The sequence below is a fragment of the Shewanella morhuae genome, from assembly GCF_900156405.1.
Classification (GTDB): domain Bacteria; phylum Pseudomonadota; class Gammaproteobacteria; order Enterobacterales; family Shewanellaceae; genus Shewanella; species Shewanella morhuae.
On record NZ_FTNN01000015.1, the window covers coordinates 1 to 105824 of the forward strand.

The window sequence follows — 105824 nt, forward strand, 5'->3', positions numbered from 1 at the left end:
CAGGGTGAGATCGTGAACGTTTTTTGAACTGATAATGTTGACACATAATCTGTTTGACGCCCTTGCTTAGCTGTGATCTTATACTCTCTTTTAGGAGAGTAAATTATGTACCTTGAAACCTTCACAACCTTTTTCAGCGAGCTCACCGATACCCGTCAATCGGCTAAAATCACTTATCCGCTCGAAGATATTTTATTTGTTACCTTGTGTGGTGTTATCGCTGGAGCCGAGGGTTGGAGCGAGATCCGAGATTACGCTGACGGTCATCTTGATTGGTTTCAACAGCATGGATATTTAAATGGTGGTGTCCCTGTCGATGACACCATCGCGAGGACCATATCACGTATTGATCCCGAGCAATTTAGGCTGTGTTTCATAAAGTGGATGCAAGCCGTGCATGAAATAACGCAAGGTCAACTTATCGCGATAGACGGCAAGACATTGAGAGGCTCCTATCAACGTGGAAACCGACAATCAACAATTCATATGGTGAATGCGTTTGCATGTAAAAACAAACTCGTTCTTGGGCAAGTCAAGACCTCTGAAAAGTCTAATGAAATCACTGCAATCCCAGAGCTAATAAAGCTTCTGGATATTGAAGGTGCTTTAGTTTCGATTGATGCCATGGGCTGCCAAGTTAACATTGCAGAGCACATTGTCGAGCAAGGTGGCGATTACTTATTTACGCTAAAAAGTAATCAGGGCAATCTGCATAAAGCTGTAGAAACAGCATTTTCTGAGACACGTAAAGCCCCGCTAGGTGGCTTAAGCTTTGAGCAACAACATGGTCGTATCGAAGCGCGAGTTTACCATGTCTTAAGTGCCAAACAGTTTACAGAAAAATTCTCACAATGGCCTCAATTACAAACACTTGGTATGAGTATGAGCTTTCGTCAGCAAAAAGGAAAAGCGCCAGAACTCATGTATCGTTACCATATCAGCTCGGCTGAACTGACAGAGCAACAACTCGCTGAAGCAGTGCGTGATCATTGGGCTGTAGAAAATAGCCTGCATTGGGTGTTAGATGTTTGTATGCGGGAAGATGTTTGCCAAATTTATCAAGACCATGGTGCTGAGAATTGGGCTATGTTACGCCAAGTCGCATTGAATATGCTTAGAAGCGAACCTTCAAAAGGAAGCATACCAGCTAAACAAAAACGAGCCTGGATGAAAACAGCATACTTAGAAGCGGTATTAAATGCTGGATTTAGTGGCGTGGCTAATTAATGAACACTCATGCGGTTGCCCTGCTACACCACCGACTCTTTCATTTGCTTTTTTGTTATAATTTGATGTAATTACAGCTAAAACAAGATCAGTTTCATGAACAGCTTTTTCCATAAAATGGTTTTTATCGGAGAAAGAGTCTAAATCATACTGATCAAAACTAACTGAAATCTCAAATATTTCTTCTAGTCTATCTGCAAGTTTTTTAGCCCAACGCTGGTGAATATCGTCATCCCAACTATAGCTCACAAAAATCTTTTTATATTCCATATAAATTTAAATCCTATATCCCATTTTAATAAAAATATTTATGTTTATAAAGTTATTCAAATCGACTACATCGGATAAATGTACCTCAGACGCACTCATTTATCCCTTGTGTCAGGCGGTATTCGACATAACTCAAATAGCCAATTCGCACTAATAAAGTGACCAAACCCGCTAACAAGATACCCAACGTAATTTGTAAAACTGATTTCATCCCTAACTTCCAAAGTCATTACCGATAAAAATGCAATTTATGCCGTTAAAATCCGAGCAACATTAAGATGTTGCTGACTGCACCTATGAAGCCCAGTATCAAAACTTTAATCACACCAAACACTAAGCGAACACAGTAGCCGCAGAATACATTTCCCCTCGGAGTTGCCGCAGGGCGAATAGGCAAATTGCGTGAGTCTCGCCATGGATGGCGAGCTAGCTTTCGCAGGTGCAGGGACGCATCCTTCGGAAGCGATAGCAAATTTGCCAATGAGCACAAGGGGCTTTCAACTCCGTTGGGGGGCGGCAAGGGAGATCCAAGAGGGAATTGCTGTTGATCCCCTCTTGGTCGGGTGTGGGTTGAAGACCCACGACCTTGATTCACCTCGGCCGCTAGGCCGCAAAATTACCAGTTCACAACTTTGTGAAACGGCAAATTGTGAACCGACAAAGCTTCCCCATTGCTACCGCACTTCGCCAACATCCGTCAGCCAAGCCATCAATCAAAACAAGCTTGCACCAACTCAAAACGTCCACTGCTGAACATTGAGCAAAATGCCAATAAGCACTATGGCAACAAGCATAAGTGCCAAAGCATATTCACTAATTTGCAGGAGGAGTGGGGTATCTAAGAAAGAGAAAAGACACATCGTCCTGATGCAAGTGACTTATATTACTGATTATCGACAGGTGTTATCGATAGGTAAAAAGTTCATCCTTGTTGAAAACCTAAGATAGCGTTCTGATTAATTCATGTCTAGTATTTTAATAATATAAATTAGCTAGTTAACCAATTAATTCATCAAAATATAGTGGCTGTCACACTAAGGTCTAATGCCGAATATTTAGCCTGCTGGCTTAAATATTATATTAAGTAAGCAATCAAGCCATGAATGTTACCTAGCTTACAAAGTACCTAAATTTAGCTCAGTACAGCTGTTCTATTCACGCCATCAAATAACGCCGTTAAATACTTACTTATACCGACTAAAACAACATAAACTGCGCCGCTGTGCTGCTGTACCAATGCCATATAAGGTATTTAAACATTGAAATAGCGCCACATTGGTATAAACGGCTGTCGGTTAGGGCTAGGCTAGCTTAAAATAACGTTTTCAATTTTAGAGGGGCCCGCGTGATACAACATAGAGCTAGCCAGATGGTGATATTTCACACTCTGGTGACCAGTGGCAGTTTTACCCAAGCGGCGGCTAAGTTAAAAACCTCGACTTCCTATGTCAGCAAACAAATTGGTGCATTAGAAGCTGAGCTGAATTTACTGCTAGTACAGCGTACCACTCGTACCTTAGTGTTAACCGACGCGGGCCAGCAGTTTGCCCATTACTGTGAGCAAGTGTTTGAGGCAACACAAAATGCCGATGCTATGATGCTCGATGCCCGTGATGATATTAGCGGTACTATTCGTCTAGGTTGCTCGCAATCCTTTGGCACGTTACACATTATTCCTGCGTTAGAAGTGTTGCAGCAAAAATACCCTGAGTTACGCTTTGAGCTGAGCCTGTTCGACCATAAGGCTGACATGCTAGAGGAAGGTCTGGATTTGTGGATCACCAATCATGAGCAGCTACACGAAAGTTATATCGCCCAGCACCTCGCTGAAACCAACTTTGTGGTGGTTGCCTCCCCCGATTATTTACTCAAGCACGGCGTGCCGCACTATCCACAGGAGTTGGCTCAACATAATTGTGTTATCTATCAAAGTAAAAGCCGTAATTATGATCGCTGGAGCTTTGCTAAAGATGACCTTGAGCAAACCGTGCAGGTGGCGGGGAATTACCGTGTTGATTTAGCTGAAGCGGTGCGTAATGCGGTGATTGCTGGGCGCGGCATAGGTTATGTGGCTACTTATTTACTCAGTGATGAGTTTCAAAGCGGTAAACTGATTCAACTCTTGCCCGATTGGAAACCACTACAGCAAATGCCCGTTTATGTGGTTTACCCAAGGCGGCGCCATCTACCGACTAAGTACAAACTGATCATTGACTGCTTAAAGTCGCATATTGGTCACCCACCCTATTGGGATAAAAGGCTCAAGCCTTGGCTAGGTAAGGCGGTCACCTAAGCTGTATTTCAAGCAGACATTGGCAACGGTATTGACACTAAGTCGTCTGTGGCGTGATATCGATTATTGCCACAGACACAAATATTATTTCCTGTTGGCAACAGTAAGCAGATTAGTTTTTATTATCCTTCATAAACAGCAACTTAAACTGCTGCATTTTCAAGCTTCTTTATCGTAACAGCCCAGTAACGCCCCCGACTTGCCCTTACTATTACTCAGCCTACAATGCGCGACTTCTTCCTTCACTAAAAAGAACAAACCCATTATGACCGCGATATTAGGCATGATTAGCATACTGTTTTTTGCATGGTTACTGTCAGTGAACCGCAAAAACATTCCTTACCGTACAGTGATTTTAGCCCTAGGTTTACAAATTCTGTTTGCCCTGTTGGTGCTCTACGTGCCTGCGGGTAAGTCCGTATTGCAATCGGTTACCGCTGGTGTATCGAGCGTAATAGCCTACGGCAACGAAGGGATTGGCTTCTTGTTTGGCGATCTTGCCACGGGTAAAGTCGGCTTTGTATTTGCTATCAATGTGTTAGGTATTATCATTTTCTTCTCGGCATTGATTTCAGCCCTATACCATATTGGCTTAATGCCTAAGGTGATCAACATTATTGGTGGTGGACTGCAGCGTTTTCTGGGTACCGGTCGCGCCGAGTCTTTGTCTGCTACGGCGAACATCTTCGTTGGCATGATTGAAGCGCCGCTAGTGATAAAACCTTATTTAAAGCACATGAGCGATTCGCAGTTTTTCGCGGTAATGAGCTGCGGCCTAGCCTCTGTGGCGGGTGGTACCTTAGTGGGATATGCCGCTTTAGGTGTCGACCTTAACTATTTGATTGCCGCCGCCTTTATGTCAGCTCCTGCGGGTCTGTTGATGGCAAAAATCTTAATGCCGCCGAGCGAGCATGATAAAAATAATATTGATGAAATCACTTCAGTTGAACTGCCACGCGCGACCAATGTGGTTGAAGCCTTAGCCGATGGCGCAATGTCGGGTATGCGGATTGCCGTAGGGATTGGTGCTACTCTGCTGGCTTTTGTCAGCGTTATTGCCCTACTTAATGGTATTTTAGGTGCTGTGGGTGAATGGTTTGGTTATAGCTTAAGCTTCGAATTTTTACTCGGTTATTTGTTTGCGCCAATGGCGTGGCTGTTAGGTATTCCTTGGCATGAAGCGATTACTGCTGGATCTCTCATCGGCCAAAAAATTGTCGTTAATGAGTTTGTGGCCTTTATTCAGTTAATGAAAGTAGAAGACCAACTCAGCGTCCATTCACAGGCCGTTGTCACCTTTGCCCTGTGTGGTTTTGCAAATATTTCGACTATGGCAATTTTGATTGGTGGGCTAGGTAGTATGGTGCCAGAGCGCCGCGAGTTTATCGCCCGTAATGGATTTCGCGCCATTGCCGCTGGCGTATTGGCCAACCTAATGAGTGCTGCTATTGCCAGTATTATTCTCTCGTTATAGGTTGAGCCACTGTGTTTAACTGCCGGTATTTAGCGGCCAGTGTTTAACAGCCGGCAGCTAACTTGCAGTATCTCTGACTTACACAATTTAATCTCAGCTATCAAATCATACACGAGTGCCTTTACTCAAAATAAACCCCACATCAACGTAAACTTGCTGTGGGGTTTATTTTTACCTATTCCCAAAGAGGTAGCCTAAACGATAATATCTGCTTCTTATCTAGTCATAACGCAAAAACAGCATCAACAATACACTCAAGCAATTGATATTAAATACCTTATACCCATAATTAAATGTAAAGATAACAAAGTGCGAATGGGGCAATTTGTCAGTTAACTGCATTTATTTACTACAACTTATGAACTATTTTGTGTGTTAGCTCGTAAGACTTGTTCTTAAATTAACTTATACTTTGTTATGTGTTACATCGACACCTTTCCCTCTGTCTGGATATCTATATGATTTTATTTAGTAAACGCTTAAAAGAAGAGAATGAACTCTTAAAAGAAGAGCTATTGTCAATGCAGCAGGTTAGGGAAAGCCTAGATAGTGAAATGATCGCAATCACCCTTGATGAAAATGGCAAGATATCTGCCATTAATAGCAATTTTATCAATGAGATGCAGTATAAAAACACATCACCTGTGGGCAAGCATTTAACTGATTTAGTGCCTGAGCGGGCTAAAAATACCGTCCACTTTAAACGTATGGCTGATGCATTAAGGCAATGTGAGCACTGGGCTGGCGCAATACAAATAACCAAGGGCAACGGTGAAGAAGCATGGCTGGGAGCGATTTTACAGCCGGTAAAATGTAGCAATGGTAGGGTAAAACACTTTTCGATTTATGCTAATGATCTCAGCCATACGATTGAAGAAGCCCAAGAGCACGAAAATTTAACCCAAGCATTACTGCGCTCTACCGCGGTGATAGAATTTAATCTAGATGGTACTGTACTAACCGCTAACGATAACTTTCTGCGTGCTATGGGGTACAGTAAAAACCAAATTGTCGGTAAACACCATAAGATATTTTGTGAGCCAGAAGAATATAACTCAATAGAATACCAGCACTTTTGGGAACAATTGCGCAAAGGCAACTTTGTGGCGAGTCGCTTTAAACGTGTCGACAGTTATGGTCGTGTAGTCTGGTTAGAAGCCTCCTACAACCCGATTTTTGATGGCTACAAACAACTCTATAAAGTTGTGAAATTTGCCACCGACATTACCGACCAAGTGAACCGTGAGCAGGCTATTGCGGAGGCTGCTGATATCGCCTATGACACCTCTCAACACACAGATTCTATGGCGCAAAAAGGCAGTAAAGTGCTACAAGAAATGGTTGAGGTCATGAATAAATTAGCGCTTCAAATGGGCGCCGCCGCCCAAGGTATTGAAGATTTAGATAAGCAATCGCAGATGATTGGCACTTTGGTACAAAGTATTAGTGGCATTGCGGATCAAACCAATTTACTGGCATTAAATGCCGCCATTGAAGCCGCTCGCGCGGGTGAGCAAGGTCGCGGCTTTGCGGTTGTTGCCGATGAAGTCCGGCAGCTGGCCTCGCGCACGAGTAAGGCTACCGAAGAAATCGTTGATGTGGTTTCTAAAAACAAGAAACTCACTGAAAGCGCTGTCAATATGATTGAAGCTGGCAAAAAACAAGCTCAGCTTGGATTAGAGCTCTCTACTGAGTCAGGCAATGTGATGACAGACATCCAAGATGGGGCACAAAAAGTAGTGAATGCTGTGGGGCAATTTACCAACCAGCTCACTGTTTAGCGTTAAGTGAACACCGTTTAACTGTGTTTAGCCAATTGGATGATTAAGTTTTAAAGCTCACTATTTTAAGTTAACAAATTAATTTTAAACAATTATTTTTCAATTCCTTAGTTTTAAATCAAACTAGCCAAGGATGGCTATGCTGCTTATTTTGATTCATCGGCAAATAACGTTTACTCAATATAGCAAAAGCTAACCATCTGATTATATTCTATATAACGCAGCTAATTAATAATATCAGGCTAATTAACACCCGCATGACGGCCTTTCTGCTGGCGGAGTAAAAATAACGCTATTATCGCCCTAAGTTTGCATTTTCATCCTGAGATGCTAACGTGAATAATGATGTTTTTTACTCAATACCTGTCAAAGCGACATCATTTCAATCAATAAAGATCATACCTGACGAGATAAGCCAACAAATAACTAAAATACACAGAAGCACAACTAAGGTTGATATATGGAACCCTCTACTACATCGCGCCGAAATTTTATCAAACAATGTGTTATTGGCGGGGTTGCCGTATATTCGGCCCCTTTATTATGGGAAATGAGTCGCGCCAATGCGGCGATGGTATCGCCAGAACTCGCCGCTCAATGGCAAACACAGGTCAATGGCCAATTCAAACCTAAATTTCGTAACGACGGCATAGCCAAAGTCACCGGACAAAAAGTGTATGGCCGTGACTACCGCGCCATGGATATGCAAGGTTGGCCTAAACAGCAAGGTTATGCATTCATTCTACGCACCACTGATGCAGCCCATATTTACCAAGGCTTTTCCCTCGACCATCTGCCCGCTTCAGCTAAACCCTATAAGGTGATTACGGCGGCGGATCTTGTCCGAGATAACATTACCTTGCCAGAGTTTTACGGTGACAACATGCTGTTGTCCGAAGGAAAAACCGCAGACTATCTCGGCCAAGCCGTTGCCATATTATTGTTTGATAATTTCCCAGCGTTTAAACAAGCAAAATCTTTATTACAATTTGACGCCAATTTATTGCAGTTTGGTGAAAAAACCGCATTTGTATCTGAGTCAAAAGACCCTTATGCCACTTGGCGGTTGATACGCGTTGAAGGCGAAAATGGTGCAAGAGAAGATATTTATAGCCCATTGCACGACGGGTTATTTTTCCCCAGTGTGAAAGACCGTAAACCAGAGTGGTTGAGTAATCCTAATGCCCAAGGCTCAGTGTCAGAACGTGGGATTTTTTATGCTGGTGAGATAGATAAGCAAATCACTGATGCCAAAGCCAATCAACAATGGCAAGTGCTAGAACGAGAATATCGCACTCAAATCATCGAGCCGATGATGATGGAACCCGAGGCCTTTAATGGCTGGTTTGACGCAGCTAGCCAAACATTTCATACAGTGGTTACCTCGCAATCGCCACAGGATTTTCAAGAAATGGCCGTACATATGCTGTCATCTGGGCCACTGGCGGGCAAGGTCAAACACTTAGTTGTGCACTCACCTTATATCGGCGGCGGTTTTGGTGCTAAAGATCACTCAATATTTCCTTATTATGGCGTGCTCACTGCTATGTATGCCAAGGGGCCTATTCGGCTCGCCAATGACAGATTTGAGCAATTTCAATCTGGTCTTAAACGTCATCCGTTTATCATGAAAAGTCGTTTAGCGGTTGATAAATCGACCTTAAAAATTCAAGCATTAACGTCACAGATGACAATAGATGGCGGTGGACGTGTCAACTTTACCCCTTCGGTCGCCTCCGTTGGGGCAACGGCGATGCAAAGCATTTACTACACTCCGCGTAACGATATTACTGCCACCGCTTATGCGTCACGTAACCCTGATGCGGGTTCGGTACGTGGTTACGGCACGCTGCAATCGATGACTGCGATGGAATGCATGATCCACGAAATTGCCGACGAATTAAAAGTTGATCCCTTTAAACTGCGCGCCGCTAACGTGATGGAGTCAGGCCAGCGTAATACTCAAGGCGCAATTCCAAATGGCACTTTGCGCTATCGCGAAATGCTCGACATGGCAGAGCAAGATAGCGTATGGCAAAACCGCGTAGCCAGTAAAAAAGACTATGAAACCAAACACCCAGGAATGCGTTACGGGGTTGGGTTTGCTATTGCCACTAAAGATTATGGTACAGGTGCTGCGGCGCCGAGCGCGGTAATTCGTTTATCCAAAGAAGGTAAAATAGCCCTAGATATTGGTTTTATTGAAATGGGCACGGGCACGCAAACCTCCCAAGCAGTATTGGTCAGCGATGCTCTAGGTAACTTTGCCGATGAGGTTAGGCTCGCCGAGGTCGATATTTGGAAAGCAATGCAATTAGTACAAACGGATAACCCTTATATTATTTCACAGCAACGCCAAGATGAAATGGCGGCTAACCCTCGCTGGACGCCTGTTAAAGCGATGGCATCGTCAGCATCAATGTCGGCCTATTATCAAAGCCATGTAACCCGTATCGCCGCTGAACTTATCTATCGTCACGGTTTATGGCCTGCGGCGGTATCAATTTGGAACGAATTGTATTTTAACACTCCAATGGGTTCGACTAATTTGCATAATTCCCGCGATGGTCGCTGGGTTGACGGTAAATTAACCGCATTGGGCTTTCCCCCCCTGTCGATAGATATCATTGCCAAACGTGCCCACGACATGGGATTAGTCGTTGGCGTGATGGGCCATGCCTTTAATCGCTGGGCGTGGGCCGAAGCCGATTTTGACATTCTTGGCACTAAAGAGCGTTTAGCGCTGGATGCACTCGCGTTGCAATACGGTGAAGCGAGTCCGACTTTTGCAACCACTTTCAATCCCAAAGACCGCCAAGCCAGCATGACATCTAACGGCTATCATTTAATCGATCGTCAAGCGATTAGCTATCCAAAGGCCGAGCTAAACAACGCGATGGTGACTTACTACGCCCCCTGCGCCACTTTGGTAGAAGTGGCGATTAATGAAGGAAATGGTGAGGTCACATTACTGAGTGCTCATACTTGGTTAGAGGCGGGTAAAGTGATCGTTAAAGAACTGGTCGAAGGACAAATTCAAGGCGGGCTCGCCATGGGAATTGGGCATGCACTGCATGAAGGTTTACCCCCCTTTGAAGACGGTGCGGGTAATGGCACATGGAATCTGAATCGCTATCAAGTATCGTTAGCAAGGCATGTGGGGGTGTGGAAACAACGCCATACTATCTTGCCGCAACTATCTGACACAGATCCCACCCGTGGTATTGCTGAAGTGGTGATGATCCCAGTGGTCGCAGCCTTGATTGAGGCCGTGTATCAAGCAACTCAAGTGCGTTTTTACGAATTACCAATGACCGCAAAAAAAATTAAGGAGGCCATGGCATGAGCCAGTCTATTAAACTGACCATTAACAACCAAGCCGTAGGCCCGATTGATGTCGCTGATGGCGTAATGATGATTGAGTTCTTACACGAGTACGTCAACCTCACTGGTACTAAATTTGGTTGCGGTGCAGGCGTATGCCACGCCTGCACTGTGTTAGTCGATGACGAGCAAGGCATTAGCGAAGTAGTTCGTACTTGTATCAATGGTGTCGAGCGTTTTAATGGTAAACGCATTCGCACCATTGAAGGGCATGCCAAACAAAACTCCCTTGGCGAAATTACCGCGCTAAGCCCTGTGCAAGAGGCATTTTTAGAACATTTCTCCTTTCAATGCGGCTGGTGCACCCCAGGGTTTGTTAACGAATCGACCGCGCTACTTGAGCGGCTAAAGCGCAAACCTATTGCTAAAGATCAAGTTGAAAAAGTCATTGAAGATGCATTAAGTGAACATGTATGCCGTTGTACTGGCTACGTAAAATACTATGCAGCCGTTAAAGATCTGATCCTCAACACTAAGGGGTTAACCCTGTGATGATATCAAGCCACCAGCGCCATTTCCCGCGCCTTAAAAGGATACAAAATCTGCTGAGCCATAACCTACTACTCACTTTAGGTCTAGGTTTGCTCGCCTGTTCCAGCAGCGCTGCCGATGATAGCAATAGCAGTAAAAGTGGCGATATTGCCCGTGGTGCTTACCTAATGAAGATAGGCGACTGCGTGGCTTGCCATACCGCTGTAGGCGGCCGCGAACTAGCCGGTGGCCTGCCATTTGAAACCCCTTTTGGGGCGGTGTACTCAACCAATATCACCTCCGATAAAGAAACCGGCATTGGTAAATACAACTACGAAGACTTTTTTGATGCCATGCACCATGGCGTTGGTATTAACGGCAATCTCTACCCAGCGATGCCCTACACCTCCTACAGTCTGTTAACTGATGAAGATACCAAAGCAATTTATGCCTATTTGATGAGTACCAAACCCATCAAACAGGCAAACCGAGACAATGATGTGTCTTTTCCATTTAATTTACGTTTTGGCCTTAAGGCATGGAACTTAGTCGCCCACGATGCCAAGATATTTACTCCGAGCAAAGACAAGAGTGAGCATTGGAATCGCGGTAATTACTTAGTTAATGCTCTCGGCCATTGTGGTGAGTGCCATACGCCGCGCGACTCGTTATTTGCCATGGAGCAGGATAAGCACTTTCAAGGTGCAATTATCGAAGGGCTTGAAGCATCAAACATTACTCCTAGTGAACTTAACCGACAAAACTGGACACATGGGGATCTAAAGTCGCTATTTACTAAAGGTTACTCCCGTAAAGGCACGGTTTTTGGTGGCATGTATCCTGTGGTATACCATAGCTTTAGTTATTTAACCGATGACGATATGCAGGCAGTCAGTAGTTATCTACTCGATACTGATGAGGTTATTGAACCACAAGCTCTCACTTTTAATGGCCACAAGCCAGAGTTACCAGGCTATACGCTCTATAAAGGTTATTGCGCTGGTTGCCATGGCCAAAATGGCGAAGGTAAACCTAATGTTGCCCCCGCAATGGCTGGCAATGCCACATTAGATAAAGCCAGTGTGCACAATGTCGTTGCTGTAATGCTTAAGGGAATTAATAGCCAGCATTACAATAGCACCACCAGCTTTTATGCTATGCCAGGTTATGCTGATGAGTTACACGACGAGCAAATTAGAGACTTAGCAAATTATCTGCGACTCACTTGGAGTACGCAGCCGGGTAATCTTGATGTGAAAACCATACATAATTTAAAAGAAGTCATACTAAAATAATGCTAATCACCTGAATATTCTAATATTAAAATCCTCAAAAAAAGCCAACCTCAAGGTTGGCTTTTTTATAAATGGAGATTTTACTAAAGATGGCATTTACGATTTCATGGTATCGACCATTTCAACAAACCGCGCGACGCCTTGAGTTATTTCACCTAAGCCCCTTGATACTTCACTAATACTTTCTTGACCATGCAGTGCGATACCCGAGACTGAGCCCAGCATTTCGCCCATCTGATTAATGAGTGAATGATTAGTTTCAACCACTCGGGCGATTTCAGCGGTGGCTTCAGCGGTATTATTGGCCAGTTTACGCACTTCATCGGCCACGACTGAAAAGCCTCTTCCGGCATCACCTGCGCGCGCGGCTTCAATAGCCGCATTTAATGCCAGTAGATTAGTTTGGTCAGCAATAGAGCGAATGGTAACGACAATCTCAGTAATACTTTTTGACTGTGCTTTAAGCTGCTCACCCGTTTGAGAAGCAGATTTAACCCGAGCGGCAATGTCGCAAGAAGTTTGTACCGCATCATTTAGAACTTGTACTGCATTACTGGTAACTTGACTGGTTTGTTCTGAGGTCACAGCCGCTTGCTCCACGGCATTAAGCGCAGCAGTAACTCTTGCTGTGATATCAGAGGCAAATTTAATCACTTTATAAACAACCCCATTTTCATCAAAAATAGGGTTGTATGTTGCCTCTAACCAGATAACTTCCCCATGTCCGTTGATCCGCTTAAAGCGCCCAGAAAAATGCTGACCTTGGGATAATAAGTTCCAAAAATTAGGGTTAGCGCGATAATAACTCTCTTCACAAAATAATTTATGATGCTTACCGATAATATCGTCTTGTCGGTATCCCATGGTATCGAGAAAGTTTTGATTGGCTGAGAGTACAATTCCCGATGGGGTAAATTCAATTGTCGCCAATGATTTATTAAGCGCTTCTAGCACAGCATTTTGATTCTTGAGTGCGTTGTGTATTGTAGTGATGTCGTTAGCCACTTTAAGCACTTTAGTGACCTTGCCAGTGCTATCAACAATCGGAAAATAACTTGCCTCAAGGTAAATAGGTTGCTTATTTTTTTTAAAACGTAAGAAAGTCCCGCGCTGGGATTTACCCGCAGCAAGATCTTGCCAAAACTGTTGATATTCGAACGATGAGGTGTAGTGATTATCGCAAAAAATTCGATGATGCTTACCTACAATATCAGATAACTGATAACCCATAGCGGCAAGAAAAAGCTCATTCGCATCTAAAATGGTGCCATCAGCACTAAAGCTAATATAGGCCGTATTCACTTTGACGGCATTCAACTCATCTTCGATAGACATCAAATATCGAAGGTGTTCAGCATCTAATTGTTTAATATTGTCATTTTTCTTTTTGCTCGTAAAAAACATATTATCTATCCCTATAAAATATAACACTCCTTACCTATGTCTCGCGGCAAACGGTTATAGCAAAGCAAGAAAAACTCGATATTCAATTGCAGCTCTTGGTATACAAGATATTGAAATTCATCTACTTCATCATAAGCATATTTATAAGATAGTGTGCAAAAAGCAACATGTCCACAACATAATGATTTTGGGTTAATAGTTTGAAAATTAACCCGCGATAAGACTAAGTTATATGTAAGTACGTCATCAATTTTATTAACTCGCAACCCGACTAAAAATGATGGGTTATCCCCCAGGTACGGTTGTGCACTCACGCAACCCATCATTCTTTAAGTGCATTCTTTAAGTGCAGTTAACTCAATAAATAAGACGGCATATTACTCGCCACGCAGTTTTGTTTCGAAAAAAGCTAAACTACGCGACCAAGCAAGTTCTGCAGTGGCTTTATCATATCGGCCAGTGGAATCGTTATGGAACCCGTGCTGTACATTCGGGTACAGGTACGCAATATAATCGGCTTTATTGGCTTTTAACTGAGTTTCGTATTCTGCCCAAGTGTCATTAACACGTTGGTCAAGCTCAGCAAACTGCAACATTAATAGGCCCTTTACCTGACTGCGTAAAGGTATAGCCGCTGGGGTTCCATAAAATGGTACGCCCGCATTAAGATCATCAGCAATGGTGGCGGCTAACATATTGACGATATAACCGCCAAAACAAAAGCCGACCGCCCCCAATTTGCCATTGCTCTGCGGATGAGCTTTTAAAAACTGCGCCGCGGCAATAAAGTCTTGTTCTATTTTGGCTTTATCTAAACTACTTTGCATGGCGCGGCCCGCATCATCATTACCGGGATAGCCACCCAGTGAATACAGTGCGTCGGGAGCAAAGGCGATATAACCTTGCGCCGCTAAACGGCGAGCAACATCTTCTATATAAGGATTTAAACCTCTGTTTTCATGTATAACTAATACCACTGCGGCTTTTTTACTGGGATCTAAACTTCTCGCTTCACCATCGGTGCTTGCAGCAATGAGTAATTCATCGGGGATCACTAAATAGCCGCGCCCTTCACCATAGCCATTGGGTGAGGGAAACTTCACATAACTTGCTTGAATAGCGGGGTCATTAAAGGACACTTGCTCGGCGAAGGCATAATTTGGCAATAATGCCCCCGTAAGCGTGGTCATGGTAAATCCTAACGCGACGAGCCCTGCAAGGCGCCCCATAAACTCACGGCGATCAATAATGCCGTGGGCATATTCGTCATACCAGTCAAAGGCTTCTTGCGGAATCGCAGATGTATTACGTTCAATCCGCGGGTTTATTGTCACTTGAGTTTGCTTATCTTGTGGTGCCATGTTGTACCTCCATTGAACAAGCTAACTACTGGTAGTCTGTTTTCCCTAGCTTGAGAGTTATAAAGTTGTGAAGATGCACTAGAGAGTAAAGGAAGAATTGCACCAATGGCAATGTTAGCGGTTGCCATTTTGTAAATAACACTCGATCTATATCAATGAGGGTATTGGCGTAATAATCAGCAGATAGCAAAAAATTCAAAATGCAGGTGATGATTCGAATTAAGCCTGTTCGACGATTGCTTAACCCTAGAGCAATATATTGAAGGGAGATAGGTGGGCCATTAACTACAAACTTCAAAATGATCAAATGTTTCGAACGAGACGACCTTTAAGGTCGTCTGCCGAGAATTAATTAACACACTTATTAGCGCACTTATTTACACATTACTTGCATAGAAATTTATGATTTAAATATAATTAACGCTTTGTTTAAAATAATTAAAACCATTACAACCTTAGGTTTTGCTCAACTTAGCTAGTTGCTGCTGGCTACGTTGTTTTTTATACAGCTTTGCTTCGGCAGGAATAGGAGTCACTTTACCCGTTTCTAACCAGTTACGTAGACGGTTAGCATCGGCAATATGTGTATATTTACCGTAGGCATCAAGCACGACAAAGGCGACTTGGCGTTTTGCCATTTCAGTGCGCATCACTAAACAATGCCCCGCTTCGTTAGTGAAGCCAGTTTTAGTCAGATGGATATTCCAGTTATCTTTATAAACCAATCGGTTAGTATTACGAAAATCCAAATTATATCTTGGCTTAGCAAAGGTAACTGTCTTTTTCTCGGTCGAGCTTAATTGGCCTAGCATGGGATAACCCTCACTGGCTTTAAGCAGCACGATAAGATCGCTAGCGCTGGAGACGTTTTTATAGGACAAACCCGTAGGTTCAACATAGCGGGTATTTTTCATGCCAAGCGCTTTAGCCTTGGCATTCATTGCCTTAATAAAAGCTTTATGGCCACCGGGATAATGGTGGGCAAGACTTGCAGCAGCACGGTTTTCAGATGACATTAACGTCAGCAGTAACATATCTTTACGGCTAATCTCACTGCCAATACGCACCCGAGAATAAACGCCGCGCATTTCTTTTGTCTCACTAATATTAATTGCTAACTTTTGATCCATTGCGAGTTTTGCATCAAGGGTCACCATCGCCGTCATCAGCTTAGTCACTGAAGCAATGGGTACTACAGCATTAGGGTTACTCGAATATAAAACCTCATTGGTTTTAAGGTCAACCACCATGGCACTACTCGATGCCACCTCTTGCTGTTTCATTATTACTTTTTTAACGGTACTTTTGCTGGCATAGCTAGCATAGTTAACTGGGACAGGAGCCGAATCGGCAGAATGCGCTGTCGTGGCAACAGTCATACTGCTGCATACAAGGATAAAACTACTGAGTAGTAAACGGATCTTCATTTAAGTTTCACTGAATAAAAAAGGGATCGATTGTGCTATGGCACAAGGTTTGGCTAAGTATAGGAGTTCTTCAGCGAAAGAAATAGAATGTAAATAGATTTTTATCTGCAAGATCAGCACTTTCTTGCCGATTTGCCGATGTTAAATCAGCTTAACCTGTCATTAACTTTCAATAATCGAGCGGCTAGATACAAACTTTTGACCTACTACAGTCAGTACCTCTTTAAAAAAGAGTTTTTACAGTAGAATCATTGGCAATAAAAATAATATACAAGTTTTTATACTTTCCACGAAAACTACACAGTAAGATCAGTTAAAAATGCGTTTGGGATATTCTAAAGCGCCCACGAATACAATGTATTTCAACTTAGTACAGCATGTCATATTTTAGCGGATTAATCTCACGCAAAAAAAAAGGCGCATAACTGAGAAGGTGTTAGCGCCCGAAGAGGCAAATTTGCCAAAATTGAGATGTGTAAATTCAAGCCATAAAACTCACGCGATAAAATTCAAAATCTAGATAAAGATCAAGGCAAAAATAGGGGCGCCTAGCACCATAGCAATACCGATAAAAATCATCGTTAAGCTGGCGATAACCCCTTCTTGCTGGCCAATCTCATTAGCTTTCGCAGCGCCTGCACCATGGGCTGATGCGCCTAGGGCAACACCTTTACCTAATGAAGTACGAATCCGCATAAATTTGAATAAAGGCTCACACACCAACATACCAATCACGCCAGTGATTAACACCATCATGGCTGTTAATTCAGGTACACCGCCAAAAGCACTGGTAGCCTCCAGCGCGAAGGGAGTCGAAACCGAGCGCACCAACAAACTCTTAGACAATTCCACCGGTAAGGGAACAAACTTAACGAGCAGCCAAGAAGAAATCATTCCTAAAAATAAGCCCGCAAGCACTCCTAAAGCAATCGTCAGTGGATATTGGCGGATAAGCTTACGCTCACGGTAGATAGGCAAAGCAAAGGCAATCGTTGCTGGTGCTAACATAGCCATCAACCAATGGGTATATTCGAAATAAGTAGGTAATGGTATTTCAAGATTAAATACCAACAAGGTAATCACTATCGGTGCTAATACTATCGGCGCCAACCACCAGACTCTATGGTATTTGTATAAACGTTTAGCGCCAAAATAACAAAATACGGTAAGCAGTAAGCTAAATAAAGCTAACCCCGTTTGTGACATGACAAAATCAACCACATTTGAATTAGCCATAGCTAAGCTGCCTTAGCGTGGCGACGGGCCTGCTTTTTGATGTTCAGTTGGCGTTCAAAACGAAACACTCTATCGACGACAAAACCAGTGCCAAACATCACACACACACTACCCATCACTAAGGTGAACAAGATATTGGTGCCGTATTGCTCAAATAAGGCCTCGTACTTAATCACTGAAATCACTGGAGGGATAAAAAATAACAGTAATTCACCAATCAACCAAGCGGCGCCCAGTTGTACTGCATTTTCAGGAATTAGTTTAAAACCCAATAGAAACAAAAGGACAGCTAGGCCAATCACACTTCCAGGGATCGGAGAATGCGTCCAAGTCGCGAACCAGTGGCAAGCAAAGGACAGTAAACAAAAGAGGCCGATTTGGGTTAATAACAAAGCCCAATGTCGACATTGACGTATTGTGGCTTGTAGGAATGACATGATTTTCTCGGTTAGAACAAATTTTCTATGGGGCTATTCTAGGCTTGCTTATTTGATAAAAAAAATGAATATTAAGAATGCAATACATGAATTTTAGGAATACATTAAAAGGTGAATTCAGGTGGATCTCAAAGTCATTCGTTATTTTATCGAAATCGTTGATGCCGGAGGCTTTGGTAAGGCCAGCGAAAGAGTTCATCTCACGCAACCAGCGCTATCAAAAGCCGTGCGCCAATTAGAGCTGGAGCTCGATCTTACCTTACTCGAACGCGGTAAACGCGGCACCCATGTCAAGCTCACCCCCGCCGGTGAAGTCGTCTATCGCCATGGCAAGGACTTACTCGCAGGCCGGCAACGCATGCTTGCTGAACTCACCGCGCAGCGCAGCTTAACAGCTGGCGAGCTCAAACTCGGGTTAGCTCCATTAGGCAGTGCGGAAATTTTTGCGCCCATTATTGCTAAATATCGTCAGCAATATCCGCAAATTGATATGCACTTGCTCGTCCGTGGTGGCGTAGAACAAACCGCAGCGATCCAAAAGGGTGAAATTGAACTTGCGACAGGCATTATCGAAGTTGATGATGGTTATGAGGGTATCCGTGTATTTAATGATCCTATGGTCGTCGTACTACCTAAAGAAAATCCTTTATCAACTAGGGACATATTACTATTTAGCGACCTTAGTAACGAACCACAAGTGATGTTTGAAACCGAGTATACTCTTTACCAATTAGTGCTCAGAGCCTGCCAACACGCCGGATTTACCCCTAAAAATATTACTCGTGTTAGCCAAGCTGACTTTGGTATAGCCTTAGTTGCAGCGGGGACTGGCGTGATGGTATTACCGCGATCAATTGCGCGGCGTTACAGCGTGTCTGGTGTGGTGAATATACCGCTGGCGAGTGATGAGCTACGCTGGGAGTTATCACTATTTTGGCGTAAAGATCAGGTATTATCCTTCGCCGCACAAGCCATGATTAATTTAGTCAAAAAGCACTTAACGCAACAATAATGCGGTTTTTTACCAAGGGATAACAAGGCTTAGACGCACTAGAGTATCGCTATCCCAAGGTAAAATAGGTAAATAGTCAGCCGAATTAACATCCACTTTAGCGTAGTGTTCTAAATTGTATTGGGTATGTTCAGCACTAAGCACTAATTCGCTGCTGGGATACCATAAATCAGTTTGATAACTCATCTCGAATCGATATTGACGCTCTAGCCATTGATCATCATCTTGCCAAGTTTGTGCAGCAACTTGCATATGTAGCTCAGCGGTCGCATCTATACCTAACTGCCCCATCAAGGTATATGCAAACTCACTATTACCAAAATCGCTACGATCGTAACCTCGCGTTTTAGGCACATCATCATCGATTTCAAGATAATAGTAACCCGCCCCCGCTTTCAATTGCGCTTGTAATTGCTGTCCATCAAAGTTGGCCGTTAGTTCAGGAAACAACTTAACTTGCTTCTCGACTGAACTGACCGTGTTACGTTTTCCCTGTAAATCAAGCTGCCAACCCAATGAAAAATCAGAATTTACACGGTAAATCTCGCCACTGGTAGCATAGTCAGACTTAAACCACACGGGGATATGATCAGGATCGAGCTTATCTATATCGATATCGAAATAAATATCAATCGCCGCCGTCAACAGAATATCGGTTTGGGTGCGATGTTCGATTAATAAACTCGCATTTACCCCTGGAGTGTGCGAATCCTCAACAATAAAATCGTGGATACCTAAGCTGTAATGCCACTGAGTTTGCTCCTCAGCCTTTAGCGCCCCCGATGCACACAGGGCAGCACAAACTAATGCCAAATTGAGATAGTTCACTTTAAGCTCCTAGCGCATATTCGATGGCCTGTAGCGTCGATAAACCCGTGGTTAACACTGTATAAAATTAGCATAACATCGATAAAAATGGCGCGATGAATAACGTGCCTCAACGAGTTAATTCTGGGTTTATGCGCTCATTAGTTAGTTTTAGCTTTGATGCATAAGTGAATATTTACACCACAACAAGTCGCTTAAAAATAACTAACATAAACACCTGCGAAGGAGGCTAAAAACTTACAACAATGTCAGACACCTGTATACAAACAAATATTTAACCAACAAAGCACAACTCAGACATAAGGTGTCAATTCATCGTCCCCATGCTATAAGCAAACATCCAAAAGTGAATTATTAATCAAATTAACAGCATAAATATTGACACGCATTCAGTGTCTGCCTATAGTCGCCACACTGATAATGAAAACGACAAGAGAGTCTTAAATGAAAAAATCCATGTTATTAGGCGGCCTGACATTAACAGCCACCTTGTTGTTAGCAGGATGTGGAAAAAGCGACGACGTGTTAGTTGTTGGCACCAACGCGGCATTTCCACCTTTTGAATATGTTGGCGGCCAAAGTGGTGATGAAATCAAAGGCTTCGATATCGAGTTAGCAAAACAAATCGCCAAAGATGCCGGTAAAACATTGAAAGTCGAAAACATGAAGTTTGATTCGCTGATCGTCGCACTCAACTCAGGTAAAATTGATTTTATTGCTTCAGGCATGACTATTACCGCTGAACGCCAAGCAAGCGTTAACTTTTCTGAACCCTACTACGAAGCAACGCAAGTCGTGCTAGTAAACAAAGAGAACGATAGTATTCAAACAATTGAAGATATTAAAGGTAAGCATTTTGCGGTGCAATTAGGCTCTACTGCCGACATTATGGCAAAAAAATACACCGAAAATGTGACCGCTTTTAATACCGGTTTTGAGGCCATTATGGAGCTTAAAAATGCCAAAGTAGATTTGGTATTATTTGACAGCGAACCTGCGGCTAATTATCTGGCAAAAAATCCTGAATTAAAGCTGATAAAACTTGATTTTCCGGCTGAGTTTTACGGCTTTGCCGTTTCAAAAAAGCAACCAGAACTGTTGACCAGCATCAATAGTACACTGGCAAAAATGAAAGCCGACGGCCAATACCAGACACTTGTTTCTGCCCATATAAAGTGATTTCAGCATGATAGACGCAATTAATAATTCGCTATTTAGCCCAATTGGCGAAGATGGCATGATAGGTATACTGCTGATATTAAATGGTTTGAAGGTGACATTAATCGTCACTTTCTTCGCCATGTTATTAGGTGCAGTGTTAGGCATTGGCACAACATTTATGAAGATGTCGTCTAAGTGGTATATCCGCTTTCCCGCCAATCTTTATGTCGGCGTGATCCGCGGCACCCCTGTTGTAGTACAGTTAGTGATTCTTTACTTCATCGTACTTTCAGCCTTGGATGTCGATAAAATCACCGCAGCCATTATCGCTTTTGGCCTTAATAGCGGCGCTTATATTTCTGAGATTATCCGCGCGGGGATTCAAGCTGTCGACAAAGATCAAACCGAAGCGGCACGTTCACTCGGTTTATCGCAAACGATGACCATGAAATCGATTATTTTGCCCCAAGCGATTAAAAATATTCTGCCTGCACTAGGTAATGAATTTATCGTACTCCTCAAGGAAACCGCCGTTATTGGCTTTATCGGTGGCGTTGATTTAATGCGTGCGGGTGAAATCATCCGTAGCCGCACCTTTGAAGACAGTGTGCCGTTATTTACCTGCGCCCTTATTTATCTATTCCTGACGTACAGCTTCACCTTCGTGCTATCGAAATTTGAAAAGAGGTTGAAACAAAGTGATTAAAATAACCAACCTGCATAAAAACTTCGGCGATAACCACGTGCTCAAGGGCATTAGTGAGCATATTCGTCAGGGCGAAGTCGTCAGCGTAATCGGCCCTAGTGGCAGCGGAAAAAGTACTTTTTTACGTTGTATCAATCTGTTGGAGCAACCTAGCCAAGGTGATATCGAGATTGAAGGTCAGCTCATCACAGCACCAAACGCCTGTGTGGATAAATTGCGGCAAAAAGTGGGCATGGTGTTTCAAAACTTTAATCTGTTTCCACATAAAACAGTAATGCAAAACATTATCTTAGCGCCCATTAGCCTAAAGCTGATGACGCCAGCACAAGCTGAGGTAAAAGCTCTCGACCTGCTGGCACAGGTTGGTTTAAGCGATAAAGCCAATGCCTACCCCGCCAGTTTATCGGGTGGACAAAAACAAAGGGTGGCCATTGCCCGCGCATTAGCCATGGAGCCAGACTTAATGTTGTTTGATGAGCCAACATCGGCACTCGATCCTGAGATGGTCGGCGATGTACTCGACGTGATGAAAGACTTAGCACTAAAGGGCATGACCATGGTGATTGTGACCCACGAAATGGGCTTTGCACGGGATGTATCCGATCGAGTGATTTTTATGGATGGCGGTTATGTGGTCGAATCTAGCCCACCCGATGCGCTATTTAGTCACCCAAAAGAAGCCCGTACCCAAGCATTTTTAAGTAAAGTGCTGCGTGCTGGTTAGATTGAATAATGTGAAATAATCATACTCACTGCCGTTACTTTTATCAGAGCGTGCAGTGAGTAAAGGATTCAAATGAATAGTCCGTTCGCTCTTACTTCAACGGTAAATGTACCAAACTCATATGCAGAATATCCATAATGCTTTTTGCGTTTAAACCTTGACCCCCAGCCCGTTTAACGTTTTTGCCCCTAACATCTGCCGTGATCACATTGTATTTTATGTAAACCCGCTTAGAATGCTGCCATTGCATTTGTACATTTTGATGAATTGGAGCCGTTACATGAGTGATTTAAGTTTTCTTGCTAAAAAACGTTACACCACAAAAGCCTTTGATCCAACGAAGACAATCCCTACTGATAAAATACAAGAAATCAAAACTTTATTACAATTTAGCCCATCATCCACTAACTCACAGCCGTGGCACTTTGTGTTAGCGAGCACTGCCGAAGGTAAAGCGTTAATTGCCCAAGCAACAGAACACTTCGCCTTTAATACTCAAAAAATCCTTAATGCGTCCCATGTGGTCGTGCTTTGTACTCGTACCCAACTAGACGATGCACACTTACAGCAAGTATTAGAACAAGAAGCTAAAGATGGCCGTTTTGCGACCGAAGAAGCTAAGCAAGCGCAGCACAAAGGTCGCTCTTTTTTCGTGAATATGCACAATTATGAACTGAAAGATGCCCAGCATTGGATGGAAAAACAAGTCTACTTAGCCCTTGGCACTCTAATGCTCGGCGCCAGCGTATTAGATATCGATGCTTGCCCAATTGAAGGCTTTGATGCAACTCAATTAAATCAAGTGTTAGGTTTAAGAGAACAAGGTTTATGCGCGTCTGTCGTGGTTGCTCTTGGCTACCGTGCAGAAGAAGATTTCAATGCTAAGTTGCCTAAATCGCGTCTAGCACTGGATAAGATTTTCACTGAAATCTAACACTGATAAACAGCTTATTTGACGTTTTTCAACCAAAGGCTGATAAGACCCTTGTTTTATAACGATATCAGTAAGGGTCTTTTATATTTAATACCGCTCAATAGCCGCCTCAAACTGTCAGCCTGCAATTTATGTATTAAGTGAGCATTGACAATAACATTACTCACAGTAGAAGCAGCCTGCTGTGCTATTGCTGTAAAATTCACCTTTGCCTACACTTTGGCTCTATGGCATGATTTAAGACACAGTTTGAAAAAGTCGAATAAGTCGTTGCATAAATCTTTAATGTTCTGCGGTTTAATGCTTTTTAGCGGCCTAATACACGTTATCGGCGCCATATTTACACTCACTATTTAGGATGGGACAGTCAGTATGTTATTTGCCAAACCCTCTCTCACTGAAGAACCTCAATCGATTCGAGTTGCGAACACTAAAGGCGATAACCCATTAATTTGGTCGGTACTGACTGTTTTACAAGCTTCAAACCAAAGCTGGAAGATTCACCATTTAGCAGCAGAGTTACAAAGCCAAGGCCTGTTGCATCAGCTCGATGAAAACCCCGGCAATGATCTCTTTAAACGTAATTTTTTACTGATGAACGCCCTGTTTGAACTGCAAGAAATATTACTACCCAAACAATGGCTACAAGTTAAAGCCATGGAAATTCAAATATTTCGTTTAGTGCCATCCAATGTTAATGCCTTGATAATGCAGGATAGTTCTCTGCGTGACTATTACCTTGATTGGAATAATTACGACACCAGTGAAAACGTGGTGCGGGAGCTACTCGAAGCCTTTTGGAGTAATTATAAAAGCTATATTGGCTTAAATATCAACTTGATGAATAAGGGCAATGCCTTAAGAGTATTCGAGTTAGACGAAAGTGCCACCGCGCGCGATATCCGCAAACAGTGGCGGCGATTAGCTCTAAAATGGCATCCTGATCGACCCGATGGTGATGCAGCGCGCTTTAGAGAGGTCTGTGAGGCTTGGCAGTCATTAAAAGATGCAGCGTAAACATTGCTACTCAATACTGCACTATGCCCTATGTGGTGCCGTTTTAATGGTACCATGTAAACGGCGTTTGATGCTCACGTGAGATATTGCACAAACATCCAATCCTATGGCGCTTCGACTCACGCTTTATCTCGGCTAGGGCAGAAACTCTGCAACGTGGTGATGTGATCCCGCTTACACTCCTATAAATCTACAGTAAAACTTCTATTGAGATCACAGATTTAGCACAGCCAGAACACGCTAATTCAGCCATAATTAAGCCTTTCCATTTAACCTAAACCTACCCATTAATGCTGGTATTTTAGCTAGACTCACGCTTATGTTGCCGTTCATTTTACTCTTATGCTAATCATACCAACGCTGACAAAGCACAATGATTGATACCACGTATTTAACACCATCAAATTTGAGGACATTATGATTAAACAATTAGCCTTGGCTGTCACCTTAGTGATCACTCCATTGAGCAGCTTTGCTGCCAATTTTGTTGAAGGTACGCATTACACTCAAATCTCTACCAAAGCGCCAAGCAGCGAGCCAAAACTTACTGAGTTTTACTCATTTTACTGTCATAACTGCTTCAATATGGAAACCAATTATCTGCCCGATATTAAAGCTAATCTCAACCCAAAAGTAAGCTTTGATAGCAAGCATGTCGATTTTATGAATAGCGACATTGGCACTGAAGTTATGCGCTCACTGGCCGTGATCCAAAGCGTGGATAATAAAGATGCCCTAACCCATGCCATGTTCAGCGCTATTCAAGGTGTAGAAGCCCAAAATGGTCACGATCACAGCGCTGCTGGCCATGAACATGAGCAGCAAATCAATAATCGTGATGATATTAAAAAAATCTTTGCCCCACTAGGTGTCGATGCAGCCCAGTACGATAAAATCGCCGACAGTCAAAGCACCAATGAAAAGCTCGCGTTGTGGCGCACTCAGCAAAACGAATTCAAGATTGAGAGCGTACCGGCCTTTATTGTGAACGATAAATATGCGGTTAACTTAAGCAGCATCAAAACCTTAGATGAGTTAATTGGGTTAATTAACTACCTTGCTATTGAGAAAGATATCGCTCCTGCTAAAACCTCATCAGGCGGCAGTTTAGGTGGGTTATTTTTAGCCTTCGCCGCTGTAATAGGCATCACTCGTCAGCGACGTTTTAACTAATTTGGCGTTAGCCAATATCAAAAAATGGCCTCAATATTGAGGCCATTTTTTTAAGTTTAAAAAGACTGAAGCAAGTTATTGCCGAATAAAATCGATGATATGACTGATAGCCAAGAGTAAATGCACCACTAAAAAACCAATAAATGCCTGTGCAAATAACTGATGATAACCACGCCACTCTATCGCAGTAGCCGTGCCTTGAAATAGAAACCAGATTAAACCGCTAAGACCTGTTGCCACCAGCAGCAACATGCCAATGCCTTCAATCGCGCTAAATAGCCCTTTGCCACCTGCGATAGGAAATTTGCCTTTTACAAGCCCGACAATGTCCTGTTTTAACTGCATGCCATCGCCAACTAACCAACCAAAATATTGGCGCCACTTACTTTGCAAACAGTTATTGATTAAAAAAAGGATACCAAGACCTGTGCAGGCTAAACCTAAATACACGTGTAAATAATCCCAAAGGCCAGCATTATCGGGTACCCGCCGCAACATCATAATCCAAGGGCTAGTGCACACAAGTAGGCTGCTTAATATCACTATTCCTACATGCAGATATGTCATCAGCATACGGCACCGAGACCTGAGCATAGCTAGCATATTTATAACTCCTCCCTGATAAAGAACATACTCAACTCTTTAATACAGTTTTGTTGAATGCTGCTCCGTGCAAGAGATAATCCCATAGTGGTAAACAGCGTTGTTATTTCAACTATCACATTTAAGCACGATGAATTTGTTCAGCAAATTCATCGACTTTATGCCAGTCAGTGTATTCAACATTGGTCACAGGATCCGTCGGGCCTTTGGTTAACCACATGATAAATCGAATAACGTTTCGATCTAACATGTTGTAACCTTGATAATTTAAATTACCACCAAAAACCTGTAATAATTGTGGTCGCCATGTGGTCTTACTCAAAAAAGCCTGTATATAAGGGTTTGTTTCAGCAGTATTTTTAGTGGGTTTACGTGCGACCAAACTGACAGAGAAAAATCCACTGACTTTACTCGCCAATACCGTTTGATGCTTTTCAATAAACTCATACAAACGAGGGTTATGTTTACCGTGGCGGATACTGGCGCCAACAATGACTTTGTCAAACTCATTAAGGGCTGGGGCAGCCTTGATATCAGCAGTCACCACTGAATTACCCAAACCGATTAGCTGCTGCGCTAATTTAGTGGCAATTTTTTGAGTCTGGCCGTGAACACTAGAATAAATAATGAGAATTTTTTTCAATTTAGCCTCGATTTAGTCTAAGCAAAATAACCATTAGCAACATATAAAATGCTGACTCGATAGCAACGCTAATACCCATGAGTGCATTGTGAGTCATTAACGTTCCAGTAGCATTTAGCTAAGTACACAAAAGGAAATAACACTTAAGATACTTCATATTAGGCGATTTACTCTGCCATTTACATGAAATAGATCACGGGCTTAACGCCAAAGATACCGAGTATATGCGGTTGTTTTAGCCAGCTCACAAAAAAGGGCAAACCCTGAGGTTTGCCCTTTTTGAAATAGACTAAAAAGGATGAGTCGACAACATCGCCCCGTTAGATTAGCCCTGTTAGATATTACAACGACATTAAGAATGCGATGACTTGCTCGCGTTCATTTTTAGATAATGCCACAAATGCGTTTTGACTCTTTTCAGCCTCACCGCCATGCCACAATATGGCTTCTTCTAAGGTTGCAGCTCGTCCATTATGCAAGAAACCCGCCTGTGGATTGACTGTCTGGGTTAGCCCTATGCCCCATAATGGCCGTGTACGCCATTCATTGCCAGAGGCTAAAAAATCAGGGCGACCATCGGCAAGTCCGTCTCCCATATCGTGTAGTAATAAATCGGTGAAAGGATAAATCTTTTGGCCTTTTAAACTTTCACTCATGGCTCGCCCACCAATTTCACCACTGGTTTTAGTAGTAAAAGAAGGGACATGGCACCCAGTGCAATTGAGCTTTGTGAATAATCGGGCGCCTTCCCTCACCTGCGGTTGTGTCACATTGCGCCTTGCAGGAACCGCTAAGGTTTCGGCATAAAACACCACGGCATCACTAAACTGTGCTCCTACCTCGGGGGCGCCATTTTCATCTTCCCCCGTATCAACAAAGCCAGTTCGAGTGAGATAAGCATCATGCAGTGCGCTACCTTTAATGCTTTCATCGGGAAATAAGGGATTAGTAATCCCAATATCACCACGTAGTGCACCTAAGGATTGCACTCGCACACTTGGAGTATTCGCTTTCCAGCCGAAACGACCTAACGACACAGGATACACATCTCCTGCTTGGGCTTTTACAGCGTCAAAAACATAGTTTGCCCTTGCAGAAATACCATCGTTATTAGCATCATTTTCATCAAGGTGCTGCAAAATATCGGTTTCGGCGATGGCTTCAAGCAAGCCTAAACCAAACACGGGCATGCCATTACGCCACCCCATTAACACATCATCTTGTAATAGGTTTGAGGTCAAATTAGCACTTTGTTTAGTTTCACCGGGGGCATCGTAGGGGTTCTCCACGGCAAATAATGGTTTTTTCAATAAGACTTGGCTGCCATCTGGGTAGACCACGGTCTTTGTTTCATAGGAGAGGTAAACATCCGCTTGCCCAATAAACTGATTCTGTTGCCAATCAGGACGCGCTTGCAGCACACCACGGTGAAATAATTGTCCACCAAAATCTGGCACAGGGATCGGCGCGCAATAGTCATTGCTCACATCGCCTTTGATGCAAACTTCATTGGCCGCCTGACTTATCCGTAAAAAGATGCCCGCTTCCGAACCCAATTTAACCCGCGTTTGACCAGCACTGACTTGCGGGGTTGAGTTACGTCCATCACGTTGATGGCAAGCATTACAATTTGTGTTATTAAATACTGGGCCTAAACCGTCTAATTCAGGGTGTTCGGCATTAGGCGCGGTAGTAAAAGAGGTTTCAAAAAACTTATCGCCCTCCATGTGCAGCGCAAGCTCTGTTGCTGTTAAATTTATCGAAGGAGTTGAAAATCCATGACCCGAATTGCCAGCATCATAGGTTGTCGTTGCGCCGCCACTGGCGGTCATATCGGTATATTCAGGATAGGTAATCGGTTCAGGCGTGGGGGTCACCGTATCTTCTGCATCACCACTGCCACCACAACCGGTAAGCTGTATACCGCCAAGGAGTAATGCGCCGATTAAAACGTGTCTGTTGTTCATCTTCAATCTCACACAAATAAGCATGACCCGGCAGCAATGACACAACGGCACCCTTGCTGCAGGGTATAAACACCAAGCGAGCTACGCCACTTGGCGTTATCAAATGCTAAAACCAATTGTTTTAGCAAGACTCGGCATTACAAATTAAGATTTCCAACGAGACAGCAAAGGTATGACATCAGATTCCAATGTCGTTTTCAGCTTCGTTAGAGCATCCACCGCCACTTGGATACGGGCACGACCCGCATCATCTTTTATAGCTTGGCGGAAAGGTTGTTGGTTGCTGCCAGAAATCGCGCGAATTTTGATAATGGCATCATCAATTTCACTGCTTACGCGAGTGGCTAAGTTCGCATCAGCAGCGGCCACAAAATTCACTATGCCCTGTTTGTCGCTATTACCGGTAAACTCACCTTGATAAACGTTACGCACACCAATGATATTATTGGCAAAATCATCTAATGAGTTCCAAGAATACTGCGACTCCACCTTTGAGGTGTCGGCTGTCGCCAGCGAGCTGCCAAAAGGATCGGCAATTTTACCGTTACCGACTTCATCAACAATGGCTATCATGCCGTTAATCAATTCTTCAACTACCGCCAGTTGCGATGAATAAATAGTATTACCTGTCACGCCTGGATTTTTTAATAATTCTGCATAGGGTTTAGCCGCAGTATCCTGTGGATTGTGGTTTATCTGCCAAGCATCATCGAGTTGCTTAGTGTAGTCACGAAACACTTCTGCCAATGCAATCAGATACTCGCGCTCTTTGACCGTGAGTTGATTAATGGGCTTAGTGTTGCCATTAACGCCGTCACCAAATAATAGATATTCGATGGTATGGAAACCTTGCACATCGTCATTCCAGCCTTTAATCGTCTGTGCATCAAAACCGGAATGAGTGTTTAACTGCGTTTGAAGATCGGTGGTATTGAGCGGCCAGCTATCCAAGTGCGGATCGATACTCAGCGAATCCACAGGACCAAAAATATGTGATTCGCCTTGCTCCCAAGGTAAACGAGCCGCCTTCCATGCTGCTTGAGCGGCGTCTAAATCGGCTTGTGTTGTTGAGTTCGTTAGTTTTTGAGTCGCCAATAAAAGCGCCTGCGCTTGCAATGCTAGGTCAGCATAACCCGCAACAATAACGTCGTCAGTGAGGTTAGTGATCATCTCTGTGGCAGTAAAACTAAACTTATTATCTGGTGTAGTTGGCGTGCTTGGCGTTGAATCATCCGACCCAGAACCACCACAGGCGGCTAAGGTGCTCATAAGCGCAAGAGCAATGGCTGTTTTACGTAATGTCATGATATTAAGTTCCTATTGGTTCCAGCAAAATTGAGAGATTAGAGCGAAAATTGATAACCCACGCCAAGGGCGAAAAAGTGAGTATCGGGTATGCTAGCAACGGCAACTTGATGCAAGCCGGCTTCCGCTTTAATCACTATTTGTGGTATTGGAAAATAGTTCACGCCAACGCTAGTCCAAGTATTTTCAAAGCGCTTGGTGGCGGTGCCAGTTTCGACTTCCATTAAAGGATTGGAGTAATCTATGTTGGCAAATACCGTTAACGGAACTGAGGTGAAATGATTTAAATCGATACCCGCTTCGACGAAAAAGGCCTGTGATTTCGAGCCTAGCTGCGCGAAGTTACCAGGTTTCAAACCTGGAGTGGTTTTATTAGCTTGGGTGATGGCATCGCTGTCGCTTAACGTGCCATAAAGGTACTGACCGCGTAAAATCCAAGGGCCTTCAATATATGCTCCAGCAGCAGAGACAATACTAACGGTGCCATCTTCATCAATTTTATTGCTTTTATGACGATTGTCGCTGGTATTGCCATAATAATAAGCCACGCCGACTGCCGAACCTTTTTTGAAATCACCGTAATCTAGACGTCCTGCAAAGGCTAAATCATCACCATTCACATGTTCAAAACGTTTTTGATGCCCAGATGCAGTCCAATCATAGGTTCTAAAATATTCTGAATTAAGGCCACTAATAACTTGTGCTTGGTAATGAAAATCGGCTATTTCGCCATAAACACCGATACCATTTTCATTCCAAACAGCGGGGATCATGGCGGCTTCGCTTTTATGTCGCATCACAGTAAGATACTGATTTGGCTTATGCAACATACTGGTCAAACCGATTGGTACATGAATATTACCGAATTTCACTCCGAATGCTTTGGAAGGGCGATAACGCAGTTCAGCCTTTTCAACGACCACCTCACCACCGGCTTCGACCTCAGTTTCAAACTCACCAAACTCATCGAAACCGTCGTACTCAAGTGATGTCCCCGTACCGCCATGTTCGTATTCAATTTCGACTTCCATACTCCAAACATCAGTAAATTGGTAGCCAAACTCAGTAACGACACGCTCTAAATCAAACCGATTACGCCGCTCTGGCGTAGTATCTTGCACATTATCAAAATACTCATCGCTGGTATAAATCGCGCTGCCATAGGATTGAAACGAAAATTTGCTGAGTTTATCGGCAGCTGTATCAACACGATCGACTACAGTGCTCGTTTTAGCTTGGTATTCAGCCTGCTGTACTTGCTGTTGCTGCTGTTGTGCGGCTAATTCAGATAATTGTTGTTTTAACTGTTGTAATTCTACTTCTTGTTTTGCGATGGCTTGTTCTAAAACGGCAGGATCCGTTGCTGCTTGCGCAGTTCCATGGACACTGCCAATGAGCGCCGTGACCATAATGGCCAAAGAACTCAACTTTAATTCTGTTCTCATCTCTTTCTCCGCGCTGTTTAACAGTTTGCCCCTAAATGCGCAAATAAAATATATCAAACGAGAATCGTTTGCATTATAATTTACAATTGAATTTACAAATAACTTACATTAGCAACCTATTGTATATTCGCTCCCGCGTTCAATATTTAGCTCAAATAAGCTGCAATTACGATTCACTTTACAACCTATTTAGCATTCAAGTTATCTAGCCTCTTAGCAGAAAAAGCATTAGCATTTGGATACTTATCGCCAGAGCCTTTATCCATGAAACCTATTAAAGCCCAAGATCCTAAATCGCTCTTACTATGGATGACCTTCGTCATGTCGCTGGTGTTTGCTGTATGGCAGGCACTGCTCAATAATTTTGTGATCGAAAAAGCTCAATTTACCGGCGCTGAAATTGGCATATTACAAAGCCTACGAGAGATCCCAGGATTCTTAGCATTCACCGCCATTTTTGTACTGCTACTAATCAGAGAACAAGCCTTCGCCCTACTCTCACTCGCCTTGCTATGTATCGGTGTCGCGGTAACAGGTTTCTTTCCACAGGTTATCGGTTTGTATCTCACCACAGTGTTGATGTCAGTTGGATTCCACTATTTTGAAACCATCAATCAATCGTTAACCTTGCAATGGGTTGATAAAAAAGATGCCGCGGGTTTTATGGGCAAAGCGCTGGCGTGGCGCTCGGCGGCGGCCTTAGTCGGTTATGCCAGTATCTGGCTAGTGATGACATGGCTGAAGCTAGACTATCAGCATATGTATTTGATTATTGGTGTATTAGGCTTGGTCATGGTACTAACAATGACATGGTATTACCCACAGTTTGACACCACCGAAATACAGCACAAAAAAATTATTTTGCGTAAACGCTATTGGCTTTACTATTTACTGACCTTTTTTTCAGGGGCAAGACGGCAAATCTTCATGGTGTTTGCGGGTTTTATGATGGTCGAAAAGTTTGGTTACAGTGTGAGTGAAATTACCGCATTGTTCTTGATCAATTATTTAGTCAACCTGCTATTCGCCCCCACGATTGGTCGTTTTATTGGGCGTATTGGTGAACGCAATGCCCTCACAGTTGAATATATAGGGCTGTTCATCGTGTTCATTAGCTACGCTCTAGTTGAGCAACCTCATATGGCCGCTGCACTTTACGTCATCGATCATTTGCTATTCGCCATGGCTATTGCGATGAAAACCTATTTCCAAAAAATTGCTGATAGCAAAGATATTGCGGCGACAATGTCGGTTAGTTTTACCATTAATCACATTGCAGCTGTCATTATTCCCGTACTATTAGGGCTATTATGGCTGACCGACCCCGCGTTAGTTTTTTATATTGGTGCTGGCTTTGCGGTATGTTCGTTAATTTTGGCGCTCAATGTACCGCGCCATCCAGAACCTGGTAATGAAACGCTATGGTCTTGGTCCAATAGCAAGGCAAAATCAGTGGCTAAAACCATAGAATAGACAGCAATAACAATACGTAAAGTAAAGTACATCACTCACTCTCAGGGACTTATAACACGATGAAGGATTCAGATATTTTAATTTTGTCAGAGGACGGCGAGTCAACATCCGATGCTTCTGCCCGTAAAAAAGTACTATTACTCGGTCGGCAATTAGGGCTAGCAACCGAGAGAGAATATCGCCCTGCAAATGCCTCGGTCGCTGAGCGCGCTAAGCACCGCGCTGATAAGTTATCAAGCCAATATCAAACCAATGTGGAGACGATATTTTCGTTAGCTATCAGTTATACGCCATCGGATGTCACCGGCGTCGAGCTTGATCCCGATTGGAGTCATCAATTTTTTATGATGGCAGAGCAAATCCATAATCGTAAGATGCAAGATTTGTGGGCGCGAATATTATCGAGTGAGATTGTCAACCCTGGTAATTTTAGCTTACGCACCTTAGCTATACTCAAACAACTCACACACCGCGAAGCGCAAATTCTCGAAAAAGCCCTCGGTATGGCTGCAAAAGTGAATAACGAGCAGCGGTTAAAGCTGATTAGCGGCTATCGCTTATCAGGCGGGATTGGCCAGTATTTCCGTAAAATCACTTCGGTTAACTTGGGTTTATCGCAGTTTGGCCTGCCCTACTCCAGCATTTTGACCTTAGTTGATGCAGGGATTATCCATAGCAGCGAATTTGAAACTGGTTTACTCAACAATAAAACCCCAATCCAATTTGCCGTGCAAGGTATACAGATGAAACTGACTCCAAAAAGCGGCAACCTACTATTTAGTTATTATCGACTCACGCCCATTGGTGATGAACTGGCTCAGCTAGTGCTCCCAAAACCCGATCAAGAATATCTCAAGGCATTACAATTGCTATTCGCTAAAGACTTCAAAATAGAATAAGGGCTAACTAACAGCATCGCTTAATTACAGAAATAATAAAGGAGCTCAAAAGCTCCTGTTAAATCACTCAGCGTTAAATATCAGCCTAACGCATTTATCTTATCGGCATTGATCACATTGATTGCGGTTAAATAGTCAATTAACGCGCGTACTTGAGTCGCTAAATCGCCTTTACTGGTATCAATCGTTAATTCGGCGGCCAATGGCGCTTCGTATGGCGATGAAACGCCAGTAAAATTAGCAATTTCGCCACTGCGCGCTTTCACGTACAACCCCTTAGGATCGCGCTGCTCGCACACACTTAAAGGCGTCGACACATGGACTTCAATAAACTGCCCCGCAGGAAAGCTAGCACGAATACTATCGCGCTCTTCACGGGTCGGGGAAATAAAGGCCGATAAAATCACCAGCCCAGCATCCACCATCAATTTAGCCACTTCACCCACTCGGCGCAGATTTTCGTCACGATCTTTAACGGTAAAACCTAAATCGTTACACAGACCATGGCGCACATTATCGCCATCGAGCAAATAAGTATGGAATCCCGCCTCAAATAACGCCCGCTCTAACGCGCCTGCCAATGTTGATTTACCCGCACCTGAGAGCCCAGTAAACCACAGTAAAACAGGGTTCTGACCTTTTTGTTTAGCTCTAGCAGCTTGATCTACAGGATGTTGATGCCACACGATATTTGTCATAAAAACTCCTCAATCCCTATATAAAAAAATAACTCACACAGGGCAATAAACTCAAGCTAATCATTAAAAAGGAAAGATGATTGGCACCATAAATATCACGATCACGGAATACAACACAGATAACGGCAACCCTAAACGAACAAAGTCACTGAAGCGGTAATTACCCGCATTAAATACCATCAAATTGGTCTGATAACCGTAGGGGGAAATAAAGCTCGCGCTGGCACCAAACACCACCGCCATAATAAAGGGTCTTGCATCGACACCGTAATTAAGTGCAATCGCGTAAGCAATCGGGAAAGATAGCGCCGCAGCGGCATTATTGGTGACCAGTTCCGTCAGCAACAAGGTCATCAAGTACACACCGACAAAAGCGCCAAATACACCATAACCATTGATAACCGAAAGCAATCCTTGCGCTAAGCTATCGGCAAGACCTGTGCTCATCATCAAATTGGCGAGCCCTAAGGCGCTCCCCACAATGACCACCAATTCTATTGGGAAACGGCGTTTAAGCTCAGCCAAAGTAACAGCGCCAATGGCAAAATAACCGAGCAACAACAACACTAAACCCTTAGCCAACGGCAACACACCAGTAACACTGAGTACAATCACAGCCGCAAAACCGAGTAATACCCAACGGCCACGGTGATTGTCTAAGCGTACATTTAAATCTAGCCCACTCACTGCGGCAAACTCTGAGCTCAATTTTGGATTGGCGCTAAAACTATCCCCTGGCGTCAATAACAATACATCGCCAGGTTGCAAAATAATGTCACCAAGTCCGCCCTTTAGCGGATGATGACCACGACGAATTGCCATCACGGCAGCATCAAACTGCTCACGAAAACGCGATGCTTTTAACGAGTTACCGACTAAACTGGATGACGGCGCAAGCACTGCTTCAACTAAATTTTGCCCCTTGGCTTGATGTTTACCAAACCAATCTAAACCATCGAATTGATGTAATAACTCCACCGATTCCACCGCACCGCTAAAACGCAGCACATCGTCCGCTTGTAGCACTAGCTGGGGCGGCACGGGGTAAATACAAATGCCACTGCGTTCTAACTCGACTAGATATAACTGCTTTAGCGCCCTGAGTTTATTGTCAACCACACTGCGGCCAACTAAGAGCGAACCTTTCGCCACGTGAGCTTCGAGTAAATAAGGTAGCGCTTCTTCGTCTGACTCTTCGCGTCTATCGGGCAGAATATTTGCCAATAGGACCAGCAGTAACATACCCGCGACGACGATCACAACAGCCACTGGCGTGAACTCAAAAAAACCTAAAGCGGGTAAACCGGCGTTTTCTACAAAGGAGTTAACAATTAAGTTAGTTGATGTACCAATCAGCGTGAGTGTGCCGCCTAAAATCGCCGCGTAATTAAGTGGCAACAGCAATTTAGCCGGCGCGTGCACTTGATTACGGCGCACCACACCGATAAGCGATGCCACTACGGCAGTGTTATTGGTAAATGACGATAACAAAGCAGTCGACAACCCGAGTTTGGCCATAGTTATAGGTAAAGAACTATTACCGATAACCTGACTCAATTTGCCCAGTAGGGAGGTTTTTTCTAACGCTGTCGCGGCCAACACCAATAAAACTAAGGTGACCAAGCCAATATTGGTAAAGCTGGTTAATGCAGTATCAAGTGCAACCATGTCAAACAAGTAACACAGTAAAAATGCAAATAAAAACAATACTGCAGGATTAATGCGACCGCTAATTAAGCCAGCCACAAGCCCTAACAAAATAATCGCTAACAGCCACAGGTCACTCACAAATTAAGCTCCAAGCTTAGAGATATCGAGTACTTGCCAATGGGGGTAGTGTTTACGCACTAAGGCATTAAACTCCACTTCAAAGGCACTAAATTGTGATGTGGTTTGTTTATTAATATGTTGACCCGAAACAACCATCACTGCGGCGACGGTCGCATTACTTAAACGGTCAATTAAGATCATTCCGCCCGTATCTCGCACCAAAGAATACGCATCAAATACTATGTCTTCGGTCAGTTCTAAGGTCACGCGGGCAATGGCATTTAACCCAAGCGTGTCAGTGCTACTGCGCGCTAGAGTGTTAACATCAACCACATAATCAATTGCTGTTACAGAGGCTTGTGTTTTTTTACCCGCCACTTTGATGTCATATAACTGACCCAGTTGTAATGGCTTTTCATCCATCCACACTATGTCAGCGCTGATCACATTAGCGACGGCTGGCGCTGAATCGGGTTTTGCCAATAAATCGCCACGGGAAATATCGATTTCATCTTCCAGCGTTATCGTCACCGCTTGGCCTGCAACCGCTTCTTGTATGTCGCCATCGAAGGTGACAATACGCTCAACCTTGCTGCGTTTTCCCGATGGCAAAGCCACTAACTCGTCGCCGACCTTGATAATTCCAGAGGCTAAAGTGCCAGCAAAACCACGGAAATCTAAGTTAGGGCGCGACACATACTGTACTGGGAAACGTACAGGTAAGGAGCTGAGTTCACGTTGTGTATCAATAGTTTCTAGCAGTTCGAGCAAAGTGCCACCTTGATACCAAGGGCTTTGATTACTGCGCTCAACTACGTTGTCACCATTCAGCGCCGATAACGGCACAAAATGGATATCAAGACAGCCAAAGTCTTTAACGAAATCGGTAAAATCAGCACGAATACGGTTGAATACTTGCTGGTCAAACTCAAGCAGGTCCATTTTATTTACGGCAACGACAAAGTGGCGAATACCCAATAATGAGGCGATAAACGCATGGCGTTTAGTCTGCGTCTGCACGCCGTAGCGGGCGTCAACTAAAATCACCGCTAAATCACAGGTCGATGCGCCCGTGGCCATATTGCGGGTGTACTGCTCATGCCCTGGGGTATCGGCGATAATGAATTTGCGCTTATCACTTGAAAAATAACGGTAAGCCACGTCAATAGTGATACCTTGCTCGCGCTCAGCTTGCAAACCATCCACCAGCAAGGCTAAGTCAATGGCTTCACCTGTAGTGCCCATCTTAGCGCTGTCGCTCTTTAAGCTCGCCAATTGATCTTCATAGATTTGTGCACTGTCGTGTAATAGACGACCGATTAAGGTGCTTTTACCATCATCAACACTACCGCAGGTTAAAAAGCGCAATAAACCTTTATGCTGCTGTAGGGCCAAATATTCTTTTACACCATGGAGGGTAATTTCCGCCGCCATGCGATTGGTTTTATTGACTGCTTTGTCCATCTTATTCTCACTCTTGATCTGCTTAGCTGAAGGTCGCACTACAAAAGCCACATTCGCGAAATAGGCTTAACCTTGCCGACATTAAAAGTAGCCTTGACGCTTCTTTTGCTCCATGGAGGCACTTTGATCTGAATCGATCAAGCGGCCTTGGCGTTCACTCGAACGGGTTAACAGCATTTCTTCGATAATTTTTTCTAAGCTGTCAGCCTCAGAATGCATGGCGGCGGTGAGTGGATAGCAACCTAAGGTTCTAAAACGTACCACATCTTCTTTAATCTGCTCGCCTTCGGCTAACGTCATCCGCTCATCATCCACTAAAATTAGCTGGCCATTGCGCTCAACAACAGGACGTTTAGCAGCAAAGTATAATGACACTAACTCAATGTTTTCTTGATAGATATATTGCCAAATATCTAACTCTGTCCAGTTAGATAACGGAAACACTCGAATACTTTCGCCTTTATTCACCGCGCCGTTATAGGTGCGCCACAATTCTGGGCGTTGGTTTTTAGGATCCCATCGGTGGTGACGGTCGCGGAACGAATACACCCGCTCTTTGGCGCGAGATTTTTCTTCATCGCGGCGAGCCCCACCGAAAGCGGCATCAAAACCGTATTGGTTAAGTGCTTGCTTTAGACCTTGGGTTTTCATGATATCAGTATGTTTAGCACTGCCATGGTCAAAGGGGTTAATCCCCTGCGCTACGCCTTCAGGATTAGTATGTGTCAGCAGCTCAAAACCAAATTTCTTGGCCTGCGCATCACGGAACGTGATCATCTGCTTAAATTTCCAACCTGTGTCGACATGTAATAGCGGGAACGGGATCTTGCCCGGGTAAAAGGCTTTACGCGCTAAGTGCAGCATAACGGAAGAATCTTTCCCGATAGAATACATCATCACAGGATTATCGAATTCGGCTGCAACTTCACGAATGATCTGGATACTCTCGGCTTCCAGTTGTTGTAAGTGGCTTAATTCACGCCCGGCCATACTATTCTCCGTTTACCTTAAATTAGCTGTAATTAGCACAGCATGGGTTAGCTTAATTAGTTTACCGACGCCTTGGTCGACACGCTGACTGATTGAAATACCTGAATATTGGTGTGCCTACTTGCAATAGATTCTGGCTTAAACCAATGCAAGCTGTCACTCAGCGCGACCACTTCACCAATAATCATCAGTGCTGGCATATGTAATTGAGGATCGGCTGCTAGCTGTTCAAGCTCGCCTAAACGGCCAATAAAGCGCCGCTGATCTTTGGTCGTCGCCTTCGACACAATCGCCACTGGCGTGTCAGGGCTTCGACCCGCATTGAGCAAACCTTGACGAATAATACCCGCATTAAGAATGCCCATATACACGACTAACGTATTGTTAGGGTTAGCATAACCTTGCCAATCCATCGGACGGCTTTCTAATTGGCAATGGCCAGTAATAAAAGTAACGCCTTGGGCATGGTCTCTGTGCGTTAAAGGGATCCCAGCATAGGCCGATGTGCCGCTGGCTGCAGTAATACCAGGGATAACTTCAAACTCAACCCCTGCTTCGACTAAGGTTTGTAGCTCTTCGCCGCCGCGGCCAAAAATAAAAGGATCGCCGCCTTTAAGCCGCACTACATTTTTACGGGTGTAAGCTTTGGTAACCAGTAACTGATTAATGTCGTCCTGCGCGGCGCTGTGTTTATTAGCACGTTTACCTACGGCAATCTTTTCAGCATCTTTAGGGATAAGCTCGAGGATATCTTCACTAACTAAGGCATCGTATAGCACGACATCAGCAGTCTTAAGGATGCGCCATGCTTTTAACGTTAATAACTCAACGTCACCAGGACCTGCGCCCACCAGCCACACTTTGCCTTTGGCCGCTTGGCCCAGTAAAGATAACACTTCCATCAGAATCCCCAACATCACTTTAGTCTGCTGAAATATAGCGCGTCTTATATTCCATAATAAATAGATAATTGTTAGTTTTTATATCATTTAGATATAAAAACACCTAGGGGAGCTACCTAAAAACGGTTAAATGCTCTATTCAAGCCTTATAGTTATCTAGAATAAAGAATCAAATGCTTACATAACAATAACTTAGAAACCGTATCATGTTTTAATAACACTATACTTTGTTAACTAGATTGATAATTTTTGCACTATGTTATTCCCAAAAACTCTACTCAAATGACGAATGCCCGATGAAAAATGTCAAAATGCAATCCATTATCAATTAACCGCCTCAGCAATATTGACTAAAAAGTAAACCCAAAACCTCGGCGTGCAGCATAAGATGTGATTTTTCAATAGCGATAGATTCACTTTCTAGTGGTAAGCTGGGCGCCATTATTTTTGTTGAGCTAGACAAACAAAAACGAATAAATACATCAGGGAGGACAGATGAAACGACTTTATTCAGCTATCGCAGTGATTGGACTATTATCGAGTGCTAATATAAATGCCGAAGAATCGCTAGTTAAAGAAAGAGTAGAAGTTGAACTCGCCACAGCAGATCTACCTTTTGTAATTACACCGCATAAAGTGAATTATTTTTTACCTGTTACCTATAATCCCGACCCTAATATGGATCCCTTTACTGAAGACGCTGTACTCAACCCATATTCATTAGATGAATTTGAGGCGAAGTTTCAAATCAGTTTTAAATTCCCTATTTGGTACAATATTTTCGGTGATAATGGTCATCTATTTTTTGCTTACACTAACCAATCTTATTGGCAGGTATATAACAAAGATACGTCATCTCCTTTTAGAGAAACCAATCACGAACCTGAAGTTTTTCTGATGTTTAATAACGATTGGAAAATCGGTAGTGTTACTAACTCTTTTTGGGGTGTAGGAGCAGTACATCAATCTAACGGTAAAGCCGGTCCACTTTCCCGTAGTTGGAATCGACTTTACGCCACGATGATTTTTGATGCAGGCCCACTCGCCTTCTCAACCAAAGTATGGTGGCGCATACCTGAGGATAAAAAAACAGATCCAAATCAGGCAAGTGGTGACGATAACCCCAATATTGAAGACTACGTAGGTAGAGCTGAGTTTGTCGGCGTTTATGGTATTGATGCGCATAGGTTCACATTAACCCTTAAAACTAACTTAGAAGATATCGACCGCGGCTCTGCAGAGGTAACATGGAGCTATCCGATTGTCGGTAACTTACGTTTTTATACGCAATACTTTAATGGTTATGGTGAGAGTCTTATCGACTATGACTATCACAATCAGCGTATCGGCATAGGGATTTCACTCAACGACATGTTATAGAAACATAAAGTAACAGAATGCAAAAATCAGCCATAACCTACTACCCATTACTCAGATGAGGCTAAGTTGATATCAACACTGCTGTGAATGTCGAGGGCTATTAGGCCAACGGTTACATACCTTTTATGCCCTAAAGCAAAATCGAGTGGCCATGGATGAATATGAGTTTTAGCTACCGCAGTATCGTCACATTGCTTTTAGCGATCATTTTAGCCTGCTTACTTCAGCTGGTATTTTTCGCGGCGCCAAAAAATAGCCCTCTTCCAGCACTCAATGCTCAAGAAATACGCCAAGATCTCTACACTCTATTAAATCAGATAGAACAATACTCAAGTTTTTATGCCTTAACGATGGATAGCACCAACGCGCAACTCAGCCATGTAGCGAGCCAGATTGCTGACCAACATCAGCATATGACACCCAACACCCGATTTGCCGCTGAAATAACTAAATTACTGAATATACTAAAAGATCCCGCAGCATTGGTGCAAAACTTTGAGGACAAAAATGGCGAACTGCCTCTGATATTAAGGCCACTGAACGATCAATGGTTAGCTCTGGATAAAGACAATAGCCCAATCAATAGCAGTTTTCCTTTTATCTCCCATATTGATGGCATCCCTATCCATAAATGGGTGATAGCGAGCCAAGTTTACTTACCCGAATCAGCCAAACAGAGCCAAGAAATGCAGCTATCTTGGCTTAAAAAACTTAATTTATTACGTGAAGATTTAGGTTTGAGCATAAAACCCTATGTGCTTATTACCCTGATGAATGACGACATGCAAATTCAGCAGGTCACACTTGCTTTAGCACCAAAACAGTCGCAACTTATCGATGCTATCGCCAAAGAAGATGACAACCGTGAACCCAACTTGCTTGATCTCATTAATCAATTATCGACATTTAAACGCTCTGAGTTTAAAGAGATGTCTCATCGGTTAACAACGGTCAACACGACTACGGTTAAACTTACAATAAGCGATCTAAATGCTTTTGAATTAGATAGAAAACTGCAGCAAGAACTGTTCAAGGGGATGACGCACCCATTACTGATCATTGATTTACGTGATGCAAAAGGTTTTAGTCCCAAACTACTCACCATGTTGTCGCGATACCAAGATACAGACTCAAATAATACTTTAGCGCAAGACGTGATGGGATTTGCACATTACCGCCGCTCCCCCAAATTCAGAAATGATTACCTAAAACCGCTCCACTTTATGCCGCTTGATACGCTAGAGGACAGTGTCCCTGGGCTTAACTCCCTCACCCACAATTTGCCAACGGTCAACGAAGATCAATTTAGCCCTTGGTATGTTCGCACTAAACCTATGGTGACGCCTGAAGGCCGCAATCGCTTAGCGCTACTCGTAGGATCCCATTGTCGCCAAGAATGTGAATGGATAGCCTATCGCACTAACTCTTGGTCAAGAGTTAATTTGATTGGCGAAAAAACCTCTGGTGACTTTGCTCGTCATTATCATTTCAAATTGCCAAATAGTAGGCTCAACATAAGGTTAAGTAGCTCATTAACATACGATGCTCAAGGTAAGCTGTTGTCTGGTGTGGGCACGCTACCCGATATTTTGTTGCCGCAAAATGACGATATCCAATGGCAAGGACTGGTGAGTTTAGTGCGTTCAGCCAAGCCCAAGCAGCACCAGTCAACTCCACAATCAATAAAATTAGCTCAATCTAAGCTCAATTAGCAAAAAAAAGAGCCAGCAATTAGCTGGCTCGGTTTAACATTTATTCGCTAGTTCAGTAGCCACGCGCCAATAAATGGCATCTAGAATTACTTTTTATCTGTCGCTTTAGAATTAGCGACAGAGCCTATGACCAAACCTTGCTGATTAACATCAAAGCTCATTTTCACTCGCATATTATAATCTTTAAGCATTTTCATTTCTTCAGGAACTGGCTCACCCGTCATTTCTAAAAACGTGAGCATGGGAGTAAACATCTTGCCATAGTCAGCAGATAAGCTATACATGCCATTGGTTGACAGTTTCTCAGTTGCAAGTTTATTTGCTAGTTGCAAACCTTTATCACCGCTATATACCACTAAATGCTGACCTTTAATCGCCAACATAGGTTTAATACCCAATGCCGGTGGTAGCATTAATATAGGAGATAAATCGGTAGCATCGCCATTATCGGCTAATTGCACATCTGCCAACATTGGCGCGAAGGGTTTTACCATATTGAATAACATAGCTGGATTGTCAGCACTCAGGCTAACTAAGGCATCTACACTTTCTAACTGGTAATCATCATCGTACGCAGCCAGTTTAAAGTCGAGCAGTGATACGCTCATACCCTTAACGCCATTAGCCATACCGGTAAACATGCCAAGCATGGCTGGGCTTTGTTGACTCAGTTCCGATTGCCATTGTGCCAACGGCGCACAAGTTAATTGTGGTTTTTGCAGATCATCCCAAATGGCAGTTAAGGCAGGTGCGACTTCATTAACATCTAAACCGATACCCATCGAAAATATAGTGCTATTAATATCGGCCATATGTGCAGGAATAAACCCACGCATTTTTTGTAACGCCGTCAAAATAGGCTGATTTTTAGTTTCAATCACAAATGAAGCAGCCATATGACTTTCTTTTTCGGTCACAGAAAACTCAGTTACCCCTGCAACAGTGCGCGGCCAATTAGCGGCAATAGCCGTTAGTTCAGCACGGCATTCAGGTGTTCTAATTTCAGCTAATGGATCTTCACCGACGTTCTCATTGGCTAAAAGCTGAGTCAATTGCTGCGATAGTAGATTACTATCGGCAGATGTTAATGCCTTTACTATTTCCACATGATTGATAAAGCTAACGCTGTTATTTTTAAAACCATGGGTCTTAATAATATCTTCTATTATCCCCGAAGCTGCTAATGACTGCGGCGCCTTCTTAATACCAAATGCCATTTCTAATAAATCAGGCTTGGTTAAAGAGGTGCTAAATGTCATCGTTAAAATGCCATCTTTCTGGGCAAATAATAATTCAATTTTTTCAGCGGTATTGTCGTCCGATAACATATAGGCGCGGTAATCAACGTCACCGATTTTACGCATTTCGTGGCTCACACCACTGTCTTTTTCGGCTTTGTCTAATACAGCCCAAAAAGCATCGACTTGATTAACATCAATTTTGAATACTGGCAAAGCGCCTAATGTATAAATATAAGGTTTAACTTCATCAGGAAAGCCAAAGGTTTTCAACAATAAAGCAGGATCTTTAATTCCATCCATATATTGCTGATAGATGCTGACAAAAAACTTGCCCATAGGGCTATCTAACTCATCTAGTTCAGCTAAAGCATTACTTGGGTATTGTTGATAATTTCCAGAAATAGACTGTAAATAGGCTTTTAACGGGAAGGGGGTTAACTGACCCGAAAATAGCGGCGTATCAGCAGGCACATAATCGAGCAAAGGGTTGGCAGAAACACTTGAACCAGCACCATTTTGCGTATACCAATAACCGCCCGCACCGGCCGCAATAATTACCGCAGCAATCACAATCTTTTTCATTTAACAAACTCCATTTGAGATCAATTCAATTTTATATAAAAATAATGCCTAACATAATGTTCTGGCAATTCAATATTTACCGTTCTTACCTATCCCTAATATGAACAGTGTAAAAGCAGAATTTTATTAGTTTTACTGTAACAAGCCACACAGTAACACCACAGCCGAAAAGACTGAGGCAGTATTTTAAGGATTAATATAATAATTTACTATAATTTAACATTAAATAAATTTAGATACGCATGAGGTAAAGACTTAGTTAACTAATATTTATTGTTGATAACGTTAGCGGCAGACGTATTCAGTCTGCTCTCAATTCTGCCACTATTCGTTGAGGGATGATGACGAATAAGCACAAGCTAGCTTTCAAGGCCGTCATAATTATTCGGCTTCATGAACTTTTTTTAGCGTAATGCTACCTAACTGATTCATTTGTTTGCGTATCCAAGCAGAACGCTGCTGCACGTAGGACGATGGCGGTGAAATTTTATAACGCCAAGGATTTGGTAAAATGGCGGCAAGTAATGAAGCTTCGTATTGAGTTAGTTTGGCCGCTGATTTGCCAAAATAATGCTTTGATGCCGCTTCAGCGCCGTATATTCCGGGGCCAAATTCGACAATATTTAAATATACCTCAAGAATACGTGATTTATCCCAAGTCAATTCCATCAATAGCGTAAACCAGGCTTCTAATCCTTTACGTAAAAAACTGCGGCTCGACCACATAAAGAGGTTTTTCGCTGCCTGCTGACTTAAAGTACTAGCCCCACGAACTTTGCCACCCTGCTGATTGTATTTCAGAGCCGAACTAATCGCTGCTAAATCAAATCCACTATGCTCGGCAAAATGCTGATCTTCTGCGGCAATAACCGCTAACTGTAATTGAGAAGATATTTGCTCGATATCACGCCATTGGTGCCTGACTTCACCCATAGGTGCGGGCGGAGATAAGGCACGTTCAATGCGCCAAGTCCACATAGGGGGATCAACAAATCGCAGCAATGCCACTAATAGTATTGAGCCTAACAGTGCCCAAAGTAATCCTTTAAATAACCATAACAATAAACGCCGAAAGCTACGCTTTGGCCTTTTGGGAGTCATATTACTTTTTTTATTAATATTGGGACGCCGGACATGATCTCGCATCGCATACATAGGAGCCGTCATTTATATCATCTCATCCAAGCACTCTACCTTGGTTTTCATTTAGACATCTATCTAATGCAGAACAGTCTCTGCAGTCACTCACTCTAACAATATTCTCTAGCAGTAAACTTAGATCTACCGCTCACGCTACGAGAGTGTCAGATATACCTAAGGTATCTTATAACAAAATCAAAGATAAACAGAGAATAAACCCTAATAGGAAAAATGATGAACGCGAGATGAACGCGAAGAGCGCAGCTTGAACTTGATGCAACCTCGGCAGCTTTAACGACAGCTGACCGAGGTAATAATGACAGATTAACGAGGGCTAGCAAGTCAATCAAACGGCTTTTTACTCGCGTGTGCGAGTCAGGTTTTTGCACGATTTACTGCCTTAAGTTTCGTTATAACGTTATATAGCCAACGTAGCCCATCAATAACGATGACAACAACTCAACCTTATAAAAGACACCAACTGATGCCAGTTACACAATAAAAAAGCTCAAAACCATCTACGGGAACTTCAAAATATAGCTCAGAATTAATCAACGTGTCACTTTTCAATGAAAATGTACAAAACTCACACAAAAATTGCAGTGATAAATATCAAAATCAATCTAACTCAGTTGTATGACATTTAGATTACAACAATACCAAAACACTTATACCAAACATCAAAAATGTCACTTTAATTTAAACTACCCGAATTCCTAGCGATGCAACTATAGCTAACCAGCCAGCATTAGCGATTTAAATTAAAGACTTAATTAACTCGATACTTAAATATCGTAATGTAAGCCACACTCGCGTTTTAGCCCATTAAAGCGAGTTTCTTCTTCACTCATACCTAATTCTAATGGCTTACTGGAATGGGTGTCGCCAACAGAAACATAACCTTGATCCCAAAGTGGATGATATGGCAAATTAAATTGCGTCAAATATAGATGCACATCTTTATTGGTCCACTCAATAATCGGCAGTAATTTAAACCGCGAACCATGAATCGCCAATATAGGTAAGGTTTCACGGCTGCTGGCTTGGCTGCGGCGCAGCCCAGCAAACCAAGTGCCAACTTCCAGCTCAGTTAAGGCACGCTGCATAGGCTCCACTTTATTTAAACGGTTGTACTGCTCTAACCCATTTAAACCTTGTTCCCACAACTGACCAAAACGTGCCTCTTGCCATGCCGATGTCATTGCTGCTTGATACACTTTTAAATTTAACGATAACCGCTGCGTCAGTTCATCAATAAACTGATAGGTTTCAGGGAACAAATATCCGGTGTCGGTCAAAATAACCGGAATATTTGCCCGTGCTTGGCTCACCATATGCAGCATTACCGCTGCTTGGATCCCAAAACTTGACGACAGTGCGTGGTTACCGGGCAAATAAGTTAACCCCCATAACACTCGCTCTTGCGCGCGCAGCCCTGCTAAAAACTGATTAATGCGCTCAAGCTCTATCGTTTGTTCGGCTTTAGGTGCGCTCAATAGCGACTGTAGCTCTACAGAGCTGATGATTGTCGGCACTTTAGTTTCATTATTGTTCAGATAAAGCTCAGCCATGAAAATCCTTAGCGGCGTCAATAACCGCCTTTACTACGCCGATGCGAACAGTAAAGTTGCCAAAAGTTTCGCCAGCATTACGCTCTGTCGCGTAGCGGCCAAACAAGGTATCTAACTCTGCCAGAATTTCAGCTTCTTGGATATTTTCCCGGTGCATTTTATTCAAACGTGTGCCTTCAAAACTTGCACCTAAATACAAGTTATAACGACCTGGCGCTTTACCTACTAAACCAATTTCGGCAGCAAATGGGCGTGCACAGCCATTAGGGCAACCCGTCATCCGCACCACGATTGCCTGTTCACTGATACCATGTTTTGCCTGTAATGCATCGATATGGTCGATAAACTCGGGGAAATAACGCTCCGCTTCCGCCATAGCTAACGGGCACGTTGGTAGCGCCACACAAGCTATTGAATGACCACGAGTTTGAGTAATCACTTGCCCCAACAGACCATGTTTACGGGCTAAGCCTTCAATGGTGGCTTTATCTTCTGCCGCCACACCTGCGATGATCATGTTTTGATTCGAGGTCATGCGGAAATCGCCTTGGTGAATTTTAGCGATTTCGCGCAATCCGGTTTGCAGCGTTTTACCGGGATAATCCTTTACCCGACCACTTTCAATGTACAAGGTTAAATGCCATTTACCATCAACGCCTTCAACCCAGCCATAACGATCACCGCGATCGCCGATTACCACGTCACGCTTAGGCTCAAATTTTACCCCAGCACGCGCCTCGACTTCGGCTTTAAACTTCTCATAACCATGGTCAACAATTGTGTATTTAAGGCGTGAACGTTTGCGGTTTGAGCGATTACCCCAATCACGCTGTACTGTCATCACCGCTTCGGCAAACTTCATTACATCTGCGGCTTTAATAAAGCCCAAATCGTCACCCAAACGTGGGAAAGTTTCCACTTCGCCGTGGGTTGAGCCCATGCCACCGCCAGCCGTTAAATTAAAGCCAACCAACTCACCTTTTTCAGCAATGGCGATAAACCCTAAATCGTTGGTGTAAACGTCAACATCATTATCTGGCGGTACAGCCACGGCCATTTTAAACTTACGCGGCAGATAAGTTTTGCCATACACAGGTTCAACAGTTTCATCTTCGGTCGAGAGTAATTTTTCTTTATCTAACCAAATTTCAGCATAGGCGCGGGTGTGGGGTAACAAGTGATCAGACAATTGCTTTGCCACCGCATAAGCCTGTTGATGCAATCTAGATTCAACCGGATTAGGGTTACACATCACGTTACGGTTTACATCACCACAAGCGGCGATTGAATCCAGCGCTTCACGATCTAATCCTTGGATTAACGGTTTAAGATTGCGCTTTGGAATACCGTGGTATTGAAAGGTTTGACGAGTGGTCAAACGTATACTGTTTGAACTGGTTAACGTAGAAGCGATTTCATCCACTCCCAACCATTGCTGTGGTGTACACACGCCACCAGGCACCCGAGCACGCAACATGAAGCTGTATAAAGGCTCAAGTTTTTGCTCTTTACGTTCATTACGTAAATCGCGATCGTCCTGCTGATAAAAACCATGAAATTTGATCAACTGCTGATCACTATCGCTGAAGCTACCCGTGACGGAAGAATCTAAGCCTTCTGTAATCGTACCGCGCAGATAATTACTGTCAGTTTTTAAGTATTCGTTTAACGCTAACTTTTGCTCACTCATGGCAACTGCCTCTTAAATTCGGTTCACTAGCTGCACATCGTGATGGTGTTTGCAGCTTTGGCTATTCTTATGCGTTTTTTATGTGCGTTCTAGGCTGCAATTAATACACGTCTTTTTGGTAGCGTTTGTCGCTGCGTAGTGTGTCAAAGTAGGCTTCTGCGGCCCCTATATCTAATCCACCCACTTCAATTGCGACTTCAATTAAGGCTTGATGAACATCTTTTGCCATCCGCTCAGCATCACCACAAATGTACAGATGTGCTCCATTTTCAAGCCATTGCCACAGCGTTTTTGCCTGCTCTTTAATGCGGTGTTGTACATATATTTTATGGGCTTGGTCACGTGAAAACGCCACGTCAATACGACTTAAATCGCCATTTTTAAGATACTGTTGCCACTCAGTTTGATACAAAAAATCTTGCTCAAAATGGGGATTACCGAAGAATAACCAGCTATCAGCTTGAACACCTTGGGCAACACGTTCTTGCATAAAAGCACGAAATGGCGCTACACCCGTACCAGGGCCCACCATGATCACGGGCGTTGCTGGATTTTCGGGTAAACGGAAATGCTTATTCGGCTCAACATAAACCTTAACTTGTGTGCCTTCAGCAGCAGAGGCTAAGAAATGTGATGCGCCGCCAAAACGCGCCGCGCCATGGCGCTCATCTTCCACTAAGGCAACGGTTAAATGCACTTCGGTTTCGACTTCACTTTGACTTGAAGCGATAGAGTAAAGGCGTGGAGTTAATGGACGCAGTAACTCAATTAGCTTTATTGCGCTTAACGTATTTGCGCCATTGACTAATGGGTATTGGGCGACTAAATCAGCAAATTGATGTTTGAGAATAAAATGGCGCACTTGCTCTTTATCCTCACTCAAGGCTAATAGTTCAACATTGCCACTGAGATCAGCCCAAGCTTTGACTAATCCAGGATATAACTGAGTCAGCTCTTTGTTATTGAGCAAAGCTTGCTTGAGGGTCAAGGATTGCGATCCAAGCGTAACTATCTCGTCAGCCGCAAGTGACAACGCCGCTAAAACCTCATCCACTAATACTTCGTTATTGCTAAACCATACCCCTAAAGCATCACCCACTTGGTAGGTTAAGCCCGATTCACCAAGATCTATTTCAACATGGCGTACATCGCGATCTGAACCATTACCCGTAATTTTTTGACTAACGAGTACTTCAGCAAGATATGGATTTTGTTTTGTAAACTCATTTACTTGCGTTGTCTTAACAGCACCAATTGATACCACATTGGCCGAAGATACCTGAATTAACGGTTTTACACTGTTCAAAACCTCGGCATGCCATTGGCTTGCAGCGGTTTCATAATCTACGTCACATTCAATCAAGGGCAATAATGACTTAGCACCAAGAGCCGCGAGGCGAGCATCAAAGTCTTTACCAGTTTGGCAGAAAAACTCATAGCTAGAATCCCCGAGCGCAAGCACTGAGTAATGCAGATTGTCTAACTTAGGCGCACGTTTGGAAGCTAAAAATTTATGTAATTCGATTGCATCATCTGGAGCCTCACCTTCACCGTGGGTACTTACCACCAGCAAGAGCACAGTTTCTTGTTTCAGTTGGCGTACATTATATTCGCCCATCGAAGCAAGATTAACCGCATACCCCTGAGCTTGCGCCTTATCGGCAAGGGCTTTAGCAACACCATGGCCATTACCCGTTTGACTACCATAAAGAATAGTTAGCATCTGAGCCGCTTGAGTATCAACAGCGGGAGTCAATTGTCCGGCGTTAGCCGTCGCGGCAAGATAGCCACTAACCCAAGCCAGTTGTACCGCATTTAACTCTGCAGTGAGCTGTTTTAGCTTTTCGATTTGTCCTTGAGACAAAGGCGAAGCCAGCGATGAAAGTTCCTTTAACAACATGAGATAGCCCTGTGACAATGTGATATCCACTAGCTTATCTTGCTTTAACAAAACCAAAAAAGAATAAAATAAGATTTTTAATTCCTTTTTGGAATATACAAAGTGCAAAAATTAAGCTACAAAAGTGTGCACTGGTTAAAAGTTTTTGATCCGACCAGTGCTGAAACGACATGCTTATGCAATATGCACTTGTGCCAAATTAAAGTCTTGCCACAATGGTAACGAGCCTGTCGTACTGTCACCTCTGTTGTTCAAAGAAAAGTGTGTTTCTAAAACGCACGTTTCATACTTGATATTGAGTGTGATAACTTGCCGCAATAAAATAAATGAGTGGACACTAATAACGACCTTTGTAGCTCAAGCGTAATAAACAGTACTCAGGCGGAACGATTATATAAATCATCAGGGAGTAATCATGCAGATTGGAATACCGAGAGAAAGTCTCGCCGGTGAAACTCGGGTCGCCGCGACGCCAGCCACCGTTGAGCAGCTAAAAAAACTCGGCTTTGAAGTGATGGTTGAATCGAATGCCGGTCAACTGTCTAGCTTTGACGATGCAGCCTTTACCGCTGCAGGAGCAAATATCACGACGGATGTCTGGCAAGCCGACCTCATTTTTAAGGTCAATGCGCCAAACGATGCTGAAATCGAGCAAATCAAAGACGGGGCAACTGTCGTCAGCTTTATTTGGCCAGCACAAAACCCTGAGCTAGTTGAAAAATTGTCTAAACGCAATATCAACGTGATGGCGATGGATATGGTGCCACGCATCTCCCGCGCTCAGTCACTCGATGCTCTTTCCTCTATGGCTAACATTGGCGGTTATCGCGCCGTGGTTGAAGCGGCACATCAATTTGGTCGTTTCTTTACCGGACAAATTACCGCTGCAGGTAAGGTCCCTCCCGCTAAAGTATTAGTGATTGGTGCTGGGGTTGCAGGTCTTGCCGCTATTGGCACCGCGGGCTCACTTGGCGCCATAGTACGCGCCTTTGATACCCGTTTAGAAGTTGCTGAACAAATCGAATCTATGGGCGGCCAGTTCCTTAAGCTGGACTTTGGTAACGAAGACGGTGGCTCATCCGATGGTTATGCTAAAACCATGTCGGATGAATTTATCGCCGCTGAAATGGCGCTGTTTGCTGAACAAGCCAAAGAAGTCGATATCATCATCACTACCGCGCTAATTCCGGGTCGTCCTGCGCCTAAGCTCATCACTAAAGCTATGGTTGATACCATGAAGAGCGGCTCTGTGATCGTTGATTTAGCAGCCGCGACTGGCGGTAACTGTGAATACACTCAATCAGGCGAGTTATTTGTCACTCCTAATGGCGTAAAAGTGATTGGTTATACCGATCTACCGGGCCGTTTACCCGCGCAATCGTCACAACTTTACGGTACTAACTTAGTCAATTTGATGAAGTTAATGTGTAAAGAGAAAGACGGTAATGCCCACATCAATTTTGATGATGTAGTCATGCGTAATATGACAGTGATTAAAGAAGGTGAAGTGACTTTCCCGCCACCACCGATTTCGGTTTCAGCAGCCCCAGTAAAACCGGCTGTGAAAATCGAGCCTAAAAACACCACGCCCAAAGCGCCATCAAAACTGAAATACGTGCTCGCCGCTTTAGGTATTGCAGGATTTGCTGCTGTGGCATCAGTTGCACCGGCAGAGTTCTTGTCACACTTCACGGTATTTATACTGTCTTGCGTGGTTGGCTATTACGTCGTTTGGAACGTTTCACATTCGCTGCACACACCTTTGATGTCGGTAACGAACGCGATCTCAGGCATTATCGTGGTCGGCGCTCTGCTACAAATTGGTCAGGGTTCAACGTTGGTTACTGTACTGGCATTTATCGCCGTGCTGATCGCCAGTATTAACATCTTTGGCGGTTTTACCGTCACTCAGCGCATGCTGAAGATGTTCCGTAAAGATTAAAGGGGGTTTAACGTGTCTCAAGGACTGGTTACAGCAGCTTACATTATTGCCGCCATTCTCTTCATCTTCAGTCTCGCGGGACTGTCGAAGCAAGAGACGGCAAAACACGGCAATTTATTCGGGATCCTCGGTATGGCAATCGCCCTACTGGCGACTATTTTTAACCCTGATACTAACGGTATTGCATGGATCTTAATCGCCATGGTGATTGGTGGTGCGATTGGTATCCGCTTGGCATTGAAAGTCGAAATGACTCAAATGCCTGAATTGGTTGCTATATTACACAGTTTTGTGGGTATGGCCGCGGTATTGGTCGGCTTTAATAGCTTTATCGATTTACACCCACAAGAAGTATCACAAGTGGTGGTGGCAGTAGGTGGCGATATTAATACCACTCTTGCGGCAGTACATGATGCCCTAAGTGAAGTCGCTAAAGCTGCCAGCAAAGCACATCTGACTGGCGCGATGCTTAATATCCACTTAGTCGAAGTATTCCTCGGTATCTTCATCGGTGCGGTCACTTTTACCGGTTCGATTGTCGCCTTTGGTAAGTTACGCGGCACATTTTCATCTAAACCTATGATGTTGCCACATCGCCACAAACTCAATTTAGTGGCGGTTTTAGTGTCTTTAGCCCTGATGGTGTATTTCGTTCAGACTGGCGGCACTATGCCTGCACTACTGTTGATGACCCTCATTGCCTTTGCCTTTGGCTGGCATTTAGTCGCATCGATTGGCGGCGCTGATATGCCAGTGGTGGTGTCTATGTTGAACTCCTACTCAGGTTGGGCAGCAGCAGCAGCGGGCTTTATGTTGTCAAACGACCTCTTGATTGTGGTCGGCGCATTAGTAGGTTCATCGGGTGCAATTCTGTCTTACATCATGTGTAAAGCAATGAATCGCTCGTTTATTTCAGTTATCGCAGGCGGCTTTGGTACCGATGGAGCTGTCTCTACAGGCGATGAAGAAATGGGCGAATACCGTGAAACCAACGCTGAAGAAGTGGCTGATATGCTGAAAAATGCCACCTCTGTCATCATCACCCCAGGTTACGGAATGGCAGTAGCACAGGCGCAATATCCTGTTGCTGAAATCACCAAAAGACTGCGCGATCTTGGCGTGAAAGTCCGTTTCGGCATCCACCCAGTTGCGGGCCGTTTACCCGGCCACATGAACGTACTGTTAGCAGAAGCGAAAGTCCCCTACGATATCGTGCTTGAAATGGACGAAATCAACGAAGACTTTAACGACACTGACGTAGTACTAGTAATTGGTGCCAACGACACGGTTAACCCCGCGGCAATGGAAGACCCTGGTAGCCCTATTGCCGGTATGCCAGTGTTAGAAGTGTGGAAAGCACAAAATGTCATCGGTTTTAAACGGTCAATGAATACCGGTTATGCTGGCGTGCAAAATCCACTGTTCTTTAAAGAGAATACCCAAATGTTATTTGGGGATGCGAAGGCTAGTGTCGAAGCGATTTTAAAAGCGCTGTGATTTTAACAGCGTCTAGTATCGGTGCGTAATAGACTCATCGTTAAATAGCATTAAGGGAGCCATAGGCTCCCTTAATTTTAATAATTTTTTAGGCTAATTATGCCGCTTTTTCTAAATCGAAATTAGACAACAACATGACAGCACTGCGACCTAATAAATGATTAATCGTACTATCCCCAACTAAACCTAGTTCAGCAATTGCTTGTTGACGCGCATTACTTACCGCTCTAAAGAGGGTGATTTCATTATTAGCACCGCCACAAAGGCTAAAAAACAGCCTCAATACAGCGCGATAGTGCTCTTCTTGCATGGCCTGCATCCAAGATGTTTCTAATGTTTCTTGGTTAGAAAAGTCTAATACTTCAACAAATAGATTGCCAATTCGGCCATCTAAACGCACTAAGAAGTCAGTTTTTCGTGGAAAATGATGACTAATACCAGTGCGGCTAATACCGGTTGCTTCTGACAACGTGGTATAGGACATGGTCTCAAAACCGATAGTCAAAATCTGCTTTAATGCTTCATCCATAATTTGATTAATGGTCAGCTCAGTTTGTACTCGCGAGCGTTTAGCCATAGTAAGATCTCCCCTCTTATTTTAAGGGCAAATCTTACCAAAGCCACCTAGGGATTACTGCTACGAGCTTCGCCAAAACTAGCGTATTTAACCTTCGTTCAGCTAAGGTTCAGACTTAAACAGGTAATAACACCATAATAATTAACACGTTTACAACATAGAGTTTTGTACCAACCAGTCTTGTGCTTCAACATCGCCCATTAACAAAGTTAAGGTCGGTTTTAGATATTGCCCTAAAGCGGCTTTGCGCCAGAAAAGATAGCGAGGCAGCGGTTGTAGTACACTTGCTCCGAAAGTACGCTGCAGTAAACTCGAATACTCACCCAATAGTCTTGGATCAAGCTGTTCAGCATCTGGGTAAAAGTCTATCAAAAAACCTGCATAATCAGTAAATTTAGCTACTTGTCCCGCATTATAACGATGAAACACTTGTATCATCATAGGAGCACTCCAATGTGACAAGTATTTCTGACTTGTTAGCGCATCAAGGTTACGTCGGTGATATTGCTGCCATGCTAAGGAAAAATCACCTTGTTGACGCGCAACACGCCAAATTAAGTAGATATCGGCAAGCCATTCATGCTGATACGCACTCAATTGAGTAGGTAAAACAGTGCCTTGCAGAGCTAAGTTTTCTAGGTGACCGAGCTCATGCCATAGGGTTAATTGTGCTTGTTGATGCAAAGGAAATTGGTAGGTCACGCTATCGATACTGGCTAACTGAACCGCTGGTGTTTGCTGCTCATTGACTAAAATTAGCCCGGCTATTTTACTATCGTCAACCGGCATCACCATTGCGCTTCTTTGCCCTAAAGCCTGCGTAAATTGCTGCTGCGTCAAGGGAAGCTGCACCAGCACTTGCTGAGGCAATAATGCCAAGCAAGTGCCAAGTTGAGGTAACGGGCAAATTAACGCCTGCTTATCGGCAATAGGTGTCCAAGACAAACTCGCTGCAAAGACTAGAGCAATCAGACTCACTGATTCGCCATGATATTTTGAATAATTGCTGTCGTTGAAATACCATCTTCAAAACCCAGCACTTGCACTTGACCACCGGCGGCAATCACTTCAGCGCCACCCGCAATATCTTCAAGCTTATAATCGCCCCCTTTAACCAGCAGGTTTGGCAATAATCGAGCAATAATGCGCTGCGGCGTATCTTCACTAAAAGGTACAACCCAATCGACCGAAGCTAAACCGGCTAACACCGCCATACGGCGATCTATTTGATTAACTGGACGACCTTCTCCTTTGAGACGCTTAACCGAAGCATCGTCGTTTACCGCCACAATTAAGCGATCGCCCAAGGCTTTAGCTTGCTTGAGATAACTCACATGTCCCGCATGCAAAATATCAAAACAACCGTTAGTCATGACCACACGCTCACCACGTAATTTAGCTTGCTCAAGGGCGTAAGCTAATTGATCTTCACTCACCACGCCAAAACCTGATTTGCCTTGATGCACAGCTAACGCACTAATTAGTTCAATGCGGCTCACGGTAGAAGTGCCCAGTTTACCCACCACCACACCCGCCGCCGTATTGGCGATAGCGCAGGCTTGCGGTAAATCTGCACCTGCAGCCAATGAAGTCGCCAGCGCTGAAATCACAGTATCGCCCGCGCCAGTCACGTCATAGACTTCACGGGCAACGGTGGGAATATGTAATTCAGGCGCATTGGCGGTGACTAAAGTCATACCCTTTTCTGAGCGGGTAACTAAAATGGCATCAAAGTTATGGAGTTTGAGTAAACCACGGGCTTTTTCGAGCAAATCGGCCTCTGAGGTCACAGTCCCCACAACGTCTTCAAACTCGCTCATATTTGGGGTAATTAAGGATGCACCATGATAACGGCCAAAGTCACTGCCCTTAGGGTCAACTAATACCATCACTCCTTTAGCGCGTGCTAAGGCAATAAAGTCCCGCGGCTCATTGATAGCACCCTTAGCATAATCAGATAACACCACCACATCGACTGAATCGAGTAAGGCTTCAGATTGCTTAAGCAAACGCACACTATCGGCCTTGTCGAAGGCTTCTTCAAAATCCAGACGGATTAACTGCTGATTGCGTGATAATACCCGCAGCTTTGTAATGGTGGGCTTATCGGCAATAGTTAACCACTGAGGCTCAACCCCTAAGGTTTGCACGCCGAGCGTTAAGGCTGTGGCGGTATCGTCTTGACCAACTAGCCCTGCAAGCTGTACTTGCCCTCCTAAGGTTGCAATATTGAGCGCCACGTTTGCTGCACCACCGGGTCGGTCTTCGACCTGATTAATTTTCACCACAGGCACAGGGGCTTCAGGGGAAATACGTGCCGTAGGACCAACCCAATAGCGGTCTAACATCACATCGCCGACGACTAACACTCTGGCTTTTTCAAATGCTGGCAGTGAAACCTTCATAGTGGCCTTATCTTCATATGCAGAAATTAAACCGTGATTGTACCTAATTTCAGTAGGATTTGAGTTAGAATGAGCAGTAATTTTCAAAAGTAGTGAGTATTTTGTGGTCGAGAAAGCCGAGTTTTCATCTTCGTTATATCATCCTAAACATTGGCCTATGTGGTTTGGCGTATTTTTGATGCGTTTAACTCAACTACTTCCGCTATCTTGGCAGATGAAATTGGGTAAAGGTTTAGGCCGTTTAGTGATGAAGTTTGCGGGTAGCCGCACGCACACTGCGCGCCGTAACTTGACCCTTTGCTTCCCAGAGATGACTCCCGCGCAGCGAGAAGAGTTGCTGATACGTAATTTTGAAGAAACCGGCAAAGCTATTTTCGATACCATCAATGCTTGGTGGTGGTCCGACGAAAAAGTACAACAGCATATGAGCATTACCGGTCAAGAACACGTGCAAGACACACTCAATGCTGGTCACGGCGTGATTCTTTTTGCTGTACATTGTTTGCCATTGGAAATGGGCGCACGTATCTTTGGTCAATTTCAACCTGGCGTAGGCGTTTATCGCCCGCATAATAATCCCGTGATGGAATACCTACAAGTTAAAGGCCGTTTACGCTCGAATAAAGGCTTAGTCTCTAAACGCGATTTACGCCAAATGGTGCGCTGTCTACGTAATCCCGATGTAATATGGTACACAGCCGATCAGGACTTTGGCCGCTCGAGCGCCGTATTCATCCCGTTTTATGCGATGCCAGATGCAGCAACGATTACAGGCGCCACCACCTTAGCTAAACTTGGTAAAGCCAAAGTATTACCTTTTTTCGTTGAACGTACCGCAGGTGATGAGGGCTATCGTATTGAAGTCATGCCGCCGTTAGATAATTTCCCTGGTGAAAATGAGCTAGATGATGCGATTCGCGGTAATAAAATTATCGAAACCATCATAGATAAAAATCGTGCCCAATATATGTGGTTACATCGTCGTTTTAAGACTCGCCCCGATCCCACTGATAAATCTGTGTATCAGTAGCGCTATCAGTTTTAATATAAGTCCGTTTTAACATAAAAATGCCAGCAAATACGCTGGCATTTTTGTAGAAGCATAACCGTAAAATGAATCCAAAGTATTTAGGATGCATTCTCCGTGGGTAAACGAATACCTACGTTTGTCACTTTACCTTCATTAATACCCGCCACGACCCAATGCAATGACTGCCATTGAAATTTATCTCCCAGCACAGGGTTTGCGCTCAGTTGCGATGTGACTAAGTCTGCGATAGTCATATCATCAGTGACATTATCTAAGCTAAGGCCATAAATGGGTGCTAAATCGGCTAGTTTTACATCGGTTTCAATAAAGAAATCACCAAAGAAGCGCTGTACGTCTTTTGTCTCTGGCGCTTGGCTAAAGAGCTGGCTTAAAGCTTCTAAACTACGTTCTTGCCCTAATACACAGAGTATGTCACCGGCCTCTAAACAAGTACTACCAGATGGATGCAGTAAGGTGTTGTTTCTAAATACTGCGGCAATCCGCGTTCCATCAGGCATGGCCAAGCGTTTTAAAGGCTCACCAATACACCACTTACTATCACTCAAACGATACACAAACACTTCCCATTCGCTGCTCGGGTATATCTCAACCCCTGAACGCGAAACAGGTAAAGGCTTTGGGGGCAGTTCCACCTTTGCTAAGCGCGCGGCAAAGGTCAAAGAGGCACCTTGGACGAGTAATGACACTAACACTACGAAGAAAGCCAAATTAAAATACAGTTGAGCGCCCGGTAAACCTGCCATCATCGGGAATACCGCTAGGATGATAGGTACCGCACCACGTAATCCGACCCAAGAGATAAACCAGCGATCACGACTACTAAAACTTTTAAAGGGCAACAAACTCACCCAAACAGCGATGGGACGAGCAAATAAAATCATCCCGAATGCCAAGGCAAAACCAGGGATAATAATATCGACTAAATCGGAGGGAGTAAGTAATAACCCTAACACAAGGAACATACCGATTTGGCTGATCCATGTCATGCCATCAAGCACGTTCAAAATTGCATGCCGCCCACGGGTGGGTTTATTACCGAGCAACAATCCCACTAAGTAAATGGATAAAATACCGCTGCCACCGAGTTTGTTAGACGCGGCGTAAATGATGAGTCCACCACTCAACACCAAAATGGCATACAAGCCATCGGCTAATTTGCTTAAATTAACCAGCTTCCACAACAGCCAGCCACCACCAAGACCAAAGCATATGCCTAAGCCAAATTGTTTAACAAAGCTCATAAACATAAAACTGAAGGAAAGCTCAGTATCCACATTGGCAAGGATTGCAATCAAAGTGACGGTTAAAAACACCGCCATGGGATCGTTACTGCCGGACTCGATTTCTAAGGTTGCGCCAACGCGTTCGTTAAGGCTGCGGCCTTTGAGCAAAGAAAATACTGCTGCAGCATCGGTTGAGCCTACAATCGCACCAACCAGCAAACCTTGCAACCAATGCAAATCAAACAACCATGCGGCCATCATGCCAGTAATACTGGTGGTAATTGCCACCCCAAAAGTTGCCAACGATAATGCCGGCCACAACGCGACCCTAAAACTGGCAACTCGGGTACGCATCCCCCCGTCGAGTAAGATAACGGCTAAGGCTAAGTTACTGACTAAATAGGCCGTCGAATAGTCATCAAATAGGATCCCACCAGGACCATCTTCACCCGCCAAAATACCTACGGCGAGGAAAATCAATAAAATAGGAATTCCCAAGCGGGAAGACATAGGACTCACTAAAACACTTACAGCAGTAAGTAAGGCGCCGATCAGAAAAAAATTGTTGACGGAATCTGCATCCACAAACGCCTCCTTAAATACAGGTTATAGAGTTAAACGATAAAGGTTCACCGAGGTTAAAAATGATACTAATTACAATTTTATGATTTTATATTAGCATAATTATTATGAATTAATGGAGCGTTAAATATTAAAATTCAATCATCTACGCTGACAATACCAAAATACAACTTTTAAATAACATTGAAACAAATGCTAAAGTTAAACCTAAAAAGCACCAGAATACAGCCACATAATTTATCAAATTTAAAATAAATAAATATCAATATGTTAAAAAAAACAATTCGACATAAACTAAAATTATTAACCGGTAATCAAGCTACAAACCTGTATAAACTCACACTTTGGTTAGTAATTTTGTCTCGAACAAAACTTGAACCTATAAAACGGTGCATATTTGCACATCAGCATTAATACTCTCCTAGTGCCCCTCCCAAGTCCTCTGGCAATCTCAGATTGTTGACACTCAAAAATCATCATCAACTGGATAGAAAATGTGAGTGCAATACTGTGGTTAAAAAATGTAAAAAACCACATTAAGTAATAAATACGCTTTATAGAACACATTTCAGTTGAAATAATGCTCAAAATAAGGAAGGATGCGAGCTTCGCGCGCCAGTGCATTTTGCTCGTCAATTTGCCATTCTCGTTTTATGAGAGAAAGCTGCGTTAAACACGCTTTTTTATTAACAGGAATCGTAGTCTCCGCTTATGAGTATGCTTCGCACCACAGCTTTATTATTGACTTTGGTTGTCCCGAGTCTGTCCGCTTTAGCAACGGAATACCCTTTACCAGCCGCCCAAAGCAGGTTAATTGGCGAGAACCAGTATTATACGGTTCCAGAGGGTAAACATACCCTCGAAGATATTGCTGCCAAATACCAGCTTGGTCTTAGTAATTTACTCGAAGCTAACCCAGGCGTAGATCCCTTTCTACCAAAGCCAGGTAGCAAACTGCTCATCCCATTACAATTAATTCTGCCTAATGCGCCCCATGAAGGCATCATCATTAACGTGGCTGAAATGCGTCTTTACTATTACCCAAAGGGCAAAAAGACTGTTGAAGTGCTGCCAATTGGTATTGGTCAGATTGGTAAGGATACCCCTGAAAACTGGGTAACTAGCGTGCAACGTAAGCGTGCTAACCCAACATGGACACCTACGCCACGTATTCGTAAAGAATATGCTGCTAAGGGTGAAATTCTGCCTGCTGTATGGCCAGCGGGTCCAGATAACCCTATGGGTCTGTATGCGCTGTATATCGGCAACTTATATGCAATTCATGGTACCAACGCCAGTTTCGGTATCGGTTTACGTGTCAGCCAAGGTTGTGTACGTTTACGCCATGAAGATATCGAGCATTTATTCAAGACGGTACCAGTGGGCACCCGCGTACAGTTTGTAAACCAACCGATTAAAGCAACCGAAGAGCCTGACGGTAAGCGTTACTTAGCAGTGCACCAACCACTGTCTCGCACTGCGGCTGAATTTGAATCCAATGATCCTGTCGCGATTTCATTACCAAGAGATATCGCCAAGTTTATCGCTAAAGCTGACACCGATTCTTCTGTGATCAAGAAGCTGCTCGATGAGCGTACCGGTGTACCACTACGAATTAACCAATAAGTTACTGGTTAATATTACCTAAAAAAATACCCGCTAATTGCGGGTATTTTTTTATCATTTTTCAGGCGTTTATAACGCCTAATAAAATAACAACATCAATCACATAATGGTGCGCATAAAGCCAAAAAATGGGTCATGGCAGCACTGTTTGCTAATACCCGTTGATCAAAGTTTTGCAGCGCAGGCGTTTCGGTACACGCGCCAACACGAGCACCACTTCGCACTAAACAAGCTTCAAATGAGGTATCAAAGTGATTAAAAATCAAACCATCTTTCACTGGGCAGGCATCAATCTCGCCATCAGCAGCAATCGAAAAATAACCGCCTAATGTATCGCGTAAATCAAGACTAAAACGACCTGGAACTTGACTCGGTTCAAAAGAATAGACATAGGCTTCACGACTTAACACATCTTCATGACACGTTAAAATACCATCACGACTCGCAGCAAGGAGCAATTGTGCCTGCTCTAACAACAGTTTCCCTTCTACCGATGTATGTTCGTTAGCCTTAGGTTTACCATTCTCGAATACAAAACCACGATTAGGATTTTCACCGTATTTATTAAATCGATGACCACGACTGAATCCGGTTGGATTAACAAGGGGTAAAAGACTCAAATTTACCCGTTCAAACAGGTCTACTGAAGCTTCACTTAAAAAATGCAATAAGCCCCAAGGGCCAGCGGATTCTTCACCGTGAAAACCTGTACTGATCAATAAAGAAGGTAAGCCTGACTTAGCCGCAGGTGATTGATATAAGCTGAGATTGTATTTACCCACTTCACCTAATATCTTCTCAACCATGCCCAAACGGGTCATTTCTTGCTCAAGCAAAAGATAAAAATTATCAATATCAGTGCTTTCACAATTAAAAATATCGCTTTTCCACTGAAAAGATTCAAACGGGGATCTGCTTACCATGCCTTGTACTTATGCCAGAAAAAGAACCCTGCCATCATAGCAGTTCTTTTTAAAAACTGAATGCTATTCAACTGATTTTAATAAAATATGGATAGCTTATGGCTAGGTAACGAACTGTATCAAAGTGACAACGGCACTAATAACCTCGGTGTAGCCATAGTTGAACCATAGTTTAGTGGCATCGAGCTTTGGCCATTTATTCAACGAAGACCCATCAATAAACCGATAAAGCACTGACTACCACAGCGAAACATCCATTAAGCGCCTAATAATAAACGTTAATGCTATAATGTTTATTCGGGGATAAACCAATGACATTACGTAAAACCATCTCATTAATTACACTTGGCTTACTGTAGTTAACGCCTTAAAAATCACTAACGAGATCTGAACATGGCTAATTCAAGCGCTAACAGTCCGCAATTAACCGCTCAAACGGTCACGCCACTTGAGGCTTATCAAGCCAAAGTGAGCTTAGATCTGATTGAAGATCCTGCGCAGCAGCAGACCATACTCGCTCTTGATGATTTATTTAACCAGTTGATGCAACAGCAAAATGCAGTACGTAGCATCAATTCAGTTCACAAGCCTATTAAGGGGCTATATCTTTGGGGTGATGTAGGGCGAGGTAAAACTTTTTTAATGGATTTGTTTTTTGATTGCTTACCAGATGGAATAAAAATAAGACTACATTTTCATCGTTTTATGGCACGCATACATCAAGCATTACGCGAACATTCAGGCCAGCGAGATCCGTTGGCATTGATCGCCAAAGATCTGGCAAAAGAATGTAAGGTACTGTGTTTCGATGAGTTCTATGTTTCAGACATTGGCGATGCCATGATACTCGCTGGATTATTTGAATGCTTGTTCAACCAAGGTGTTGTATTGGTCGCGACTTCAAACGTCCCTATTGAGCGCTTATATGAAAACGGCTTAGCCAGACACAGATTTTTACCCTGTATTGAGTTGCTGCAAACGCATACTCAAATGCTGCATCTCGATGGCAAGCAAGATCACAGAATATACAGCTTAGAAACTGAGCTTAGCCCAGATACTATCGCATCTATCTCCCATAATATTGGTCTTACAGGAACACTCAATTTCGACAAGATATTCAATCAGCTCAGTCGCAATACTCCACATATATGTAATACGACTATTACTATCTGTCACCGTGAAATTCCAGTCATTCGCGCAACCAATATCCCCACAGATCACACAGAGATAGACTCAATCGCCTGGTTTGATTTTTATGCACTGTGTGATGGCCCACGATCCCAGCTCGATTACATCGAAATAGCCAGCCGATTTAACATTTTAATGATAAGCGGTGTCCCTAGACTTGGCGGCGAACTTAAAAGCTGGATCCGCGCTCGCGGTACTGAAGATGGTACGGGTGCAAACCAAGCCACAACCACGGGTGAGCGTAAACTCTCCTACGCCGCCAACGACGATGCCGCGCGACGTTTTATCAGTTTGATTGATGAGTTATACGATCAAGATGTGCGCTTATATTTGAGCTGCGATGTAGCACTCATTGAGCTTTACCAAGGCGGCGCACTCAGTTTTGAATTTCGTCGCACTTATAGTCGCTTAATTGAAATGAGCCGGAATAAATAATTTAACAGGGAGTGTTGTCTAAGTGACGGTATTCTAAAAATAAAATGGTAAACAATTTACCTCAACGAGCTAGGTTCCATCACCCAACCTCAGCTGGATTTACCCCATCGGTCTCAAGCACACGCTTAAAATAATGTGCATCTCTGAATCGTATTACTAGCTTGCTAATATCGACAACAACTCATTCAGACTCAATACACTCGGCTAAATGCGTCGTCATAAACCCTGCCGTGACATAAAATAAACGGCGATCTTTACGCCCCCTATAAAATGAAAAGAAAGAAACTATCGAATATCTTCCCATTGCAAAACAATAACGCCAAGTCACTGGCCGTACACAGTGAATAACCCAATAATGAACCGAATTAATCACTTAACTTGGTTAATTCATGCTGGCGACAATCACCTGTGTAGCATCAAAACAGGCAAAACAGGGTTCGCCGATGACCAAATCTTGCGTTTGAGTGAGTGGCATCACTGAATAGATGATGTCTTTACTATCAATATCTATGGCTAATTCGGCTTTATTACCAAGTTCAGTCACGCTCAGCAAGTGCCCACTTAGGCAATTTTGTCCATCAACATGACAGGTATTTTTACTCGCAATCACAGCGGGCGCTTTAAATAATAACAACACCGACTTATCCATAATCAGCTGCAAGCGCTCACGGCTCGCATGAGTGACTGAAATCTGGATAGCTTGTCCACCTGCTAAGATCACGCTAATATTGTCATTTAATCCCAATGAATCAATACGATTAATACGCCCAGTGAGCTGATTACGGGCGCTGGTGTTGAGGGAAAAATGCGCCATTACATCTAATAGACTATGCATATCGACCGATTCATCGAGTAAAGCCGCTAAGGCCATGGCTTGTACTTGTGCAGTGATCGAATACACCTTGAGTAAACGTTTGCCAAATTCGGTGAGCTTAGCGCCACCGCCACCTTTACCGCCCTTCTCGCTGTTTACTACCGGCTCTGGCATTACGGTGTTCATTTCATTAATCGCGTCCCACGCAGCTTTGTAGCTTATTCCCGCAAGTTTTGCGCCTTGGCTAATCGAACCCGTATTAGCAACCTGTTCAAGCAAGTTTATCCGCCGCGGATTGGCGAAGGTTTTATCATCAAGGGAAAGCGTAAGTAATGCTTGTAAATCCATAGTTTATCCAGCACCTGAGTCTGATTTGAGCGCTATTGTCCCCTATCGACTATACGATACCAATAAGATAACCGAGTTATTTCTACCTCTTTATAGAGTTTATCCGCTCAAAACCGTACATAGATCACTAATTATGTGTTTAGGACTTGAATCATCGCTATATAGATTGGTATACAACGATAACTTTTTATCAAGGAGCAACACAATGAAATCAACTCAGCTGAAACAGTTTTTGCGTTTTACCACTGCCACTATATTCGGTATGGCGCTAACCTGTAGTCCAAGTTTTGCAGCAGATAACGAACAAGTCACTGTCTTTGCAGCAGCATCACTCACGAATGCGCTTAATGAAATTGGTCAGCAATATGAAAAAGAGCACAAGACTAAGGTGATCTTCTCCTTTGCTTCTTCGTCAACGCTAGCAAAACAAGTGACTAATGGTGCGCCTGCCGATTTGTTTATTTCAGCTAATCAAAAGTGGATGGATTATCTAATCGAAGCCAAAGCCGTTGATGTGAGTAGCCGAAAAACCTTATTGAAAAATACTTTAGTGTTGATTGCTGAAAAAGATAGCTCAATCACCGAAGTCACGCTCAATAGTGATTGGGATATTAAAGCCGCATTACAGGGCAATCGTATGGCCGTTGGCGATCCTGACCACGTACCTGCTGGCCAATATGCTAAACAAGCATTAGAAAGCCTCAATCTGTGGAAAACAGCCGAACCGTTACTCGCCCGCGCCAATAACGTCCGTGCAGCACTAGCTTTAGTTGAACAGGGTGAAGCGCCATTTGGTATAGTGTATGCAACCGATGCTAAAGTGACCCAAAAAGTTAAAATTGTCGCGACTTTTCCCGCCACCAGCTACAGCCCTATCGAATATCCTATTGCTTTAGTCAAACAAGAATCAACGGCGAGTGCTAAAGCTTTCAATGAATATTTACAGGGCCCAAGCGCAAAAAACGTGTTTGAAAAATATGGCTTTGGGGTTAACTAAGTGCTGAGTGACTTTTTCTTAGATAGCTCTGTGTTAAGCGGCTTTGTGTTAAATAGATTTCTTTTAAGCGACTATGAAATTGCCGCACTGCTGCTTAGTTTAAAGGTTTCGTCCATTGCCGTTATTGCCAGTTTACCTCTGGGCATTTTATGCGCTTGGTTACTGGCTAGGGTGGAGTTTCCCGGTAAAGCCATCTTCGACAGTATTCTCCACCTACCATTGGTGTTGCCACCCGTGGTAGTGGGTTATCTGTTGCTCATCAGCATGGGACGTAAAGGGTTTATTGGCCAATGGTTATTTGACTGGTTTGGTATCAGCTTTAGCTTTAGTTGGCGCGGCGCAGCATTAGCCGCAGCGATAGTATCCTTCCCGTTGATGGTAAGAGCGATACGCCAATCTTTTGAAACGGTTGATATTCGACTTGAACAAGCCGCCCGCACTTTAGGCAGTAGTCGATGGCGAGTATTTCTGACCATTACATTGCCGCTCACGTCTCCTGGGATTGTTTCGGGCATGATTATCGCCTTTGCCCGTAGCTTAGGAGAGTTTGGTTCTACCATTACTTTCGTGTCTAATATTCCCGGCGAAACCCGCACGATTCCACTGGCAATGTACTCTTTTATTGAAACCCCTGGCGCTGAGTATGAAGCAATGCGTTTGTGCATTATTTCAATAGTTATCGCCTTAGCCTCTTTACTTGCCTCGCAATGGCTAACTAAAAAAGCCCTACAGAGGACCGCAAGTGTATGTTAAGCATTAATATTGAAAAACAGCTTGGCCAATTACAACTAAAAGTAGACACGCAATTACCCTTACAGGGAATTACCGCCGTTTTTGGACGTTCAGGTGCGGGTAAAACCTCGTTGGTGAACCTGCTCGGTGGCCTTTCGACGCCAGATAAGGGTGAAATTCGCCTCGGCGACAAATTGCTATATCAACAAGGGAAAGTCAATCTTCCACCAGAGAAGCGCAAGATAGGTTATGTATTTCAAGAAGCTAGGCTTTTTCCGCACTACAGCGTGAAGGGCAATCTCAACTATGGCGTACGCCAAGCCAATCCAGTGTTATTTGATAAGATTGTCCAGCTGCTTGGAATCGAAAAACTTTTAAGCCGCTACCCCATTACACTATCGGGCGGTGAAAAACAGCGCGTCGCAATTGGCCGTGCACTGCTAACAGCACCCGATATGCTGTTAATGGATGAACCCTTAGCCTCACTGGATTTACCCCGCAAACGCGAGTTACTGCCTTACTTGCAAACGTTATCGCAGGAATTAGCACTGCCAATTGTGTACGTTAGCCACAGCCTTGATGAGATTTTGCAACTGGCCGATTATATGCTGGTGCTACACCAAGGAAACGTGATTGCTCAAGGCGCGCTCAGCGACGTGTGGAACAGCGAACAAATGCGGCCTTGGGTGCCATTGCAGGAGTTAAGCTCACTGCTCAGCGCTAAGGTAGCTGATAGGCATCCCGATTATCCCATGACACGTTTAGTGATGGATGATGGTAATCATCTGTGGGTTAGCGGCCATCTTGCTGCAACAGAGAAAAAACTCAAAGTACGTATTCAGGCAAACCATGTTTCTGTTTGTACAGAAATCCCAAGAGGGTCGAGTATCCGTAACTTATTAAAAGGTGAGGTTAAAGAGTTATATCCCAGCGATAATGGTGAACAAGTTCAATTAAAAATAGCGCTAGGCCGCGATGAACTCTGGGCCAACATTACCCCTTGGGCTTGTCATGAACTGCAACTCACTCAAGGTAAAGCAATTTATGCTCAAATCAAAGGCGTAACCATGACACAAATGGATATCGCCGAATCCCACTAAATCCACTTTTCTCCAAATTTTAGACACTAAAAACCGACGTGAAATCGGCTTTTTTTATCAGAAGGAGTGAACACCAGCGGCCAAATTCGAACTGTGTAGTGGTTTATTGCAGATAACAAATTGACTCTGATATTTGATTGAAATCCGCGCCAGCACTGACGTTTACTGACAATACTGGAGATAGGAAAGGATTGAATTTCAGCTATAAAAAAAGCCCCGTTCAATTAAGAACAGGGCTTTCAAATAATGGTACCTGAGGTCGGACTCGAACCGACACGTCTTGCGACAGGGGATTTTGAATCCCCCATGTATACCAATTTCATCACTCAGGCAAAGACTTAACAGCTGTATTAGCTTTGTAAAGTAATCTAATCACGCTAAATAACTTTGCAAAACTTAATATAAAACGATGTAACTTAAATATTTTTATCTATTTATTTCACAATACTTTCATACCAAACATACACTTATATTGAGCCAAAACCTGTGCTTTTCTAAGTGGTGTGGATTATACCTTTGCCGATGACAATGGCAAGTCTTTTGCCGCGTCTTTAATATAAATTATATTTAACCGCTCAAAAATAAGGCGCTTGAGGGTTGTTCAGCCTAAATAGAGTAATCGATAAGACTAACTCTGGTTGTCCATCTTCAGATATAGCCATCTTTACGGATAAAATACTCAGCACAGAACCCCATCCTCACACCACAGCATCACAGCATCACAGCATCACAGCATCACAGCACCAAAGCACCAAAGCACCAAAGCACCAAAGCACCAAAGCACCAAAGCACCAAAGCACCAAAGCACCAAAGCACCAAAGCATCAAAGCATCAAAGCATCAAACAATAGCATCGCGCATAAAAAGAGCGATTTCATTGCATGATTTGAATCAACCATTGAGCTCAAGATTTTAAACTTAGGAGTTCAGCAGCAGAATTTGTACCAAGACTCCCGCAAAACATAAAGAAGTTTGAACTCAGTAAGGTTAAGCGCATGCAGAGTATGACTACGATCACAGAGTTAATTAACAGTTATGCTTTCGGTCTCTGCTGTCGATTTTTTATTGATCGAAATCAATATTCAGCCCATTCAATACCGCTAATTTAGAGAGGACTTCACCAGAAATAGGATTTCAGTCATGGCATTTTGGTTAGATCTGATGTTTGGTAACCCGATAGGCTTACTTTCAATGATCGTTATCTTTTGTACTATAGGGATAATGTCTTATATCACTTGGATGTTCATTGTGAAGTCGGCACCCAAACCGTAGTTTTGCTCCAATTGTTCTTCATGCTCTTGTATAAATGCACAATTTTGGGGGGTTAATTACCCCCACTTTTTATTGTTTGTTCTGCGTAAGCCCCATAATTCAGATAATAACCCAAATGTCATCATCGCATCTTACACGCCTATGCTGCGTGTTTTCTGTTTTGGACCAAACCATTTAAAAATTGTGGACGCGCCTTAATTAATGACTGCATCTCTTCTTGGCTTGGCTCTCCAGCGGGTAAGCGCAACACATCACGGTTGAGATACATACGCGCTTTCATGGCAATCTTATAATCTGCGGTGGGCCCTTGAATCGCATAATGACGCTCATTACCTAATGCTTCTAAAATACAGGCATTCACTAAACTTCTCACCGCCGTTTCATTTTGCGGTAGAGTCAAAATAGTGGCACCTTGTAGAAAAAACTCTCGAAGTAACGCTCGCTCAGCAGGATCAAGCAAATTAACTTTCGACTCAATGGTTTCAATAACTCGTTTGTCGCTTAAATGGCGAATTGATTCATCCAAACCTAAATTTATCAACTGGCTTAAAAAGTAAGCAATAGAAACAATTAAACCTAAGCCTACAAACTGAGCATGCTCTGCGACAAATTGATCCAGCGCTATCGTAGCCAATATGTTAGGGGGCGAAAGCAATAAAACGGCACAACTCACCATAAGCCACAGCATGAGTTTAAACATGATTTTTTTCGGGCTAAAAACCTTAACTGCATCCAGCTTGAGTTTAAACATAGCGTTATCCCTGTGACAAAAAATTGAACTTATCGACTATTAGGCAAATTTTATGCCATAAATCTAGCTTTATTAAACTGATTATATTAGCTAATAAAGAACACTTTTATGCCTTTCTCGAGCGGTATTAGCATTTATTGGAAGCGGTGATAGATATTAGATATTAGATATTAGATATTAGATATTAGATATTAGATATTAGATATTAGATATTAGATATTAGATATTAGATATTAGATATTAAGGATATTGATATTTTACGGCTCAACCAATATTGATTAATTGATATGTAGATTAGTCGTTTCAGTGCACTAATACATTGAACTGGGTTGATGTTTATTTTCCAACATCAACCCCCTGCATGATTAAACTACGCGAGCGCAGAATTCACAAAAAATTGTATTTAACATAACGAGCAATAACGACTGAGCCTAAAGTGTTTAAATGGCGTCCTGTGATTGTTGCGCCAATCGCGCTAACACTCGACTTGCAGCCACAAAGCCAAATGTGCCCGTCACCATAGTTACAGCCCCAAAACCTGAAGCGCAATCCATTCTCATGCTGCCATCTGCCTGCGCTTTCGTACCACATACCGAACCGTCGGCTTGCGGATAAACTAACTGTTCAGAAGAAAATACCGCATCGATAGCAAATCGACGCTGCACATTTTTAGAGAAGTTATATTCACGGCGTAAAATATTACGTACTTTAGCCAAAAGAGGATCTTGATAAGTTTTAGCGAGATCGGTTAACTGGATTTGAGTGGGATCTGTCTGCCCACCTGCACCGCCGACTGTCACTATCTTAATTTTTTGACGCTTACACCAAGCAATTAACGCCGCTTTTTGCTTTACGGCATCAATACAGTCAACCACATAGTCAATGTTGCCGCCTGCTTTTGCGCCGAGTAAATACTCACCTAAATTATCTAATGTAATAAAGTCTTCAATCTCATTCACTTGGCATTCTGGGTTTATTTCGCGGATGCGTTGCGCCATCACGGCCACTTTAGAGTGCCCTATGGTGGAAGTCAGTGCATGAATCTGTCGGTTAGTATTTGTTACACAAATATCATCTAAATCAACTAAGCTAATCTGGCCAATACCACTACGTGCTAAGGCTTCTGCTGCCCAAGTACCTACGCCACCGATACCAATGACTACCACATGGGATGTGGCAAATTTAGCCAGAGCCTTTTGTCCATACAAACGGCCAATTCCGCCAAATCGATTTTGATAGGCCTCAGTCATAGATACTTACCTTATATTACGCAATACCCGCAAAATACTTGCTTTAGTATTGAATCGATACCAACGGATACGGCTCAATAGCAACACCCAAAATTTGGCGTGGATTCTAAACTATCTCAACATAAACTGAAATCACATCGTCGGGTGTCTTAAGCTAATATATAAATCAACTGTAGTCGGACTAGCTTGTGAGGGATTTCAGCCGTAGCAGTGATCCATTTAACTTATTCATCACTAGAGTATTTATGAATAATCATAGCCGTCTTGTGATTTGTCATGCGCAAACACCAGCATAAATAGGTAAATGTGTAAAATCCATAGCATCACAGGCTGCATTTTTGCATTTAAAGACTAAGACTATGGTCTATGGTCGCGAGATACGTTTTTGGAGCTCTGCCTATAAAACACGATAAAGTAAGCCTCTGGTAATAACACAAACTCCTCAAGTTAAACATTGATTTAAAAGTGTATTACATGAAGCCATATACATTATCTATTGATGAAAATAATGCATCCCCCCTCTTTAGCCGTTTAAATCTTCTCCTATTCACAAATCCACCATAGATATCACTGATTTGCTAGAGTATTAGTATATGCTACAGTTATTTCCGCCGATGTACTGCTTAATACAATCTGTCACACCTACCACTTAAGCAGTAAAAAAACATAACGGTTTTACTCTTTTTAGGTAAATTTGCAGTCACTAATTGTGAAAGCACCTAGAGACAGCCTGTTTATGGGTAACAATAGCCAGAAACATGATCTGTACCACAGCTAAAGAATCGTAAAACTGTAAAACTCGGCAACAACTTTTGTTACCAATATCAGTAGCAAATGTGTAAAACCACACAAAAACCATGAAAAATGGATAAGAACTTAGGTTCGAGGGAGCACAAAACATGAAAAAGACACTCATTTCTGCATCAGTTGCATCTGTACTGGCATTGGCTTCATTCGGTGCGCTAGCCGAAGGCCCAAGCTTCTATGGTCGTTTAGAGCTTGCTTTAACCAATACAGAAACTGGTGCTACTCTACAAGGCGGCACTAATGGTGTTGATACCAGTAACTACGCCGATGAAAACAACTCAGGCACTTATTTAGAAAATAACTTTTCTTTATTAGGCGTTAAAGGCTCAGAAAAGATTGCTGATGGTTTTGAAGCTATTTATCAAATGGAATTCCAAGTTGAAAATACTTCTGGCACAGGTGATGTATTCAAAGCCCGTAACACCTTTATAGGTTTAAAAACTAACGCGGGTACAGTGCTAGTGGGTCGTAACGACACTGTATTTAAACAAGCTGAAGGCGGAGTGGATATTTTCGGTAATACCAACGCCGATATCGATCGTTTATTAACAGCTCAAACTCGTACTGCTGATGGTGTTTGGTATTACTCACCAAAAATTGCTGGATTAATCACATTAAATGCCAACTATCAATTTGACGGTAACGATACAACAGCGAAAACCTCTGAAAGTTTATATGCACTAAGCGCAACTCTTGGTGACAGCAAGTTTAAAGAACAAATCTATTATGCAGCTGTCGCATACAACAAAGGTATTGCAGGTGTTGATGCATACCGCTTAGTTGGCCAAGTAAAATTAGGTCAATTCAAGGTTGGTGGTTTATTCCAGAACGCAGAAGATGTTGTAAATAATGATATCGATGGTAATACTTACTACGTCAACGTATCTTATGATTTGAACGGTGTAAACCTGAAAGCTGAATACGGTGCTGATGATGCTGGCTTCGGAAGCTACTACAAAAACGTGAATAAAGGTGGTTTAACTGGTACTGATATCGACGTACAAAACTTCAACGTGGGTGCTGACTACCGTTTAGCTAAATCAACTATGGTATATGGTCAATACGCTATGTACCGCGGTGATCATGTTGTTGCCGGTAACAAAGTCGATCTACAAGATGACAACGTATTCTCTGTAGGCGTACGTTACGATTTCTAGTCTCTAATTAAAGAGATAATTAACAACCTACTGTAGTAATACAGTAGGTTTTTTTATATCTCGAATCTGACTAGCGATTGACATTCGATAATGAAAAACAAAAAAGTCACCTAAAAACTCAGGTGACTTTCGCTAATCTATTACGAGTTGATATATTGCAGGCTAGTGCATCGCACTCTTTGAGCACTTTTAATCTATCAAAGCATTAGATGCTCGTTAATGGCTCTCCGCCGTCACCGAGCTCAACACTATCGACACGTTGTAAGCCTCGCGGTAACTTGGCCCCACGGCGACCACGCTCGCCACGATAGTGCTCTAAATCGCTCGGCTTAAGTGTGAGCTTGCGCTTACCCGCCCACAGAGTGACGGGCGTATCGCTTGGCACGAGCTGCAAGTGCGTCATTAACTCGTCGCGACTCTTCGCCCTTTCTGTCGGGATGCCGATGATCTTATTGCCTTTACCTTTAGATAATTGTGGCAGGGCATCAAGGGAGAACAGCAACATTCGACCTTCGTTGGTAATGGCTAAAAGTGACATTTCTTTAGTGCGATCAATCAACTTAGGTGTTAACGATTTAGCGTTTGTAGATAAGCTTAACAAAGCCTTACCCGCTTTATTGCGTGATACCATATCGTTGTATGAACAAATAAATCCATAACCAGCATCAGTCGCTAACAAGTAGCATTGATCCTCTTCACCCATCAACACATGCTGCATGGTTTCACCAGGCGCCATATTAAAACGAGTGGTAATTGGCTCGCCTTGGCTACGTGCCGAGGGCAACGTATGGCTGTCGGTTGCAAATGCCCGCCCAGATGAATCAATAAATACCGCCGCTTGATTGCTGCGCCCCATGGCGCTGCAAAGGTATTGGTCACCAGACTTATAGGACAGAGATAACGGATCAATATCATGGCCTTTAGCGCAACGTACCCAGCCTTTTTCAGATAAAACGACTGTTACAGCCTCTGTTGGAGTTAGCTCTTGCTCAGTTAAGGCGCGTGACTCATTACGCAGCACTATGGGTGAGCGACGATCGTCACCATAGGTTTGTGCATCTTGGATTAATTCTTTTTTGATCAACGTTTTTAAACGACGCTCAGAGCTCAATAACTGCTCAAGCTTTTCACGCTCGGCTTCAAGTTCATTTTGCTCGGCGGTGATTTTAAATTCTTCTAGCTTGGCTAAGTGACGTAATTTTAACTCAAGAATCGATTCAGCTTGTTTATCACTCAGTGAAAAACGTGCCATTAACTCGACTTTAGGTTCATCATGAAAACGAATAATCTCAATCACTTCATCAATATTGAGAAACGCGATCATTAATGCTTCGAGAATATGTAGCCGCGAAACCACCTTATCTAAGCGATATTCTAAACGGCGCTTAACCGTATCGACTCGAAATTCTAACCATTCAGTTAATAAGGTTTTTAGCCCTTTAACCCGTGGTCGACCATCGAGACCCAGTACGTTTAAGTTAACTCTAAAACTCTTTTCTAAATCCGTGGTCGCAAATAGATGCGCCATAAGCTGATCACAATCGACACGATTTGAACGAGGCACAACCACCAGACGCACCGGACTCTCATGGTCAGACTCATCGCGTAAATCCGCCACCATAGGCAACTTTTTTGCCAACATTTGATTGGCGATTTGCTCTAAAATTTTGCCGCTACTGGCCTGATGAGGCAATGCAGTAATAATAATTTCACCGCCATCAACGGTGTAAACTGCGCGCGCACGCAAGGACCCGCGCCCAGATTCATAAATTTTTGCAATATCGGCCGAGGGGGTAATGATCTCTGCTTCAGTTGGGTAATCAGGGCCCGGTACAAAGGCCATTAATTGCTCGAGCTCTAACTTTGGATCATCGAGTAAGGCAACACAGGCCGAGACCACTTCTCTGACGTTATGCGGCGGAATATCTGTCGCCATACCCACGGCAATACCCGTGATCCCATTGAGTAATATATGCGGTAAGCGAGCGGGCAACACTTTAGGTTCTTTTAACGTACCGTCAAAGTTTTCGCCCCAATCAACAGTGCCTTGACCCAGCTCACTGAGTAACACTTCAGAAAACTTAGATAAGCGCGCCTCGGTATAACGCATGGCCGCAAATGACTTTGGATCGTCAGGAGCACCCCAGTTACCTTGACCATCAACCAATGGATAACGATAAGAAAATGGCTGCGCCATCAATACCATCGCCTCATAACATGCGCTATCGCCGTGGGGATGATACTTACCTAATACGTCACCAACTGTACGGGCCGATTTTTTATGTTTTGACTGAGCCGATAAACCTAACTCACTCATCGCATAGATAATTCGGCGCTGTACAGGTTTAAGCCCATCGCCAATATGTGGCAAAGCACGGTCCATAATGACATACATGGAATAATTCAGATAAGCCTCTTCGGTGAAGCGCCGTAATGGCATTTGCTCCACTCCATCGAGACTTAACTTGATTGCGTCACTCATCTTTTTCTAGTTCCTGTGGTGCTTCAGTACTATCGCTATTCGTTTCATTTTTGAAGAACAAACGATAAACGTTACCTTTTAAATCATCTGAAATGTACATCACGCCATCATCAGCGGATAACAAGCCAAAGGGACGAGCGACGGGAAACTCACCATCGAGGAAACTGACAACCGTTTCACGGCTCACCACTTTTTGGTCTTCAATCTTTAGCATAACCACTTGGTAGCCCACTTTACTCGAGCGATTCCAAGAGCCATTTTCGGCGACAAACAACTGGTTATGATACATAGGCGGAAATTGACTGCCGCGATAAAAAGCTAATCCTGTTGGCGCCACATGTGCGGGTAACTCATATACAGGGGTAGTAATTTTTAAGTTTTTAGGCCTTTGATAGGCAGGCTCAACAACCGTGCTAGCGTGTAAATAAGGAAAGCCGTAATGACTCCCCATTACATCCACACGATTGATTTCGTCGGGAGGTAAAATATCGCCCATCCAATCACGACCTCGGTCGGCAAACCATAATTTACCATCGATGGGCGACCAATCGAATCCACTGGCATCGCGCACACCAGCAACAATTTGCTCACTGGCGCCAGTATCAATATTAATCGCTATAATGCTGCTGTAAGGCACTGGAGCCTCACATACGTTACAAGGCGCTCCTATCGATACATATAAGCGGCCATCAGGACCAAAGTTAATCGCCCGAGAACTCTTTTTTTCTGAGTAAGGTAAATCGCTGTATACTTCTTTTGGCCGACTTGGCCGACGCAACCTTTGTTCAATATCAACAAAGCGTACAATTTGGTTTTCAGTAGCAACAAATAAGTCACCATTGTGGAATGCGATCGCATCTGGTGAGGTCATTCCTTTAGCTATCACGTAGCGTTTATCAACATTACCGTCTTGATTGGTATCCACTAAAGCATGGATAGTGCCACTCTTGTGGGAGCCAACAAATAGCGTACCATTAGTACCCATTGCCATCTGCCTAGCATCACCCACATCTGAGGCATAAAGTGATAAACCAAAACCTTTAGAGACGGTAATCATTATCGACTGAGAAGCCGCCAACGCGCTATTGCTCGTCAATAACATGCTGCTTATTAATAGGGTTAAATAAGCAGGCAATATCTTCAAGCAATTATAAGTATTAGTTTTTTTATACAACATTGTCATTTTATGCCTATGTTTTATTGTTATCGGCAATAGTGCACAACATTAAAGTAAAGCCATGTCACCCTTATCTTCAAGCCAGTTTTTCCGGTCTGGTGAACGCTTCTTCGCCAGTAGCATATCCATCAAAGCATCGGTCTCTTCGTTATCATCTATGGTTAACTGTACTAAACGACGGGTGTTTGGATCCATCGTTGTCTCACGTAATTGTAACGGATTCATCTCGCCCAAGCCTTTAAAGCGGGTAACTTGTACCTTACCTTTTTTATTCTCTGCAGCAATACGATCTATAATTGCAGCTCTTTCTGCTTCATCCAGAGCATAATAAACCTCTTTACCGATATCGATACGAAACAGTGGTGGCATGGCAATATACACGTGGCCCTGCTCAACCAATATGCGGTAATGCTTCAAAAATAGCGCACATAATAAGGTCGCGATATGCAGTCCATCGGAGTCGGCATCGGCAAGAATACAAATCTTGCCATAACGTAATTCAGAGATATCACTGCTATCTGGATCGCACCCAATTGCAACCGAAATATCGTGCACTTCCTGCGAAGCTAATACCTGCGAGGCATCGACTTCCCAAGTATTGAGGATTTTGCCTCGCAGCGGCATGATTGCTTGAAACTCACGATCGCGAGCCTGTTTAGCACTACCACCCGCAGAGTCCCCTTCAACGAGAAATAACTCTCCTCGCATCGGATCTTGGCCGCTGCAATCGGTCAATTTACCCGGTAGCGCAGGGCCTGAGGTTACTTTTTTACGGGCGACTTTTTTGGCAGCCTTTAACCGACGCTGAGCATTATTAATGCACATATCGGCTAAGGATTCAGCTAATTCGGTATTCGAGTTAAGCCACAGTGAAAAAGCATCGCGCACAACGCCAGAAACAAAAGCGGCACATTGACGACTAGAGAGCTTTTCTTTCGTTTGGCCTGCAAATTGTGGTTCTTGTATCTTCACCGATAAAATAAATGCAGCCCGATCCCAGATGTCTTCCGGTGAGAGCTTGATGCCACGGGGAATTAAGTTTCTGAACTCACAAAATTCCCGCATAGATTCCAATAAACCTTGGCGAAAACCGTTTACATGGGTACCACCAAGCGGCGTGGGGATTAAGTTAACATAACTCTCACCGATTGACTCGCCGCCCTCTGGTAACCAAGTAATTGCCCAATCAGCGGCTTCCAATTGTGCTTTAAAGCTGCCAACAAAGGGCTCTTCAGGCAACATCAAATTATCGCCGATAGCGGCTTTTAAATAATCAGTCAGGCCACTTTCATAAAACCATTCATGGACTTCATTGGTTTGCTTATTGGTAAACTTAATCCGCAAGCCTGGGCACAATACCGCTTTAGCGCGCAGTAGATAAATCAGTTTCGAATTAGAAAAATTCGCCGAATCAAAATAACTCGGATCGGGCCAAAAATGCACTCGAGTACCCGAATTACGGCGACCACAGGTGCCAGAGGGATGTAAGTCCTCAACCTTAAAACCATTTTCAAAAGCAATATCATACACTTGACCATCACGACGAACGGTCACTTCAACACGGCGCGATAATGCGTTGACGACTGAAATACCAACGCCGTGTAAACCACCCGAGAATTGATAGTTTTTATTGGAAAACTTACCACCAGCATGTAGTTTGGTGAGGATCAACTCAACCCCAGGAATACCTTCTTCAGGGTGAATATCCACCGGCATACCACGGCCGTCATCGGTGACTTCAAGGGAGTTATCGCTATGTAAAATGACTTCAATTTTGGTTGCGTGGCCTGCTAATGCTTCATCAACACTGTTATCGATAACCTCTTGGCCTAAATGGTTGGGTCTGGAGGTGTCGGTATACATACCTGGACGGCGTTTAACAGGATCGAGTCCGTTGAGAACTTCAATGGCGTCAGAGGTATATTGATTGGTCATAGGGCACGCTATAGGTTATATATCCGGCCATGTTGCGGCTGTGGATGTCGGTTTGTCAAGGTAACTGTAAAAATTGGCTTACAGTTTGCAAGTGCGATGCATAACCCATAAAACTATGATCGCCCCCTGCTTCAATTCGTAATTGACAGTGATGATATTTATTAAGTGCTTCACGATAATCGAGCACCTCATCACCTGTCTGCAATAATACCAAAAATCGGTCCGGATTGTGGATAATAGTCGTATTAAATTCAGCAACTTCCGCCTTATGCTCCGGTAACACGACATAATGTTGTTTTGTATAAGGATTAAATTGTGGCCCCATAAATTCATCAAACAATTCAAAGGGTTTTACCGCGGGATTCACCAAAACAGCTCGCCCCCCATAGGTTTCAGCTAAATAACTAGCAAAATACCCCCCTAAGGATGAGCCTATATACGCTAATGGTTCATTAGCATTAATTGCCGCCTCAACATAAGTCGTTAACAGTGCCATTGCAGCCCGAGGTGTATTGAGCAATTGTGGCTGATGAAAGGTCACACTAGGGTGATGCAGCGCCATATATTTAGCGGTCATCACAGCTTTGTCTGAAAATGGCGAGCTATTAAATCCATGAATATAAAGCAGCATATATACCCAAATATCCTCAGGCTGCGGCTATTCTACTTAATAACCGCTAGAGTTGTTGTCGGGGGAAAAATGGTTACCCGGTACGCGATACACTTTAGTGTTGATGCTACCATCGGCCTTTAACTCCAGCAAACGATAACCTGGCTGGATGCTATCTAAAGCAAAATAAGGTGATAATGGTTTAAATTGAATACAAGTGGAAGGTGTCGCCATCAACTGTAGATTGCCATGAGGCCCTTTGTGATAGGTATCGATACATTGATGCACATGCCCCCAGAGTAATCCTTTAACCTGCGGATATTGGGCTACTCGCACTAAAAATTCGGCACCATTATCCATACAGTGCTGATCAAGCCAAGTGCAATTAACGACTATGGGGTTGTGGTGCATCACCAGCAAAGTGTGCAGATGAGGATGCGCTGCAATAGCTTTGTCAATTAATTCAAACTGACTATCGGCCATATTGCCGCCAGGTTTGCCGCGCACAGTCGAATCCAACATGAGTATTTGCCAATTGCCTGCGAGAATACGTTGCTGACCAAAGATCTGCTCACCTTGCATATGTAAATACATGATCCGCGGATCGTCATGATTCCCCGGTAGATAATGACAAGGTAAATCAACAGGTGTAACAGCTTTTACAAATTGTTGGTAGGATTCAGCGGAATAGTCTTGGCTCAAGTCGCCAGTGGCGAGCATCAAATGAGCCGGATAATCCACAGCTCTAATGGTATTTAATACGGCGGCCAAGCTCTTATAGGTATTGACCCCCAAGAGCTGAGCTTCAGGATCGGCAAAAAGGTGCGGATCAGTGATCTGCACTATACGTACACTTTCTCCTTCAGTTATGGAGTAAGAGACAGCCTCTTTCAGCACATTGAATACCCAATTCTAAGGTCGGCACACAACACTATGTTGGTAACCAATCTTTAATAACTCTTCCAGGAATGCATTCACCTGGTACTTTTCATCACTTTGATACATGCGGACATTAGGGTAATCATACACTGGGCGTAATTGATAAATCTGTTGGCCAGTTAACACTTCTGCTAATTTAGCATCATGATAAATTCTCACTAACACCTTGGGAGTATTGATAAAGTCTTTAATAGCAAGCGGGCGAGATATCTCAACTAATTGAGTATATTTGGTATTTTCTAAAATACGCACTACTAATGTACCAAACTCACCTTCGAGTCGCCATGACTCACCGATAGCAATCTCTAACGGTAACCATTTCAACATATAACTATAATTACGCCCGCACAGCGCCAAAAAATTACTGACGTTGGGTTTATAGCGTTGTTTTAACTGTAGATTCGAAGCGGTCAAATTATTCCCAACTTAACGCAGTTGCTGATAGTTTAATTGCAACCATTGCAATCCAATAACGGTCGATGCATTGTCTATCTCGCCGTTAAGCATACTATTATAGGCTTGCTCACGGCTCATAACATGCAATCGGATATCTTCATGTTCTTCAGCTAATCCGTGCAATCCTCGGGCCTCACTTGAATCGATATCAGCCCAATAGAAATAGAAACGCTCTGTGCTACCACCTGGGCTCGCCAAATAGCTATTAATAAAATGCATATTATCAGCGACAAGGCCTGTTTCTTCAAATAACTCGCGGTGGGCAACGTCGACAGGTGTTTCTTCGGGCGCAATCATACCCGCGACGAGCTCCATAAGCCAAGGAGATTTAGTCGTTGCTAATGCAGGAAAGCGTACTTGCTCAATAAGCACTATTTTATCTTGCTTAATATCATAGGGCAGTACCACAACAGCATGGCCGCGCTCAAAGACTTCACGAGTGACAGGTAGACTCCAACCACCGGCAAATAATTTATGTTTAAAGGTGTACTCATCGAGTGAAAAAAAGCCTTGGTATAAGGTTTTTTTTCCTATGATCTCAATATCCTTTTGCGAAAAAACAACGGGTTTCATAGTCTATCCTCAGAAATTAAATTTGCGCCTATAATCAAGGCAATTTGACACATTTTTAAAATAAAATCTGTTACACTTCGAATTTGACTTGAAAGTGTTAGAATTCTTAAACTCTAGGTCATTAAGTTTTAGCTGTATCGGGAAGCGTCGGGAAGCGCAAACCGCCTTGATAAAGGCATTACTTAGTCTAAACAAAGTTAAAATGTTCTCCCTTGGGGGGATTTTGTCTAATAAGGACAGCAAATGAAATTTAAGATCCATACTTTATGCGCAGCATTAACGCTTGCGGCTTCCGCTTCAGTGGTACAAGCTGACGATTTATTGCAAATTTATCAGCAAGCACTGACAAGCGATCCGCTTGTATTGCAAGCTCAGGCTCAACGTAATGGTTTGTTTGAACAAATCGAACAAAATCGTGCGCCTTTGTTGCCAACCATTAGTGCTAACGTCGGTTATGACAAAGCATGGAATGATCCAAAAAATGATACAAGTGGTCTAGTCGGTAGCCTTACACTAAATCAAGTCATCTATGATCATAGTGCTTGGGTAGGTTTAAGCCTTGCAGAGAAAGCCGCATCTCAAGCTGATTCAGCTTACGCATCAGCACTACAAAACTTGATTACGCGTATTACTAAAGCCTATTTCGATGTATTAACCGCTAAAGATAATTATGAGTTCCAAGGTGCAGAAAAGCGCGCTATCGAACGCCAACTTGAGCAAACTAAACAGCGTTTCGCGGTAGGTTTAACTGCTATTACCGATGTCCATGAAGCTCAAGCACAATATGACTTAGCCTCAGCAACTGAAATTTTAGCTGAAAATACACTAGCTAATAGCTATGAAGCCTTACGTGAAATCACAGGTATCGATCACAAGACTATTAATGTATTAGATACTAACCGTTTCTCGGCCGTTACACCTGCGCCAACATCATCGAGTGAATGGTTAAAGATTGCTGAAACCAATAGCATAGATCTGATGACTCAACGTATTGGTAAAGATATTGCCCAAGAAACCATTAAGCTTTATCAAGCGGGCCACATGCCATCTTTAAGCTTAAATGCGGGCTACAACAAAGGACTTGAACAGAAAACCGGCAATATCAACGATCCTGATTTCGATAATGTTAATGTTGGTGTTAATTTAAGCATTCCGATTTTTGAAGGTTTTAAAGTCAGCTCACAAGTTAAGCAAGCGCAATTTCAATATGTTGAAGCGAGTGAAAAACTTGAGCAAGTCTACCGCGGTGTAGTGAAGGATGTTCGTAATAACTACAACAACGTCGGTGCATCAATAAGCTCAATCAAGGCTTATGAGCAGTCAGTATTATCATCAGAAAGTGCGTTAAAAGCCACTCAAGCAGGTTTTGAAGTGGGCACTCGTACTATCGTTGACGTATTAAATCGTACCCGTGACTTGTACGATTCAAAACGTAAATTGTCAGATGCTCGCTACAGTTACATCAATTCGATTGTGGCGCTAAAGCAAGCTGCCGGCACCTTGAATGAAGATGATGTCATTGCTATCAATAATGGTTTAAAAGCAGAGTAATATCGCTCTCGATATTAAAACTTGCTTTGAGACTTATTTTAGAGACATAAAAAAACCGCCGATTGGCGGTTTTTTTATGTCTCAATCCTAACGTAAAGGATTAGAAGTCGATTTCTACACCCGCAAAGTATCCTTTAAATGTAGTATCTGCACTCACACCCGAGAAATTGCTCACGTCAAATAGAAACTCACGATAACCCACACGAACGCGTGTATCAACAGTCACCCCGTCAAACTCCCAGCCAAGACCAACAGCATAGTCATAGACACTCGATTCGCTCGCGCCAACCATCAAATCTGCAAAACCAAACAAACCTATGCCAGGAATCCCCACTTCACCACTGGCGTAACCCATGATGATACCATCATCGATATCTTTCTCTTTTGGAGGAACCGCATCTTGCACCCTAAATGAACCATGCATTAATTTATAAGCAGCACCCAGGTCCAATGACACTATGTCATTGTCCAATATTTCGTAATACAACACGAAATCCGTGTTACTCAGATCGGTAAAAGCCGTCACACTCGAATTAGCAGAGTCACCTTTTTGATCTAGGCTATTTTCACGGATTTTAATATTAGGGATAAATGGAATGGGATGCTCAAGCGCAACCCAATAGCTCCCCTGTGCAGATGAACTATAATTAAAGTCTTGTTGCGGTTGGCCTTTATCAGCAAAGGTACCATTAGTATCAGCATACCAATAATCACCACCCACTTTAAAGCCGAGTACGGTCGCCGCTTGGGCAGACGTAGCAATACAACATCCGAGTATCGCACTAACGAGAAGAGTTTTTTTCATAATTAACCTTGAGATAGCAAATTCGTTAAATCAATCACCGCGGCATTCGCACGGGATACATAGTTAGCCATAACCAATGAATGATTAGCGACTAAGCCAAAACCGTTGCCATTAAGGACAATGGGGCTCCAAACTGTTTGCTGAGTTGCCTCTAGTTCACGAATGATCTGTCTTAGACTTACTTCAGCATTTTTTTTCTTCAGTACGTCTGCAAAATCGACTTCTACAGCACGCATAAAGTTGAGTAACGCCCATGAAGCACCTCGGCTTTCATAGAAGACATCATCAATCTTCCACCAACTGGTTTTAATTTGATGACTTGCTAAGTTAGGCGTAGATTGACGGGCAGCATTATCGCCAGCTAAGTCGGTATTTAAACGCTCTTGTCCCACACTGGCAGATAAACGCTGCGACATACTACCAAGGCGCTTTTGTACTTCTTTCAACCATTCATTAAGGTTATCGGCACGGGCATAAAACTGCGCATCTTGGTTATTGGGGTCCATCATGCGGACACGATATAGCTTCAATAATTTTATCGCATTACGGTATTCGCTTTCAGCGCTCGGGACTAGCCAGCTGGTATGATCGATATTGAGTTTAGATTGGGCTTCACCTAAATCTTTATCTGCGGCAGATTGTGACTGCGAACGACTAAACTCTTTACGCATAATCAAGGCTAAATCACGGGCTTGCTCTAATGCGCCATATTCAAAAGCGGGCATATTATCCATAAAGACAGAGGGTGGCATCACATCGTTTGATAACCAACCACCTTGTTTATCAAGCAGGTTTTCGATGGTGAGAATAAGTGAGGTTGTTGTTGCGTATCCGACCACATTCTTATCGCTAGCTATCAACTGCTGAGGGTTGATAGGATCGGGTTCGATACTCCACCATACACTCACGCCATAGCCAATAAGCACTAAAAATAAACCGACACCGGCAACTTTTTTCCATGTAATTTGCATCAAGCTACTCCTTAATGATGGTGATGATGCTCTTGCTCTGCGGCGATATCAGCTTGTTTAGTTACAGGCAATGTAATCACCATTTTTTCGCCATCGTCGAACTCTAATTGTAGTTCAACTTGTTGCCCCAATACTAAAGGCGCTTTTAAACCAAGCAACATGACATGATCTTTAGACGGCATTAACGTTAATGCACCATGGGATGGAATATCAAAGCCTTCAACATGGCGCATTTTTACCATGCCTTGGTCTTCAATTATCGTGTGTAATTGGACATCTTTAGCCACATTGGAACTCGCAGCAATTAGACGAACCGCTTTATCTGTGTGGTTTTCAAGCGTAAAGTAGGCTGCAGTATTTGGCACGGTATCTGGCATGGCACGTACGTGACCTTCCGTCAGCACTACACTCGCCAACGCTGAGAATGATGCAAAAGATAAAACTAGGCAATTAAACAGCTGTTTGAATATTGGTTTCAATGTCTTAAACTCCATGTTTACCCAATGTCGTCGTAAAGGAAACAACCCATGAGTCATATACAGGTCCAGGATGATCAGGGCGTACGCATTATCAGCTTTAATCGCCCTGATAAACGCAATGCATTTGATCTTAATATGTATAAACAACTGACAGAATACCTGATCGAAGGTGAAGCAGACAACGACATTCGTGCCTTTATGTTATATGGCAAAAATAATTGCTTTACTTCAGGCAATGATATTGCAGACTTTTTGAAAAATAGTGACTTAGGACCAAACCACCCAGCGGTACGTTTTCTATTTTGTCTACTGGAGCTCAAAAAACCGCTTGTCGCTGCTGTTTCTGGCGCTGCTGTTGGTATAGGTACAACCGTGCTATTGCATTGCGATTTAGTGTACGCAGATAGCACTGCTAAGTTCCAACTACCATTTGTTAACTTGGCTCTGGTGCCAGAAGCCGGGGCAAGTTTACTGCTACCAGAACTTGTTGGTTATCAAAAAGCAGCAGAGCTGCTGTTGCTCGGTGAAAGTTTTAACGCCCAGACGGCTCACAGACTTAATATGATCAACGAAATAGTGGCTGATGAAGAGTTATTCAGTTATGCGCTATCGCAGGCAAAAAAACTGGCGAATCAACCACCACAGGCACTGCAAATTACTCGTCAACTCATGCGTCCACATAAAAACCGCGTACAACACCAAATGCATCAAGAATTAGAGCAATTTAGCGCTAGGCTAAAAAGTGATGAAGCTAAAAGCAGATTTCAGGCTTTTTTGAAAAAGTAGTCTGTAAGCAATATACATTTCACATGAGGGTCAAAGTGCCCTCTTGTTAATAAAATTTGGCCTTAAAATCAAGATAAGTCACTCCGCTCATCAAATATAAGTCCGTTGAATAAGCTTAAACTGACCTTTTCCATTGATCCGCTAACAAAGCTAAAACAAAGTAAATCAATAAACTCATTCCTGGCATAAATACCGTTACACCAGCCCACACCACGCGGGTCAAAAAGCAAGACCAACCAAACTTTGATGCCAAATCAGCGGCAACGCCACACACTAATCGTTTGGGGTTTTGCAGACGTATTTTAATTTGCTTCATCTAACACCTCGGCTCAGTGAATCATTAATTTACAAGCACTCATCCTGTGCCACTGAAATCCATAAATAACATCATCTGCAAACAACATAAGATTGATTATAAATAACAGCAGCAAAGTCATTACAGGTAAACCACATCTGCGCTTCCCTTAATTAGCACTATATTCATCAGCACTCACCGACTCACTTGTATGTTCAGCATTTAAGCCAAGTTGACTATTAAAATCATAAATAGTTTCTGCAAGCTGAGTATGTAGCGATAACACTAACTCACGCTTAGCGCTGACGAGTAACTCTTGTGTTTGCTTGGTTAATGTTTGTTCAATAGCTCCAGCAACATCCGACATTGTTGTAGCTTCTGCTTGTACTGCAACGCTTCCGAATAACGCACCGAGTAACACACTCACTTGCACTGTTTTTTTAATGGTTAATGTAAACATGATGGCATCCCTTTCGATTAATTTACTTGACGAAAGGAGTATTACAAACTGCATGCCAACTTATAGATTAACACTAAGCATATGATTTTTATTAAATTAAAATTAAAAATGTAAGTGATGAGAGATAAAGGAATGGATTAATAAAATGTAAGTGGTGAAAAATACTATTCAACTTAGTAAATCTCACCATTTTTTAACATAAGAAAAACTACACTGCCATTTCAGCTTGAATATTCTGAAATGCTTGTTTTACCACTTCAATGCCTGCACCATTTTTATGGGCATTTTCACTCAAATAACGACGCCATGCGCGGGCACCTGGTAAACCTTGGAATAACCCAATCATATGCCGAGTAATGTGATTGAGCCGGCCACCCGACTGCAAATGTGCTTCGATATAAGGCAACATAGCCTCAATGACATCTTCACGGCTTATTACCGCCTGTTGGCTGCCACACAATATTTGATCCACCTGCGCCAGAATATAGGGATTCTGGTAAGCCTCACGCCCCATCATCACCCCATCAAGTTGCGCCAAATGGGTTTGCGCTTGCTCAAGTGTGGTAACACCGCCATTAATACCAATATTAAGCGCGGGATAATCACGCTTAAGTTGATATACGCGCGCATAATCAAGCGGCGGGATCTCACGATTCTCCTTCGGACTCAAGCCCTGAAGCCAAGCTTTACGTGCGTGAATAGTAAAATCCGTACAACCTTTTGCGCTAACAACATCAATAAACTGCGTAAGAAACTCGTAACTATCTTGCTCATCAATTCCAATACGCGTTTTAACTGTAATAGGAATATCAACGACCTGCTTCATGGCATCGACGCATTCAGCCACCAGCTCAGGTTCGGCCATCAAGCAAGCGCCAAAACGGCCATTCTGCACACGATCGGAAGGGCAACCGACATTGAGATTCACTTCATCATAACCACGCTCAGCCGCTAGTTTAGCGCAGCGCGCTAAATCAACAGGATTAGAGCCACCTAGCTGCAACGCCAAAGGATGTTCTTCTTGGTTATACGCTAAATAATCACCGCGACCATGCAATATCGCCCCAGTAGTCACCATTTCTGTATATAACAATGCATTAGCCGACATCAAACGCGCAAAATAACGATAATGGCGATCTGTCCAATCCAGCATGGGCGCAATGGAAAAGGTGCGATCGAGGGTTTTAGGCGCTAAACCTTGGTGTTGCTGGGCTTTATTTAAATTCATTATAATCCGACTAAATAATATTCTTACTGGCTGTTTTTACACGTTTAGGATGTTCTACCTTATTCAGGGGAACTAAGAGGGAATCACAATAGCTTGGACGCTGCAGATTATAGAATCTCATCGATGGCGTTATTTCGCGTTCAAAAACGTGAAAAGGCTGGCAGGATAATTCACCATCAATGTCTTGTCGTCACTTGTCGTCTATGTGAAGTAAAACGCCAAGGCATTATACACAGGGCAAAGCACGATTACCAAACACCAGGTTGGTGAGGCAATGTGATTATAACACATCATTAACGTAGATTTGTTTGGAACAAAAAATCAAAATAAATCCTCTAAAACTCTCACTACCGAGTGATAACTAAAAAGATAATTGCTTTAAATTTCAATGACTCATGCTGACTTACTTATCACAGAAAAGACTAGATTAATGCGACTAACTCTATGTTCAAGTGTAATATTGGTAGAATTAATTGATAAGGGAAAACAGTTAAAGCAAAGCATCTTACGTACAGAGTCTAATGTTGTCCTACACGCCTGATGAATCGCTTTTCTGTTGATTACTTATGAGTAACTTAACTAATTGAGTGTGCGAGTCAGCAATGGACTTTTGAGACTCTGAAATGTCTTTTAAACGACCAATCAACTTTACAGCAAATATAATCACACCAATAAATACGGCGAGTGGAAACAAAGCAGAAAAAAGAGTTAATCCTACGAACATGTGTTACCTCCATAAATATAAAAATCGTACCTTTTGATGAGTACGCATCCGTGTCAATACAGTTAGCCTTGTAAGTAGGTCAACTTTAACTATTTGTACTTTATAAAAATATCAGTTTGTCAGCGAATATCTCATCAGGGAAAATGCCGATTCAAAACTCATAGTAATAACCGCCCAAAACTAGCGGCTATTATGCCAAATTTATCTAATGTGTGAACGTCCATTTACAGCTCACTCCAGCGCCTCAATAAATTGTGATACACACCCGTCAGGTTAAACAACTCTTGTTCTGCAACCTGCTGAGCCGTGAGTGTTTGAATCGATTGATCAAGTTGAAATAGCAAGCGGCGCTGGCCTTCATCACGAACCATACTTTGCAACCACATAAAGGCAGCGGTACGCTCACCCGACAGGACTGGCGTGACCTGATGCAGGCTGGTAGATGGATAAAGCACTAATGAACCCGCAGATAATTTTATGCTTTGTTGGCCGTAAGTATCTTGGATAACCAATTCGCCGCCCTGATAGCTTTCTGGTTCACTGAGAAATAAAGTCGCAGACAAATCGGTACGGATCATCCCATCAGGGGTCGAGCGGATAGCATTATCTATATGATATCCAAAGGTTTCACCGCCTTGATATCGATTAAACAACGGTGGGTAAAATTGCAATGGCAATGCTGCAGAGATAAATAATGGATGCGCAAGTAGCCTTTCCATAATTTGCTGACCTATCTCTACCGCAACTGGATCGTCCTTATCTAACTGTTGATTACGCTTACGAGTGCTCGCCATCGCCCCCGAGGTTTGATTACCGTCTACCCAACGGCGGGCATCTAATTGTTCACGTAGTTGACTGACTTCTTGTTTAGAAAAAACATCAGGGATTTCAATAAGCATCTCATTATTCCATTACACTAAAATACACGGGTTTACGTGATTGATAAGGATTATAAACATAAAAGGCAGCCCGAAGGCTGCCATAACATTAGCGCAATTCCAACATTAAAAATGCATATCGGCACTTAGCATAACTAAACGTCCTGGCGCCATATTCGCAAAATGTGCTGAATAAGCTTTATCGTAATAACGCTCATCCGTTAAGTTTTGTACATTCAAACGTAGGGTCAAAAACTCGTTCATTTTGTAAGATGATACTGCATCAAAACGCCAGTAAGATGGGATTGATAGCGTATTGGCCGTATTACCATAAACTTCGCCCATGTAATACGCACCACCACCTAAATTAAATGCCTCAGTTATGTCATAGGTCGTAAACAAACTAACGCTGTTTTTCGCGGTATTAGGGAAACGATTACCATCATATTCCATATTAAAACCGTTGCTTTCTAAGGTTGCATCTAAGTAAGTGTAACCACCAAAACCATGCCATTCATCGGTAAAATCACCTGAGAAACCAAATTCAAAACCTTTGACGTTTTGTTTACCCACGTTTTCCTGCGGTGCACCACGTCCAGCTTCGGTCGCAACACGAGCATTATTTTTCTCAATTTGGAAAATTGAGCTGGTGAGTGACAAGCGGCCACTGAATAAATCCCATTTTACGCCGAGCTCATAGCTTTCGGTATCTTCAGGTTTTAAATCTTGGTTCGCTGTGGCTAAACCGTCTGCACCATCGCCATTAGAAGTACCCGGTGGGTTAGAAGATGTACCCCAAGCCGCATAAATACTGCCATTAATGGTCGGTTTATATAGCACTGATAATTGATAATTAAGGAAGTCATCCTCATTGGATAGCGCTGTGGTGCCGTTATCAGATTCTGTTCTGAAATCATCCCAACGAATACCACCGTTTACCATCCATGCATCGCTTAATTCAATCGTATTAAAAGCATACAGTGAACTGGTGTCGGTTTCTGTTTCAGTCACGACACCTTTAGTGATAGAGCCGACCCAAGGATCATGCGGGTTAGGGTTAGTTAACGAGGTACAGTTATAACTCGCAATCATTTCAGCCGTGCAGCCGCCATTACGGCCATTGCCAGTATCAACGACATAAGGCTGGTTACTAGTACGCTCATTACTGAACTCGGCGCCAACAGCAAAACGATTTGGCATACCCGCTAACTTCGCCTCACCAGCTAATTGCAACTGAGTCGCCAGACTTTTCGTCTCGGAATTACGTGATTTAGTATTGCGCCACACATTACCATTAACAACGTTGCCCGCCGTGTCATCAGGGTTAGTAACAATATAATCGTTAGTGTTGCGGCTATAAACTGAGGTAGAAGTAAACTGAAAATCATTGTTGAAATCATGACTTATTAACACTGAAGCCGTGTCGTCCGTGTTGTCTCGAAAATCGCGCGACAACAAACCATAAAAATTATCGGGATTAACATCAACTGGCTGACCCTTACTTTGATCGTAAGGGATGCCATAGTCAGGTACATCGTGATTTTCAAAGTGATAATATTCTAACGTCACCTTAGTCGGTGTCGTCAAACCAAAAGTCACTGAAGGCGCAACCCCCCAACGATTACCAGAGACCTCATTACGTCCTGGCGTGTCAGCATCATGGGCCATCACATTGAGGCGCACCGCAGCTTCATCGGCAATGACGCGGTTAATATCTAAGCTAGCGCGAGTTAACGAATCTGTACCCACGGCTAAGTCTAAGTTTATTGCATCTTCAGCATTGGCTTTTTTAGTAACAATATTGATACTGCCACCTACCGCGCCGCGACCGCTATACACAGAACTAGGGCCTTTTAGCACCTCAATTTGTTCTATGTTGAACGTTTCACGGCTTTGCGAACCCACATCACGCATACCATTAATAAAGGTCGATGACTGCGCATCGTAACCACGAATAAAAGGCCTATCACCATAAGGGTTACCACCCTCGCCAGTGCCAAGGCTAATACCAGGTGTTGCACGCAATGCATCAGTAAAAGTTTGCGCACCCATGTCTTTGATAAGATCTTGGTTTATAACTGTGATAGTTTTAGCACTATTCAGTAAATCTTCAGTGAATTTCCCTGATTGCACTTTACGAGTGTTATAGCCCAGATACTCGCCGTTAACTTCAATATGTTCGACTTTTTTATCTGTTTTAGGTGTTGGTTGGTCTGCTGCCATAGCTGAAGCAGCAGAAACTGCCATCCCTAAAGTTAACGATCCCAGCATATGAGCGCCGAGTCGAACTCGACCATTACGACGTTGAGCCATTTTCATCAAGAAACATTCCTATCGCGATAGAGTTAGTTATTGCCGTGAGCAATGTCACGCATTTATCGGTCGCTAATATAAGGAAATATTGCAAGGTGATCAATAACTATTATCATTTGTATTACCAATTAATTAAAGCTGTAACACTCGCACTTTTATTGTACTGACAAGATTATAGATTTTATTCCAGATCAATATCCAATTAAATTAATCAGTTAAGTATTTGTGTGAAATAAAAAATGCTTGCTATACATAATGACACGCTTCATTTATCTAACAACACTTGCCAAGATAATCAAAAAATTGGTGGTGATAATATCAATTGACGGCTAACAGCGTATAAAAGCAAAAAACTTTGCAGCATAGGTACACATGCGCCATTATTAATGGGGCTTTGAAGATTAAACGAAGAAAATGGCTCTATTACACAGTTTTATTGATGTTTGACTACGCAAACCTCGGATAAATGATTAAATACCTATAAACTAGCCTCACATTTATAGTGGTCTCATCTAAGCTATAGACTGTAATCAAGATTGCTGCTGGTAAGCAACTTTTCTAATAGCCTTGTACATGTCATCACGCCATGATTTAGGCTCACAAGAGGACAAACTTAGGCATGAACGTCAATTTTATAAACCCTTTTCTTCAATCTCTGCTTAATGTTCTTTCGACCATGGCGAGCATGGATTTGACACCGGGCAAGCCCCAGATCAAATCAGATAATTTAGCAAAAGGAGATGTGTCAGGCTTAATCGGCCTCGTAGGCCCTCAAACTAAAGGGTCACTGTCGATTACATTTGAACAAAAGCTGGTCCTGCAAATTATGCAGAATATGCTCGGTGAAAACCCAGGGAAGATTAACGACGAAGTGACTGATTTAGTCGGTGAAATAACCAATATGGTCACGGGCGGCGCAAAAAACTTATTGGGGCAAAAAGGCTATGAGTTTGAAATGGCCACCCCTATGGTGGTATCTGGAAAAGGCCATACCATTTCCCACAAAGCCAGCGGCACTAAAATTATTATGCCATTCACAAGCCCACATGGAGCCGCTTATATTGAAATTTGCTTTGAAAAATAACGGAATTTTTATTAGCCGTAATAATGCATTTCAATACAGCTAAAACAAAAACGGTGTTCAACACACCGTTTTTGTAATTTAACGTTTATTCATCATCGCAAGATTATGGATTACGCTAAGCACACAGACACCCTTGGCGTGAGCTTAGTAACAAGTTCATAAGCGATAGTGCCTATGTGCTCGGCGACTTCTTCCACAGGAAGTGCCTTACCCCATAGTAGAGCGCTATCGCCTACCTTATCTTGTGCATCCAGGCCTAAGTCGACCGTTAACATATCCATAGATACACGACCTACAATTGGTACTCGTCGACCATTAATCCACACAGGCGTGCCTTCTGGGGCATTACGTGGATAACCATCGCCATAACCAATCGCGACTATACCTAAGCGGGTATCTTGTTTTGCGGTCCAGAAACAACCGTAACCAGCGGGTTGATTCGCTTTATGCTCACGCACCGCAATTAACTGCGACACTAACTCCATCGCGGGTACGAGCCCATGATTAGCCCCGCAATCACCAGTGACAGGTGACACGCCGTAAAGCGCAATACCGGGACGAATCCAATCGCCTTGGCTTTGAGGCCAATAGAGTGCGCCCGCTGAATTAGCTAAGGTTCTAAACCCTGGCAAACCTGCCGTTAATGTATTAAAAGCCGCCATCTGTACAGCGGTATAGTTATTACCGGGCTCATCGGCACAAGCAAAATGCGTCATCAAATGAATCGGTTTTGCGACATTGCGGCACGCCATTAAGCGATCATAAACTTTTGTAAACTGCTCGGGTATAAAGCCTAAACGGTGCATGCCTGAATCTATTTTTAACCAAACAGTGACCGGTTTTGCCAGCTCAGTTTGTTCTAACATTGCAAGCTGGGACTCATGATGCACTACGGTGTCGATATCATGCTCGACCAGCAAAGGGAGATCGGTTGCACGAAAAAAACCTTCAAGCAATAATAAACGAGCCTTAACACCGCCCGCTCGTAACTCTAATGCTTCATCTAATCGTGCTAGACCAAAGCCATCGGCACCCACTAAACAATGGGCAACATTTAATAATCCATGACCATAACCGTTCGCTTTAACAACAGCCATAACACGACTTGCAGGTGCCTGTTGACGCAACGCAGCAAGATTGGTTTGCAGTGCACTACTGCTAATTTCTGCACGGGGAAAAGGGTTCAAAATTTACCTTGTTTACTCAGGAAATAAAAAGTCACGAACAATAAAAACAATACATCAGCACTGTCAGCCTTCTGCAAGCGTAAATCTAATGCTGATTCTCATTTTCTAAAAAACTTAATCTTCTTCAAACTGTGGACCCGCATAATTGTCGAAGCGTGAAAACTGTCCTTGGAAAGTTAATCGCACCCGACCAATAGGGCCGTTACGCTGCTTACCAATAATGATTTCAGCGGTGCCTTTGTCTTGAGAATCGTTGTTATACACTTCATCGCGATAAATAAACATGATGAGATCGGCATCCTGCTCGATAGCGCCCGATTCACGCAAATCCGAGTTTACTGGCCGTTTATCAGCACGTTGCTCGAGTGAGCGGTTGAGCTGCGATAGTGCAATAATAGGAATTTCTAACTCTTTAGCTAACGCTTTTAAGGAGCGCGAAATTTCCGAGATTTCTAGAGTACGGTTATCTTTCAAGGCGGGTACCTGCATTAGCTGCAGGTAATCTATCATGATCATCGATAAACCACCGTATTCACGAGCGATACGACGCGCACGGCTACGGACTTCAGTTGGCGTTAACCCTGAGCCATCATCGATATACATTTTACCTTGCTCAAGCATAATGCCCATGGTCGATGAAACTCGCGCCCAATCCTCGTCATCAAGTTGACCAGTACGTATTTTAGTTTGGTCAACGCGGCCCAAAGAAGCCAACATACGCATCATAATCTGTTCTGATGGCATCTCGAGGCTGAAAATAAGCACTGGTTTATCTTCATTCATTGCCGCTTGTTCGCATAGGTTCATCGCGAAGGTAGTTTTACCCATAGAAGGACGCGCGGCAACAATCACTAAATCACCCGCTTGGAAACCTGCGGTCATTTTATCGAGATCATTAAAGCCGCTCGAGACACCCGTCACGCCGTTATGGGGATTATTGTAAAGTTGCTCAATCTTATCGACGGTCTTTTCGAGGATCGTTTTAATGTCCTCAGGACCTTCGTTAACATTGGTACGCATTTCAGCAATTTTAAAAACTTTACTTTCGGCTAGGTCGAGTAACTCACTCGAGTCGCGACCTTCAGGATTGTAGCCTGCATCGGCAATTTCATGTGCTACGCGGATCATGTCACGTACAACAGCGCGCTCACGCACAATTTCAGCGTAGGATAAAATATTACCTGCACTCGGCGTATTTTTAGCAATCTCACCTAAATAGGCAAAGCCTCCGGCATCCTCTAATTGATTTTCAACTTCTAATTGCTCAGAAACCGTGATCAAATCGATTGGTTGCCCTTGTTCAACCAAGCGGTGCATGGCAGCAAAAATCATCTTGTGTGAGCGGGAGTAAAAGTCCTCTTTGACTACGGCCTCAGCCACCCGATCCCACGCTTCGGCATCTAACATCAAGCCGCCTAATACCGATTGTTCAGCCTCAATTGAATGCGGTGGCAGCTTGAGTCCATCTAGCTGCAAATCTCTTGGCTTACTTTTAGGCTTAAAAGCACCTTGTTGTGACATTAACGCTCCCGATTTCCAACAACTTAACAAAATATGATATAAAACCCGCGTCAAGCAAACAGGATGTTTACACTTACCTGTTATTTCATTCCAACGGACACTCTAAAAAATCAATAAGGAAAGAACATGCGTATTGCATTGGTTGCGGCCCTAGCACTGACATCCGGCATAGCAGCCGCCGACGAAGGACAATGGCAACCTTATCAAATGCCTTCAATTGCAGACAAACTCAGTGAACGTGGAATCGATATTCCAGCAGAACAATTGGCCGATCTGACACGTTACCCTATGAATGCCGTTGTAGGACTGGGCTATTGTACCGCCAGTTTTGTCTCGCCCCAAGGGCTAGTTGTGACAAACCATCATTGTGCCTACAAGGCGATACAATATAACACCAAGACAGAACATAACTATCTAGAACAAGGCTTTTTAGCCACATCAATGGACAAGGAACCTTCGGCCGGTCCTAACGAGCGTTTATATATTACTGAAGCAGTTACAGATGTCACTGCCGGCATCATGAAAGATCTCAGCCAAGATCCGTTAACGCGTTACGAAGACATTCAAAATCACAGCAAAGCGCTGATTAAGAGTTGTGAAGCGGATGATAACTATCGCTGTAATGTTCGCAGTTTTCATAACGGCTTAGAATACTATTTAATTAAACAGTTAATGATCCGCGATGTGCGTTTAGTTTATGCACCACCCAAAAGTATCGGCGGGTTTGGTGGCGATATCGATAACTATGAATATCCGCGCCATTCTGGTGATTTCGCCTTCTTACGCGCCTATGTAGGCAAAGACGGCCAACCCGCGGCCTATAGTGATGACAATATCCCCTATAAGCCAAAGAGTTACCTTAAAGTGAATGCTGATGGCGTAAAAGCCGGTGACGGCGTGTTCATAGCAGGTTATCCGGGCTCAACCAGTCGCTATAACCTGACCAGTGAACTTAAGTTTGCCAGTCATTGGTTATATCCAACTCAAGCTAAACGCTATCAACTACAAATTGATACAATTACAGCGATGGGACAACAAGATGCCGATATCGCCATAAAGTACGCGGGCAACATGGCTTCTATGGCTAATAGGATGAAGAAACTCAATGGTCTGCTGGCGGGCTTTAAAGCTACGGATATTGTGGGGATTAAACAAAGTCGTGAGGATAACTTTCTCGCGTGGCTGAAACAAAATCCTGAGCTAAATCAAAATCTCATCGCTGAGTTAGACGTGTTACTCGCCCAGCAACAGCAAGCATTTCAAAGTAACTATTACTTTACCAATGCCCAATCGAGCACCCTGTTAAGCGCAGCGAATAATCTTTACCGTCTTGCAAAAGAAAAACAAAAGCCCGATGCCGAGCGTGAGCAAGGCTACCAAGAGCGTGATATAGCGATGTTAAGCTCACGTCTTAAACGTATCGATTCGAGTTTTGATGTCAAAGTCGATAAAACGCTCTGGCTACAGGATTTGATGGCTTATCTTGGCCAATCGAATCGCGTGGCAGCACTCGATCAAATGTTGGATATCAATAATAAAGATAGAGATCTCGCGGTAAAACTTGATGGTTTGTACTCACTCACTACCCTTACAGACCAAGCGCAAAGGCTGACATGGATGGATGCCGATGCTAACGCTTTTGAAACCAGTACCGATCCCTTTATCCGTTTAGCAGTCGCGCTTTATGACACCAATATGGCTCAGGAAAAGTCAGAAAAAATCTTAGATGGCAAACTGTCTAGCGCTCGCCCTGATTATATGGCAGCCATGATTAAATACTATAAAGCGAATAACTGGCCAGTCTATCCTGACGCTAACGGTACGCTGCGCATCAGTTATGGTATGGTCGATGGCTATCAGTCCCGCGATGCGCTCTATAAGCAGCCATTCACTCGTCTAGATGGCATAGTCGCGAAACACACAGGTGTTGCACCCTATAACGCGCCGAAAAAATTACTCGATGCGATTAAAGAGCAACGCTTTGGCGATCACTTAGTCAAATCGGTTTATCAAGATCCGAGCGGTTGGATTTGCAGCTTGTTCTCTTGCCTAGATAAACCCGCAGAGTTTAACTCAGTACCGGTTAACTTTTTATCCAGCGTCGACACCACAGGCGGCAACTCAGGCTCGCCAGTGTTTAACGGCAAAGGCGAGTTAGTCGGTTTAAACTTCGATTCAACCTATGAAGCCATCACCAAAGATTGGTTCTTCAACCCCACCATCACCCGTGCAGTACACGTGGATATCCGCTACATTTTGTGGATGATGGACGAAGTTGACCACGCCGATAACTTAATCAAAGAATTGGATTTAGTGCGCAACTAAGCCGATTAACACCTGTAAACGACTAAGAAGATCGCCGCCTAGCGGCGATTTTTTTAGTGCGATTCTTTAATGCATAGCTTAAGTGCATAGATTGTTAGACTGCTGGTTTTAAAAACAGAAAGTAAAAAGTCACAGTAGAGAAACCATACTGGCCATAAACACCCAGCGACCAAGGCCGCCATCTGGGTTGCGAATAAATCAGCACATATAAGCAAAGCGATCCCAATGCCGAGCTACTGCCACAAATCGAGCCATTGCCACAAGCCGACAGCAAGTTACGACTAATGGCCTATTGCAGCAATTAAAAATCACCCCCATTATTTGTTACTTTTATATTCAGCACGTACTTTTTCATGCTTATTTTTCATTACGTTAAGCTGACTTAGCATGTCGATTTTGCATCTGCCCAATATCATCTTCGTCTACTGACGTAGCGCACTACGTTAACCGTAACGATAAGTCCAACACCACTACAATCAAATCTACATTCAGGCAAGGAAATCGCCCCATGAAACAGCTAACACTGCTGCTGGTAATATTCCTCAGCGGCTGCGCGACACAGCACATCACCCCAGCTCATTCATCTATCAAAGTGATGTGCAAGACACGTTACCGCCGCTAGCAGAGATGAATGCAACATTACGGGATATAGCCCCTAACGCAGTAATAACTGAGGTCAGCCTAAAAACCCTCGATGACATAACACTCCACGGCGTCCAGCTTATTCAGCCAGCTGCACAAGCTAATATCGTGTTTTATGGCGGCAATGGCATGACCATCAGTAAAACCCATAAGATCCTAGAGGAATTCGCCTATTTACCCGCCAATCTCATTTGGTTCGATTATCGGGGTAGCGGCCTCAGTGAGAAATCCACCCACTTAAGCATCGATGCGCTCAAATCCGATGCGCTAGCAGTAGTGGATTTTGCCAAAGCGACACTTCCAAGCGACTTGCCGCTAATCGTGCATGGATTGTCTATGGGATCGCTGTTAGCAACACAGCTTGCTAATGAACGCGATATCGATGGCTTAGTACTCGATAGCGCCATCAGCACAGTGCCTGAGTTAGTCGACAACTTAGTGCCTTTCTGGGCAAAACCCTTTACCAGCATTACGCTTGATGCCGAGCTTCAACAGATTAATAACCTGCAACCCATTGCGCACTATCAACACGCCTTATTAGTGCTGGTTGGCAGAGACGACACAGTCACTCCCGTCAGCGCTTCCCAAGCTATCTTTAACGCCGCCGTACTCAGCCCAAGTAAAGCACTCTACGTAATTGCTGACGCTGAACATGGCATGACCATAAAAAGCGAGCAAACTATCAGCCTTTACAACAAATTCATCGCCACTGTAGGCCACTTAAAACAGCAATAAATCTGCCCATAAACCCAAGGGCTATTTCTGCTGCCGTAGTTTGTTGTTTGTAGTTTGTAGTTTACATGGAAGTGAGATAGCTATCGGTAAGCATGGCTACAAGCATGAAGGGCTGCGTGAAATTCAGGCGAGGTAAAGTCTGTAAAAAGAAGCTTTGCTCAGTAGGCGCCAGCGCCTATTGCTGATCATGTTAGGCTGAGTCGCCGCTAGCCCCGCTATACCCAAAGTCATTGAAGTTACCATTAGGCAGCAAGTGAGTGGACCCCACGAGCTTAGCTGTCTACGTGATTGGTGTGAGCGAGCAACGTAACCAACCTCCTGTGGCAACACTATATATAACTAATGGATTAGGGCCAGTTCATACACTGGAGCTTAAGCATTTAAGCTTCAGTGTATGAGGCTCATCTCATATATTTAGGTAATTATCTAGCTCTTAAAATCTAACGCCATATCTATGTTAACCCTAACAGTATATTCACAGGCCTATTAAATAGGTATTACTCGGCCTTGTGTTTTAAAGTTTTAATAGTGGCAAAAGGCTGTTTTTTTGATCTGTCCAAATAACGTAATCTTCTTTGGGGAAAGTTTGACTAGGCAGGCTGTCGGGAGCTATTGAATCCAGAAATTGTTGGTTACTCGTCATAGCTACCCACATAGAGCTAGGGACAGTAGCTGGATTGCCTTGATATTTAAATTTAACTAATGACTTGTTAAATTTCGAGCTATGAGCGTGCAGCACCGGCATAAGATCTATGTGGTTATTTGATGTGTGGATAATTAACACTCCATCTTTTATCATCCGTCGCCAATAAATCTCGAAGGCTTCTTGCGTTAACAAATGGGCTGGAATAACATCACTTGAAAACGCGTCAATAACTAACCCATTCATTAAGAGGTCACCATCTTTGACTTCTTGAGCTAACGTTATTCGTCCATCGCCCAGTATTACCTCAATATCTGAGCGCGACTCACCAAGGTAAGAAAAGTAGTTAGTGGCCATATTATAGACAGCAGGATTGAGTTCATAAAACCTCATTTTGTCTGCTTCGTCAGCAAATTTTGCCAATACTCCTGCACCGAGACCAATAATACCAATATTTAAATCTCCCTGTTGTTTTAGGGTATTAAGCGACTTAATTACCCCAGTGTCTTGATGATAATAAGTCCCTGTTTGTTCACCTTGCTTAACTAGGCTCTGTGAGCCATGAATCGTTGTTCCGTCGACTAGGCGTCTTTCTGCAATATTGCCGACCTCAATATCTTTCACCGTTACGTACCCATAAAAGTTTCTTTCTGACGCCAAGTTATATTGATTGAAACTGTTATCGAGGTAAAAATAGCACAAGCCCCAAATGATTATAGATATTGCCATGCTCGCGTTATATCGGTATGAGCGCGCTTTATCGTCAGTGTGTTGAATATAAATGAATAAAGAGAAAACCACTGATAGCGCTACGATATACTCAGTTATCTGGCTAAATATCATAGGTGCGAGTAATGCACTAAATAGGCTGCCAATAACGCCGCCAAACGCTATACACAAATAAAACTGAGTCAAGCCTTCCTCTGTTGGGGCTGATTTTCTCAGTTCTCCGTGGCAGATCATGCAGCAAATGAACAGCACTAGCGCATACATTAAAAATTGCGCTAATGCGTTAAATTGGCTACCAACAAAAAACATCATTAACCCAGCAAAAACAGCAAATGGAACCAGTGGAGACCAGTGAGCGCGTCGATAACTATTTTCGGATGCGAATGCAAATGAAAAAGTGATGAGGTAAATGGCGAGAGGTAGTGTCCATACGAGTGGCATAGGAGGAATATTAGTGCTTATCATCTGTGTCGTAGCAATTAGTATCACCGTGCTACACGCAGATAAGATGATCCAAAGGTACTTTTTAGGCCTTAATTTTTGCGCATTAAGCAATGATTTAAGCTCTGACTTAGAAGCTGAACAGTCGAGATGTTTATCCTTCAAAATAGTGAATATAAGTGCCAGTAGTAACAATATGAGACAGTACAAGCCAGCTAACCAATAGTCCTTTTGCTCGTTTATAAAAAAGAAGACCTCAAACACAAAAGGGTAACTAATGAGTGCCAGCAGCGAGCCGAAATTAGACAGCGAATACCAGTGGTAGGGAATAGGTTTATGAGTGGTCTGGATATACCAGCGCTGCATTAAAACGCTAGTTGAAGATAGCAGCAAAAATACTAAGCCAACTTGAGACATCAACTTGATTATCACAGACCACACAGGGGAAAAGATAATAACGGGCAATGCAAGTTCGCTAAATGTGATAGGCACAGATATCAGCACTAACACAATATGAATGATCAATTGCTGCTTTAGCTGAAATCGACTTAGATAGTGAGCATAAAGATAACCCAATAGCAGCATGCCTTGATAAAAAACCATGCTGGCAGACCAAACCGAAGCCCCACCCCCAAACAGAGGTAATAATTCCTTTGATAAAATGGGTTGTATCTGAAATAACAGAAAAGCACTACAAAAAATAATTAACAGAAATAAAATATGCTGCATGTTTCTTACTAGGTGATTTAACAGTGTATGGAGCATTTATTTTGTGCAATCATACTGCAATGCATTTACTCTTAAGTTTATCTTAAGAAAACCTTAGCGCATGTTTATAAAAGATTTTTTTGAGGAAGCCATTGAATAAGTTCCGTGTAGGTCAATTCGATATTGATGTGAAACGATGCAAAATATCATCAACGGATTCACAGATAGTTGTCGAACCCAAAATCATAGATGTACTGCAGTTTTTGTATTCTCAAAAAGGCAAAGTGGTTAGTCAGGAGGAGATATTCTCTGCGGTGTGGCCAAACTCCACCTTTAACCCAAGCTCGGTTCAGCGTTGTATTGCATTACTCAGAAAAGCATTGAAAGAAGACTCTAAAAACCCACAGCTTATTATTACTCACCCTAAACGGGGCTATTGCCTTGAGTGTACGGTAATCGAGAATGAGCGTGGGATAGTTAAAAGCTTTACTGGCAGGAGTGTTACCTTGGCTGCTGCCATAACAATCTGTATCGTCATAACCATGATAAGTTTTGTTAGGGCTTGGCATACAAGCAAAGATACCAGCATTAAAACCGATTTCTCTCGATTAGTGCCTATTACCTCAAACGAAGCAAACGAATCTTATCTATCTGTTTCACCAAATGGTGAGTACTTGGCGTTTATCCGGGGAGATAATGATAAACAACATATATGGTTAAAAGAGCTAAACACAGGGCGAGAAGTCAGAGTGACTGATGAGCCTGCTAACTATGGCAGTTTAGGTTGGAGCCCAGACAACCGCGCGTTAGCATTTATACAAAACGATAATGAGCAACAAAGCCTTGGCTATTTTAATTTAGACTTGGTGAATTTTCATGCTGTCGGCTACATCCAAGTTATTGAGTTTAATGAGTACTCAGTGACTAGTCATAGATTGCAATGGGCTGGTAGCAACCTCATCTATTTTATTGAAAAAAATAAAGAAACCAATGAAACTAGACTCTCTGTCGTGGATCTAAAGACTAAATTTAAGCAAGTAATAATAGCCTCCCAAGGCCAAGACTGGCTGCTGGTACACGCCTTGTCACCGGATAAAGAGCGTATCGCCTTAGGTTATGAAATGGGTCAAAATCAATACCGTGTAGACTTACTAAACCTGAGCAACGCTAAATCAGAAACCTTGCTTGTAATCGAAGATGGAATACAGGGATTAAGTTGGCACCCAGATGGAACTCACTTATTAATCAGTAAAAGGGATAACTTACTGACGGTTGATCTACAAGGCCAGCTATCCCGTATTAACTTTGATAACTTTCAAGTCATTCGAGACGCTACTTTCACCCCATCAGGGCAAGAGATATTGATGGAGCTGGTCAATATCGATGTCGATATCATAAGCTCAACAAGAACAGATCCTGACAAATTTACGACACTTGTCGATACTGCCTCAATCGACTTCTTACCCGTATTTTCACCTGACTCATCTAAGTTTGCTTTTGAGTCCCACCGCTATGGTTCAAGACAGTTATTCTTGTATGACAAAGGTCAACAGAGCATGGTTTTCTCTAACCCCAATAATGAAGAACTATTTGGCATAGTTTGGTCAAAAAGTGGCGAAGAGATCATTACTGCCAGTAAAGACAAGTTGTTTCGTATTAATCTTGCTAATGGTGATTTTGAGGTGATACCTCACCCTCATCATTCGTTTTATTTACAAGAAACATTCCAATACGAAGAAGCCATTTTAGTTTCCTATCGAGCGGCTGACGGCACAAGCTTTCACCCTGCTAAGTTAGACCTTAACACTTTGGGCTTGACGACATATACAGGAACAGGGGAGCGCCTAGTTTGTTATTCAATGGATTTAGATGAACACGACCAAGTGTATTTCTCCAATGATAAACAAGTATTTCGACTTAACCACAATGCTGATATAGAAGAAGTATGGCAAACTGGCGATCAACATATTAGTGGTGTTTCAATAAACAATAACAATTTAGTGCTAAAGCTAGATCAAGATGAAAAGTATGAAATAGTTAATATTAACCTGCTTGATGGCACATCAGATGTTTTGTTTACAGGTAATGATAAACACAAGATGCTAATTAATGCCTCTCACGATTATAAAGAATTTTTATACTTAACTGAGCCCAAACGAAAAAAGACCTTAGTGCGATTACAATAATTAGCTTATATGTAAATACCGCCTCTAAGAACTAGAGTGAGAGCGCAGGGTGAGATCGTGAACGTTTTTTGAACTGATAATGTTGACACATAATCTGTTTGACGCCCTTGCTTAGCTGTGATCTTATACTCTCTTTTAGGAGAGTAAATTATGTACCTTGAAACCTTCACAACCTTTTTCAGCGAGCTCACCGATACCCGTCAATCGGCTAAAATCACTTATCCGCTCGAAGATATTTTATTTGTTACCTTGTGTGGTGTTATCGCTGGAGCCGAGGGTTGGAGCGAGATCCGAGATTACGCTGACGGTCATCTTGATTGGTTTCAACAGCATGGATATTTAAATGGTGGTGTCCCTGTCGATGACACCATCGCGAGGACCATATCACGTATTGATCCCGAGCAATTTAGGCTGTGTTTCATAAAGTGGATGCAAGCCGTGCATGAAATAACGCAAGGTCAACTTATCGCGATAGACGGCAAGACATTGAGAGGCTCCTATCAACGTGGAAACCGACAATCAACAATTCATATGGTGAATGCGTTTGCATGTAAAAACAAACTCGTTCTTGGGCAAGTCAAGACCTCTGAAAAGTCTAATGAAATCACTGCAATCCCAGAGCTAATAAAGCTTCTGGATATTGAAGGTGCTTTAGTTTCGATTGATGCCATGGGCTGCCAAGTTAACATTGCAGAGCACATTGTCGAGCAAGGTGGCGATTACTTATTTACGCTAAAAAGTAATCAGGGCAATCTGCATAAAGCTGTAGAAACAGCATTTTCTGAGACACGTAAAGCCCCGCTAGGTGGCTTAAGCTTTGAGCAACAACATGGTCGTATCGAAGCGCGAGTTTACCATGTCTTAAGTGCCAAACAGTTTACAGAAAAATTCTCACAATGGCCTCAATTACAAACACTTGGTATGAGTATGAGCTTTCGTCAGCAAAAAGGAAAAGCGCCAGAACTCATGTATCGTTACCATATCAGCTCGGCTGAACTGACAGAGCAACAACTCGCTGAAGCAGTGCGTGATCATTGGGCTGTAGAAAATAGCCTGCATTGGGTGTTAGATGTTTGTATGCGGGAAGATGTTTGCCAAATTTATCAAGACCATGGTGCTGAGAATTGGGCTATGTTACGCCAAGTCGCATTGAATATGCTTAGAAGCGAACCTTCAAAAGGAAGCATACCAGCTAAACAAAAACGAGCCTGGATGAAAACAGCATACTTAGAAGCGGTATTAAATGCTGGATTTAGTGGCGTGGCTAATTAATGAACACTCATGCGGTTGCCCTG

At 43.2% G+C, this 105824-nt stretch carries 84 protein-coding genes, 1 tRNA gene and 2 pseudogenes; 36 read left to right on the top strand and 51 right to left on the bottom strand.

The window, feature by feature from the left end:
* Positions 1 to 105: 105 nt before the first annotated feature.
* Positions 106 to 1227, top strand: a complete 1122-nt coding sequence (locus tag BW947_RS15330; RefSeq protein WP_076501089.1) for an ISAs1 family transposase — start codon at positions 106 to 108, stop codon at positions 1225 to 1227.
* Here the strand turns inward: BW947_RS15330 and BW947_RS15335 are convergent.
* Positions 1195 to 1497 carry a toll/interleukin-1 receptor domain-containing protein gene (locus BW947_RS15335; protein ID WP_076501091.1) on the bottom strand — a complete coding sequence of 101 codons (303 nt, stop codon included), beginning with the start codon at positions 1495 to 1497 and terminating at the stop codon, positions 1195 to 1197. The two genes, BW947_RS15330 and BW947_RS15335, sit on opposite strands and share 33 nt — an antisense overlap.
* Before the next feature lie 85 nt (positions 1498 to 1582).
* On the bottom strand, positions 1583 to 1708 hold the full coding sequence (locus BW947_RS18990) for a hypothetical protein (RefSeq protein ID WP_279626103.1): 126 nt from the start codon (positions 1706 to 1708) through the stop codon (positions 1583 to 1585).
* A 1134-nt stretch (positions 1709 to 2842) separates the two neighbouring features.
* Between BW947_RS18990 and BW947_RS15345 the strand changes: the two genes are divergently transcribed.
* The 7 genes and pseudogenes from BW947_RS15345 (at position 2843) to BW947_RS15370 (ending at position 12195) form a co-directional block, all read left to right on the top strand.
* A complete protein-coding gene (locus tag BW947_RS15345; protein ID WP_076501095.1) occupies positions 2843 to 3790 on the top strand; it encodes a LysR family transcriptional regulator in 948 nt (315 codons plus the stop codon).
* A gap of 265 nt (positions 3791 to 4055) precedes the next feature.
* Positions 4056 to 5264: a NupC/NupG family nucleoside CNT transporter gene (locus BW947_RS15350; protein ID WP_076501097.1), complete on the top strand. Its 1209-nt coding sequence runs from the start codon at positions 4056 to 4058 to the stop codon at positions 5262 to 5264.
* A gap of 554 nt (positions 5265 to 5818) precedes the next feature.
* Positions 5819 to 6505 (top strand): annotated as a pseudogene (locus BW947_RS19100) (PAS domain-containing protein); the annotation flags it as partial.
* Positions 6506 to 6604: 99 nt separating this feature from the next.
* Positions 6605 to 7045 (top strand): annotated as a pseudogene (locus BW947_RS19105) (methyl-accepting chemotaxis protein); the annotation flags it as partial.
* 460 nt (positions 7046 to 7505) lie between these two features.
* On the top strand, positions 7506 to 10391 hold the full coding sequence (locus tag BW947_RS15360) for a xanthine dehydrogenase family protein molybdopterin-binding subunit (protein ID WP_076501102.1): 2886 nt from the start codon (positions 7506 to 7508) through the stop codon (positions 10389 to 10391).
* Positions 10388 to 10921, top strand: a complete 534-nt coding sequence (locus BW947_RS15365) for a (2Fe-2S)-binding protein (protein WP_076501104.1) — start codon at positions 10388 to 10390, stop codon at positions 10919 to 10921. The genes BW947_RS15360 and BW947_RS15365 overlap by 4 nt, the downstream gene beginning before the upstream one ends.
* Positions 10921 to 12195: a cytochrome c gene (locus tag BW947_RS15370; protein ID WP_076501106.1), complete on the top strand. Its 1275-nt coding sequence runs from the start codon at positions 10921 to 10923 to the stop codon at positions 12193 to 12195. The genes BW947_RS15365 and BW947_RS15370 overlap by 1 nt, the downstream gene beginning before the upstream one ends.
* A 96-nt stretch (positions 12196 to 12291) precedes the next feature.
* Here the strand turns inward: BW947_RS15370 and BW947_RS15375 are convergent, their stop codons facing one another.
* The 5 genes from BW947_RS15375 to BW947_RS15395 form a co-directional block, all read right to left on the bottom strand.
* Positions 12292 to 13599, bottom strand: a complete 1308-nt coding sequence (locus tag BW947_RS15375; RefSeq protein WP_076501108.1) for a methyl-accepting chemotaxis protein — start codon at positions 13597 to 13599, stop codon at positions 12292 to 12294.
* 377 nt (positions 13600 to 13976) lie between these two features.
* Positions 13977 to 14960, bottom strand: coding sequence for a dienelactone hydrolase family protein (locus tag BW947_RS15380; RefSeq protein ID WP_143562265.1), 984 nt, complete (start codon positions 14958 to 14960; stop codon positions 13977 to 13979).
* 455 nt (positions 14961 to 15415) lie between these two features.
* Positions 15416 to 16387, bottom strand: a complete 972-nt coding sequence (gene pbpG / locus BW947_RS15385) for a D-alanyl-D-alanine endopeptidase (protein ID WP_076501111.1) — start codon at positions 16385 to 16387, stop codon at positions 15416 to 15418.
* Between the two features lie 516 nt (positions 16388 to 16903).
* Positions 16904 to 17623, bottom strand: a complete 720-nt coding sequence (locus tag BW947_RS15390) for an LrgB family protein (RefSeq protein ID WP_076501114.1) — start codon at positions 17621 to 17623, stop codon at positions 16904 to 16906.
* A gap of 2 nt (positions 17624 to 17625) precedes the next feature.
* Entirely contained in the window at positions 17626 to 18060 is a 435-nt protein-coding gene (locus BW947_RS15395) for a CidA/LrgA family protein (RefSeq protein ID WP_076501116.1), read from the bottom strand.
* A gap of 121 nt (positions 18061 to 18181) precedes the next feature.
* On the opposite strand from BW947_RS15395, the gene BW947_RS15400 reads away from it, so the two are divergent.
* On the top strand, positions 18182 to 19072 hold the full coding sequence (locus tag BW947_RS15400) for a LysR family transcriptional regulator (protein ID WP_076501117.1): 891 nt from the start codon (positions 18182 to 18184) through the stop codon (positions 19070 to 19072).
* Between the two features lie 9 nt (positions 19073 to 19081).
* On the opposite strand, the gene BW947_RS15405 is transcribed toward BW947_RS15400, so the two are convergent.
* Complete coding sequence (locus BW947_RS15405) at positions 19082 to 19900, bottom strand: hypothetical protein (protein ID WP_076501120.1); 819 nt, start codon at positions 19898 to 19900, stop codon at positions 19082 to 19084.
* 444 nt (positions 19901 to 20344) lie between these two features.
* On the opposite strand from BW947_RS15405, the gene BW947_RS15410 reads away from it, so the two are divergent.
* The 6 genes from BW947_RS15410 to BW947_RS15435 all read left to right on the top strand — a co-directional run bounded on the left by BW947_RS15410 (position 20345) and on the right by BW947_RS15435 (position 25615).
* A complete protein-coding gene (locus BW947_RS15410; RefSeq protein ID WP_076501123.1) occupies positions 20345 to 21079 on the top strand; it encodes a basic amino acid ABC transporter substrate-binding protein in 735 nt (244 codons plus the stop codon).
* Between the two features lie 7 nt (positions 21080 to 21086).
* A complete protein-coding gene (locus BW947_RS15415) occupies positions 21087 to 21767 on the top strand; it encodes an amino acid ABC transporter permease (protein WP_076501125.1) in 681 nt (226 codons plus the stop codon).
* Positions 21760 to 22491, top strand: coding sequence for an amino acid ABC transporter ATP-binding protein (locus tag BW947_RS15420; protein WP_076501127.1), 732 nt, complete (start codon positions 21760 to 21762; stop codon positions 22489 to 22491). Before BW947_RS15415 ends, BW947_RS15420 begins: the two co-directional genes overlap by 8 nt.
* Before the next feature lie 280 nt (positions 22492 to 22771).
* Entirely contained in the window at positions 22772 to 23425 is a 654-nt protein-coding gene (nfsB, locus tag BW947_RS15425) for an oxygen-insensitive NAD(P)H nitroreductase (protein WP_076501130.1), read from the top strand.
* 372 nt (positions 23426 to 23797) lie between these two features.
* A complete protein-coding gene (locus BW947_RS15430; protein WP_076501133.1) occupies positions 23798 to 24442 on the top strand; it encodes a DNA-J related domain-containing protein in 645 nt (214 codons plus the stop codon).
* Between the two features lie 417 nt (positions 24443 to 24859).
* A complete protein-coding gene (locus tag BW947_RS15435; RefSeq protein WP_076501135.1) occupies positions 24860 to 25615 on the top strand; it encodes a DsbA family protein in 756 nt (251 codons plus the stop codon).
* Positions 25616 to 25690: 75 nt separating this feature from the next.
* On the opposite strand, the gene BW947_RS15440 is transcribed toward BW947_RS15435, so the two are convergent.
* The 5 genes from BW947_RS15440 to BW947_RS15460 form a co-directional block, all read right to left on the bottom strand.
* Entirely contained in the window at positions 25691 to 26188 is a 498-nt protein-coding gene (locus BW947_RS15440) for a cytochrome b/b6 domain-containing protein (RefSeq protein ID WP_425272284.1), read from the bottom strand.
* A 151-nt stretch (positions 26189 to 26339) separates the two neighbouring features.
* Entirely contained in the window at positions 26340 to 26861 is a 522-nt protein-coding gene (gene hemG, locus BW947_RS15445; protein WP_076501140.1) for a menaquinone-dependent protoporphyrinogen IX dehydrogenase, read from the bottom strand.
* Between the two features lie 341 nt (positions 26862 to 27202).
* Positions 27203 to 28828: a di-heme oxidoredictase family protein gene (locus BW947_RS15450; protein WP_076501142.1), complete on the bottom strand. Its 1626-nt coding sequence runs from the start codon at positions 28826 to 28828 to the stop codon at positions 27203 to 27205.
* A gap of 144 nt (positions 28829 to 28972) precedes the next feature.
* The gene (locus BW947_RS15455; protein ID WP_076501145.1) at positions 28973 to 30133 is read right to left on the bottom strand and encodes an imelysin family protein; all 1161 of its coding nucleotides are present in this window, start codon (positions 30131 to 30133) and stop codon (positions 28973 to 28975) included.
* A 38-nt stretch (positions 30134 to 30171) separates the two neighbouring features.
* A complete protein-coding gene (locus tag BW947_RS15460; RefSeq protein ID WP_076501148.1) occupies positions 30172 to 31578 on the bottom strand; it encodes a porin family protein in 1407 nt (468 codons plus the stop codon).
* Between the two features lie 264 nt (positions 31579 to 31842).
* On the opposite strand from BW947_RS15460, the gene BW947_RS15465 reads away from it, so the two are divergent.
* Together BW947_RS15465 and BW947_RS15470 are read left to right on the top strand one after the other, a co-directional pair.
* Complete coding sequence (locus BW947_RS15465; RefSeq protein WP_076501151.1) at positions 31843 to 33051, top strand: MFS transporter; 1209 nt, start codon at positions 31843 to 31845, stop codon at positions 33049 to 33051.
* Positions 33052 to 33110: 59 nt separating this feature from the next.
* Positions 33111 to 33950 carry a TIGR03899 family protein gene (locus BW947_RS15470; protein ID WP_076501153.1) on the top strand — a complete coding sequence of 280 codons (840 nt, stop codon included), beginning with the start codon at positions 33111 to 33113 and terminating at the stop codon, positions 33948 to 33950.
* An 80-nt stretch (positions 33951 to 34030) separates the two neighbouring features.
* On the opposite strand, the gene cysC is transcribed toward BW947_RS15470, so the two are convergent.
* The 5 genes from cysC to cobA all read right to left on the bottom strand — a co-directional run bounded on the left by cysC (position 34031) and on the right by cobA (position 39774).
* Positions 34031 to 34648: an adenylyl-sulfate kinase gene (gene cysC / locus BW947_RS15475; protein ID WP_076501155.1), complete on the bottom strand. Its 618-nt coding sequence runs from the start codon at positions 34646 to 34648 to the stop codon at positions 34031 to 34033.
* Between the two features lie 63 nt (positions 34649 to 34711).
* Positions 34712 to 36436 carry an SLC13 family permease gene (locus BW947_RS15480; RefSeq protein WP_076501157.1) on the bottom strand — a complete coding sequence of 575 codons (1725 nt, stop codon included), beginning with the start codon at positions 36434 to 36436 and terminating at the stop codon, positions 34712 to 34714.
* A gap of 3 nt (positions 36437 to 36439) precedes the next feature.
* Positions 36440 to 37882: a sulfate adenylyltransferase subunit CysN gene (gene cysN, locus BW947_RS15485; protein WP_076501159.1), complete on the bottom strand. Its 1443-nt coding sequence runs from the start codon at positions 37880 to 37882 to the stop codon at positions 36440 to 36442.
* An 81-nt stretch (positions 37883 to 37963) separates the two neighbouring features.
* Positions 37964 to 38872, bottom strand: coding sequence for a sulfate adenylyltransferase subunit CysD (gene cysD / locus BW947_RS15490; protein ID WP_076501162.1), 909 nt, complete (start codon positions 38870 to 38872; stop codon positions 37964 to 37966).
* A gap of 56 nt (positions 38873 to 38928) precedes the next feature.
* Positions 38929 to 39774, bottom strand: a complete 846-nt coding sequence (gene cobA, locus BW947_RS15495) for a uroporphyrinogen-III C-methyltransferase (RefSeq protein WP_076501165.1) — start codon at positions 39772 to 39774, stop codon at positions 38929 to 38931.
* A 495-nt stretch (positions 39775 to 40269) separates the two neighbouring features.
* On the opposite strand from cobA, the gene BW947_RS15500 reads away from it, so the two are divergent.
* Together BW947_RS15500 and BW947_RS15505 are read left to right on the top strand one after the other, a co-directional pair.
* Positions 40270 to 41154, top strand: a complete 885-nt coding sequence (locus BW947_RS15500; protein ID WP_076501177.1) for a phospholipase A — start codon at positions 40270 to 40272, stop codon at positions 41152 to 41154.
* Positions 41155 to 41315: 161 nt separating this feature from the next.
* Positions 41316 to 42866, top strand: a complete 1551-nt coding sequence (locus BW947_RS15505) for a S41 family peptidase (protein ID WP_076501179.1) — start codon at positions 41316 to 41318, stop codon at positions 42864 to 42866.
* Positions 42867 to 42952: 86 nt separating this feature from the next.
* Here BW947_RS15505 and BW947_RS15510 read toward each other — a convergent pair whose 3' ends face one another.
* The 5 genes from BW947_RS15510 to BW947_RS15530 all read right to left on the bottom strand — a co-directional run bounded on the left by BW947_RS15510 (position 42953) and on the right by BW947_RS15530 (position 50990).
* Positions 42953 to 44689, bottom strand: a complete 1737-nt coding sequence (locus tag BW947_RS15510) for a hypothetical protein (RefSeq protein ID WP_076501182.1) — start codon at positions 44687 to 44689, stop codon at positions 42953 to 42955.
* Between the two features lie 381 nt (positions 44690 to 45070).
* On the bottom strand, positions 45071 to 45856 hold the full coding sequence (gene mtgA, locus BW947_RS15515; protein ID WP_076501184.1) for a monofunctional biosynthetic peptidoglycan transglycosylase: 786 nt from the start codon (positions 45854 to 45856) through the stop codon (positions 45071 to 45073).
* Between the two features lie 758 nt (positions 45857 to 46614).
* Positions 46615 to 47400 (bottom strand): phosphoadenylyl-sulfate reductase, encoded by a 786-nt coding sequence (locus tag BW947_RS15520; RefSeq protein WP_076501186.1) that lies wholly within the window; start codon positions 47398 to 47400, stop codon positions 46615 to 46617.
* A complete protein-coding gene (cysI, locus tag BW947_RS15525) occupies positions 47393 to 49090 on the bottom strand; it encodes an assimilatory sulfite reductase (NADPH) hemoprotein subunit (RefSeq protein WP_076501188.1) in 1698 nt (565 codons plus the stop codon). Before cysI ends, BW947_RS15520 begins: the two co-directional genes overlap by 8 nt.
* A gap of 100 nt (positions 49091 to 49190) precedes the next feature.
* Positions 49191 to 50990 (bottom strand): assimilatory sulfite reductase (NADPH) flavoprotein subunit, encoded by a 1800-nt coding sequence (locus tag BW947_RS15530; RefSeq protein WP_076501311.1) that lies wholly within the window; start codon positions 50988 to 50990, stop codon positions 49191 to 49193.
* Positions 50991 to 51405: 415 nt separating this feature from the next.
* Here BW947_RS15530 and BW947_RS15535 point away from each other — a divergent pair, with 415 nt between their 5' ends.
* A complete protein-coding gene (locus BW947_RS15535; protein ID WP_076501190.1) occupies positions 51406 to 52932 on the top strand; it encodes a Re/Si-specific NAD(P)(+) transhydrogenase subunit alpha in 1527 nt (508 codons plus the stop codon).
* A 12-nt stretch (positions 52933 to 52944) separates the two neighbouring features.
* The gene (gene pntB / locus BW947_RS15540) at positions 52945 to 54429 is read left to right on the top strand and encodes a Re/Si-specific NAD(P)(+) transhydrogenase subunit beta (protein WP_076501192.1); all 1485 of its coding nucleotides are present in this window, start codon (positions 52945 to 52947) and stop codon (positions 54427 to 54429) included.
* 97 nt (positions 54430 to 54526) lie between these two features.
* Here the strand turns inward: pntB and BW947_RS15545 are convergent, their stop codons facing one another.
* The 3 genes from BW947_RS15545 to hldE all read right to left on the bottom strand — a co-directional run bounded on the left by BW947_RS15545 (position 54527) and on the right by hldE (position 57411).
* The gene (locus BW947_RS15545; RefSeq protein WP_076501195.1) at positions 54527 to 55006 is read right to left on the bottom strand and encodes a TetR family transcriptional regulator; all 480 of its coding nucleotides are present in this window, start codon (positions 55004 to 55006) and stop codon (positions 54527 to 54529) included.
* Between the two features lie 150 nt (positions 55007 to 55156).
* Entirely contained in the window at positions 55157 to 55984 is an 828-nt protein-coding gene (locus tag BW947_RS15550; RefSeq protein WP_076501198.1) for a hypothetical protein, read from the bottom strand.
* On the bottom strand, positions 55981 to 57411 hold the full coding sequence (gene hldE / locus BW947_RS15555; protein ID WP_076501201.1) for a bifunctional D-glycero-beta-D-manno-heptose-7-phosphate kinase/D-glycero-beta-D-manno-heptose 1-phosphate adenylyltransferase HldE: 1431 nt from the start codon (positions 57409 to 57411) through the stop codon (positions 55981 to 55983). The genes BW947_RS15550 and hldE overlap by 4 nt, the downstream gene beginning before the upstream one ends.
* A gap of 103 nt (positions 57412 to 57514) precedes the next feature.
* Here hldE and BW947_RS15560 point away from each other — a divergent pair, with 103 nt between their 5' ends.
* On the top strand, positions 57515 to 58441 hold the full coding sequence (locus tag BW947_RS15560) for an LpxL/LpxP family Kdo(2)-lipid IV(A) lauroyl/palmitoleoyl acyltransferase (protein WP_076501204.1): 927 nt from the start codon (positions 57515 to 57517) through the stop codon (positions 58439 to 58441).
* 98 nt (positions 58442 to 58539) lie between these two features.
* Here the strand turns inward: BW947_RS15560 and BW947_RS15565 are convergent, their stop codons facing one another.
* Positions 58540 to 60270, bottom strand: coding sequence for a potassium/proton antiporter (locus tag BW947_RS15565; RefSeq protein WP_076501206.1), 1731 nt, complete (start codon positions 60268 to 60270; stop codon positions 58540 to 58542).
* Between the two features lie 708 nt (positions 60271 to 60978).
* Between BW947_RS15565 and BW947_RS15570 the strand changes: the two genes are divergently transcribed.
* Positions 60979 to 61893 carry a L,D-transpeptidase family protein gene (locus tag BW947_RS15570; protein WP_076501209.1) on the top strand — a complete coding sequence of 305 codons (915 nt, stop codon included), beginning with the start codon at positions 60979 to 60981 and terminating at the stop codon, positions 61891 to 61893.
* 95 nt (positions 61894 to 61988) lie between these two features.
* Here BW947_RS15570 and BW947_RS15575 read toward each other — a convergent pair whose 3' ends face one another.
* Positions 61989 to 62816: an N-acetyl-ornithine deacetylase gene (locus BW947_RS15575; protein ID WP_076501211.1), complete on the bottom strand. Its 828-nt coding sequence runs from the start codon at positions 62814 to 62816 to the stop codon at positions 61989 to 61991.
* Between the two features lie 393 nt (positions 62817 to 63209).
* Between BW947_RS15575 and zapE the strand changes: the two genes are divergently transcribed.
* Positions 63210 to 64439 (top strand): cell division protein ZapE, encoded by a 1230-nt coding sequence (zapE, locus tag BW947_RS15580; RefSeq protein WP_076501214.1) that lies wholly within the window; start codon positions 63210 to 63212, stop codon positions 64437 to 64439.
* A gap of 382 nt (positions 64440 to 64821) precedes the next feature.
* Here the strand turns inward: zapE and BW947_RS15585 are convergent, their stop codons facing one another.
* Positions 64822 to 65601 (bottom strand): TOBE domain-containing protein, encoded by a 780-nt coding sequence (locus BW947_RS15585; RefSeq protein WP_076501224.1) that lies wholly within the window; start codon positions 65599 to 65601, stop codon positions 64822 to 64824.
* Positions 65602 to 65806: 205 nt separating this feature from the next.
* On the opposite strand from BW947_RS15585, the gene modA reads away from it, so the two are divergent.
* Genes modA through modC form a run of 3 tightly spaced genes read left to right on the top strand, consistent with a single transcriptional unit; the run spans position 65807 to position 68430 of the window.
* Entirely contained in the window at positions 65807 to 66598 is a 792-nt protein-coding gene (gene modA / locus BW947_RS15590; protein ID WP_076501227.1) for a molybdate ABC transporter substrate-binding protein, read from the top strand.
* Between the two features lie 45 nt (positions 66599 to 66643).
* Positions 66644 to 67351, top strand: a complete 708-nt coding sequence (modB, locus tag BW947_RS15595) for a molybdate ABC transporter permease subunit (protein ID WP_373316182.1) — start codon at positions 66644 to 66646, stop codon at positions 67349 to 67351.
* The gene (gene modC / locus BW947_RS15600) at positions 67345 to 68430 is read left to right on the top strand and encodes a molybdenum ABC transporter ATP-binding protein ModC (protein WP_076501229.1); all 1086 of its coding nucleotides are present in this window, start codon (positions 67345 to 67347) and stop codon (positions 68428 to 68430) included. The genes modB and modC overlap by 7 nt, the downstream gene beginning before the upstream one ends.
* 247 nt (positions 68431 to 68677) lie before the next feature.
* Here modC and BW947_RS15605 read toward each other — a convergent pair.
* Positions 68678 to 68762 (bottom strand) — tRNA-Leu (locus tag BW947_RS15605).
* Between the two features lie 807 nt (positions 68763 to 69569).
* Here BW947_RS15605 and BW947_RS15615 point away from each other — a divergent pair.
* Positions 69570 to 69701, top strand: coding sequence for a DUF3149 domain-containing protein (locus tag BW947_RS15615; protein WP_076501234.1), 132 nt, complete (start codon positions 69570 to 69572; stop codon positions 69699 to 69701).
* Between the two features lie 139 nt (positions 69702 to 69840).
* Here BW947_RS15615 and BW947_RS15620 read toward each other — a convergent pair whose 3' ends face one another.
* Both BW947_RS15620 and tcdA read right to left on the bottom strand, forming a co-directional pair.
* Positions 69841 to 70452 (bottom strand): superinfection exclusion B family protein, encoded by a 612-nt coding sequence (locus BW947_RS15620; RefSeq protein WP_076501237.1) that lies wholly within the window; start codon positions 70450 to 70452, stop codon positions 69841 to 69843.
* A 440-nt stretch (positions 70453 to 70892) separates the two neighbouring features.
* A complete protein-coding gene (tcdA, locus tag BW947_RS15625) occupies positions 70893 to 71702 on the bottom strand; it encodes a tRNA cyclic N6-threonylcarbamoyladenosine(37) synthase TcdA (protein WP_076501240.1) in 810 nt (269 codons plus the stop codon).
* 899 nt (positions 71703 to 72601) lie between these two features.
* Between tcdA and BW947_RS15630 the strand changes: the two genes are divergently transcribed.
* Positions 72602 to 73666 carry a porin gene (locus BW947_RS15630; protein WP_076501242.1) on the top strand — a complete coding sequence of 355 codons (1065 nt, stop codon included), beginning with the start codon at positions 72602 to 72604 and terminating at the stop codon, positions 73664 to 73666.
* Between the two features lie 205 nt (positions 73667 to 73871).
* On the opposite strand, the gene parC is transcribed toward BW947_RS15630, so the two are convergent.
* The 7 genes from parC to nudF are packed head-to-tail and all read right to left on the bottom strand — an operon-like array spanning position 73872 to position 81838.
* Entirely contained in the window at positions 73872 to 76148 is a 2277-nt protein-coding gene (gene parC / locus BW947_RS15635) for a DNA topoisomerase IV subunit A (RefSeq protein WP_076501245.1), read from the bottom strand.
* Positions 76141 to 77325: a PQQ-dependent sugar dehydrogenase gene (locus BW947_RS15640; RefSeq protein WP_076501316.1), complete on the bottom strand. Its 1185-nt coding sequence runs from the start codon at positions 77323 to 77325 to the stop codon at positions 76141 to 76143. Before BW947_RS15640 ends, parC begins: the two co-directional genes overlap by 8 nt.
* A 48-nt stretch (positions 77326 to 77373) precedes the next feature.
* A complete protein-coding gene (parE, locus tag BW947_RS15645; protein WP_076501247.1) occupies positions 77374 to 79260 on the bottom strand; it encodes a DNA topoisomerase IV subunit B in 1887 nt (628 codons plus the stop codon).
* A gap of 55 nt (positions 79261 to 79315) precedes the next feature.
* Complete coding sequence (locus BW947_RS15650; protein WP_076501250.1) at positions 79316 to 79891, bottom strand: YqiA/YcfP family alpha/beta fold hydrolase; 576 nt, start codon at positions 79889 to 79891, stop codon at positions 79316 to 79318.
* Between the two features lie 36 nt (positions 79892 to 79927).
* Complete coding sequence (gene cpdA / locus BW947_RS15655; RefSeq protein ID WP_076501253.1) at positions 79928 to 80767, bottom strand: 3',5'-cyclic-AMP phosphodiesterase; 840 nt, start codon at positions 80765 to 80767, stop codon at positions 79928 to 79930.
* A gap of 15 nt (positions 80768 to 80782) precedes the next feature.
* Complete coding sequence (locus BW947_RS15660) at positions 80783 to 81223, bottom strand: DUF1249 domain-containing protein (RefSeq protein WP_076501255.1); 441 nt, start codon at positions 81221 to 81223, stop codon at positions 80783 to 80785.
* Positions 81224 to 81235: 12 nt separating this feature from the next.
* Positions 81236 to 81838 (bottom strand): ADP-ribose diphosphatase, encoded by a 603-nt coding sequence (gene nudF / locus BW947_RS15665; RefSeq protein ID WP_076501257.1) that lies wholly within the window; start codon positions 81836 to 81838, stop codon positions 81236 to 81238.
* A 243-nt stretch (positions 81839 to 82081) separates the two neighbouring features.
* Here nudF and tolC point away from each other — a divergent pair, with 243 nt between their 5' ends.
* Positions 82082 to 83389 (top strand): outer membrane channel protein TolC, encoded by a 1308-nt coding sequence (gene tolC, locus BW947_RS15670; RefSeq protein WP_076501259.1) that lies wholly within the window; start codon positions 82082 to 82084, stop codon positions 83387 to 83389.
* A gap of 100 nt (positions 83390 to 83489) precedes the next feature.
* Here tolC and BW947_RS15675 read toward each other — a convergent pair whose 3' ends face one another.
* The 3 genes from BW947_RS15675 to BW947_RS15685 are packed head-to-tail and all read right to left on the bottom strand — an operon-like array spanning position 83490 to position 85659.
* Entirely contained in the window at positions 83490 to 84194 is a 705-nt protein-coding gene (locus BW947_RS15675; RefSeq protein WP_076501263.1) for a TIGR04219 family outer membrane beta-barrel protein, read from the bottom strand.
* Positions 84195 to 84196: 2 nt separating this feature from the next.
* Entirely contained in the window at positions 84197 to 85165 is a 969-nt protein-coding gene (locus BW947_RS15680; protein ID WP_076501266.1) for a DUF2333 family protein, read from the bottom strand.
* An 11-nt stretch (positions 85166 to 85176) separates the two neighbouring features.
* On the bottom strand, positions 85177 to 85659 hold the full coding sequence (locus BW947_RS15685; protein WP_076501269.1) for a copper chaperone PCu(A)C: 483 nt from the start codon (positions 85657 to 85659) through the stop codon (positions 85177 to 85179).
* Positions 85660 to 85692: 33 nt separating this feature from the next.
* On the opposite strand from BW947_RS15685, the gene BW947_RS15690 reads away from it, so the two are divergent.
* Positions 85693 to 86430: an enoyl-CoA hydratase gene (locus tag BW947_RS15690; RefSeq protein ID WP_076501272.1), complete on the top strand. Its 738-nt coding sequence runs from the start codon at positions 85693 to 85695 to the stop codon at positions 86428 to 86430.
* Positions 86431 to 86545: 115 nt separating this feature from the next.
* On the opposite strand, the gene BW947_RS15695 is transcribed toward BW947_RS15690, so the two are convergent.
* From BW947_RS15695 to BW947_RS15720, 6 genes are all read right to left on the bottom strand, one after another.
* Positions 86546 to 86746: a PspC domain-containing protein gene (locus tag BW947_RS15695; protein ID WP_076501275.1), complete on the bottom strand. Its 201-nt coding sequence runs from the start codon at positions 86744 to 86746 to the stop codon at positions 86546 to 86548.
* Positions 86747 to 86894: 148 nt separating this feature from the next.
* Positions 86895 to 87185: a hypothetical protein gene (locus BW947_RS15700; RefSeq protein ID WP_076501278.1), complete on the bottom strand. Its 291-nt coding sequence runs from the start codon at positions 87183 to 87185 to the stop codon at positions 86895 to 86897.
* A gap of 208 nt (positions 87186 to 87393) precedes the next feature.
* Entirely contained in the window at positions 87394 to 88413 is a 1020-nt protein-coding gene (gene dusA, locus BW947_RS15705) for a tRNA dihydrouridine(20/20a) synthase DusA (protein ID WP_076501281.1), read from the bottom strand.
* Positions 88414 to 88942: 529 nt separating this feature from the next.
* Positions 88943 to 89137, bottom strand: coding sequence for a hypothetical protein (locus tag BW947_RS15710; protein WP_076501283.1), 195 nt, complete (start codon positions 89135 to 89137; stop codon positions 88943 to 88945).
* Between the two features lie 224 nt (positions 89138 to 89361).
* Positions 89362 to 90036 (bottom strand): Fe2+-dependent dioxygenase, encoded by a 675-nt coding sequence (locus BW947_RS15715; protein ID WP_076501285.1) that lies wholly within the window; start codon positions 90034 to 90036, stop codon positions 89362 to 89364.
* A gap of 105 nt (positions 90037 to 90141) precedes the next feature.
* Complete coding sequence (locus BW947_RS15720; RefSeq protein WP_076501287.1) at positions 90142 to 92334, bottom strand: TonB-dependent receptor; 2193 nt, start codon at positions 92332 to 92334, stop codon at positions 90142 to 90144.
* A gap of 613 nt (positions 92335 to 92947) precedes the next feature.
* On the opposite strand from BW947_RS15720, the gene BW947_RS15725 reads away from it, so the two are divergent.
* Complete coding sequence (locus BW947_RS15725) at positions 92948 to 93412, top strand: chemotaxis protein CheX (RefSeq protein WP_076501290.1); 465 nt, start codon at positions 92948 to 92950, stop codon at positions 93410 to 93412.
* 110 nt (positions 93413 to 93522) lie between these two features.
* Here the strand turns inward: BW947_RS15725 and alr are convergent, their stop codons facing one another.
* Entirely contained in the window at positions 93523 to 94599 is a 1077-nt protein-coding gene (alr, locus tag BW947_RS15730; protein ID WP_076501292.1) for an alanine racemase, read from the bottom strand.
* Between the two features lie 114 nt (positions 94600 to 94713).
* Positions 94714 to 96120 carry a replicative DNA helicase gene (gene dnaB / locus BW947_RS15735; protein WP_076501295.1) on the bottom strand — a complete coding sequence of 469 codons (1407 nt, stop codon included), beginning with the start codon at positions 96118 to 96120 and terminating at the stop codon, positions 94714 to 94716.
* A gap of 126 nt (positions 96121 to 96246) precedes the next feature.
* Between dnaB and BW947_RS15740 the strand changes: the two genes are divergently transcribed.
* A complete protein-coding gene (locus BW947_RS15740) occupies positions 96247 to 98445 on the top strand; it encodes a S46 family peptidase (RefSeq protein ID WP_076501297.1) in 2199 nt (732 codons plus the stop codon).
* A 597-nt stretch (positions 98446 to 99042) separates the two neighbouring features.
* Positions 99043 to 99822, top strand: a complete 780-nt coding sequence (locus tag BW947_RS15745) for an alpha/beta hydrolase (RefSeq protein WP_143562266.1) — start codon at positions 99043 to 99045, stop codon at positions 99820 to 99822.
* A gap of 514 nt (positions 99823 to 100336) precedes the next feature.
* On the opposite strand, the gene BW947_RS15750 is transcribed toward BW947_RS15745, so the two are convergent.
* Complete coding sequence (locus BW947_RS15750; RefSeq protein ID WP_244153263.1) at positions 100337 to 102238, bottom strand: spermidine synthase; 1902 nt, start codon at positions 102236 to 102238, stop codon at positions 100337 to 100339.
* 257 nt (positions 102239 to 102495) lie between these two features.
* On the opposite strand from BW947_RS15750, the gene BW947_RS15755 reads away from it, so the two are divergent.
* Positions 102496 to 104529 carry a winged helix-turn-helix domain-containing protein gene (locus tag BW947_RS15755; protein ID WP_076501305.1) on the top strand — a complete coding sequence of 678 codons (2034 nt, stop codon included), beginning with the start codon at positions 102496 to 102498 and terminating at the stop codon, positions 104527 to 104529.
* 150 nt (positions 104530 to 104679) lie between these two features.
* Positions 104680 to 105801 (top strand): ISAs1 family transposase, encoded by a 1122-nt coding sequence (locus tag BW947_RS15760; protein WP_076501089.1) that lies wholly within the window; start codon positions 104680 to 104682, stop codon positions 105799 to 105801.
* The last annotated feature ends 23 nt before the right edge of the window (positions 105802 to 105824 follow it).

Excerpts from the sequence above, each read along its gene's own strand:
- BW947_RS15330 (WP_076501089.1), top strand. The coding sequence starts at position 106 with ATGTACCTTGAAACCTTCACAACCTTTTTCAGCGAGCTCACCGATACC.
- BW947_RS15335 (WP_076501091.1), bottom strand. The coding sequence starts at position 1,497 with ATGGAATATAAAAAGATTTTTGTGAGCTATAGTTGGGATGACGATATT.
- BW947_RS18990 (WP_279626103.1), bottom strand. The coding sequence starts at position 1,708 with ATGAAATCAGTTTTACAAATTACGTTGGGTATCTTGTTAGCGGGTTTG.
- BW947_RS15350 (WP_076501097.1), top strand. The coding sequence starts at position 4,056 with ATGACCGCGATATTAGGCATGATTAGCATACTGTTTTTTGCATGGTTA.
- BW947_RS15360 (WP_076501102.1), top strand. The coding sequence starts at position 7,506 with ATGGAACCCTCTACTACATCGCGCCGAAATTTTATCAAACAATGTGTT.
- BW947_RS15365 (WP_076501104.1), top strand. The coding sequence starts at position 10,388 with ATGAGCCAGTCTATTAAACTGACCATTAACAACCAAGCCGTAGGCCCG.
- BW947_RS15370 (WP_076501106.1), top strand. The coding sequence starts at position 10,921 with ATGATATCAAGCCACCAGCGCCATTTCCCGCGCCTTAAAAGGATACAA.
- BW947_RS15375 (WP_076501108.1), bottom strand. The coding sequence starts at position 13,599 with ATGTTTTTTACGAGCAAAAAGAAAAATGACAATATTAAACAATTAGAT.
- BW947_RS15380 (WP_143562265.1), bottom strand. The coding sequence starts at position 14,960 with ATGGCACCACAAGATAAGCAAACTCAAGTGACAATAAACCCGCGGATT.
- pbpG (WP_076501111.1), bottom strand. The coding sequence starts at position 16,387 with ATGAAGATCCGTTTACTACTCAGTAGTTTTATCCTTGTATGCAGCAGT.
- BW947_RS15390 (WP_076501114.1), bottom strand. The coding sequence starts at position 17,623 with ATGGCTAATTCAAATGTGGTTGATTTTGTCATGTCACAAACGGGGTTA.
- BW947_RS15395 (WP_076501116.1), bottom strand. The coding sequence starts at position 18,060 with ATGTCATTCCTACAAGCCACAATACGTCAATGTCGACATTGGGCTTTG.
- BW947_RS15410 (WP_076501123.1), top strand. The coding sequence starts at position 20,345 with ATGAAAAAATCCATGTTATTAGGCGGCCTGACATTAACAGCCACCTTG.
- BW947_RS15415 (WP_076501125.1), top strand. The coding sequence starts at position 21,087 with ATGATAGACGCAATTAATAATTCGCTATTTAGCCCAATTGGCGAAGAT.
- nfsB (WP_076501130.1), top strand. The coding sequence starts at position 22,772 with ATGAGTGATTTAAGTTTTCTTGCTAAAAAACGTTACACCACAAAAGCC.
- BW947_RS15430 (WP_076501133.1), top strand. The coding sequence starts at position 23,798 with ATGTTATTTGCCAAACCCTCTCTCACTGAAGAACCTCAATCGATTCGA.
- BW947_RS15435 (WP_076501135.1), top strand. The coding sequence starts at position 24,860 with ATGATTAAACAATTAGCCTTGGCTGTCACCTTAGTGATCACTCCATTG.
- BW947_RS15440 (WP_425272284.1), bottom strand. The coding sequence starts at position 26,188 with ATGCTGATGACATATCTGCATGTAGGAATAGTGATATTAAGCAGCCTA.
- BW947_RS15450 (WP_076501142.1), bottom strand. The coding sequence starts at position 28,828 with ATGAACAACAGACACGTTTTAATCGGCGCATTACTCCTTGGCGGTATA.
- BW947_RS15455 (WP_076501145.1), bottom strand. The coding sequence starts at position 30,133 with ATGACATTACGTAAAACAGCCATTGCTCTTGCGCTTATGAGCACCTTA.
- BW947_RS15460 (WP_076501148.1), bottom strand. The coding sequence starts at position 31,578 with ATGAGAACAGAATTAAAGTTGAGTTCTTTGGCCATTATGGTCACGGCG.
- BW947_RS15465 (WP_076501151.1), top strand. The coding sequence starts at position 31,843 with ATGAAACCTATTAAAGCCCAAGATCCTAAATCGCTCTTACTATGGATG.
- BW947_RS15470 (WP_076501153.1), top strand. The coding sequence starts at position 33,111 with ATGAAGGATTCAGATATTTTAATTTTGTCAGAGGACGGCGAGTCAACA.
- cysC (WP_076501155.1), bottom strand. The coding sequence starts at position 34,648 with ATGACAAATATCGTGTGGCATCAACATCCTGTAGATCAAGCTGCTAGA.
- cysN (WP_076501159.1), bottom strand. The coding sequence starts at position 37,882 with ATGGACAAAGCAGTCAATAAAACCAATCGCATGGCGGCGGAAATTACC.
- cysD (WP_076501162.1), bottom strand. The coding sequence starts at position 38,872 with ATGGCCGGGCGTGAATTAAGCCACTTACAACAACTGGAAGCCGAGAGT.
- cobA (WP_076501165.1), bottom strand. The coding sequence starts at position 39,774 with ATGGAAGTGTTATCTTTACTGGGCCAAGCGGCCAAAGGCAAAGTGTGG.
- BW947_RS15500 (WP_076501177.1), top strand. The coding sequence starts at position 40,270 with ATGAAACGACTTTATTCAGCTATCGCAGTGATTGGACTATTATCGAGT.
- BW947_RS15505 (WP_076501179.1), top strand. The coding sequence starts at position 41,316 with ATGAGTTTTAGCTACCGCAGTATCGTCACATTGCTTTTAGCGATCATT.
- BW947_RS15510 (WP_076501182.1), bottom strand. The coding sequence starts at position 44,689 with ATGAAAAAGATTGTGATTGCTGCGGTAATTATTGCGGCCGGTGCGGGC.
- mtgA (WP_076501184.1), bottom strand. The coding sequence starts at position 45,856 with ATGACGGCTCCTATGTATGCGATGCGAGATCATGTCCGGCGTCCCAAT.
- BW947_RS15520 (WP_076501186.1), bottom strand. The coding sequence starts at position 47,400 with ATGGCTGAGCTTTATCTGAACAATAATGAAACTAAAGTGCCGACAATC.
- cysI (WP_076501188.1), bottom strand. The coding sequence starts at position 49,090 with ATGAGTGAGCAAAAGTTAGCGTTAAACGAATACTTAAAAACTGACAGT.
- BW947_RS15530 (WP_076501311.1), bottom strand. The coding sequence starts at position 50,990 with ATGTTGTTAAAGGAACTTTCATCGCTGGCTTCGCCTTTGTCTCAAGGA.
- BW947_RS15535 (WP_076501190.1), top strand. The coding sequence starts at position 51,406 with ATGCAGATTGGAATACCGAGAGAAAGTCTCGCCGGTGAAACTCGGGTC.
- BW947_RS15545 (WP_076501195.1), bottom strand. The coding sequence starts at position 55,006 with ATGGCTAAACGCTCGCGAGTACAAACTGAGCTGACCATTAATCAAATT.
- hldE (WP_076501201.1), bottom strand. The coding sequence starts at position 57,411 with ATGAAGGTTTCACTGCCAGCATTTGAAAAAGCCAGAGTGTTAGTCGTC.
- BW947_RS15570 (WP_076501209.1), top strand. The coding sequence starts at position 60,979 with ATGAGTATGCTTCGCACCACAGCTTTATTATTGACTTTGGTTGTCCCG.
- BW947_RS15575 (WP_076501211.1), bottom strand. The coding sequence starts at position 62,816 with ATGGTAAGCAGATCCCCGTTTGAATCTTTTCAGTGGAAAAGCGATATT.
- zapE (WP_076501214.1), top strand. The coding sequence starts at position 63,210 with ATGGCTAATTCAAGCGCTAACAGTCCGCAATTAACCGCTCAAACGGTC.
- BW947_RS15585 (WP_076501224.1), bottom strand. The coding sequence starts at position 65,601 with ATGGATTTACAAGCATTACTTACGCTTTCCCTTGATGATAAAACCTTC.
- modA (WP_076501227.1), top strand. The coding sequence starts at position 65,807 with ATGAAATCAACTCAGCTGAAACAGTTTTTGCGTTTTACCACTGCCACT.
- modC (WP_076501229.1), top strand. The coding sequence starts at position 67,345 with ATGTTAAGCATTAATATTGAAAAACAGCTTGGCCAATTACAACTAAAA.
- BW947_RS15615 (WP_076501234.1), top strand. The coding sequence starts at position 69,570 with ATGGCATTTTGGTTAGATCTGATGTTTGGTAACCCGATAGGCTTACTT.
- BW947_RS15620 (WP_076501237.1), bottom strand. The coding sequence starts at position 70,452 with ATGTTTAAACTCAAGCTGGATGCAGTTAAGGTTTTTAGCCCGAAAAAA.
- tcdA (WP_076501240.1), bottom strand. The coding sequence starts at position 71,702 with ATGACTGAGGCCTATCAAAATCGATTTGGCGGAATTGGCCGTTTGTAT.
- BW947_RS15630 (WP_076501242.1), top strand. The coding sequence starts at position 72,602 with ATGAAAAAGACACTCATTTCTGCATCAGTTGCATCTGTACTGGCATTG.
- parC (WP_076501245.1), bottom strand. The coding sequence starts at position 76,148 with ATGAGTGACGCAATCAAGTTAAGTCTCGATGGAGTGGAGCAAATGCCA.
- BW947_RS15640 (WP_076501316.1), bottom strand. The coding sequence starts at position 77,325 with ATGTTGTATAAAAAAACTAATACTTATAATTGCTTGAAGATATTGCCT.
- parE (WP_076501247.1), bottom strand. The coding sequence starts at position 79,260 with ATGACCAATCAATATACCTCTGACGCCATTGAAGTTCTCAACGGACTC.
- BW947_RS15650 (WP_076501250.1), bottom strand. The coding sequence starts at position 79,891 with ATGCTGCTTTATATTCATGGATTTAATAGCTCGCCATTTTCAGACAAA.
- nudF (WP_076501257.1), bottom strand. The coding sequence starts at position 81,838 with ATGAAACCCGTTGTTTTTTCGCAAAAGGATATTGAGATCATAGGAAAA.
- tolC (WP_076501259.1), top strand. The coding sequence starts at position 82,082 with ATGAAATTTAAGATCCATACTTTATGCGCAGCATTAACGCTTGCGGCT.
- BW947_RS15675 (WP_076501263.1), bottom strand. The coding sequence starts at position 84,194 with ATGAAAAAAACTCTTCTCGTTAGTGCGATACTCGGATGTTGTATTGCT.
- BW947_RS15680 (WP_076501266.1), bottom strand. The coding sequence starts at position 85,165 with ATGCAAATTACATGGAAAAAAGTTGCCGGTGTCGGTTTATTTTTAGTG.
- BW947_RS15685 (WP_076501269.1), bottom strand. The coding sequence starts at position 85,659 with ATGGAGTTTAAGACATTGAAACCAATATTCAAACAGCTGTTTAATTGC.
- BW947_RS15690 (WP_076501272.1), top strand. The coding sequence starts at position 85,693 with ATGAGTCATATACAGGTCCAGGATGATCAGGGCGTACGCATTATCAGC.
- BW947_RS15695 (WP_076501275.1), bottom strand. The coding sequence starts at position 86,746 with ATGAAGCAAATTAAAATACGTCTGCAAAACCCCAAACGATTAGTGTGT.
- BW947_RS15700 (WP_076501278.1), bottom strand. The coding sequence starts at position 87,185 with ATGTTTACATTAACCATTAAAAAAACAGTGCAAGTGAGTGTGTTACTC.
- dusA (WP_076501281.1), bottom strand. The coding sequence starts at position 88,413 with ATGAATTTAAATAAAGCCCAGCAACACCAAGGTTTAGCGCCTAAAACC.
- BW947_RS15710 (WP_076501283.1), bottom strand. The coding sequence starts at position 89,137 with ATGTTCGTAGGATTAACTCTTTTTTCTGCTTTGTTTCCACTCGCCGTA.
- BW947_RS15715 (WP_076501285.1), bottom strand. The coding sequence starts at position 90,036 with ATGCTTATTGAAATCCCTGATGTTTTTTCTAAACAAGAAGTCAGTCAA.
- BW947_RS15720 (WP_076501287.1), bottom strand. The coding sequence starts at position 92,334 with ATGAAAATGGCTCAACGTCGTAATGGTCGAGTTCGACTCGGCGCTCAT.
- BW947_RS15725 (WP_076501290.1), top strand. The coding sequence starts at position 92,948 with ATGAACGTCAATTTTATAAACCCTTTTCTTCAATCTCTGCTTAATGTT.
- dnaB (WP_076501295.1), bottom strand. The coding sequence starts at position 96,120 with ATGTCACAACAAGGTGCTTTTAAGCCTAAAAGTAAGCCAAGAGATTTG.
- BW947_RS15740 (WP_076501297.1), top strand. The coding sequence starts at position 96,247 with ATGCGTATTGCATTGGTTGCGGCCCTAGCACTGACATCCGGCATAGCA.
- BW947_RS15750 (WP_244153263.1), bottom strand. The coding sequence starts at position 102,238 with ATGGTTTTTTATCAAGGCATGCTGCTATTGGGTTATCTTTATGCTCAC.
- BW947_RS15760 (WP_076501089.1), top strand. The coding sequence starts at position 104,680 with ATGTACCTTGAAACCTTCACAACCTTTTTCAGCGAGCTCACCGATACC.